We start from the raw sequence: 85,140 nt of genomic DNA on the forward strand, positions 1-85,140 counted from the left end.
ATGGCCACCGTTGGCAGCCCCATGCCGGTAACGCCTTTGACCAGGCCGGCAGCCAGAAAGGTGCCGGCCAACAGAAGAATGTACAGCGTGTGATCGTGCATGAGCGGTCCGGTTCGAAGCGGGAACAGGGCTGAATTGAAGCCTCTGGCGCAACGCTGCACAATGCGGAAATATCAGCAAAGCCTTCGGACGAACCGAAGGCAGGATCGAGGTTGTCCATGCGTTTCGACCTGGCGGACCTGCAGTTGTTTCTGTGTGTGGCGGACGCCGGCAGCATTACCGCCGGCGCAGCCCGGGCGAATCTTGCCCTGGCCTCGGCCAGTGAACGATTGCGCAGTATCGAAAGCGCCGCCGGCGTGGCCTTGTTGAGCCGCCGCCCGCGCGGGGTGGTGACCACCGAGGCAGGCGAAGTGCTCGCGCATCACGCCCGCCTGATGCTTCGGCAGCAGGAGATGCTGAAGGGGGAACTGCAGGACTTTGCCATCGGCGTCCGAGGAACGCTTCACCTCTATGCCAACACCGCCGCGCTCACGGAGTTCCTGCCGAACCGTCTGGCGCCCTGGCTGGCCGAGCGTCCCAGGTTACGTCTCGAACTCAGGGAGCGCACCAGCGTCGACATCGTCACTGCGGTGGCCGCCGGGTTGGTCGAGGCCGGTGTCGTCTCGGATGCCGTTGACGCGGGGGACCTGCACTTGCAGGCCGTGGCGAAGGATCATCTGGTCCTGATCGTGGGAGCCGGGCAGCCTGTCCTGTCGGGCGACAGCGTGACGTTCCAGCAGGTATTGGATCTGCCTTTCGTCGGCCTGTCCCCTGGCAATGCTCTGCAGGATCACCTCAACGACCATGCGCAGGCGGCGTGTAGGCCTCTCCATCTCAGGGTTCGCATGAAGACCTTCGAAGGCTTGTGCGAAATGGTTGCCCATGGTGTAGGTGTCGCGATTGTGCCCCAGGATATCGCCAGACGTTACAAACGGCGGTATCCCCTTCGGATGCTTGCCTTGACCGATGATTGGGCCCGGCGACGGCTCTGCCTGTGCTATCGGGAATGGGGGCAATTGACGGCGCCGATGCGAAGCCTGCTTGCCCATCTGCGAGGGACGGGCACTGAATCCCGGGTTGATAGGGCCTGATGGGGTCATTGCTGTCCAGGAAGGCGTCTTGTCAATTTAATTTTTAGTGTTGACATATCTAGAAACAACTGTAAAAGTATGTTTCATGAGTAAGGATAGTGCTCATTGCAACCAATAAAATTATAAATGCTCAAGGGATTGGCATGTTTGATACTATGGCTGTAAATACGTCTCCTCCTTCACTTTCCTCTTCTCACCAAACACTTCGTGCGTTATCAGACCTGGCTGAATGCCGTGCTGATAATGGCTGACAGTTCTTCACTGACTGAATATAGATCGATATAGGAAATTCACCTGCGACATATCCTCGTGATCATGTGCGTAGTGGTGTGTCGTGCATTTTTTCTGGAAACATGAATATCTGTCTGCCAAAAAGTCCGCCTGTCGAGTGTTTTTGCAATCAATCGGTAATATTGTTTTTACATGATCGATCATATCTATCGAATATAGGGTTGGTGAGCCATTTCGCTTAAAGGCTTGTCGAGGGAGTTGCTAGTGAAGTGGGGCTCCGGGTTTTATTGCTGATTTGGATCTGACTGATAAAAAGGCTGTAGGGAAATGAAAATATCATTCATCGCTTTGCTCGGGATCTTGTCCCTGGCTCAAAGTTCGCCATCCCTTGCGGAAAATCTCAATGGGAAAAACCTGTATCTGCAGCGATGTGCCGTATGCCACGGGCCGGATATCAAGGGCACAGGGCCACTGGCCAATAAAAGCAATCCACCTACACCTGACCTGACAACCCCTGCCTTCCGGAAACGACTGAATGAGTACCCAGGCGTTATCGTCTCCTCGGTAATCCTTCGCCCAAGTGGGGACTTGATTCCAAAAACCTTGCAGGAGAATCGCGTGCGCATACCTCCACACGCCTGGAGCATCAAGGACCTGCGCGACCTGAATCAATACATGAGTGGTTTGATTTCGAAAAGACGATGATCTTCGACCCGGGAAGCGGGTAGAACAACCAGCGGCCGTTTCACGGCCGGCTGCACAAAATATCTGGCGAAGGCTGATGAGGTACTGAACATGACCACGTGACCAGTAGCTATCGCCAAATTCTCTTCAAACCTTATAACTCAGAGGGACAAACCCATGCGGACAAAGGTTGCAATCATTGGAGCAGGTCCGGCCGGATTGATGCTGGGGCAGCTTCTTTCTCTTATGAATATAAGCAATGTGATTGTTGAGAGTCGCTCGAGAAACTATGTTGAAGGCCGTAGCCGCGCCGGACAGATCACCCCCGCCACGGTACGGGTTCTGACCGAGAGTGGTGTCGGGGCGAGGCTTCATGCCGAGGGCATGATACATTCCGCGCTGCAGTTCCATTACGAGGGGGCGACGCGTGAACTGGATTTCCAGGCGCTCACCGGGCACACGGTAACCATTTATGGTCAACAGGAAATCATCAAGGACCTGATTGCGGCACGCTTGAAAACGGACTACCCCCTGCTGTTTGATGCTGCGGATGTCCAGGTTCACGATACCGATGGAAATGCGCCCTCGGTTTCTTTTCGGCAGGGCGGTACACAACAGACATTGGAGTGTGACTTCGTCGTGGGTTGCGACGGTTTTCATGGTATTTGCCGTCCACATATCGCTGATGGGCTGACCTGTCATTCGCACACCTATCCTTTTGTCTGGCTGGCGGTTCTTGCCGAGATGTCACCCATTTCACGGGATGTGATCTTTTCCAGCCATGAAACGGGCCTCGCCTTGTTCACCATGCGTACGCCAAATATTTCAAGGATCTATCTGCAGTGCTCCCCGGCCGAAGACGTCGACCAGTGGCCTGCTGAGCGGATCTGGGATGTCCTGCGGTCACGCATCGAAGGGAGGCCCGAGAAGGTCAATGGCGGGGAGATAATCGAAAGGAACATTGTGCAGCTCAGGAGTTTTGTTGCCGAAAAAATGCAAAAGGGCAGGTTGTTCCTGGCGGGAGATGCTGCTCACATCGTGCCACCTTCCGCTGCCAAGGGCCTTAACCTCGCTGTCTCCGATGCCAATATCCTTGCTCGCGCTTTCGAGCAGTTTTACGCCAGGGACAAGGATGACCTGCTGCTGTCCTACTCCGATATCGCCTTGAAGGAGGTGTGGCGGGATGTGCAGTTTTCCCATTGGATGGCCATGTTGCTCCATCGTTTCGATGACAACTCCGATTTCCACAGGCGACTTCAGACAGCTGAACTTGATCGTATTCTGGGATCTGGCGCGGCTGCGCGGAACTTTGCGGAACTATGGGTGGGTAGTCCTCCATTCGCCGCTGCGATTTGAGTCAAGCCAAGATTGAGTTGATCGACCGGGAATATGGAGTTGTGCAATGGATCAAATAGGGAAGATCCTGATTATCCTGCATCAGGAGCAATCTACGCCTGGCCGGGTGGGCTGCCTGCTGCGTCAACTGGGTTTCGAGCTCGATATCCGCAGGCCGCGATTTGGTGATCCTCTTCCGCAGAGTATGCGGGAACATGAAGGCGTGGTCATTTTCGGCGGTCCGATGAGCGCCAACGACAGCGACGAATATATCCGCGAAGAAATCAACTGGTTGGCCAAGCCGCTTGAGGAAGGAAAACCGCTGCTGGGTCTTTGTCTCGGCGCGCAGATGCTGACTCGGCATTTGGGGGCACGTGTCTACCGACTCGAGGATGGAGTAACGGAGGCCGGCTACTATCCGATAACACCCCTTGCCGCCGCCCACGAGATAACTGCGAGCGCCTGTGCACCGTTTCCCGACTATGTCTATCAATGGCACAGCGAAGGCTTCGACTTGCCGAAGGGGGCCGCGCTGCTCGCCGAAGGTTCGACCTTTCCCGTTCAGGCCTACCGGTATGCCGGTAACGCCTACGCTCTGCAATTTCACCCCGAAGTGACCTACGAAACGATTGATCGTTGGGCAATGCGTGGTACCGAACGACTCAAGGCGCCCGGTACGAGGCCCGCATCCGAACATCTTGCGGGCTGGCATCGATACGACTCGGCAGTGGCGACCTGGATCAAGGCGTTTCTTCCCAAATGGGTTGGATCGCTTAACTAAATCATCGAGTGGCCAGGTTTCGAACCCGACGCATCATTTCAGTTGGCTGGCGGCTTTTCGCCGTTCGGAACCTATGCGGGGATAGTGCGGCATGGACTTGCAACTTTGGTTATTGTTTTGCGTCGTATTTCTTTCAGCGGCGATCCTGCCGGGGCCGAATGTTGCCTTCTCCATGGCACAGGCACTGGATCACGGTTTCAAGGAATCGTTCCCCGGTGCTATCGGTTTCGGATTGGCGAGTGGGGGACATGCCGTTATTGTCCTCTCGGGGCTTGGCATAATCGTAAGCAATAATCCTGACATTTTATTCTGGTTGAAATGGATTGGAGTGGCATATCTGCTCTACCTGGCGTTGAAGTCGTTGCGCTCGCACTCCCAGGTAATGGTGGCCACATCAAGCAAACGGACGCCTCTGCAAATGTTTACCGGCGCCGTGATTGTCTCTTTCACGAATCCCAAGGGGATATTGACAAATATAATATTGTTTCCGACTTTTATAGATAAGGCTTTGCCATATCTCCCGCAATGCATGGTATTGGTTGCGACGGCGATAGTCATCTCCACATCGATCTATTCCATGTACATGCTGATGGCTCGGCATGCGGCGAAGATCTTTCGAACAAAGCGGCAAATGAGCGTGGTGACGGGATTTTTATATATTGGTGTTGCTGTCGCAATCGCAGCAACGATCTAGATTGCGGTGAGGGCTTGCTGCTGCGGACATTTAAGTGAGGTTCGACTTGATCGGCGTATTTGATTTCGGTAGTGGTGGGTTGACGGTGATGCGTGCCTTTGAGTCCGTCTTGCCGGATGAAGAGTTTGTCTATCTGGGGGATCATGGAAATGCGCCCTATGGAAATGATTCATCCGGTGATATCCATGACCTGACACAGGCCGCCGTGACTCGACTCTTCAGGCATGGCTGTTCACTGGTAGTCATCGCCTGCAATACAGCGGTGGCAACCAGTCTTCGGCCATTGCAGCAAGCGTGGCTTCCAAGTGCGTATCCTGGTCGCAAGGTGATCGGGGTGGTCGTCCCTGTTGCCGAGGAAGTCACTGGGGCTTGCCGGAGTGAGCGGCCTGCCAGCCCTGTGCGGCGAGTCGCCGTTTTTGCCACTCAGCACACCATCCAGTCAAATGTCTTTGTCATGGAAATCCTCAAGGGCAACCCTGCTGTAGAAGTGTACCAGCAGGCCTGCCATGGACTTGCCTTGCTTATCGAGCAGGACGCCCCCGAGGATATTTTACGGGCTGAGATCCGCAAGAACGTCAGGGCGCTCCTGGATACCATCCCGGAAGTTCCAGATGCCTGCATATTGGGATGTACGCATTATCCGATAGTTGAGCATATCTGGCGAACGGAACTGCCGGAATCGTTACGCATAATCTCGCAGGCCAATGCCTGCGCGCGGAGTCTGGTTGGTTTTCTCAAGGAAAATCCTCGGTTCTCCAATGTCAGGACGGGCCGCAACAGGTTCCTTACCACAGGAGATGTTGAGACGGTTTCAGCGCGAGCCTCTCTGTTCTACGGGGCCAGGGTCGAGTTTTCGAGAATTGATACATAGTTTCTGGTGGTAATCCTGTTTGTGAAGTTTTCGCTCTTTGTTCGCCTATGACGAATGGCGGGTGAGATGCTGGATGAAATGGACGAATGAAACTTTAGGAGAAAGTTATGAAACTTGTTGGCATGATGGGATCGCCTTATGTTCGGCGCGTGGCAATCTCGTTGCGACTGATGGGGCTGCAGCATGAGCATCGGCAGATTTCGGTGTTTCGCGATACTGATGAGTTTCGCTCCATCAATCCGGTGGTCAAGGCACCTACGCTGATTTGCGATGATGGTGAAATGATCATGGACTCATCGATGATCCTGGATCATCTGGAGTCGCTGGTCGGAGCAGAGCGCAGTTTGATGCCGAAAGACCCGAAACAGCATAAAAGGGTACTTTCGCTCATTGGGCTTGGGCTTGCTGTTTGCGAAAAGGCTGTCCAGCTCGAATACGAGCATAACAAGCCTGCCGAATATCACTATGAGCCCTGGATGACGCGTGTCACCGAGCAATTGCATGCCGCCCTGGCACTTCTGGAACAAGCCGCAGCCCGTGCCAATCCCTGGCTGGCGACTGCGCAATTGTCCCAGGCCGATGTAACGGTGGCGGCAGCCTGGCGTTTCACGCAGTTCAGGGTATCGAACCTGGTGGATGTCAAAAGCTATACGGCGTTGGCGGGCTATTCCGAGCGCATCGAACAACTGCCGGAGTTCGTCGATACACCATTGAAGTGAGCCCTGTGCCTGTCCCTCCCGTACCGAGGGGCAGGTTCCAGTTGCATGACTGGCTGAGCTGTTGCCACATGATTCGCAGGAGACACAAGGATGTTGAGTCTGGATGATTTTTTTGCCTACGGCGAAGCGGGGTATACCCATGTTCCGCTGTGGCAGAGCCTGCCGTTGCCACCGGGGGTCGAGGCACTCTCGCTGTACCAGGGGTTGGCCAACCGCGGACAAGACTATCTGTTCGAAACGGGGCACTGGCACGAGGGCGTGTTCGAACAGGCGTATTCGGTGATCGGTCTGCCTTGCCGTCAACGGGTCGAACTCGATGAAGGTGTCCTGCGCCTGTACTGCGACGGCCAGATGTCCGCCAGGATCGACTGTGACGACCCGCTGGCGGAGCTGGCCAGGTTGCAAAGGGACTTCCATATACCGCAGTGTCCCGGCCTGCCTTCGTTCAGTGGTGGGCTCTTCGGTTACTTCGGTTTCGAAACGACTCGGCTGATCGAGCCTCGTCTACGTCGGGTACCGCGCAAACCTTCCGGTTTTCAGCTGCCTGATGTACTGCAATTGATCAGTACCGACCTGGTCGTGCTGGACCACCGTCAACGTCTGGCCTACTGCATCGTGCATGAAAGCCCGAAGACCCTGGGCGATTACCAGCACGCCCAGGAGCGACTCAACCGGCTGCTCGCGCATCTGCGTCCATTGCTCGTACCGCCCGCGCCACGCATGCAGGTGGTTGAAGCCACTGTCCCCACGGCCGAGTCGGCGTTCCCGCAGCCGGCCTTCGTCGAGGCAGTGACACGTATCAAGGACTATATCGCCGCGGGCGACGTGATGCAGGTCGTCCTGTCCCAACGCATGAGTCTTCCCTTCGAGGAGGATGCCGTTGCGTTGTACCGCTCCCTGGCCGATCTGGGTCATACCCCCTATCGCTATTTGCTGAACCTGGGTGACTGCCAGGTGGTCGGCGCATCTCCGGAAATGCTGTTTCGGCAGGAAGAGCAGAGGGTGACGACCCGGCCGATGGCGGGTACGCGTCGTCGGGGCGGTGCGGTGGACGAAGACAATCGGCTCAAGGAGGAACTGCTCGCCGATCCGAAGGAAATCGCCGAGCATATGATGCTGGTCGATCTGTCGCGCAATGACCTGGGCCGGTTGGCCAATGTTGGCAGCGTGCAAGTGCCCCAGTTGTTGAAGGTGGAATATTTTTCCCATGTCATGCACATCGTCTCGACGGTGACCGGCCAGGTAGCCGAGCACGTCGGTGGCCTGGAACTGCTCAAGAGCATGTTTCCCGCAGGCACGCTCAGCGGAGCCTCGAAGGTGCGTGCGCTTGAGATCATTGCCGAGCTGGAGCCCCATTCCCGCGGAGTTTATGGCGGTGCCATCGGCTATCTGGATTGGCGCGGGCGCGCGGACCTGGCTATCGCCATTCGAACCGGGCTGCTGCAGGGCGCTCGTCTCTACGTCCAGGCTGGCGCCGGGGTGGTGCAGGACTCGGTGGCAGAGCGCGAGTGGCAGGAAACGCTGGAGAAAAGCCAGTTGGTTCGGGTGGCAGCCGGCCGGTGCAAGTCGCTCGCCCAACGCCAGGAGGTGGCATATGCATCTAATGATCGATAACTACGATTCGTTCACCTACAACATCGTGCAGTACCTGGGAATGCTGGGGGCCGATATTGATGTGCGTCGTAATGACGAAGTCACCCTGGCCGAAATAGACCAGTTGGCGCCAGAGTCCCTGATCATCTCGCCTGGGCCTTGCTCTCCGGCCGAAGCGGGTATTTCCCTGGCAGCGATCAGGCACTTTGCGGGACGCTTGCCCATCCTCGGCATCTGCCTGGGTCATCAGTGCATCACGGCGGCTTTCGGAGGGGAGGTGCGTAGGGCCCGCGAGGTGCTGCATGGAAAGGTTTCACGCATCAGTCATGACCGACGTGACCTGTTCGAGGGACTGCCTGAAGGATTGCAGGTGGCCCGTTATCACTCGTTGGTGGCTGGCGTCCTGCCCAGTCAGTTGGTCGCCACGGCGCATGCCCTGGATGAAGACGGCATGCCGGGAGAGATCATGGCCTTGCGACACCGAGCGTTGCCGATCTATGGCATGCAGTTTCATCCGGAGTCACTGATGACGCAGCAAGGCCTGGAAATGTTGGCCAATTACCTTCAATTGGTCGAGCGGGGCCGCTTCGCCAGGGTCGCTGTCTGAGAAGGTGCCGGGCCCGTATCCGGCGAGGAGCCTAGGCGACGAACGACAAGGAAGTTCAAGGCCGCGATGATGAGGGACAGCAGGACACGCTGACGCAGGCGCATGGGGCGGCTACATTGATAGTCGTGAGATATTTCGTTCTCGGGAGGACGACCATGCGCAACATTCGCTTGCTGACAACCTTGACTGCAGCCTTGGTGCTGGCTGCCGGCTCTGCCTCCGCCTGGGCGGATCCGGGCAATGGCCAGGGCAATGGCAAGAAGTTTTCTCAGGGCTTCGATGATCAGGACGGTCATGGAAAAGGCAGGAAGTCCGTCCATGGTGAGCGGGCGCATGGTCCCAGCATCGACCGCAATGGGGTGCTCGGCGTGCTGGGCGGCTACCGTGACTACTGGAGCCCGGGCCCTGCATTGCCGCCGGGGATCCGCAAGAACCTGGCCCGGGGCAAGCCACTGCCGCCGGGTATCGCCAAAAAACTCGACGGTCGACTGCTGGGGCAACTGCCGCGTTATGACGGCTATGAATGGCGGCAGGCGGGGGCTGACCTGATCCTGGTGTCGATTGCCAGCGGGATCATCTACGAAGTGCTCAGCGGCGCGTTCGATTGAGCCGCCTCGTCGGCCATTTGCCCAGGCTTGTCCAATGCCGCCGCGGAAAAACGCGGACCCATCCCCCGGTTTTCAGTCAACTGCGAAACCGGGGCAATGGGCGATCGATGCTCAGTGAGGTGAGCGTCTGGCGCACCTGGGCATCCTCGGCTTCCAGCGCCTTGAGGCTCGCACGGATCTTGCCGGCCGCGGGCATGTCGCCCTGGCGGTCGATCCAGTCGGCTATCTCCTTGCAGGCACTGCTCAGGCAGGCCTGGCGCTGGTTCATCAGCGACAGCAGGTTGGTCAGCTCTCGTTCGGACATGACGGGATCCTCCGTTCGACCTCATCAGTGTAGCAGGGCCCTGTCGGAACATGGCGCAACCGGCTTCGGCATTTGGACTGCCATTCAGGGACCGATCAGGGGGATGTCCGCGCCGGGACTGGCGTGAACCCTTGGAGCCGACAGAGAGGAATAGGCAATACCGAGCGATCAATATCACCCGCGGCCTCTGTGTCCTCGCATTGCGCCGTGCCCGTGACAGTCCGGTCCGGTTTGGCGCGTGCCGATACCGGGCGAACAGCAATTTTTTCCAATATTCCTGCTGCCACGTTATGGCTCAATCGGCGTCCTGTTTGTGCTCGAGTGGGTTTTTCCGTGCAGTTCACCAGTGGTTTTCTTCTCAGCCTTTCGCTTTGTCTCGACATCGGCCTGGCCAACATCGCCATGATCACCCTGGCGATGCAGCGAGGCTTTCTGCAGGGCTTCTGGCTGGGCCTGGGCACCTGCGTTGGCGACCTGATCTACGCGATTCTGGCCCTGGTCGGCATGACCGTCCTGCTCCAGTTCACCTGGGTGAAGTGGAGCTTGTGGATCGGCGGGTCGGTGCTGCTGATCTACTTCGCGGTGCGCATGATCATCAATGCCTGGCAGAGTCACGCCAGCGTGCGGAAGACCGGGCCGGTGGTGGAGCGTTCGGCGATCAGGGCGTTTCTGCGAGGCATTTTCATGGCTGTCTCATCGCCCAGCGCCATTCTCTGGTTCGCGGCGGTGGGCGGCACGCTCATCTCTCGCTCGGGGGCCGGCGGCCTGGCCAACGCGTCGCTGTTTCTCGCCGGCTTCTTCGTGGCGGGTGTGTGCTGGAGCGCAGGCTTGTGCACGGCCGCCAGCCACGGTGGCAAGCTGTTGGGCGATCGGATGCTGAGGTACAGCTACATCGCCTCGGCATTGATCTTCGCCTGGTTCGCGGTCTACGTGATCGGCACCGGGTACCAGGAGTTCATCCTCGGGCAGCCTGCCTAGGCCTGTGTGCGAGTCGACCGTACAGGCCGCTAACGCAGCGGGCCCTCGCGCCGTGGGTGCGGGCTGTCCCTGAAGGCGTCCGAGTACACCTGGGGAGAGACACCCATCACCTTGCGAAAGGCGTTGATAAAGTGGCTCTGGTCATAGAAACCCAGTTCGGTCGCCACGTCCAGAACGCTGGCCCGATTCCGTAGCCGTCGGCGCGACTCGATCAGCCGCAGTTGCATCTGGTACTGCAAGGGCGCCAGCCCGACCTGTTTCTTGAAGCAGCGAACCAGGTGGTACTTGCTCAGGCCCACGGTCGCGGCCAGCTCATCCAGGTCGGCCTTGCGGGTGAGGCAGTCGCGCAGGTACTCGACGGCCAGCGAAACGGCGGCGTGTTGCTCGCCCACGCGCGTATTGCGGGGTTCCAGCCATTGGCAGAGCAGATACAGGAAGGCTTCCTCCCGCCGGTTGCGATGAGCGGCCGGTGTCCGGGCGAAGTCGAGCAGGGCCTGGTGCAGGCCCGGATGACTGAAAACGCCTTGCTCGAAGGTGTTGTTCGCCAGGTTGTTGTCCCTGACCACGCGGGAAATGCCTGCGGGATCCAGGTGCAGGCTCACATACTCGACCCCGCTCGGGCAAAACGCCGAGGCCTGCATGGCCAGCGGGTTGTACAGGGTGATCTCGCCGGGCCTGGCGGTCAGCGTCCGGCCGTCGAGCCAGATGTGTTCGGTGCCCTTGAGATTGGTGCCCAGCACATACTCGTCATGGGTATGGCGGGGGAAACTCGCGGCGTCGGCACGCACCCACGAGGCTTCGATCAGCGTGCCAGCTTGCCAGTCGTCGATGACAAGGGGCATGGGTCACGTCCTCCCGGCCAGCGCATCAGGCTGTTGCGGGGCAATCGGCTGGGGATCGGGCGGGAAAGTCATGCTGTCATTGTGCCAGAACGCAGTCCTGGCGGCGATAAACGCCGGGGTGAATCGTCAGGCAGTCGAGGCCTTTGGCTCGCAGACGGGTACACTGGCCAGATGGCTTGCACGATTTCCTGGACAGGAACAGGTGATGATCGAGTTTGAGGCGCAACGCTTGCGTGATGCATGCCATGTCTTCACTTCGCGCAGAGAGAAGCTCGACTCCAGGCGCTTGAGGCGCTTCCAGCAGGGCAAGGGCGAGTGGGAAACTCGCTGAACGGAATCTGCTGGCTCCCGAGCACCCCCCGGTTGTGCCAGCTCGGCGGCCCGCTGTTCCAGGCGGCCGAGCAGCACTTCATTCCGGGACCGAACACCTAACACAGCGCCGGGCGGTATCGCTTCAGCCCTGGGCGTGAATGTCGGCGCTGATCAACCGTTGGACGACCCGGCTACCGGTTGAACCGCTCGACCAGGGAGTATTGCGTGGAAGCGGTCCTGGTCAGGTCCTTGCTCAGTTCCGTCGAGAGAATGGCCTGCTCCGAGGATTGGTCGGCCAGTTGGGCTATCGTGCTGATATTGCGGCTGATTTCGTCAGCGACCGCGGTCTGTTCTTCCGTGGCGGTGGCAATCTGCGAGGTCATGTCGGTGATGTGGGCGACGGCTTCGCTGATCCCCACCAGGGCCTTGTCCGCCTCGAGCACCCAGGCCACGCCTTCCTCGGCCTGGCGATTGCCGTTTTCCATGGTCTGCACGGCATTGTTGGAGGAGGTCTGCAGCTTGGTGATCAGTTCATGGATCTGGTTGGTGGATTGCGAGGTGCGCTGGGCCAGTTGCCGAACTTCGTCGGCCACCACGGCGAAACCACGTCCCATGTCGCCGGCGCGGGCCGCTTCGATGGCGGCGTTGAGGGCCAGCAGGTTGGTCTGGTCGGCGATGCCCTTGATCACGTCGACCACGGTGCCGATCTCGTTGCTGTCCTTGGCCAGTTGCGCCACGGTCATGCCGGTTTCGCCCACCACCGCCGAGAGGCGCTCGATGGCCTGGCGCGTGTCCCGGGCCACATCGCGACCGTGGCTGGTGAGCTGGTTGGCCTGCTGGGTGGCATCGGCGGTGCGCTGGACATGACTGGCCACTTCCTGAGTGGTCGCGGCCATCTGGTTGACCGCGGCGGACACCTGCTCGGTTTCCAGGCGCTGGCGCTCGAGGCCCCTGGAGCTGTCGGTGGCCAGCAGGTCGGACTGCCCGGCCAGCTCGCTGACCTGTTCGGCGGTGTCCTGCAGGCGGGTGAGGCAGGTCTTCAGGCGCGAGTCCTGGCTGACCAGGGCGGTCTCCAGGCGGGCCTGGTGGCCTCGTGCATCGCTGTACATTTTTGCCAGCAACGCGTCACTGGTGGAAGGCTCGACCAACTGCAGCAGACGCAGCAGCCCCTGTTGTTGCCAGCGCGAGGACAGCAACGCGATCGGCACGGACAGGCCCACGGTCACGGCGATCGCCAGTGGCGCGCTGAGAAACAGGCCGCTCACGGTGGCTGCCAGGCCCAGTACCAGGTAAGGCAGGTAGTCGAGCAGCATCGGCAGCCAGGTGTCTTCGCGCGGTACGGCCGTCTTGCCCTGGCTGAGGCGCCGGTACAACGACTCGGCGCGACGGACCTGATCGGTCGTCGGCTTGACCCTGACCGATTCGTAGCCCACCACTTGGCTGCCCTCGAAGATCGGTGTCACGTAGGCGTTGACCCAGTAGTGGTCGCCGTTCCTGGAGCGGTTCTTGACGATGCCCATCCATGGGCGCCCCTGCTTGAGGGCACCCCACATATGGGCAAATACGGCAGGAGGGACATCGGGGTGGCGGACGATATTCTGTGGCGCGCCGATCAGGTCGGCTCGATCGAAGCCGCTGATTTCCACGAAAGCGTCATTGCAGTAGGTGATCACGCCTCGAGCGTCTGTCGTCGAGATAAGCTTCTGTTGCGGGGCAAGCGACACTTCACGCTGTGTAACAGGCTGGTTGTTTCTCATTCCGACTGCTCCTGTCTTTCATACAAAGCTATCTGCTGACTCCATTAAAAGAATCAGGGTGATTCGGATAAAGACTCTAGCCCAATCGTGCTGGCGTGCCGAGGAGGCCGAAAGGATGATTTGAATATGCCACTATTTGTAGGTTTTTTGATACTGGATCACCGATAAATCGTACTTTTCCCATTTCGTCCCCCTTGATAGCGAACTTTTACAAGTGGCCTGGAAGTCATCCAGCCTGGAGATCAAGGAGATCGGGTAAATGGTGGACGTAACGCGTCGTTCGGTGGTGGGGTTGATGGCGGCGTTGCCGTTGTTGAGTGGCTCGGGACGGGTGTTTTCGGCGACTTTGCCCGCCGCTTCGAAGGTTTCGTCCAGCGAGGTCTATCTCAATTTCAATGAGAGTTCCTGGGGCCCTTCGGCGGCGGCGCGGCGGGCCATGGAGGAGGGGATCGCCCTGTCCGGACGCTATCCCTACAAGTTCCAGTACCAACTGGTGAATCTGCTGGCACGGCAACTGTCGGTGCCCGAGGAGCATATCGAGATCTACGCCGGCTCCAAGGTCGCCCTGCAGCAGGCGGTGCTCGCCCATACCGGTGGCAGCCGCAGCCTGGTGGTGGCGACGCCCACCTATGAGGCCGCGGCGCTGGCGGCCAGGGCGCACGGCGCGACCGTGCATGAGATCGATCTCGATGCCGGGCATGCCCATGACATCGGGGCGATGCTCGCGGCGGACGTCAGCCTGGGGGCGATCTATATCTGCAACCCGAACAACCCGACCGGCACGCTGACGCCGATGGCGCGGATCGAACGGGCCTTGAAGGACAAACCTGACGGTGCACTGGTGGTGGTCGATGAGGCTTACATCCATTATTGCGATGCACCCAGTTGCGTACCGCTGGTCAAAGACCATCCCGATTTGCTGGTGCTGCGTACCTTCTCAAAGATCTATGGCATGGCGGGCGCGCGCCTGGGGTATGCCGTCGGTCAGCCGGCACTGCTGGAAAAACTGAATGTGCTGGGTGAGCAGAATGTCGCCGCTGCCTCATCGTTGCTCGGTGGCATCGCCAGCCTGGAAGACCGGGCGCTGCTGCGCGAGCGCAAGCAGACCAACGCCCGTATCCGCGGGCAGAACATGGCCTGGTTCCGCGACCGCGGGTTCACCTGTACCGACGCCCAGGGCAATTTCTTCATGGTCGACCTGCGTCGCCCGGCCAGGGACGTGGCCCAGGCCTTGGCACAGCATGGGGTACGGGTGGCGCGAACCTGGGAGAACTGGCCGACCTGGATGCGCGTCACCGTTGGCAAGGACGAGGAGATGGCCCGCCTGCGCAAGGCTTTCGCCCTGGTGGCACTGCCGGCCAAGCGCTGATTCGGGCGGCGGGGGAGTGTGACGGTGTTCACACTTTCTGAAAGTAGTGGAGCCGGAAGCGTTCCAGACCGTTGCGTCGTGAGCACTTCGCAACGGTTGGTCTAGGCTGGATCGGCAAGAGCTGCCTCGAACTCGCCTTCAGGGATGACCGTCATGCTTCCAGAACGTGAACTGTGCCAGATCATTGAGTCCGGTTTTCTGCCGCTGTCCTGCATCTGTACCGCCAACGGCAACGGTGCGCTGATGATCAAGATCTTCGACCCGGTGTCCGGGCGCGTGGATCTGCAACTCAATGGCGTCGCCATCAACAGTTTCACCAGCGTCCGGTCGGTCGCCAATTTCATCGGCGAGCTGCGCACCGAGATGCAGGCCGGGCGCCGGGCATTCGCCGGCGCCATTTAGGCATATCAGCCCGCCACTGCGGCGAGGGGCCGGTGGGTGCCTTGCAGGTGAGTGGCGATCACGGTGTTTTTCAGCAGGTAGGCAATGGTCATCGGCCCGACGCCACCGGGCACCGGCGTGATCGCGCCGGCGATCGTGCGCGCGCTGGCGTAGTCGACATCACCGACCAGGCGTGGGCCTGCCTCGGTTTCAATGCGATTGATCCCTACATCGATCACCACCGCACCTGGCTTGAGCCAGCTGGCGTCGACCAGTTGCGCTCGCCCGACCGCGACCACCACGATATCGGCCAGGCGACACAGGGCCGGGGCGTCGACACTGCGCGAGTGGATCACGCTGACCGAGCAGTGGGCCTGCAGCAGCAGGGTCGCCATCGGCTTGCCGACGATGTTCGAACGACCGATGACTACCGCGTGCAAACCGCCGAGGTCGCCGCAGGTTTCCTGCAGCAGGCGCATGCAGCCGCTCGGCGTGCAGGGCGTCAGCACTTCGGCGCCCTGAACCAGCCCGCCGACGTTTTCCCGGTGAAAACCGTCCACGTCCTTGACCGGGTCGATGGCGTGGATCACCGCCTGTTCCTCGATATGCGCCGGCAGCGGCAACTGCACCAGAATGCCGTTGACGGCCGGGTCGGCGTTGAGTTCGGCAATCAGGTGCAGGACTTCGGCCTGGCTGGCGGTGGCCGGCAGGCGATGTTCCAGGGAGCGGATACCGGCCTCCTCGGCACGCAACAGCTTGTTGCGCACATAGACATGGCTGGCCGGATCGTCGCCGATCAGCAGGACCGCGAGGGACGGCACGACACCTTGCGCGGCCAGGGCTGCGACTTCCTCACGGACTTCTTCGAGTACCCGGGCGGCAATGGCCTTGCCGTCGATATCGCGGGCGAGGGGAAGGGTATTGCTCATGGAATGCGTCACCGTCGTCTGTAGCCAAAAGATCGCCAGCGCCCCGGGCCCGGGGCGCTGGCGGAGTGACGGCAATATAGCACCTGCGTGTCGGCCGGCGGTGTGACATAGCGCAGCAGGTTGGCGGCAGATGGGTGGCTACACCGGACTCAGCGGAACGCCGGCACCACGTGCTGGATGAACAGCTCCAGCGACTTTTTCTTCTCGGCGTGCGACAGGCTGTTGTCACACCAGAAGCTGAATTCGTCGACCCCCAGTTCCTGGTAGTAGCGCAGGCGGCAGATGATCTCTTCCGGCGTACCGATCATGGTGTTCTTGCGGATGTTCTCCAGTTCGAACTCCGGACGCTCGGCGAATTTCTCTTCCGGGCTCGGTGCCAGGAAGCCGTTCTGCGGCACCTCTTTGTTGCCGAACCAGGCGTCGAAGGTCCGGTAGAACCGGTTGATCGCCGTGGCACCGACCTTCCAGCCTTCCGGATCGTCCTTGGCGTGCACGTGGGTGTGACGCAGCACCATCAGTTGTGGACGCGGCACGCCAGGGTTGTTGTCCAGGGCGGTCTGGAACTTGTTCTTCAGGTCCAGGACTTCCTCGTCGCCCTTCATCAGCGGCGTGACCATGACGTTGCAGCCATTGGCCACGGCGAAATTGTGCGAGTCCGGATCGCGGGCGGCGATCCACATCGGCGGATTGGGCTTCTGTACCGGTTTGGGCACGCTGGTGGAGGTGGGGAACTTCCAGATCTCGCCATCGTGGGCGTAGTCGCCCTGCCACAGGGCGCGGACCACCGGAACCATTTCCCGCAGGGCCAGGCCGCCGGAGGAGGCCGGCATGCCCCCGGCCATGCGGTCGAATTCGACCTGGTAGGCACCGCGGGCCAGGCCGACTTCCATCCGGCCGTTGCTGATCACGTCGAGCAGGGCGCATTCGCCGGCAACCCGCAGCGGGTGCCAGAACGGCGCGATGATGGTCCCGGCGCCCAGATGGATGGTGGTGGTGCGCGCCGCGAGGTAGGCCAGCAGCGGCATCGGACTGGGCGAGATGGTGTATTCCATCGCGTGATGCTCGCCGATCCAGACAGTGCTGAAACCACCGGCTTCGGCCATCAGCGTCAGTTCGGTGAGGTCTTCGAACAGTTGGCGGTGGCTGATGCTTTCGTCCCAGCGTTCCATGTGTACGAACAGGGAAAATTTCATGACGCTTACCTCGGGTCTCTTGTAGTTGGCCGGTCGACTGCGGGCCTGTTGCCTGGATGGCGCGCGGGGCGCTGCCGAATATGTTCAAGCGGGTTCGAGTCGCTCAGCAGAACTGGTTCCTCGATAAGGTGTTGGTATACCATAATATGGAATATCCGCAAAACCTTTCTCTCCGACAAATCGCACTCACCTGACAAGGAAGGCGTGCAACCTGATGAACATAAAACAGAAACTGACCCTGGCATTCGCCACGATTGCCGCCTTGCCTGTCATCCTCGTGGCAGTCCTGATCATCCTCAACCTGCGCAACGAGGCCCGCGAGGCGTTCCTGGACAGCAGCGGCCGGGAAATCCGCCAGGTCGAGAACGCCATGCAGCTGTTTTTCGAGGGCATCACCCAGAACGTCGAGTTCCTCGCCGAGGCCCCTCAACTGAACACTGTGGATGGCCAGCTCAAGCGCTATCTGGATGCCGATGCACCGAAAGTCGCCATGGGCGAGCAGGACCAGCAGGTGTTCCGCCTGTTCGCGCAATTGGCCAAGAGTCATCCAGCCTACAGCTATCTGTCCCTCGGTACCCGTGAGGGCGGCTATGTATTCTGGCCGGGCGATCCCAACCTCGCCAGCTATGACCCACGCAGCCGTCCCTGGTACCAGGCAGCCATGGCACAACCGGGCAAGACCCTGCGCACCGGCGCCTACTACTGGGCAGCGGACAACGTGGTGCTGGTCAGCACCGTGCGCAGTTTCGCCAATCGCCTGGGCGAGCAGGGCGGGGTGGTCAACATCGACGTGTCGCTCAAGCAACTGACCGACCTGGTCAAGCAGATCCGCCTGGGCGACAGCGGCTACCTGATGCTCACCGAAGGCAGCGACAAGGTGCTGGTGGACCCGAAACAGCCCGAGCACAACTTCAAGAACCTCAGCCAACTGGGCGATGGTTACACCACCCTCGCCAAGGCCGGTCAGGGGCTGGTCGAAGTCGAACTGGCGGGCGAGCGCTACGTGGCCAACGTCCAGCCTTCCGAGGCCCTGGGCTGGCGCTTCGTTGGCCTGGTGCGCGAAAGCGAGGTGATGGCCGGCGTCACGCGCCTGACTTGGATCATCGCCGCCATCGCGGTGGTCTGCGCCGTGCTGTTCGCCTTTGCCGGCGCGTTTTTCGCCGGTCTCATCGTGCGCCCGATCCGTGGGGTGGCCAATGGCCTGGAGGGCATCGCCCAGGGTGACGGTGACCTGACCGCGCGCCTGGAGGTGCGTGGGCGCGATGAAACCGCACAACTGGCAGGCTGGTTCAACCAGTTCCTGGAAGCGATCCGCAGCCTGATCCAGCGAATCGGTGAGGCGGCCGTGCAGATTCACACGACCTCCGGCAGTACCACCGAAGTGTCCCGGGAAATGGCCGAGGTCGCCGCGCGTCAGCGCGAGGCGGTGGATATGGTTTCGACCGCCTTCCATGAGATGGTCGCCACCTCCAATGAGGTCGCGCGCTCCTGCAACCAGGCCGCCGACTCGGCGGACAGCGGCCAGCGCCAGGCCCACAGTGGGCAGAAGCAGATCGAGACGGCGGTGAACAAGGTCGACCGGCTGAGCCAGGAGATCAGCCTGTCGGCCGAGGCCATGCAACAACTGGCGCAGGACAGCAACGACATCCAGTCGATTCTCGGCACCATCCGCTCGATTGCCGAACAGACCAACCTGCTGGCGCTCAACGCGGCGATCGAGGCCGCCCGTGCCGGTGAGCAGGGCCGTGGCTTTGCCGTGGTCGCCGATGAAGTACGGGCGCTGGCCAAGCGCACGGCCGATTCCACCGGAGAAATCGATGAACTGCTGGGTACCCTGGCCCGTCGCACCCAGCAGATGGGCAGGCAGATGCACGCCAGCCTCGAGGTGTCCCAGGAAACCGTGGTGTCGATCAATGAGGCGAGGGCCAGTTTTGAGCTGATCCGCGAGTCGGTGGACGTGATCCGCGACATGAACACCCAGATCGCCACGGCGGCCGAAGAACAGCACCAGGTGGCCGAGGACATCAATCGGCATATCAGCCAGATTCACGGTGATGCGCAATTGGTGGCGGACCTGGCGGACTCCACCAGTCAGGATGCGCAGAACCTGACGCAGTTGTCGGAGACCTTGAATCAGTGGGTCCGGCGCTTCCGGACTTGAGGCGGGAAACGGGGCGGTGCCTGCTGGCACCGCCGCATTGACGTTCGCTCAGGCCACGGCGGGCAGGGCGCCCATCTTGCCGTGGCAGTACACCAGCGGGCCGTTCTCGCGTTGCGGCACGATCAGGTTCTTCACCGCGCCGACCATGATGGCGTGGTCGCCGCCCTCGTATTCACGCCACAGCTCGCACTCGATGATCGCCGTGGCGTTGCCCAGCAGCGGGTTGCCCAGCTCGCTCAGGGTCCACTCGATGCCTTGCGCCTTGTCCTTGCCTTTGCGGGCGAACGCATAGGCTTCCTTCTGCTGCGCCTCGGACAGCACATGGATAGCGAAGCGCTTGCTCCTGATCAGGTGCGGATACGAATCGGAGCTGTAGTTGGGGCAGAACAGGACCAGTGCCGGCTCCATCGACAGCGAACTGAAGGCACTGGCGGTCAGGCCGACGATCTGGCCGTCGTCGTCCAGGGTGGTGATCACGGTGACACCAGAAGGGAACGAGCCCATGACTTGCTTGTAGAGGGTTGCGTCGATCATTGGAGAAACCTCGGCCGCCGCCAGCGGCTTTTTTGTTGATTTATTGTCTGATGGTATACCGTAATTTTGTCTTTGCAAGGGCTTTTTCAGGAGGCCGACAAACGTTGAATTCTTGACGATTACCCAATGTTTACGGGGTTTTCAGTTGATTCTATTGGTTTTTTTCGACGTAGAATTACGGATCAGATGCCGTGAGGAAATACGGATCAGTCTTGTGAATTTTTTGGAATACCATAATATGGTGTTCATAGGGCGGCGCCGCAGAGTGCCCCCTGGTTTGGCTTCGTACAAAGATAAGAACAGACAAAACCGAGTTCATGACTATGTCCCAGCAAGATCCGTTGATCGAACAGCACACGGTCGACTATGTGCCGTTGGCCGAGCGCCATGGCAAGGCGCGTGACCTGTTTACCCTGTGGTTCAGTACCAATATCGCGCCCCTGCCGATCGTCACCGGGGCGATGGTGGTGCAGGTGTTCCACCTCGACCTGTTCTGGGGATTGATCGCGATCGCCCTCGGGCATCTGGTCGGTGGCCTGGTGATCGCCCTGGCATCGGCACAGGGGCCCAGGATGGGCATTCCGCAGATGGTCCAGAGTCGTGGCCAGTTCGGCCGTTACGGCGCGCTGCTGATCGTGTTCTTCGCGGCGATCATCTACATCGGCTTCTTCATTTCCAATATCGTGCTGGCGGGCAAGTCCATCACCGGGATCGTGCCGTCGATGCCGATGTCGGCCAGCCTGTTGATCGGTGCGCTGGGGGCGACGGCCATCGGCGTGATCGGCTATCGCTTCATCCATAGCCTGAACCGCCTGGGCACCTGGGTCATGGGCGGCGCCTTGCTCGCCGGGTTCATCTACATCTTCGCCCACGAGCTGCCGGCGGATTTCTTCAGCCGTGGTGCGTTCAACCTGTCCGGTTGGGTGGCCACGGTGTCGCTGGGCGTGATCTGGCAGATCAGCTTCTCGCCCTATGTGTCCGACTACTCGCGTTACCTGCCGATCGATATCGGTATCAGCCGGCCGTTCTGGGCGACCTACCTGGGCGCGTCACTGGGCACGATCCTGTCGTTCTCCTTCGGCGCGGTGGCGGCACTGGCGACGCCCGAAGGGACCGAGGCGATGCTGGCGGTCAAGCAGGCCACCGGCTGGCTGGGGCCGATCCTGATGGTGCTGTTCCTGCTCAACATCATCAGCCACAACGCCCTCAACCTGTATGGCGCGGTGCTGTCGATCGTCACCTCGATCCAGACCTTCGCCGGGCACTGGACGCCGAGCATCAAGGTGCGGGTGCTGCTGTCGGGGGGGATTCTGGCGGGCTGTTGCCTGGTGGCGCTGGGCGCCTCGGCGGACTTCATCTCGCATTTCATCGGGCTGATCCTGGCGCTGCTGCTGGTGCTGGTGCCGTGGGCTTCGATCAACCTGATCGACTTCTACATCATCAAGCGCGGGGAGTACGACATCGCTTCGATCTTCAGCGCTGACGGCGGGATCTACGGGCGCTTCAATCTGCATGCGATCGTGGCGTATTTCATCGGGATTCTGGTGCAGTTGCCGTTTGCCAATACGTCGCTGTATGTGGGGCCTTACGCCAATCTGGTGGAGGGGGCGGATCTGTCGTGGTTGGTGGGGTTGGTGATCACATGTCCGCTGTACTACTGCCTGGCGACGCGGACTCGCAAGGAGCGGGTGAAGGCGGGGAGGTTGAGGATTGCCGACTGACCTCTCTGGTTGACGGAAAAGGGGCGCCGGGGGTGGATATTCTGGGCGCCCTTTTTTGATTGTGTACATATCCGTTTGCGCGTTTAGCTGATATTACGGTTTCGCCCCTTACGGGCGAGTCCCTTTTGCCAAACGACGCAAAGGAACCAAAAGGTCTTGCCCCTCCATTGGCCCCTCGCTGCGCGAGGGGTTCCTTCGCTCTGGTCCTGTTTCGAGAGCACGCCGTGACGGGCCATCCTCAAAGTGTTCCACTCTCTGCAACCAGGTGAAGAGCCTGATAGGTACGCTGCTTCCGCGCTGCAGGAAGTAGAGACGAAAAACGCCTCTACTTTTCGTCCCGTGCCGATTACAGTCTGCGTTTTTCATGGATGCACCGCCCAGTCGCGGCTTCTCAGGGAAGCTTCTCATGCAGTTGTTCGATCGCCGTTCCGTGCCTGTTCCCGAATTTTTTCAAAGCCGGGCGATGCAGGCGTCCCGCATGCAATTGAAAGAGTTCTTCGCCGAGGACAAACGTGTCCGTGCCCAGACACGTCCCTCGTACCTTCGAGTCGAGCTGAGAGATGTCTCGCTGCTCCGCGGGCTGGACAGGCTGTTTCATGGCAAGTGCGCGTTTTGCGAGAGCTTGATGGGTATCACCCAGGAAACCTCTGTCTATCGCTTTCGTCCCGGCAGCAACGCCAGTCCCGCACAGAATGACGAGAATGACCACCTGTACTACGCCTGGCTGGTCAATGCGTGGGAGAACCTCTACCCGATCTGCCGTGGCTGCCTGCCCGAGCGCCGCAACCATTTTCCAGTCGAGGGGGCCAGGGCGCCGATTCCCCATGATTTGCAGTTTTCGGCCTATGCCGAGGATCCCGAAGGGCTGTGGCGCGATCATCCGCCCAGGGAGACGAGCCTGTTGCTCGATCCGTGCGGGGATTGGCTGCCTCACTTGCATTTCGAGATTCACCCGTCGACCGGGACCCTCGCGACATTCAGCGATGCCGGTCTGGAAACCATACGGCACTTCAATCTCAATCGGCCCGAACTCAAGCAACGACGGGCCCAAAAGCTCGGTGAGTACATGGACGCGCTGGAGTTCCTGGTGCAGTCCCCAGAGCGCAGACCAGCCGACATCGAGGCATTGTTCGATTTCTCCTCCATGGAATTCGGTGGGCTGTGCCATCTGCTCTGCCTGCAGTTGGAGCCATTGCTCAAAGGCTCGTTCGGCGATGGCCGTTCGCTGAATCCGCAGCGTTTTGCCTCGGTTTTCATCGGCCGTGGTCGGCAAGCGCGAGGGCTGGCGGTCACGCTTGCGCAGGCCCTGGATGCCGAACGCCACGCGCCTTTGACCGAACAGGAACCACCGCTACCACGCCTGCAATCCATCGAACTGGAAAACTTCAAGGGGATCGAGCGCCTGTGTCTGTCCCTGCCGGCACAGTCCACCGGTTTCCAGCAGCCCGCCCTGTTGATCCTCGGAGACAATGCCGCAGGCAAGAGCTCGATCCTGGAGGCGACCGCGCTGGCCCTGTGCTCTTCCACGGCGCGTGGCAGGTTGCGGCTTGACCCGCGCAAGCTGCCGCTCGATCCACGGTTGATGGGGGGGGCTCGGACGATGGCGTCCAAGCGTGCGCAGGTCGTTCTGACGTTCGACGATTCGACTCGTCGAACGCTGACCATCAGCGGCCGGAGCTACCAATCGCAGGGGCAGGATGAACGGCCTCCGGTGTTTGCCTATGGCGCCTTTCGCCAGTATCTGAACCGTACGCGCGACTTCGGCGAGGCCCGATGGATCGTCAACCTGTTCAAGTCCGATGTGCTGCTGCCCAACCCGGAGAAATGGCTGCTGGGACTCGAACAACATGACTTCGATCAGGTGGTCAGGGCATTGCGCGAGGTGTTGTCGATCGAATCGGTGTTCAAGGTCATCGAGCGTGACGAGGCGGGCCGATCCCGCCGCTGCCATATTGTTACCGCCACCGGCCGTACGCCGTTGAGTCATGCATCATCGGGCTATCGCTCCATGCTGGCGATGGTCTGCGACATCATTCGCGGTCTGATGGACCGGACGCTCAACCCATCTTTCGAGGATCTGGAAAGCGCCCGCGCCGTGGTACTGATCGATGAGGTGGAGGCCCATCTGCACCCGCGCTGGAAGATCCAGATCATGCGGGCCCTGCGGGCGGCCTTGCCGGAGGTCACCTTTATCGCCACCACTCACGACCCGCTGTGCCTGCGCGGCATGCAGGAGGGCGAGGTGGTCGTCATGCAGCGGGTGCCGAGCGGCAAGCGGACAGATACCCAACTACCGGTCATGGTCGAGCAGGTGGTCCGCCTGCCGAATGTCAGCCAACTGACCGTGGAGCAACTGCTGACCTCGGATTTCTTCAGCCTGACCTCCACCGACCAGCCGGACACCGAGCGAGAGCTGGCCCACTTCGCTGACCTGCTGAGCGCCCGCGAGAGAGGCGAGCCGCTGACGGCTGCACAACAGGAGGCTTGGCGCAGTCTCGAACGTGATATCGCCGATGCCTTGCCGGTGGGCTCCACCGAAGTCCAGCGGCTGGTGCAGGAGGCCGTCGTCGAGTACCTGAAGAACCGGCGGCGGACCTCGGCGGATAATCTCGCGCAGCTGCGCGTGGACGCCAAACAGCGCATCCTCGACATCCTGGAAGGACTCTGAAGCATGCGTGCCGTCAGTCGCGATAGCGTTCCGGTGCCCGATGCCATGTCGGGAGAAGAATCACCGGCGAAAAAGGAGCTGCAGAAACTCCAGGATTACTTCAAGGCGCCAAAGGGGGCGTTACCGACCTTTGCCGTCTACAAATCCGACAGCGTGAAGAAACAGCTGCATGAGTTGTTCCACGGCAAGTGCGCCTACTGCGAGAGCTTCTACTACGGCAGTGCGCCGGTGGATATCGAGCACTATCGGCCCAAGGGCCGTGTCTACGAAGAGCCGGACCATCCCGGTTACTGGTGGATCGCCATGGACTGGGAAAACCTGTTGCCCAGCTGCATTCACTGCAACCGGCGCAGTGGGCAGGTAACGCCGACGTTATCGGCGAGCCTGGTCCGCCTGGTCAATGAAGACAAGGCGTTCAGCCGCTCTCGGGTGCTTCAGACCGGCAAGCAGGACAGCTTTCCCATCCTCGGTCAGCGGGCTGTGGTGGGAGCCTCGGATTTTTCCGCTGAACAGGCATTGCTGCTGGATCCGTGCCGGGACCAGCCTGAAGAGCATCTGCGGTTTCATGTCGACAGCGACAACCTGATTGGTCTGGTCCTGCCCAAGCCCCATGACAGTGGCGGGTTGACCCTGAGTGCCGGCGTGGCGGGCGTCAGGCCGGAGTTGCGCGGGGTGATCGAGCAGGCGCTGGCGGATGGGTTGAGCCTGCGAGGGGCGGTATCGATCCATGTCTACGGCCTGAACCGGCTCGGTCTGGTACAGGAGCGCACACGGGTACTGCGCCAGTTGGAGTTCCTGGAAATGCTGGCGGTGGAAATGGGGCTGATGGCCCAGGAGCTGGAGCCTGCCGGGCAGGCCGAGGGGGTCGAGAGTGAGGCGGCGCGGGCGCGCAGCGAGCGTATTGCCAGGCGACTGCGGTTTCTCCAGGAGCAGATACTGGGGGAGATCAAGACCATGGCCCGGCCCGAGGCGCCTTACTCGGCGATGGTCCGGGAGTGGCTGGAGGGGTTCAAGGAGCGCTTGCGTCGCTGAGGCCTCAGGGCGTATCCCGTACACCCTGGCGCTGCGCCACCGCCCGCAATGTCTTGAGGCTGACCATCGGCGCGTCGACCACGAACCGGTTGGCCAGCCAGGACGGAATGTCACCCGCCGGCTCGGCCTGCAACTGGTAGGTCACTTCGGTCTCGCCGTCAGCCTTGGGCCGCATCTGCCACAGGCCGCTCAACTGGCGCACGCGAATCAGGCCAGTGACTGGCGGCAGGTAGTCGGGTGTCGCCTCCAGGCGGCGCACCAGGCTGCCGTCGTCGCCCTGTTCGGTGTGCACATGCAACACCATGTCCCGTGGTGCGGCGGGCCAGGGCAGGTCGGTGGTGAGGTAGACCCAGGTGTCGTCGCCGTCGTTCTTCAGCAGGCGCATCTCGGCACAGGCATACAGCCATTTGCAGGCGACCCTGAGGTTTTCCTGCAGGTCGCGCAGAGTGGAGACGTCGGCCTTGATATCGGCCACGCCGCGAAAGCTCTGGTAGCGTGAACCCGGCACCTGCGTCAGGTAGACCTTGATGCCGTCTTCCTCATGGGCCAGCCTCCAGTTTTCCGCCGCGGCCAGGGTGGTCGCACCCAGGCAGGCCGTTGTCAGGGCGATCACGGATAACAGGGTTTTCATTCGCAGCCTCCGCAGACACCCGACGGTATGTTCAGGTCTGCCAGATATAACACGCGAACGCGAAGTTTATTCGATGGCTTTGCGCGGTTGTGCTTCGGGAGGGGGACACCTGTCGTCGCGAGCTGCGGGCGACGACAGGTGGGTGGGGCGGGGTATCAGTGGCTGCCTGCTGCCTTGTTCAGGTCGCTTTCCTGCCACTCGGTGTAGACGCAGGCATCGGCGGTGGCCCAGCGCACGACGACCGAGTCACCGGCCTTGAGCGGCATGCCGGTGGCGGACAGGGCCTTGACGGTCATCGCCGTGCCGCCCTGGGTGACGACACTGCAGGTCTGGCTTTCACCGAGGAACAGCACCTCGCCGACGGTCGCCTTGACCTGGTTCCAGCCGGCGGCCAGGGGCTCGTTGGCGGCCTGTTCGAGGCTCAGGGCCAGGGCCTTTTCCGGGCGTACCATCAGCAGGATGTCCTGGTCGTTGTGCAGGCCCGAGGTCAGTCGGATCGACAGCGCCTGGCCCTCGAAACTGGCGGCCCCGTTGCCCTGGGCCTTGAGCCGCAGGAAGTTGGAGTTGCCCAGGAACGAGGCGACGAAGGCGTTCGGCGGGTTCTGGTAGAGGTCGTAGCCGCTGCCCAGGCCGACGATCCTGCCGTGGCTGAAGATGGCGATGCGCTGGGACAGGCGCATGGCTTCTTCCTGGTCATGGGTCACGTAGACGATGGTGATGCCCAGGCGCCGATGCAGTTGGCGCAGTTCGTCCTGCAGGTCTTCGCGCAGCTTCTTGTCCAGCGCGCCGAGCGGTTCGTCCATCAGCAGGATGCGCGGTTCGTAGACCAGGGCGCGGGCGATCGCCACGCGCTGCTGCTGGCCGCCGGACAGTTGCGCGGGGCGGCGATGAGCAAACTTGTCCAGCTGGACCAGCTTGAGCATGGCGTCGACGCGCTTGTCCCGTTCGGCGGCATCCAGCTTGCGGATGGCCAGGGGGAAGGCAATGTTGTCGCGCACCGAGAGGTGCGGGAACAGCGAGTAGCGCTGGAACACCATGCCGATGTCGCGCTTGTGCGGCGGCACGTTGACCAGCGACTTGCCCTCGACCAGGATTTCCCCGGAGCTGGGGCTCTCGAAGCCGGCCAGCATCGACAGGGTGGTGCTCTTGCCCGAGCCGCTGGAGCCGAGGAAGGTCAGGAACTCGCCGTCCTTGATGTCCAGCGAGATATTGTCCACCGCGGCGAAGTCGCCGTAGTGCTTGTTCAGGTTGCGCAGGCTGACCAGGGTGCGGTCGTTCTGTTGTGCGGAATCTTTGATCACGGCACTCATCTTGTCTACTCCTGGGCGCTCAGGCGCTGAGTTCATTGCGCCGACGCAGGGCGGCGGCTATCACCATCACCAACACCGACAGGCCGATCAGCAGCGTCGAAGCGACGGCGATCACCGGAGTCAGGTCCTGGCGCAGGGTGGTCCACATTTTCACGGGCAGGGTCTGCAGGGTCGGGCTGGCCATCATCACGCTCAGCACCACCTCGTCCCACGACACCAGGAAGGCGAACAGGGCACCGGCGACCATGCCGGGGCGGATGGCCGGGAAGGTCACCTTGAACACCGCCTGCAGGCGCGAGGCGCCACAGATCACCGCGGCATCCTCGATCGACTGGTCGAACAGTTTCAGGGAGTTGATGATCGAGATGATGGTGAAGGGCAGGGCGACGATCACGTGGCTGACCACGAAGGCGAACATCGTGCCGGTGTAGCCGAGCTTGAGGAACAGCGCATAGACCGCCACGGCGATGATCACCAGCGGCACGATCATCGGCAGGGTGAACAGCCCGTAGAGCATTTCACGACCGGGGAAGCGCCCGCGCACCAGGGCGAAGGCGGTCGGCAGGCCCAGCGCGACGGCGCAGACGGTGGTCAGCACGGCGACCTTGAGGCTGGCCAGGGCAGCGCTCATCCACTCCGGGTTGGAGAAGAACTGGCCGTACCATTTCAGGGTCCAGCCCGGTGGTGGGAACACCAGCCACTGCGAGGAACCGAACGACAGCAGGACGATGAACACGATCGGCAGCAACAGGAACAGCGCGATCAGTCCGGTGGTGAGGTAGAGGCCCAGGCGCATGCGCCGGCTCATGGCATTCGGGGTCAGGAGCATGGCGGCTTACCTCGCATTGCTCGCGCCGACCGGGGATTCCGGCTGGAGCTTCAGGTAGAAGTAGAACAGCACCAGGGTGATCAGGATCAGCAGGGCGGCGCCGGCGCTGGCCAGGCCCCAGTTGAGGAACGATTGCACCTGTTGAATGATGAACTCCGGCAGCATCATGTTCTGCGCGCCGCCCAGCAGGGCCGGCGTGACGTAGTAACCCAGGGACATCACGAACACCATCAGCGCGCCGGAAAACAGTCCCGGACGGCACAGTGGCAGGAAGACCCGGAAGAAGTTGGTCCACGGGCTTGCACCACAGATGGAACCGGCCTGCAGGATCATCGGGTCGATGGCCTGCATGGTCGCCTGCAGGGGCAGGACGATGAACGGAATCATGATGTAGCTCATGCCGATCACCACGCCGGTCAGGTTGTGCACCATCTCCAGCGGTTGGTCGATGATCCCCAGGCCCATCAGCAGCTTGTTGATCACACCCGAGGCCTGCAGCAGCACCAGCCAGGAGTAGGTGCGCGCCAGCAGGCTGGTCCACATCGACAGCAGGACGATATTGAGCAGCCAGCGGCCCCAGCCCCGTGGTACCAGGGTGATCGCCCAGGCCAGCGGGAAGCCCAGCAGCAGGCTGAACAGCGTGACCAGGCCGGCCACCGAGAAGGTGTTGAGCAGCACCCGTGCATACGCCGAGTTGGCGAACAGTTGCTGGTAGTTCTCAAGCCCCGGGCTAGGCTCCAGCACGCCGCGCAGCAGCAGGCCGATCAGCGGTGCGAGAAAGAACACGCCCAGGAACAGCAGGGCGGGTGCCAGGTTGCCGGCGCCTTTCCAGCGGCGGGCCAGGGAGGGAGAGTTGTTCATGACAGCCGCCTTGCCGGGGGCCGAGCCGGCGGCGCCGCTGGCGCCTCCGGTCGGTTGGGAGGAATGGGACGCCGTGGCGGCCATTTTCATTTGACCAGCCATTCGTTCCACCGTGTCGCGATAGCCGGGCCGTTCTTGGCCCAGTAGGCGAAGTCAAGGGTGATCTGGTCCTTGGCATAGGCGGTCGGCAGGTTGGGAGCCAGCACGGAGTCCAGGCGCGGCACGCTGTCGACGTTGACCGGCGCGTAGGCGGTCAGGTTGGAGAAGTCGGCCTGGCCCTTGGCGCTGCTGGCGTTGGCCAGGAACTTCATGGCCGCGGCCTTGTTCTTCGTGCCCTTCGGTACCACCAGGATGTCGGCCATGACCAGGTTCTGTTTCCAGCTCACGCCCACCGGCGCGCCGTCCTGCTGCAGGGCATAGACGCGACCGTTCCAGAACTGGCCGAGGCTGGCTTCGCCGGAGGCCAGCAGTTGCTGGGACTGGGCGCCGCCGCCCCACCAGACGATGTCTTTCTTGATGGTGTCGAGTTTCTTGAAGGCACGGTCCAGGTCCAGCGGGTAGAGCTTGTCGGCGGGAACGCCGTCAGCCAGCAGGGCCAGTTCGAGCACACCAGGGCTTGGCCATTTGTAGAGGGCGCGCTTGCCGGGGTAGGTCTTGGTGTCGAACAGGGCGGTCCAGTCCTGGGGCTTGCTGCCGGCGAGCTTGCCCTCGTTGTAGCCGAGTACGAAGGAGAAGAAGAACGAACCGACACCGTGGTCGGAAACGAAGCGCGGGTCGATCTTGTCGCGCTGGATCACGCTGAAATCGAGGGGTTCGAGCAGGCCTTCGCTGGCGGCGCGCAGGGCGAAGTCGGCTTCGACGTCGACCACGTCCCATTGCACGTTGCCGCTTTCGACCATGGCCTTGAGCTTGCCGTAGTCGGTCGGGCCGTCCTGGACGACGGTGATGCCGCTGGCCTTGCTGAACGGGTCGGCCCATGCCTGCTTCTGCGCGTCCTGGGTGCTACCACCCCAACTGACGAAGTTGACGCTTTCGGCGGCCATCGCGGCCTGGCTGCCCATGCTCAGCAAGCCTGCCAGCAATACAGCGGTCGTACCTTTTTTCAACACCATTTTCACGCCCTCATTGTTGTGTTTTTGAGCGGGCTATCGATGCCCGCCTATCGGGAGCAGCTGGTTCTTCAATGCCTTTGCAGGCGGTCTTGGCAAGGCTAGTCGCCTGTCTCGTTCTTGGCCGGTTTCCTGGATGAGTTTGTTCGGTCTACGGGATATCATATTATGGTATTCCAAACTTTCTGCAAGCACTTTGCCTTACCGGTTATCCGGCCAACACGGTTTTTCTCCCTCGCGGCTACTGGGTGAAGGGAATGCTCTCGACCACTTCGAGGTTGTAGCCGGTCAAGCCCGCGTATTTCAGCGGTGGGCCCAGGTGGCGCAGCTTGCCGATACCGAGGTCTTGCAGGATCTGTGCCCCGGTACCGACCTCGGAGTAGATCCGCGATTGTGAGCGGCTGTACTGGCGCGGTGGCTGGGTCAGTTGCGGAATCCGCTCGAGCAGGGCCTGGGACGATTCATGGTTGGCCAGGACCACGACGACGCCGCGACCTTCCTCGGCGACCCGTTGCAGGGCGGCCCACAGCGTCCAGTTGCTCGGCCCGTGGTACTCGGCGCCGACCAGGTCGCGCAGCGGGTCGATGACGTGCACCCGCACCAGCGTCGGCTCGTCGCGGCGGATATCGCCCATGACCATGGCCATGTGCACGCCACCTTCGATCCGGTCTTCGTAGCTCACCAGGCGGAAGGTGCCGTGCACGGTTGGCAGCTCGCGCTCGCCGATGCGCGCCACGGTGTGCTCGGTGCTCAGGCGATAGTGGATGAGGTCGGCGATGGTGCCGATCTTGATCCCGTGCTTGCGGGCGAACACTTCCAGGTCCGGACGGCGGGCCATGGTGCCGTCGTCGTTCATCACCTCGACGATCACCGAGGCGGGGGTGAAGCCGGCCAGGCGTGCCAGGTCGCAACCGGCTTCGGTGTGTCCGGCGCGGGTCAGCACGCCGCCTTCGCGGGCGCGCAGGGGGAAGATGTGGCCGGGCTGCACCAGGTCGTCGGCGCAGGCGTTGGCCGCTACGGCGGCCGCCACGGTGCGCGCGCGATCGGCGGCGGAGATGCCGGTGGTGACCCCGGTGGCGGCCTCGATGGAGACGGTGAAGGCGGTGCTGAAGACGCTGCCGTTGCTCGGCACCATCTGCTCCAGGCCCAGGCGCTGGCAGTGCTCGTCGGTCAAGGTCAGGCAGATCAGCCCCCGGGCCTCGCGGGCCATGAAGCTGATGGCCTGGGCGTCGCAACGGTCGGCGGCGAGCAGCAGGTCGCCTTCGTTCTCGCGGTCTTCATCGTCCACCAGCAGGACCATCTTGCCCTGGCGGTAGTCTTCGATTATTTCTTCGATGCTGTTAAAGGCCATGTTGGATTCCCGGCGTGTGTGGCAGTATTTTGTGGTATACCATAATACAAAATAAACAAACAATGAGGTCGACAATGAAGGCTTACTGGATCGCTCATGTGGAAGTCACCGACCCTGAGCAATACACCGAGTACACCCGCCGCGCGCCGGCGGCCTTTGCTCAGTATGGTGGACGTTTCCTGGCCCGGGGCGGGCGTTCGCAGGCCGTGGAAGGGCGGCAGACGCCGCAGCGCAGCGTGGTGATCGAGTTCGACTCCTACGACCAGGCGCTGGCCTGTTACCACTCGGACTTGTACCAGGAGGCCAAGGGGCACCGCGCGGGTGTGGCGAAGGCTGAAATCATCATCGTCGAGGGCATGGCGCCCTGATGTGACATTTCGCGGGGGAATGGCCGCCTGCGGCGGTTCGCTGCATCACCCGGGCGGACGCGGAGCGTCCTGGGAGACGTTCCCACGGGGACCGTGGGAACGATCGGAATACAAGGGGCCAGCGGATGATCGTTCCCACGCTCTGCGTGGGAATGCAGCCGTGACGCTCTGCGTCACCCGGGCGGACCCGAAACACAAGGCCTCAGCGGATGAAGTGGACCTTGCCGGTGTCGTCATTGCCGACATACAGGCCATAGACTCCGGCCTGCCGTTCCTCGATGTAGCGCTCGAGAATCTGACGGATCGCCGGGTAGTAGATGCAGTCCCAGGGGATTTCGTCGGGTGTGAAGAAGCGGTAGTCCAGGGTCTCCGGACCGTACTGGTCGGTGATCTCCAGGGCGATGGCGCGGAAGATGATGTACACCTCGCTGATCTTCGGCACGCTGAAGATCGAATACGGCGAAATGATTTCCGCGCGCACGCCACTTTCTTCCCAGACCTCGCGCAGCGCCGCCTGTTCGGTGGTCTCGCCGCTTTCCATGAAGCCGGCCGGCAGGGTCCAGGTACCGGGGCGAGGGGGGATCGCCCGCTGGCACAGCAGGTAGCGACCATCGCGCTCGATGATGCAGCCGGCGATGATCTTCGGATTGACGTAGTGGATGTAGCCGCAGCCCCGGCACATCAGGCGCTCATGGGTATCGCCCGCAGGCACCTGGCGAGCGAGGTCACCGGCACCGCATTGCGGACAGAAGCGCGGGGCGGCCATGTTCAGATACCTATGCGAGGTTCTTTGACAGCGATCGGGGCGACGATTTCCGGAATCGGGCCGGACTCGTCCTGCTTGCGTTGCAGGTATTCCATCGCCACCTTGGCGGCGGCGCGGACATGGTCCACGGAAGCCTGGTGCGCGGCCAGCGGGTCGCCGCTCTTGATCGCCTCGACGATGCGTTCCATTTCCTTGTTGCTGGCGCCGCGACGGTTTTCCTGGGAGACCGAGGTGGCCCGCAGGTAGCTGATGCGCGCCTGCAGCTGGCGCAGTTGGGTGGCGGCGGCGTGGTTGCCCGAGCCTTCGAGCAGCACGTCGTAGAAGCCCTGCACCGAATCGAGCACCTGCTGCAGCTCGCCGTCCTTGAGGGCCTTGCGGTTCTCCTCCAGGGCCTTTTCCAGGGCCTTGATGTCCTTGGCCTTGGCGCGCAGGGTGAACAGCTGGACGATCAGGCTTTCCAGTGCGCAACGCAGTTCGTAGATGTCCCGGGCGTCAGCAAGGGTGATGATGGCCACGCTCGGGCCCTTGGCGTCGGCGAACGCCACCAGGCCTTCGGACTCCAGGTGGCGCAGGGCTTCACGCACGGAGGTACGGCTGACGCCCAGGCGATCACACAGATCGCGCTCGACCAGACGGTCTCCCGGCAGCAGCTGGAAGTTCATGATGGCGCTTCGCAACTTGTCCAGCACGATTTCGCGCAGGGTAACGGGGTTGCGATTGACCTTGAAGTTGTCGTCGAGTGGCAGGCGTTTCATCGGTTGCGCTCTGAGTCGGGTCGTCCGGAGCACGGGAACAGGGGGATAGGGCCTGCTACGCCGTACCGGACAGCCATCGGTTAACTGGAGGAACCTGCTTCGGCGTCGGCCTCGGCAAAGGCTTCGCGGGCCAGCCGGAAACTGTCCACGGCCGCGGGGACACCGCAATAAATACCGACTTGAAGCAGGATTTCGCGTATTTGTTCACGACTGAGGCCGTTACGCAAGGCGCCACGGACATGCAGCTTGAGTTCGTGGGGGCGGTTGAGGGCCGAAATCATCGCCAAGTTTATCATGCTGCGCTCCTTGAGCGATAAGCCCTCGCGGCCCCAGACGTGGCCCCAGCAGTATTCGGTGACCAGTTCCTGCAGCGGCCGGTTGAAGTCGTCGGCATTCTGGATGGACTTCCGCACATAGGCTTCGCCCAGTACCTGGGTACGGATCTGCAGGCCCTGCTGGTACTTCTCGTTGCTCATTTCGCGTCCTCGAAAAAAGGGTCGTGCGCGAGAGGCCGGCGCACGACCGAAACAGCCGTCAGGCCAGGCTCGGCAGCGCGCCCAGCTTGCCCTTGTGATAGATCATCGGGGTGACCGGCTCCTGCGGCAGGATCAGGTTCTTCACCGCGCCGACGATGATCGCGTGGTCGCCGCCGTCGTACTCGCGCCACAGTTCGCACTCGATGATCGCCGTGGCCTTGGCCAGCAGCGGGTTGCCCAGTTCGCTCAGGTGCCAGTCGATGCCCTTGGCCTTGTCCTTGCCCTTGCCGGCGAACGCATAGGCCTCGGCGGTCTGCTCGGCGGACAGCAGGTGAATCGCGAACTGCTTGCTGTCACGCAGGATGGGATAGGTGTCCGAAGCATAGTTGGGGCAGAACAGCACCAGCGCCGGATCGATCGACAGCGCGCTGAAGGCGCTGGCGGTGATGCCGACGATACCGCCGTCGGCGTCGAGGGCGGTGACCACCGTGACGCCGGAGGGGAAGGAGCCCATGACTTCTTTGTAGATACCGGGTTCGATCATTTCATCTGTCTCCTAGCGCATCACGAAGGGGTCGGGCATCGGTGCCTGCGAGAGGTTGATCCAGACCGTTTTCAGCTCGGTGTAGGCCAGTACCGAGTCGATCCCGCTCTCGCGGCCGTAGCCGCTGTTCTTGAAGCCGCCGATCGGCGCCATGGCCGACACGGCGCGGTAGGTGTTGACCCAGATGATGCCCGAGCGCACGTCCCGGGCCAGGCGATGGGCACGGCCCAGGTCGCGGGTCCAGATGCCGGCGGCGAGGCCGAACTGCGAGTCGTTGGCGATGGCCAGCGCTTCGGCCTCGTCCTTGAAGCGGATCACCGAGGCGACCGGGCCGAAGACTTCTTCCTGCATGATCTTCATCGAGTTGCGGTCGCACTCGAACAGGGTCGGTTCGTAGAACCAGCCGCCACCGATGTCCGGACGCTTGCCGCCGGTACGCAGGCGTGCGCCTTCGGCCAGGGCGTCGGCGACCAGGCCTTCGACCACGGCCAGTTGCTGGGCCGTGGCCATCGGGCCCATCTCGCTGGTTTCATCCTGCGGATTGCCGATGCGGATGCGCTGGGCGCGGGCGATCAGGCGCTCGACGAACTCGTCGTAGATCTCGTCCTGCACCAGCAGGCGCGAGCCGGAGACGCAGCTCTGGCCGGAGGCGGCGTAGATCCCGGCGACAGCGCCGTTGATCGCACTGTCGAGGTCGGCGTCGGCGAAGATGATGTTCGGCGACTTGCCGCCCAGTTCCAGGGACAGCTTGGCGAAGTTTTCGGCGCTGCTGCGTACCACGTGGCGCGCGGTGGCCGCGCCACCGGTGAAGGCGATCTTGCGCACCAGCGGATGGCGGGTGAGGGCGGCGCCGGTGCTCGGGCCGTAGCCGGTGACGACGTTGACCACGCCGGGCGGAATACCGGCCTCGAGCGCCAGGCGGGCCAGTTCGAGAATGGTCGCCGAGGCGTGTTCGGACGGTTTGATCACGATGGTGTTGCCCGCCGCCAGGGCCGGCGCCAGCTTGATCGCGGTCAGGTACAGCGGGCTGTTCCACGGAATGATCGCGGCGACCACGCCGATCGGCTCGTGCACGGTGTAGGCGAACAGGTCCGGCTTGTCCAGCGGCAGGGTACCGCCTTCGAGCTTGTCGGCCAGGCCGGCGGTGTAGTGGAAAAATTCGGGTAGGTAGCTGACCTGGCCGCGGGTCTCGCGGATCAGCTTGCCGTTGTCGCGGCTCTCCAGCTGGGCCAGTTGTTCCTTGTTCTCGGCGATCAGGTCGCCCAGGCGACGCAGCAGCTTGCCCCGCGCGGTGGCGCTCAGGCCGCGCCAGGCCGGGTTGTCGAAGGCCGCCTGGGCGGCCTGGACGGCGCGCTCGACATCGGCTTCGTCGGCATCGGGCAGTTGCGCCCAGGGCTCGGCCAGGGCCGGGTTGAGGCTGTCGAAGGTCTTGCCGGACAGGGCGTCGACCCATTCGCCGCCGATGCACATCTGAAAGCGTGCGAGTGTCATGCAACGATCCCCTTTATGGTTTGTTGGACGTAGGTGGTTGCAAGGAAGTCCAGGAGCACCTGGTTGACCAGGCGTGGCGATTCCACCGGCATCATATGCCGTTGCTCGGGGAGCACGGCAACCTGTGCCCCGGGAATCCGCTCGGCCAGTTGCCGGGCCATCAGCGGGGTCGAACCGGGGTCCAGTTCGCCGGTGGCGACCAGCGTCGGTACCTGGATGGTGTTCAGGTCGTCGGCGCGGTACATGTCCTGGGTGGCGAACAGTTTGTAGGTGGTCAGGTAGCCCTGCGGGTCATTGCTGGCCAGCACCTGGCGGATCGCGGCGATCTGCGCCGGATTGGCGGCCTGGTACTCGCGGCTGAACCAGCGCGACAGGGCCGCCTCGGCATTGGCATCCGGGCCGTGTTCGGCGGCCTGGCTGGTGCGGGCGATGACGCCCTCGCGCTGTTCGGCGCTGCGGTTGAAGACGCTGTTGAGCACCACCAGGCTTTGCAGCCGTTGCGGATAGTGCAGGGCGAAGGCCCTGGCGACCAGCCCGCCCATGGAGAAGCCGATGACGCAGGCGGTGGGCAGTTGCAGGTGGTCGAGCAGCTCGCGCAACTGATCGGCATACCCGAGCAGCCCGCAGTCGGGGTCCGGGCGCGGGCTGGCGCCGTGCCCGAGCATGTCGTAGGCAATCACCCGGTAGTGCGGCGCGAGACCGACGATCTGGCCGCCCCACATTTCTTTATTCAGCCCGACCCCGTGGATCAGGACTACGGGTTGGCCTTCGCCGGTCGCCAGGTAACTGGTGCCGGCCGGGGTGCGTTCAGCGGTATGCCGAATCATGGAGCGCTCCTGCCTTTCTTATTTGATTACTGGGCTTTCTCGGCGGCCAGTTCTTCCAGGTCGATGTAGCGGTTGCCGATGCGCGGGTGCAGGCGACCACCGTCGGCGCAACCCAGGACCACGACGATTTCGTCGGCACGTGGCGCGTCTTCGATCTGCATTTCCAGGGTGATGTAGTGCGAGCGCAGTCCTTCGTCGTCCTTGTGCATCATCGGAATCTGGATCGAGGTGCCCGGGCCGCCGCGCTTGTTGGTGAAGCTCAGGTAGCTCTTGGCCTTGACCGCTTCGCGGTAGTGGTTGCCGAAGCGCAGGGTGTGGATCACCGCCGAAGCGTGTTCGATCTCGCCGTCGGCACCGACCACGGCGGCCTTGCCGTAGGCCTCGATCTTCTCGGCACCGCCGATGGCCTTGACCAGGCGTTCGACCATCAGGGCGCCCAGGTCGGAGCAGTTGGCACGGATTTCAGGTTTCAGGTCTTCGACGAACCCACGGCCCAGCCAGGGGTTCTTGATCACGACCGCCAGGCCGACCATGGTCACCGGCTTGTCGGTGGCCTTGCCGCCCTCGATGAAGGTTTCCTCGATGTAGCTGACGATCTTGCGGATTTCGAAACTCATAAGGGGCTCCTCGGTTGTGTGTCGTCTGTTGGTATGATGGTATACCATAATATTGACTGTGCAAGCCCCTTGGACGAGTTTGTGTTGCACAAGGATGACCGAAGGTCGGAATGACGGGCCGGCGGCTCGTGCCTGAAGGCTTTCGGCGGGAGTTGTCGCCCAGGCGTGTTTCCAGATGGTGCCTGGCATGGCTCAGCGCCGAGGTGCTGAGCCCAGCTCATGCGCCGCCTGGGAACCGACTACATCGGCCTGTTCGAGCGGGCGATCGACAGCCAAGTCCTGCCGTGTACCTGCCAGCATGGGGTGCTTGGCCTGGCGTTGCGCTGGGTGCTGGACCAGGGGGCGGCCGATCGGCTTGCCGGCGATCCTTCGGCCATCGTCGGCAAGCCCTGGCAGGCCATCAGCGGCAACTGGCTGCTGTCACCTTGCAGGTACCCGGCGTTCCGCCCGATTCGGCGGCGTAGCGCCGGCAGTTGTCCAGGGACTTGACGCTGGCGGTCTTCACGTTCGGCCCCCAGGCCAACCCCCCGACACCCGTTGTCGGCACCGACTTGGCGTAGCAGGGATAGCCGTTGACCGGCGTCTGGTGCCCCGAGCAGCCGGCGATCATCGAAAGACCACAGGCCAGCAGGAACAGGCGGGGCAGGGAAAGAGGGTTTTGTCGGTGGTATCCGGTCATGGCACGTTCGTTTGCGAAAAAGGTGTCGGCCTTATTGTCCGGTGTTGTCGATCAAGCGCAAGACCCACGGGCCAGGCAATCGCACTTGTCCTGCAGGGCCTGCTCGACAGAAACGGATGATCCGCCGGGCCCATTAGTGGCATCATGGCGGACTGTCGAGGCGCACGAGCCTGTGCGCGTACCTTTCGAGCCTGGAGAGTTGATCAATGGCTGTGCAGCAAACCCTCACCGTGATCCCGCCGAACGCGTCCCTGAACGGCAAGGTGACGCCACCCGGTTCGAAGTCGATCACCAACCGGGCCCTGTTGCTCGCCGCTCTGGCCAAAGGCACCAGCCGCCTGTCCGGCGCGCTGAAAAGCGACGATACCCGCCACATGTCCAATGCCCTGCGGCAGATGGGCGTGACCATCAGCGAACCCGACGACACCACCTTCGTGGTCACCGGCAGCGGCCAGTTGCAGGTGCCGGAGCAGCCGCTGTTCCTGGGCAATGCCGGGACCGCGGTACGCTTTCTGACCGCGGCGGTGAGCACCGTCAACGGCACCGTGGTACTCGATGGCGACCACTACATGCAGAAGCGTCCGATCGGCCCGCTGCTCGACGCGCTGAGCCGCGCTGGCCTGGATGTCGCAAGCCCCACCGGTTGCCCACCGGTGACCGTGCGTGGCCAAGGTCGCGTGCAGGCGCGGCGTTTCGAGATCGATGGTGGCCTGTCGAGCCAATACGTGTCGGCCCTGCTGATGCTGGCGGCCTGCGGTGAGGAACCCGTGGATGTGGCGCTGACCGGCAAGGACATCGGTGCCCGCGGTTATGTCGACCTGACGCTGGCCTGCATGCGCGCCTTCGGTGCCCGGGTCGAGGCAGTCGACGAGACCACCTGGCGGGTCGCGGCCACCGGCTACACCGCCTGCGACTATCAGGTCGAGCCGGATGCGTCGGCCGCCACCTACCTGTGGGCGGCCGAAGCGTTGACCGAGGGGCGTATCGACCTGGGCGTGGCCGGTGAGGATTTCACTCAGCCGGATGCCAAGGCGCTGGACGTGATCCAGCAGTTCCCCGACATGCCGGCGGTGATCAATGGTTCGCAGATGCAGGACGCGATCCCGACCCTGGCCGTGCTGGCAGCGTTCAACCGCACGCCGGTGCGTTTCGTCGAGCTGGCGAACCTGCGGGTCAAGGAGTGCGATCGGGTCCAGGCGCTGCATGACGGGCTGAACGAAATCCGCGCCGGGCTGGCGGCGGTGGAGGGCGACGATCTGCTGGTGGCGGCCGATCCGGCGTTGGCCGGTACCCACTGCAACGCGTTGATCGATACCCATTCCGACCACCGCATCGCCATGTGCTTTGCCCTGGCCGGGCTGAAGGTCTCCGGTATCCGCATCCAGGACCCGGATTGCGTGGCCAAGACCTATCCGGACTACTGGAAGGCCCTGGCTTCGCTGGGTGTGCAGTACGCTTCGTAAACCCTCGATCGATCAGACCTGGACCAGCGCCAGGCCCTGATCGTTGCTGTCGACTGTCACCCGGCTGTAGTCGCGCAGTTTCGGGTGCGGTGTCTCCAGCGGATGACCATGGGTCGCGGTGATCACCGTTACCGGAATGCCAGCCGCTTGCGCCGCGTCGATGCCGGCCGGCGCATCTTCGAAAATCAGACACTGCGACGGCTCGACGCCCAGTCGCCGGGCGGCCAGCAGGTAGCCGTCCGGTGCCGGTTTGCCGCGGCTGACGTCCTCGGCGGTGATCACCAGCTCCGGCAGGGCGATGCCCGCGGCGGCCATGCGGCTTTCCGCCAGGGCGCGGGGCGCTGAAGTCACCACGGCCCAGCGATGGGCGGGCAGGGCGGCGAGAAACGCCAGTGCGCCCTCGATAGCGACCACGCCTTCGACGTCGTCGATCTCGGCCTGGGAAATGGCCTCGGCCTCACGCTCCGGGTCGATGCCGGGCAGGTTCTGTCGGCGGATGGTGTCGATGCAGCGTACACCATGGATGGTCTGCAGGAAGGCGGGTACATCCAGGCCATGCCGGCGCGCCCAGTTGCTCCAGACGCGCTCGGCGGCGGCGATGGAGTTGAGCAGCGTCCCGTCCATATCGAACAGAAACGCCGCGAAGCGCTGACCTTCAAACATGCCGTGTCCTCCTTTGGCTAAAAAAACATGCTAACACGCACAACTTCTGTAGGAGCCGGCTTGCTGGCGATCGCTATGCATCAGCCCGCAAAGAATCGACTGACCCGCCGCTGTCGCCAGCAAGCGGCGCGCCGCCCGGCCGTCTCCCGCACCGGTACGGTATTCAGCATGAGGTCGTCGTGTTTATTCACGTCGGCGCAGCGCTCGCCGGGGCCAAGTACGCTGGATGTCGCGGGGCCAGCCATGCGGTCTACGGGTCGCATCCCAGGGTGGTCGCGGCACTGATCGAACAGGCGGCCCGGCACGCCCTGGACGGCCAGTAACTGGCCAATGGCCCAGTTGCTACACTGAGGATTCCACGCCCGGACCGTCCGGGCGGTCGATGCGAGGTGTGTATGGATACTCAGCCTGCTGTGACCGGTTCGCTTTCGCGGTATCCCCTGAGGGCGATGCCCTGGCGCGAGGTGCCGGTGCCCGAGGAGGACGACGTCACCGAGGAGGATATGGACGATGAGCCACCACCACAAACCTGGAAGCATCCCGATGATGGCAAGGAGATGCCGGAGCGCGACCGGGAAATACCGCTCAAGCCCTGACAGTGCCCGCTGATCCGGTCGTTGCCCGCCTGTCCGGCGGGCAACGGTTGCTGTGCGCATTGTGCGCAGAGCGCCCGGAATCTGTCCGGGAGTGGCGATGCAGAGCCTTTCGCCCTTGATGAGCGGCGGCTGAGGGATCATCATCGTCGTCCCGCGTGCTTTTGCACCCCGTTCCCACTCAGGTGAAGATTCCATGAACCATGCCATTCGTGTCGTTGCCATTCTTCAAGCCAAGCCGGGCAAGGCCGCCGAGCTGGAGGCCGTCTTGAGGGCCGCCGTGGTGCCCTCGCGTGCCGAGGCCGGTTGCCGTGAGTACACGCTGCATGTCGATCGCGACAACAACGGGCGTTTCGTCTTCGTCGAGCGCTGGATCGACATGGCGGCGATCGAGCATCACCGCGAAACCGAACACTATCGGGCCATGGGGATCGCGGCCGCCGATCTGGTCCAGGACAAGCAGGTCCTGCTGCTGAACGAGGTCCCTGGACAGTAGTACCGCCGCGCAGGGACGCGTCCATTTCCCTTTCGAGATTGACCATGAACGTGCTGACTTCTTCTCTTGATGCCCTGTGGCAGGCGCGTTACGGCCTGCCGCCGTCCGAGGCGGACCTGCCACACAATGCGGTACTGCAAAGCCTGCTGGAACACCGCTCGGTCCGGGCCTTCCTGCCCGATGCGCTGCCTGCCGGAGCACTGGAGGCCGGGGTGGCCGCAGCCCAGTCGGCGTCCACTTCGTCCAACCTGCAGGTGTGGAGCGTTATCGCGATCCGGGACCCGGCGCGCCGTGCGCGCTTTGCCGAGCTGTCCGGAGGCCAGCGGCATATCGAGCAGGCGCCGTTGTTCCTGGCCTGGGTGCTCGACCTGTCGCGCCTGCGGCGCCTGGGGGATGCCCGGGAGCAGGCCACCGACGGCCTCGACTACCTGGAGACCTTTGTCGTGGGCAGTGTCGACACCGCGCTGGCCGCGCAGAACGCCGCCGTAGCCTTCGAGTCGCTGGGGCTGGGTATCGTCTACATCGGTGGCATGCGCAACCATCCGGAAATCGTCGCCGAGGAACTGGGCCTGCCGGCTGGCAGCCTGGTGCTGTTCGGCATGTGCGTCGGCCATCCCGATCCGGCCTTGCCGGCGACGGTCAAGCCGCGCCTGCCGCAGAGCGTGGTATTGCATCACGATCGTTATGGCGCGACCGATGAACTGCAGCAGTGCCGTGCCTACGATGAGCAGATGCGGCAGGCGCAGAGCCGCCAGGGACGGGCGGTGCAGCCCTGGTCCGAGGCGGTGGTGCAGCGTGTGGCGGGGCCTGCTTCGCTCAGTGGCCGTGACCGGCTGCGTGAGGTGGTCGCGGCGCTGGGGTTCGAGCTGCGCTAGGGCGATCCGGTCCGATCCCCGATCAGAACCGCAAGGTAGCCCCCGTGGTGAACCAGTGATCCTGGTCGCCATTCAACTGTCCGCCCGCCACCAGGTCGATGTCGAGCTTCTGGCCGATGTGCAGGCGGGGGCCCGCTTGCCAGCCCTGGTCGCCGCCTTCCTGGCCGAAACGCTCGGCCACCAGGGTCAGTGCCGGTGCCAGGTCGTATTCCATGCCGGTGCCCCAGGTCAGCCGGTGCTTCTGCTCGCCGTCGTCGACGACATAGGCGCCGCCGGCGGCATGGGCCTTGGCGTAGATCGACAGCAGGGCGAAGGTGCCCAGGGTCGCGCCGAGGAACACCAGGGTACCGCGCAGGGTACGTCGTCGGGCGCGTGGCAGGGCCTGGTAGAGAGAGGCGTGGGTAGTGGTGTGCAACGAGCGCTCGGTCCGGGGTTGAGAATGCTTGTGCATGAGGGGCTCGCTCAATCGTCGATCGAAAGGGTTTCAATGCCGCTGGCCCTGGCCTGGGCCACCAGCTCTTCGGTGTCGCTGCCGCCAGGGAAGGCGATCACCCGGTCCGGTCCGCTGTCCTGCAGCATGAAGCGGTTGCGGCGGCGTTCGGCCTGCTTGCCGTAGTGTTGCCAGTTGGAGGGGTAGCGCACGATGTGGACGCCGGTTTCCCGGGCCCAGTCCTCGAGGGTGCTGCCCAGGTGCTGGTTGCCGCCATGCACCAGCACCGTGAGCGGGTGCTGTGCGTGGCAGGCCTCCAACACCTGGCGGCACAGGGCGGCGTTCATGTAGTAGCGGCCGGCACAGATCAGGACGCGCATGGAAGGTCATCCTTGTCGTTCGGGCGCCGTTCGCCATCCCGGACCAGCGTTGGGCCGGGTGTCTCCGGCGTTTCGTCCAGCCCCGGGAAGTGCTCGCCGGCCCGCTCCAGCACCGGATAGGCCAGCGCGGCGATGTGGTGGTGGACCCGTCGATAATCGCGCAGCACCCGTTGGAAGATGTCCCCGGACTCGGCCCAGGCGCTCTTGTCGGCGCTGAGCTTGCGAAAGTGCTCGCGACTGGCTCTGGCCTCCAGCCGGCGGATCGCGGCCTTGCGCGCGACCAGATGATGGGCGCTGGCAATGTCCTCGCGCAGGAACACGGTGATGGCCAGGCTCAGGCTTTCCAGCAGCTCGTCGTGCAGGCGATGGATATGCCCCAGCTCGAACGCCGAGAAGGTCTCGCCACGCCGACGGCGACGTGCGGCCAACTGCGCCAGGCTGCTGGCGAGGATATCGCCGGCGTGCTCCAGGTTGATCACGAACATGAGGATCTCCTGGGCGCGATCGGCGTCCTCGTCGCACAGGCCATCCTGGCCGATGTCCGCGAGGTAGGCGCGGATGGCGGCGCTGAGCAGGTCCAGCGACTGGTCCAACTGCCGGATCTGTTCGGGGCTGGCCTGGGCCGGGTTTTCGAACAGCCTGAGCATCTGGCTGAACATCACCGACAGCATGTCGGCCAGGCGCAGGGCTTCGCGCACCGCGTTGGACAGGCCGATGTTGGCCACTTGCAGCCCGGCTTCGTCGAGGTACTGCGGCATGCCCGGATCGGCGGCAGGCTCGGGCGCCGGCAGCCAGCGGGTCAGCAGCCTGGCCATGGGGTCGACCAGCCCCAGGAAGCCCAGGCCCAGCAGCAGGTTGAAGGCGGTGTGCAGGTATACCGCCTGGCGGTCCGCGGCGAGCCCCGAGGCCTCCAGCAACGGGCCCAGCCATGACACGCAGGGCAGCACCAGCAGGGCCCCGAACAGCCGTACTGCCAGATTGCCCAGCGGCAGACGCCGGGCCACCGTGGTACTGGCGCTCATCACCGGAGGCAGAGCGCCACCGATGTTCGCGCCCAGCACCAGGGCCAGGGTCGTGACCGGCGACATCATGCCGGTGCCGGCCAGTGAGGCGATCAGCAGGATCACCGCGACGCTGGAATGGCAGATCCAGGTCAGCAGGGCGGCGACCAGCAGCGCGATCAGGATATCGCCCTGCAGGCCTTGCATCACGGCATGAAAGACCGAGGTGTTTTCCATCTGGCCGAGCACGCCGCCCAGCAGGTTCAGGGCCAGCAGCATCAGCCCCAGGCCGATCAGCGCGCAGCCGATGCTCTCATGGCGCGAGTCATCGCGCAGGCGGAACACCACGAAACCGACCAGCAGGACGATGGGGATCGCCAGCGAGGTGTTGAAGCTCAGCAACTGCGCGACCAGTGTCGAGCCGATGTTGGCGCCGAGCATCACCGCGAGTGCCGGCGCGAGGCTCAGGGTGCCGGCGGCGGTGAATGAGGTCGCCATCAGGCTGACCGCCGTGCTGCTTTGCAGGATGGCGGTCAGGCCGATGCCCGAGAGCAGGGCTTTCCAGCGCTTGTCCAGGTTGCGGCCCAGGCCGTTGCGCAGTTGGGTGCCGAAACCGCGCAGCAGGGCGGTGGAAACCATTTGGGTGCCCCACAGCAACAGGGCGATGGTGCCGGCGAGTTTGATCAACAGAGTGGTTCCAGACATGAGGGGTCTCCCTGTGCTGGTGTATTACTTCCTGGGTGGGCGTAGCAGCCTCACCGAGGCACGACTGATGGTGCTGGACAACGCCAGCAGGTAACGCATCTCGATACTCGTCAGGCGCGCGCGGCCATCCTCCAGCCGGGTGGCGCCCGGGCTGGCGCTATCGCCAGCAAGCCGGCTCCCACAGCGTCACGTCATGCACAAATGGACTGGATGCCGTGGGAGCAGGGTTTGTCGGATCGCCGTGAATAGGCCCGCAAGGCTTGCGAGCCTCCCACAGGTAAGGCGCGGTGACGCGCTCAGGCGCTCGTCAGAACCACTGCCTGAAGCGGCGGATGTAGAACGTCTTCATGGTCTGGGCCAGCACGCAGTAGGTCAGCAGGGTGCCCACCAGCCACGGGAAGTAGCTCATCGGCAGGGGGACCAGGCCGACCATGGCACCCAGTGGCGAGAACGGCAGGTAGAGGCCGATGGCGACCGCCAGGCACGTCATGACGATGATCGGCAGTGCCGCGGTGCTCTGGAAGAACGGGATCTTCCGGGTCCGCAGCATGTGCACGACCAGCGTCTGCGACAGCAGCCCCTCGACGAACCAGCCGGACTGGAACAGCGCCTGCGTCTCCACGCTGTTGGCGGCGAACACGTACCACATCAGGGCAAAGGTGGTGATGTCGAAGATCGACGAGGTCGGTCCGATCCACAGCATGAAGCGGCCGATGTTCTTCGCATCCCACTTGCGCGGCTTGCGCAGGAACTCCTTGTCCATCCTGTCCCACGGCAGGGCCAACTGCGAGATGTCGTAGATCAGGTTTTGCAACAGCAGGTGGATCGACAGCATCGGCAGGAACGGAATGAACGCACTGGCCACCAGCACCGAGAACACATTGCCGAAGTTGGAACTGGCGGTCATGTTCAGGTACTTCATGATGTTGCCGAAGGTCTCCCGGCCCTTGAGCACACCTTCCTCGAGCACCATCAGGCTCTTTTCCAGGAGGATGATGTCGGCCGACTCCTTGGCGATGTCCGTGCCGCTGTCCACCGAGATACCGACGTCGGCATCGCGCAGCGCCGGAGCATCGTTGATGCCGTCGCCGAGAAAGCCCACGGTGTGCCCGTTGGATTGCAGGGCCTTGAGCACCCGCGACTTTTGCAGCGGCGTCAGCTTGGCGAAGACCGTGCGTTCCTCGACCCGCAACTTGAGCGTGGCCTCGTCCATGTGCTCGATGTCCTGGCCGAGCAGCGGCAGGCCTGGCTCCAGTCCGACCTCACGGCAGATCTTGCAGGTGACCACCGCGTTGTCGCCGGTCAGCACCTTGACCGCCACGCCGATGTCGCGCAGGGCGGCAATCGCCGGCCCCGCGGTTTCCTTGGGTGGATCGAGGAAGGTCAGGAAGCCGCGAATCACCAGCTCGCGTTCATCGGCAGTCTTGTACTGGGCCTTGGCCTGGTCCTCGGGGATGTCGCGGGTAGCCACCAGCAGGACGCGGAAACCGTCCTTGTTGTAGTCGTTGGCCAACGCCAGCAGCGCCTGGCGGCGTCGTTCGTCGAGCGCCACCACTTCTTTGCCCTCCATCACGTGGCTGGAGATGGCGAGCATTTCCTCGACCGCGCCCTTGCAGACCAGCAGGTGGTCGCCGAGGTTGTCCTTGACGATGATCGACAGGCGCCGGCGAACGAAGTCGAACGGCAGTTCATCGACCTTGTCGTAGGCGAGGGGCTCCTGGAACTTGGGGTTCTGCCGAGAGAACTGCAGTACCGCCTGGTCCATCAGGTTCTTCATGCCGCTCTGGTGGTAGCTGTTCAGCCAGGCCAGGCCCAGTACCGCGTCGTCGCGCTGGCCATGGGTGTCGACATGATGCTCCAGGATGATCTTGTCCTGGGTCAGGGTGCCGGTCTTGTCGGTGCACAGCACGTCCATCGAACCGAAGTTCTGGATTGCGTTGAGACGCTTGACCACCACCTTGCGCCGGGCCATGGCGACCGCGCCCTTGGCCAGGTTGGCGCTGACGATCATCGGCAGCATTTCCGGGGTCAGGCCAACCGCCACGGCCAGTGCGAAGAGCAGGGCATCGCCCCAGTCACCCTTGGAAAAGCCATTGAGCAGAAACACCACCGGCACCATCACCAGCATGAAGCGGATCAGCAGCCAGCTGACGCTGTTCACCCCGCGATCGAAGGCGGTCTGCACCCGCGAGCCGACGATAGCCTTGGCCAGTGAGCCGAAGTACGTGCGTGGGCCGGTGGCAACCACCACGGCCTTGGCGGTGCCGCTGACCACGTTGGTCCCCATGAAGCAGATGTTCTGCAGGTCGAGGAGGTTGCCCGGGTCGGACGCCGCTCGGGTGGCGGACTTCTGTGCGACATCGCCGAGGGTGTCGTACTTTTCCACCGGCAGCGCTTCGCCGGTCAGCACGGCCTGGCTGATGAACAGGTCACGGGATTCGATCAGGCGAATATCCGCCGGGATCATGTCGCCGGCCGACAGATGCACGATGTCACCGGCCACCAGTTCGCGCATCGGCACTTCACGCAGGGTGGGCTGGCTGCCCATCTGCTCGCGCCGCAGCACCGTGGCGGTGGTACGCACCATGGCCTTGAGGGCTTCGGCGGACCTGGCCGAACGATACTCCTGCCAGAAGCGCAGGCCGCTGCTGAGGGTGACCATGGTCATGATGATGATGACCTTGGTCAGGTCGCCTTCCTCGCCGGCACTTTCGGCCAGCCAGAAGTCGGTGAAGAAGCTGATACCGGCGAGTATCAGCAGGACGTAGATGAACGGGTTGTTCAGCGCGTGGAGGAACTGGACCAGTGCGCGAGCTGGCTTGTCGTGGGCGACCTCATTGTAGCCTTCGCGTTGCAGGCGGCCTTCGGCGTCCAGTTCGGTGAGGCCGTCGCGGCTGGCGCCGACGTTGTCCAGGGTGGTGGCCAGATCCTGCTGCGATTCGCGGGCAGCGCGCATCGACAGCCGAGGGGTGTCCTTGCCGTTCCGCGGTGGGTTGTGGAGGTGTTGCCGTGGTCGAGTCTTGACGTTGCTCATGGGATGCCCCTGTCACATGTTCGCGACTAGTGGCCTGTGTGGCTGATTCGCATACCCAACTCCGGGTCCATGGCTTCGCCAGGCTGCGTTGCCATTCCTCGCCGTAGCCCTGCTACGACTCGTCATGGCGCCTTGTCTGGCAAACCCCTGGCCCCGAATTTGAGTATTCGAATTAACCGTACAGGCCACTCGGCATATGCGGCTCACCGAATGAGCGGCGAGCGAATACCTGCCGAGTCGCGAACGTGCGATCGATTCGAATATGGGTGTTGGGGGGTATTTAACGTTCGCTGCCCGTCCATGGGAAAACAACGGGCAGCGAACCGACTACTGGCTTCGTCCATAATAATTTTCTCGATGTTCATTAATTAACGGGCAAAGAAATCCCGTGCACTTTAAAGTTGCGAAAGTGCATGTTTTAAAGTTGTTTTCGCTGACGCCGGATAATCAGGCGGCGCGAGTCTCGACAGCGCTTTCCAGGGTTTCACTCACGTGCCGTGAGCGTTGCGCGGGTGCGCAACTCTGTGGGTCCTGGCTGTCATCGAAACGCCAGCGTTGCTGCAGCCGGCCGGTGGTCGGGCAGATGCGCCAGCCGATGGCCGCACGGGGCAAGGCCTGGGTGCTGGAAGAGGGAATGGCGAACAGGGCGCTGGGCCGCTGAGCAGTGGGCTCGCGGGACAGCTTGACGCGCATGCTGGAAGCAAAGGCGCGAACGCCTGGCATTACGGAGGATTTGAAAGTCATAACACACCTCGCGACCGGACTGGCGCCGGCAGAGGCGAGTTACGTGGGAGCACTAGGCCCTGGCGCAGCTCACCCGACTGTGCGTCGAGTCCCGTCATTGTTTGGATTAAGCGCCCGATGAACCGCGCTCGCGGTGATCGGACTGCGTCTGGATACTGTGTCCATTGGGTTCTTTTTAAAGTTGAAAAAGGGCCTGTTTCGCAGGCAGGGGGAATTTACTTAGCAAGGCGTATCAAGTCAATTAAAAATAAGCTGCTTTTTTACATATAAGCTGAATGGCAGCTGAAGTACCAGACAATTGGATTTGAAGTTGTTTCCCGGTCGGGTGGGGAGCCCGCCGTCATGGCGGGCTCCCGCAGCCGTCTACTCCCAATCGGCCTTGCCGATCGCCAGTCCATGCAAGCCGTTGTAGCTGGCGCGCTCTGGCGATTGCCAGCCTTCGAGCAGGCTGTCTTCCAATTGATAGACCTCGACGCCCAGCGGCCGGCACACGGACAGCGGGTCCTGGGCATCCGGCCCCCACATCGGCAGCGACAGGTCTCCACCCGGGCAGGTCGACAGGGCGCAGAGCACGTCGATCTCGGCGAAGAACTCCAGGTAGTCGCCCTTCTTCGCCGGGCAGGCTTTCATGAAGTACATGTCGTCATGGTTCAGGCCGGTGCACTGGAAGATGTTCAGCACGTCATGCACGTCGAACTCGGTCAGCCCATGAGGCAGTACCGCGCGGGTCAGGTTGGAGTGGCAGTGGTGGTGGAAGTCCTCGCCGGTGAGCATCTTGTTGACGTAGGGGTCGCAGCGGGTGCCGAGCAGGTCGTGCAGGCGTCCGCCGTGTTCGTCGATGCCGTAGTCGGCCAGGCTGTCGTCGGTGATGGTCACCAGCGGCCGCAGGAACGGCAGGTTCGACCAGAGACGGTCGTAGGTGGTTACGTGGGCGCCCTGCAACTGGCGGGTGCGGGCGGCCCACAGGCGCTCACGTGGGTCGTTGGCGTTCCAGATGTTGAAGTCGCCGACCTGCGGGCCGACCGGGGCGGTGACGCGGAACACGTGGCCGGCCGGGACTTTCCAGGCGCGACCGGTGCGGATCGGCACCTCGAAGGATTCGACCAGGGTGCGGGCGTTCTGGCGTTCGCGAATGCGGTCGTAGAATGGCTTGTCGACTTGCAGAGCCGAGCCCTTGCTGACCTGGTAGGCGGCGGGGTAATCCTTGTACATGGGTAAGTCTCCGGTTTCAGGAACGGGGTGGGTGGTTGAACAGATCGAACAGCGCGTGCTCGGAATCGTCCAGGTAACGGGTCATGGCTGGCCGTCGGCGAGCAGGTCGTGGATCTGCCGGTCGCGCTCCAGCCCGGGGCGCTGGAAGTTCTCTTCGTCCGGCGCCACGGCGAACACCCGGCGCATCTGCGCGGCGATGTTGGTGAAGAAGGCGTCGAGCAGGGGGCTGCGCAACAGCCCGATGATGTCCTCGCGCACCTCGCAGGCCACCTGATCGGCCAGGGACAGAACGGTGCCGGTTTTTTCCGGGGTCTTGGTATTCATGCCAGTTGCACATCCTTGAGGAAGCGACTCATCCGTTCGCTGCGGTTGTCCAGCAGTTCGCGTGGCGTGCCGGCCTGGACGATCTGTCCGCGCTCCATGAACACCAAGCGGTCGGAGACCTGGAAGGCGAACTTCATCTCATGGGTGACGATGACCATGGTCATGCCTTCGCGGGCCAGGTCCTCGATCACCTTCAGGACGCCGCCGACCAGTTCCGGGTCCAGCGCCGAGGTCGGTTCGTCGAACAGCATCACCTGAGGACGCATCGCCAGGGCACGGGCGATCGCCACGCGTTGTTGCTGGCCGCCGGAGAGCTGGTGGCGGTACTTGCCGGCGTGTTCGCGCGGGCCGACCTTGGCCAGCAGCGCCTGGGCCGCCTCCGGCGAGGTGGGGAATTCACGCGAGTCGACCGGCGCCAGGCCGCTGGCCTCGCAGTGGCTCTTGGACAGGGCCAGCAATTTTGGAATCCACGAGCCGCCCTTGATCGAGCCGATGCGTTTGCCACACAGGTCCTCCGGGCGCTGCGGGCGGAAGCTGTCGTCGGCGCGCACCATCAGCGAGGCGCCGCTCTTGAGGTCGGGCACGAAGTCGAGCCGGGCGGCGCGCTCCGGGGTGACGTACAGTGCCGAGGCGACCACGTCGAAGCGGCGCGCGTTGACGTCCATCGCCAGGTTGGCGAAACGGGTGTCCTGGAACTGTGGGATCAGCTTCAGGTGCTGGCCGAGCAGGCTCATGAACTCCGGGTCGAAACCGGCCGGCTTGCCTTGGGCCAGGTAGGTGTAGGGTGGGTAGGTGAGATCCGAGCCGATGCTCAGGCGGTCGGCCTGCAGGGTGCCGTCGGCGGCATGGGCGGCGCCGGCGGCGCTGAGGGTCAGGGCGAGGGTGAAGGCTTTTACTGGGGACATGGGAAATGCTCCACTTATGATTGTTCAACAATCGTTGTGGGTACGTATATCAATAGCCATGCCATGCATTGATGGCAAGACCGTGCGGAGGGGGTTGGCACGATGGGCTGCCAGAGAAAAGCGCACGGTCTTTACCGGAAGTAACATCATGGTGCGCCGCGCGTGGTCGTTTCCGATAAGGCACTGATGGTTTCCTGGCCGATAGACGTGCAATCAGTGCTCTTGGCACAATCGGGCCTTCGGCAGGCATTCATTCAAGGGGCACCATGGATCGTTACGTACACTCCCTCCGTTCGATGCTGTTAATTTCCGGATTGCTGCTGGGGGCCGGTTCGCCCGCCATCGCCGCGTCCTTCGATTGCCAGAAGGCCTCCACGGCAGTGGAAAAGGCCATTTGTGCCAGTCCCGAACTGAGCGGGCTGGACAGAGCCCTCGGGGACTACTACAGCCAGGCGATGGCCAAGCTGGCCCCGGAGCCGCGCGAGGCCCTGCGTAGCGACCAGCGAGCCTGGCTGCAGACCCGCAATGCCTGTGCGGCCGATCCGACCCAGTTGGCCGGCTGCCTGCAACCGCTGCTGAGCCAGCGGGTGCTGGAGGTGGGCAAGCAGGTGCGTCCCGACACCGTGGCGCTGGACGCGCTCATTGCCAGCATTCCCTATCACCCGGCCGAAGCGGCCCAAGGTCTCAGGGGTTATCCGAACAATGGGTTGGCCGCTGCCTGGCGGGTCTACCTGTACCGTTTCGAACCGACCAGCGGAGTCACGCAGAAGGAGGCCGAGGAGAGTCGGCAGGTCGCGATCAAGGCGCTGTCGGACGACAGCTTCTCGCTGTCGGTGTTCACCGATACCGAGAAAGACACATCAGTCAGTCGTGACCGGGTGGATCTGACGCTGCTGCGCATGATGATCGAACGAGCGGAGTATGAGCCCTACGACAGTCAGCGTGCCTATGTGCACTGTTTCATTTTCTCGCGCCAGGGGCGTGATGCCTTCGAGACCTTCGGTCCGCTGTACGGTTCCACCCGCGATAGTGGTGCGCCGATCTGCGAGCCTCAGGGCAATCTGTTCGAGCAGGGGCCATGGAAGCAGTTGGATCACAGCTTCGATGATGTCGTGGCGGCGGCCAGCGAGAACAGCGGCACCATTCGTTTTGCCAGCTACGCCGGTTGGCGCCTGATGGCGTTGCAGGCAACCGTGTCGCCACGAGACTTTCTCAAGGCCGCGGACAAGCAGGAGGCCGACCCCGAGCAGGTCATTCGTGACTGGACGGACGACAAGGCCTGGCCGAAGAAACAGCGGCAGCAGGCGCTGGCGGCCATCGAGCCCGCGCGGCAGGCCACCCGCGCCTGGCTGCAGCGCGAGCGCGGCCTGTCGGCCAGCGAGGCCCAGCAGGCCGCACAGGCAATCGTTCGCCAGTGGCTGAACGACCGTCTGGACTTCGTGGGTGAGAACAGCGAGGGCTGATTGACCGGCTGACAGGGCAGGCGGCGGGGCGCTCAGGGGCTTTCGGTGCGAACCCTGCGCCACCCCATCGTTTTCTTGACGCCCAAAATCCGGCGACCTATCATGCCGGCCATTAAATTGATATCAATTGTGTCAAGGGACCCTCCGCGCGGAGCTATCCACCGGACGAGGTTCCTCGCGGCATAACCGCTCTGCGTTCAGTCCTTCGAGTCATTTCTTTCAAGCTTCGGGCGATGCTGTTCGCCTGTGCGATAGTTTCATGGCTCCCACGCCGCGCCAGGTCCATGAGCCCGCCAGCCGTTGGCAGGTCAAGGGCCTGTTCGCGCTCGAAGTGGAGAACGCAACGCAGGCAATGATCACTCATATTGGATAACAGGGAGAGTCAGGTTTGATGGGACGTGTGTTCGGTTCGCTGCGATTGGCTGTAGCCATGCTGGCGGGTGCGGTATTGGCCGGTTGTGCCCAGTCACCGGGGACGCTCGAGCAGTGGGAGGGCTATGAGCCGCGGATCGGGAGTGTCGGCGGTAACGATCGACTGTCGAGCGAAAAGGCGCTGTCTCCCGAGTCGGCCACCTACATGGATGTTCTGTTGAGGCGCGCCCGGGGAGCCAGACCATGAAGATCCCAGCCCTGATCCTGGCCATCACCCTGCTGGCCGGTTGTGCTTCAAAATCCGATTACTATGTGTCAGCCACACCGGTGCATATCCCGCAAACCGCCACCTACTGGATCGACTCCTTCGATCTGACACTGGTGGGGGAGAATCCTCGGTTTCTGTCCCAGGATATCCTGCGCCAGCGCCTGCGCAATCAACTGTCCGACAAGCTGAGCACCATTGGTCGTTACGCCAAAAGCCGGGAAAGCGCCGACTACCTGCTGGAGGTGAGCACGGTCTACACGCGCCACATCAGCGACTCCAAGGGCGGCCTGGTGTCGATGATCGTCGATGACAACACCATCCTGGCCAGTGTCGATTTCAGCTACAAGGTCAATGTGTTCAAGTCGGGCGCCGAGGTGCTCAGCTTCGCCCAGGCACGTGATCGCCTGATGCCCGCCGGCGTACAGGGCAACCTGCGCAACTACAAGACCATGTGGAGCGCGATCAGCAACAAGGGCAACTCCGACGTCGAGGAGTTCTATGTCGACGTTTTGCCGAACTTCATCGTCAAGGACATCGAAGGCATTCCTTCGCACTGATCCGCGGCATGAACCGGCGCTTGTGCAACACAGGCGCCGATCGAACACGATCCATGTTCCTCGCCATCACCCTCGCGCCATTGATGCCCCACCCAGGCTCCCTATGATGGACATGAAGCCTGTCGGCCCCTGACCGTGATCCGACGGCCTCGCGTACCTTCATTCCTGCGAGCGCCACCATGACTCCAACAAGAACCCTCTACGACAAGCACATCGATTCGCATACGGTGTGCCGCCTCGATGACCAGGGCCATGTCCTGCTGTACGTCGACCGCCAGGTCATCAATGAATACACCAGCCCACAGGCCTTCAGTGGCCTGCGCGAAGCCGGGCGCAAGGTGTGGCGGCCGGAGACGGCATTGGCCGTGGTCGATCATGTGAACCCCACCGCACCCCGGCGCATCGCCGCCATGCCGGATGCCGGTGGCGCCCGTCAGGTGTCCTACCTGGGCGAGAACTGCGCCTGTTTCGGCATCGAGCTGTTCGATGTGCTCGACAAGCGCCAGGGCATCGAGCACGTGGTCGCCCCGGAGCAGGGTTTCATCCTGCCGGGCATGGTGGTCGCCGCCGGTGATAGCCACACCACCACCTATGGCGCCCTGGGCGCCTTCGGCTTCGGCATCGGTACCTCCGAGATCGAGCACCTGCTGGCCTCCCAGACACTGGTCTACAAGCGCCTGAAGACCCTGCGCGTGACCGTCGATGGCGAGTTGCCGGAAGGCTTGACCTCCAAGGACGTGATCATGGCGCTGATCGGTGAGATCGGCGCCTCCGGTGCGACCGGCTACGCCATCGAGTTCTGCGGTTCGACCATCGATGCGCTGAGCGTCGAGGCGCGCATGACCATCTGCAACATGGCCGTGGAAGCCGGTGCCCGCGGTGCCTTCATGGCCCCGGACGAAAAGGTTTTCGCCTATCTCAAGGACAAGCCGCGAGCCCCTCGGGGCGAGCTGTGGGACCAGGCCGTTGCCCGCTGGCGCGAACTCAAGAGCGATGCCGGCGCGCGGTTCGACCGCGAAGTGCACCTCGATGCCACGGCCCTGGAGCCGATGGTCACCTGGGGCACCAGCCCGGACCAGGCGGCGCCCATCGGTGCGCGGGTGCCGGATCCGGACAGCCTCGACGATCCGATACTGCGCCAGGACATGCGCCGGGCACTGAACTACATGGGCCTGGAGGCTGGAATGCCGTTGAACGAGATCATCATCAGTCATGCGTTCATCGGCTCCTGCACCAACGCCCGGATCGAGGACCTGCGTGACGCGGCCCGAGTGGTGCGGGGGCGGCAGGTTGCCAGGCATGTACGGGCGATGATCGTGCCGGGCTCGACCCAGGTTCGCGACCAGGCCGAAGCCGAAGGGTTGGCCGCGGTGTTCATCGCGGCCGGGTTCGAATGGCGCCAGTCCGGCTGCTCGATGTGCCTGGCGATGAACGACGATGTGTTGGCGGCGGGCGACCGCTGCGCCTCCAGTACCAACCGCAACTTCGAAGGTCGCCAGGGCGCCGGTGCCCGCACGCATCTGATGAGCCCGGCGATGGTGGCGGCCGCGGCGATTGCCGGGCGCCTGACCGATATCCGTTCCCTGGAGCAACGCCCATGAGCCTGCAACCGTTTTCCCTGGTTACCGGCAAGGCCGCGCCGATGCTGGCGGCCAATATCGATACCGACGTGATCATGCCCAAGCAGTTTCTCAAGGGCATCGACCGCAGCGGCCTGGACCGAGGGTTGTTCTTCGACCTGCGTTTCCTGCCGTCGGGCCAACCCAATCCGGATTTCGTGCTGAACCAGCCGGCCTGGCAGGGGGCGAGCTTCATGGTGGTCGGACCGAACTTCGGCTGTGGCTCCAGTCGTGAACATGCGGTGTGGGGCTTGAAGCAGGTCGGTATCCGCGCGCTGATCGGCAGCAGTTTTGCCGGGATTTTCTACGACAACTGCCAGCGTAATGGGGTGTTGCTGATCACGCTTGATGAGGCAACGGTTCAACGTCTTGGCCAGGTGGTGAGCCAGCCGGACGGGGCGCAGATCTCGATAGACCTGGAAGCCCAGCGGATCATCCTGCAGGATGGCAGCGTGATCGAGTTCCAGATCGATGCATTGCGCAAGTCGGCCCTGCTGCTCGGGCTGGATGCCATCGGCAGTACCCTGCAGCGCCGTGAGCAGATCGAGGCATTCGAGCGGGTGCACTTGCAGGCCAATCCCTGGTTGAGTTGAGCGGGCAGGGTTGATCCAGGCCCCAGTGCAGGCGTCGTTTGGGGAATGTCACGATTTTGGGCAGAGTGGCTGGCCTCTTCGCGGGCCAGCCTGTGCTTTTGTGGCGAGCGAGCTTGCTCGCGCTCGGCTGCGAAGCAGTCGTAAAGCCGGTCTCGGCGATGTGGCAGGTGGATCGAGTCGCCTGGGCTTGGGGGCGCTTCGCGCCCCAGCGTGGGCAAGCCCACTCGCCACGGTCGCGCTTCCTCATGACAGGGGGCTTGCCCGCGAAGAGGTCTCCCTAGCCAGCAACTGTCGAAGGCTTTCAGAGCGATAACTGCCGGAAATGCTCCTGCAGGAACTCCACGCACGCCCGCAATTTTCCTGAGTAGGCCAATCGCGTCGGGTACACCGCCCAGACATTCGCGCTCTGGGTATGCTCGTGCAGCACCTGCACCAGTCGACCCTGTTCCAGCAGGGGTTTGACGTCCCACAGCGAGCGCAGCAGGATGCCGCGCCCATCCAGTGCCCACTGCAAGACGATTTCGCCACTGTTGGATGACAGCGGTCCGCGTACGCGCACACTGTCCTGGCGGCCGTCGCATTCCAGGTTCCAGATGCCGAAGGCGTTGTCGCGCTCCTTTAGCACCAGGCAGTCGTGTTGTTCCAGGTCGTCCAGCTGTTGCGGCGTGCCACGCCGCTCCAGGTAGGCGGGGGCGGCGCAGAGCACCCGACGATTGCTGACCAGGCGGCGGCCGATGTGCTGGCCGGGGATGTCGTCGCCGACGCGGATCTCCAGGTCGAAACCTTCGCTGACGATGTCCACCACGCGGTCGAACAGGTCCAGGCGGATTTCCAGGTCCGGGTAGCGCTCGGCCAGCAACGACAGGGCCGGGGCCACGTGATTGCGACCGAAGCCGAAGCTGCTGCACAGGTGCAGGCGACCGCTGGGGCTGTCGTGGGCTTCGGACAGTTCGTCGCTGAGTTGCTGGAAATCCTCGAGGATGCGCACGGCCCAGCGTTGTACCCGCTCGCCGTCCTCGGTCAGGGCGATACGGCGGCTGGTGCGGTGCAGCAGACGGGTGGCGAGGGTGGTTTCGAGAATCTGGATACGCTTGCTGACGTAGGCGGGCGACAACCCCAGCTCATCGGCGGCGGCAGCGAAACCGGCCTTGCGGATGACGGTGAGGAACACGCGCAGGTCTTCGGGCAGGGGCACGGTGTCTTTCTTTGGGCTCATGGGCGAAGCAACGAACACTGGCGGCAGAAGCCGCCAGAATAGCATCGTTGGTCGTTGTGGCTGGCAGGTATGAGGCTTGGCATCCTCACTGTGGGAGCCGGCTCCCACGATGACGGTGCGTGGCCATGAGCCTTATTCGGCGGGTTGGCTGGCCAGGGTCTTGCGCTCGCGACCGAGGGCGATCGGCGCCATTTTCTCGCGGTCGAGCTGACCTTCCCAGGCGGCCACCACCAGGGTCGCGACGGCGTTGCCGATGATGTTGGTCAGCGAGCGGCACTCGGCCATGAACCGGTCCACGCCAAGGATCAGCACCATCGCCGCCACCGGCACGGTCGGTACCACCGCCAGGCTTGCGGCCAGCGCGACGAAACCGGCACCGACCACCGCACCGGCGCCCTTGGAGGTGAGCATGGTCACCGCCAGCAGGGTCAGTTGCTGCTCCAGCGTCAGGTCGATGTTGGTCGCCTGGGCCAGGAACAGCACCGCCAGGGTCATGTAGATATTGGTGCCATCGAGGTTGAAGGTGTAGCCGGTCGGCACCACGATGCCCACCACGCCCTTGGAGCAACCCAGGTTCTCCAGTTTCTGGATCAGTTGCGGCAAGGCCGACTCCGACGAGCTGGTGCCGAGTACGATCAGCAGTTCCGACTTGATGTAGCCCAGCAGGCGCAGGATGCTGAAGCCGGCATAGCGGGCGATGCTGCCCAGCACGCAGGTGATGAAGATCAGCGCGGTCAGGTAGAAGGTGCCCACCAGCTTCATCAGCGGCAGCAGCGAGCCCAGGCCGTACTTGCCGATGGTGAAGGCCATCGCGCCGAATGCGCCGATGGGCGCCACCCTGGCGATCATGCCGACGATGCGGAAGAACACTTCGCTGGCCTGGTGGATCACGCCCACCAGTGGCCGGGCTTTCTCGCCGGCCATCACCAGCGCCAGGCCGAACAGCAGCGAGACGAACAGCACCGGCAGGATCTCGCCCTGGGTGAAGGCATCGAAGAAGGTGGTGGGGATCACGTGCAACAGGAAGCCGGTCACGCCTTCGCCGTGCTGGGCCTGGCCAACGAAACTGGCGATGGCCGAGGAGTCGAGGGTCTTCACGTCGACGTTGAAGCCCGAGCCCGGGTGCAGGGCGTGGGCGGCCAGCAGGCCGATGGCCAGGGCCAGGGTGGAGACGATCTCGAAGTACAGCAGCGCCTTGCCACCGACCCGCCCGACCTGTTTCACGTCGTGCATGTTGGTGATGCCGGAGACCACGGTGCAGAAGATGATCGGGCCGATGATCATCTTGATCAGCTTGATGAACCCATCGCCCAGGGGCTTGAGTTCGACGCCGGCCTGCGGCCAGTGGTTGCCGATCAGTACGCCCAGGACGATGGCGATGACCACCTGTACGTAGAGGGTTCCCAGCAGTTTTCGGATTGTCATTTTTATTGTCTCCAGAGTTTCGGGCAAGCCGGTCCCGTCACGGGCCGTCACGGCGGCCCATGGGGAAGGGGTGTTTCAAATCGGTGGTGACCGGTGCTTCAGCGCAGGAACGGCAAGACTTCGTCCAGCAGTTCCTGCGGGATTTCCTCGGCCAGGTAATGACCGCCCGGCAGTGCCTGGCCGCGTACATCGGTGGCGACCTGCCGCCATTCGTGCAACGGGTCGAAGCAGCGGCCGACCGTGCCCTCGGCGCCCCATAGCGCCAGCAGTGGCAGGTTCAGCTTGCGCCCGGCGGCGAGATCGGCGCGGTCGTGTTCCAGGTCGATGCCGGCGCTGGCGCGATAGTCCTCGCAGACGCCACGGGCGCTGCCGGGCAGGCTGAGACAGCGGATGTATTCACCGAAGGCTTCGTCGGTGAACGGCTTGAGCCCGGCGCTGCGGCTGCCCATGACGCTGCGCAGGTACTGCTCCGGATTGGCCTCGATCAGGCTTTCCGGCAGCGGTGCCGGGCGGATCAGGAAGAACCAGTGCCAGTAGGCGCGGGCGAAGGCTTCATTGGTCTGGGCGTACATCGACAGGGTCGGCGCGATATCCAGCAGGACCATGCGCTGCACCGCTGCGGGGTGGTCCAGTGCCAGGCGATGGGCGACGCGGGCGCCCCGGTCGTGGGCCAGGATAGAGAACTGGTCGAAACCCAGTGCGCGCATCAATTCGACGCCATCACGGCCCATTTCGCGCTTGGAGTAGTTCAGGTGTTGCTCGTCGGCCTCCGGTCGGCTGCTGTCACCGTAGCCGCGCAGGTCGGCGGCGACCACGGTGAAATGCCTGGAGAGCTCGCCCGCGACCTTGTGCCAGATGACGTGCGTCTGTGGGTGGCCGTGCAACAGGAGCAGGCCTGGCCCATTGCCGCCAATGCGGTAGGCGATGTCCACACCGTTGACGTGGCGCTGGTCTTTCTGGAATCCGGCGAACATGGAAGTGACTCCTCGTTATGGTTGCCGACATCCTAAGTCCCACTGCGCTACAGGCAAGGCGCAAAGCGTGGTGCGCTCGTTCATGAAGTGTGTTGCTGGTCGCGGGCGAGGGTTCAGCCCTTGTGCTGCTGGAACAGCTTCTCGGCCCGGGCCTCGATCTCGGCCTGGGTCAGGTCTTCCTTGTGGCTGGCGAGGAACCAGACATGGCCGAACGGGTCCTTGAGGGTGCAACTGCGGTCACCGTAGAACTGGTCCTGGACCTCCTTGATCACCGTGGCTCCAGCGGCCGTGGCGGTTTCGAACTGCTTGTCGACGTCCGAGACGTACAGGTGAATACCGACTGAAGTGTGTCCCCGCGGACTGACGAACGGCCCATCCTCGCAGGGTGTGCCGAGCATCAGTGGCGAATCGCCGATACGCAGTTCGGCATGGCCGATACTGCCGTCGGGCATCGCCAGGCGCATGACCTCCGTGGCACCGAAGGCTTGCTTGTAGAAGTCGATGGCCGCAGCGGCCTGGCTGACGCCGAGGTAGGGGGTGATGCTGTGGAAACCCTCCGGTATCGCTTTGACGCCCATGACGGTTCTCCCTTGTCAGGTGGCAATGACCGGCCACCGTGGCCGGTCATTTGACTATAGGCCACGGCCAACAAGGGATTGGGGCGAACTGACGGAGTGTGCTGCCGGCTCAGAAATCGACATCCGCCTGCTTGTTGTAGTACGCCAGCAGGATGTCGTAGCGGCGGCCGACGTTCCAGAAGTCATCGCTGAGCACTTGGGGTTCGGCATGGTCGCGCCAGTCGGTCGCCATTTGCTCCAGGGCTGTCTGGTATTGCTGCATTGGCTGCTGCAGCATCGACCACAGCTCGTGGACCGGGCCTTGGCGGCGGTTGGCGGACAGGGCGTCGCGGTAGGCCCTGGCCGCCTCTCGGGCCTGGCGCAGTTCGTCGCTGGCGGTGCCGAGCAGTGGCAGGTCGAGTTGCTGGCGGTGCGCGGCTTCGTCCAGCTTGTTGAAGGTCAACCGTGCTTGCAGCATGTAGTTCAGCAGATGCCAGTGCATGTCCTGGCCCAGCCGCTGTTCCAGTTGTGCCAACTGCCTGGGGCGTAGTGCCAGATCGGTGGCTTCCAGCTCGCGACGCAAGGCTTGAGAGATCGGGAGAAAGGCCTCGATGTTTGCGGTGCGCCGCTGCCTGTCGGACTCGGCGATCACGGCGTTGACCTGGGCTGCCAGGTGTTCCGGCAGCAGCGGCTTGCCCGGGGCTGCATCCAGAAGTCCAGGCGCCAGGGCTTTTGCCAGGGCTGGGAGGTAGCGCTCGGCGAGCATGCCGATCGGCCTCGTGCCCTCGATGAGACCGGCCTTGAAGGCGCTGCCGGGTTTGCAGAAATCGTGGGTTATCGCTTGCCGATCATGGCGTTGCAGGTAGGGAAATTCGTCACGACTGTCGTCTTTCCCGGCTTCACGGTCCAGCCGCCAGGGGACATCGGCGACGTTCACGCACTTGATCAATGGCCGCAGGGCGTTGGCCTCGGCCGTTGCTTCGCTGTCGTGGCGGTCCAGCCAGATGTCGAAACGGCCCTGTTGCTGTTCGCTGCCGACCAGTACGTAGATGCCGCAGATCAACAGTACGCCAAAGGTGAGAAACCAGCGCTGGTCCATCAGTTAGCCTCCTTGCCGTACCACTGCTGCCGGGTGGCCGGGAGGCGGCAATCCTGGACACTGGTGGGCATTCGACTGCACAGGCGTTCGGGCCAGGGTTGCAGTCCCTGGTTACGGCCCGCCACGGTCGTGCTGTGTGCGACATAAAGTGCCAGTGTGGCGAGGGTGATGCCCAGTATCAGGCCCCAGGCCAGCCACCGGGACAGCGGATGGGATCGTTGTGTTTTGTGTGTCCGATCAGTCCAGGCCAGTCCCAGCATCGTGCCGCTGTAGGTCAGCAGGGCGACAGGACCGAGCCAGGCACCGGTCACTGCTGCCACCAGCCAGTAAGGCAGCAACTCGCGCAAAACCAGCGGTGAGGGGCGGCGGGAACTGAGTCTGTGTGAGAGGTGTTGGCTGAGGCGATGGTCCAGCGTCCAGAAGCTGTCAGCCATGCCGGGCCAGAACCACAACAGTGTCCCTGTGAGGCCGCCTAATGCCAGTGACCACAGCGCAATGGCGTCGGCTGTGGCCTTGAGTCCGCTACCTGGGAGCAGTTTCTGCTGCACGGCGGCGACGCCGCAGGCCAGCATCACGGCAGCTAAACCGAGCCAACTGGTATCGGGAGATGGCCAATCCCGCCAGAAGAAAGCGTCGCAATCGGGCAGTCGGTTTTCCAGGCGTGGGTGGTTTTGCCGGATTTTTTGCGCGGCCTGATGGCAGGCCTGCCAATCCTCTTTCAGAAAGCGGCGGGCGAAGCTGCGACGCTGGGCCAGAGGCATCTGCGAGAACAGCAGATGCGTGGCCCGGTTTTCGGGAGTGTTCGGTGGTAACTGCAGGCGGTGCATATGCTGGGACAGCAGGTCTTCGTCCCGACTGCGCTCCAGCAGAAGTGTCCAGTATGGCTCCGGGCAACTGGGCTCGGGGCGGGCATTGTTCCACTGCCTGAGCTTGCGCATCGACTGAAAGAGCCTGGCAGACCAGAGCGGGCACTCCAGCAGCAGTTTTGCCAGTACTTCATCGAGTGGTTGCTGATGCTCAAGCGCATCGAAGCCGTAGAGCTGTTCCAGGTTGTAGTACTCGCGCCAGAAACCTTCGATATTACCCACGTTGAGATGATACCCAAGGGCTTCTTCAAGGTTTCTGAACAGGCGTTGATGCAGTTCGGTGAGTGCAGCCTGTGGAACATTCAGAGGCAGGCGTGGGTTCAGCCACTGGAAATGTTCCAGTCCCCAATAGGCCAATGCCTTGAAGTCCTGTCCTGGCTCAAGGCAGCGCAACAGCAGTTGCTCACCGAATTCGCGTTCGCAGTAATACAGCGCAGCCTTGGCGAAGCGCTCGTCAAGCAGGGCCGGGGTCAGGCCTTCGAGTAGATCGGTCGCAGCGCGCTGGGCAGCAGTGGGGCCTGTAGGGCGTGGTTGCAGGCCGGTTTCCGTGTCGTAGTGGACGGCTCCGATGACAGCAACAGCGTTTTCGCGGACCGGCTCCGGGATCGGTTCGCTCCATTGCAGCGCCTCCTCGTAGGCGTCGCGCAGTCGCTGGAAGGCCTCGGGATCTTCGTCCGGGCGCGTTCGTTTGAGCAGGGTGGCGTACTGGCGCTTGATGCTACGGGTGTCGGCGTCTGAGGGGATACCGAGGATCTCCCAACAACTCATCGACACACCTCAGCCCCAGCGTTCGATCCTGCTATCACAACCATACCGACAAGACTCCCTGAGCGACCGCTCCGTTATTGGCGGGCGATAGTATCAAAATGCTGTTACTGGCGCCGCAACTGGCTTTATCGACGCAGCAGGCTGGCTTTTTGCTCGGCGCTGCCTAAGATGGCCGGCACAAGGAACAGCACAAGGCTTGGGCGACGGCGAATGTCGGAAAAAGACACCATCTCCATCCATCTGGTGCGTGAGGCACTGCTGCAGAGTTGCGCTACGGGCGCGGCCACCGACGAGGTGCTGGACAAGGTCGGCATCGACCCACACCTGTTGCACCGGCCCGAGGCCCGGGTGCCGGCCAGTGACTACGCGCGCCTGTGGCGCCTGCTCGCAAGGCGCAACGACGACGAGTTCTTCGGCATGGACCCACGCAAGCTGCGCGCCGGCAGCTTTGCCTACCTGTGCCGTGCGGGCATGGCGCAGCCGACGGTGAGGGCCGGGCTGGAAGCGGTGCTGGAATTCCTCTCGCTGATCTTCGAGCGCCTGCCGGCACAACTGCTGACCCAGCAGAGCCTGGCCGAGATCGTCCTCGCCGAACCTGACGGAGAGGCCCGGCGACCGTTCACCTATTTCACCTACTGGATGATCGTCCACGGTGTGGCCTGTTGGCTGGCGGGGCGGCGGATTCCGATCCTGGCTATCGAGCTGCGTTGTGAGGCACCCGACTACTGCGATGACTACCGGGTGATGTTTTCCGAGAACCTGCGCTTTGCCCGGCCACGGACACGGATGATCCTCGCGGCCGATTGCCTGGACCTGCCGATCAAGCGCAGCCCCCAGGAGTTGCAGCGTTTTCTCGGGCATGCGCCGGCCAACATCCTGGTCAAGTATCGCGATGCCCAAAGCTTTTCCAGTCGGATCCGGCACGACCTGCGGCAGTTGCCGGCCCAGCTGTGGCCGGAAACCGAGGGCCTGGCGCTGCAGTTGTGCATGTCGGCATCGACCCTGCGGCGGCGGCTGGCGGAGGAGGGGCAGACCTACCAGGGGCTCAAGGACAGCGTGCGCAAGGAGCTGGCGATCGCCTGGCTGGCCGAGCCTGCGATCAGCTTCGCCGAGATCGCCACGCGGCTGGGGTTCGCCGATGTCAGTTCGTTCTACAAGGCCTTTCGCAAATGGTCGGGTTCGAATCCGGGGCATTATCGCAGCCTGATTCTCAACGAAAGCCAATAATCCCATTCATTTCTGATCGTTCCCATGCTCTGCGCCACTAGTCTCCGGTAAAAACGAAAGGGGGGACACCGCAGCCTTTGTGGCGAGCGGGCTTGTCGGGACGCCGCACTGCCGCACTGCCGCGCTCGGCTGCGAGGCAGCCGCAACCCCGGGTTCCCCAATTTCTCCTGATGCACCGCGTTGGCCGGTTCTGGGGGCGCTCCGCGCCCCAGCGCAGGCAAGCCTGCTCGCCACATTGGTCCGTGGTGCAACCAGGTGATGGGAACTGCCACATTTTGATCGTTCTAAATACTTTCTGGCCCTCGACCGTTTCCACGGTCTTTGTCACCCGTGTCCGGCAAACACCCGCAGCTCTTGTGGCGAGCGGGCTTGCCCGCGCTCGGCTGCACGGCAGCCGTAAAACCAGCCGAGCCGATCCCGCAGGATGAATCGAGGTGTCTGGTATGCGGCTGCCTCGCAGCCGAACGCGGCGGTGCGGCGTCCCGACAAGCCCGCTCACCACAAAGGCTGCGGTACGCCCGAAGTTTAGTGCTATAGCCTCTCAATGGGTTAAGCCGGGAGCTGGACAATCCCTCCATATTGGCCAAACCAGTCAATCAGGTTGAAGGCTTTGACCATTGTCCCAAGTCCCTGACGGGGCGACTATTTCCTCGGTTTTTCTACGGTTTCCTCTAATAACAAGACCGGGAGATTGCTGGGATGCGCGACTATCTGACTGCCACCGAGAATTTCAATTATCAGCACGTGGCCGACACGAGCCTGAAAGGTTCCCTGACGGCGCTCAATGCCTGTATCGAATGCTGTGACCGGCATGCCCTGCCGGGGCGGATCGCCCTGTTCTGGGAGGGCCGCGACGGCAGCAGCGCCACCCATACCTTCAGCCAGTTGCAGGAGCAGGCCGGGCGTTTCGCCAACTTCCTGCTGGCTCAGGGCGTGGGGCGGGGCGACAAGGTCGCCGGGTTGTTGCCGCGCAATGTCGAGTTGCTGGTGACGTTGTTCGCCACCTGGCGCATCGGCGCGGTCTACCAGCCGCTGTTCACCGCGTTCGGGCCCAAGGCCATCGAGCACCGGCTGAACAGTTCGGCGGCCAAGGTGGTGGTCACCGACGCCGCCAACCGCAGCAAGCTCGGCGAGGTCGGCGGCTGCCCGACCATCGTCACGGTCGCCGGGGCCAAGGGGCAGGGCATCGTGCGCGGGGACTTCAGCTTCTGGGCCGAGCTGGACAACTACCCGGCGGCCTGCGAGCCGCTGATGCTCAGTGGCGAAGACCCGTTCCTGCTGATGTTCACCTCGGGCACCACCGGTCCCGCCAAACCCCTGGAAGTGCCGCTCAAGGCAATCATCGCCTTCCAGAGCTACACCCGCGACGCGGTCGACCTGCGTCCCGAGGATGCCTTCTGGAACGTCGCCGATCCGGGCTGGGCCTACGGTCTCTACTTCGGTATCACCGGGCCGCTGGGCCTCGGTCATCCGATCACCTTCTACGATGGTCCGTTCACGGTGGAGAGCACCTGCCGGGTGATCGAGAAATACGGCATCACCAACCTGACCGGTTCACCCACCGCCTACCGCCTGCTGATCGCCGCCGGCGAGGCGTTTTCCAGCCGGATCCGTGGGCGCCTGCGGGCGGTCAGCAGTGCCGGCGAGCCGTTGAACCCGGAGGTGATCCGCTGGTTCGCGGAAAACCTCGACGTCACTATTCTTGATCATTATGGCCAGACCGAACTGGGCATGGTCCTGTGCAACCACCATGGCCTGCAACACCCGGTGCACGTCGGCTCGGCGGGGTTTGCCTCGCCCGGCCATCGCATTGTGGTGCTGGATGACGATCACCAGGAACTGGGCGTTGGCCAGCCGGGGATTCTCGCCCTGGACCGCACCCAGTCGCCGATGTGCTGGTTCAACGGCTACAAGGGATTCGAGACCAAGGCCTTCGTCGGCCCGTACTACCTCAGTGGTGACACGGTCGAGCTGAACGCCGACGGCAGCATCAGTTTCGTCGGGCGCAGTGACGATGTGATCACCACCTCGGGCTACCGGGTCGGCCCGTTCGACGTGGAGAGCGCCCTGGTCGAGCACCCGGCGGTGGTGGAGGCGGCGGTGGTGGGCAAGCCCGATCCGGAGCGTACCGAACTGGTCAAGGCGTTCGTGGTGCTCGGTGCGCAGTACCGCGCCGACCCGCAACTGGCCGAGGAACTGCGCCTGCATGTGCGCAAGCGCCTGGCGGCGCACGCCTACCCGCGGGAAATCGAATTCGTCGACGAGCTGCCCAAGACCCCGAGCGGCAAGTTGCAGCGTTTCATCCTGCGCAACCAGGAGATCGCCAAGGCTCAGGCGGGGGCCTGACAGAACATTCGCGAAAGGCTCTGGTGGGGGCTCTTGTGGGAGCGGGCTTGCCCGCGAAGAGGCCCGCGAGGCCACTCAAGGCTTCGCGGGCAAGCCCGCTCCCACAAGAACCTCGCCATTCAGAACGAAATACCCAAGAAGGACAGGACAATGAACATACAAGACAAGGCTTTCCTGGTCAGCGGCGGGGCTTCCGGCCTCGGTGCGGCGACGGCCGAGATGCTGGTGGCGGCGGGTGCCCGGGTGATGCTGGTGGACCTCAATGCCGAGGCCGTCGCCGCCCAGGCGCAGAAACTCGGGGGCAATGCCCACAGCGTGGTCGCCGATATCACCCGCCAGGATCAGGCACAGGCCGCCGTGGACGCGGCGGTCAAAGCCTTCGGCGGCCTGCACGGGCTGGTCAACTGCGCCGGCATCGTGCGCGGCGAGAAGATCCTCGGCAAGAACGGCCCGCACCTGCTGGACAGCTTCAGCCAGGTGATCAACGTCAACCTGATCGGCAGCTTCAACCTGCTGCGTCTGGCCGCTGCCGTCATGGCCGAGACCGACGCGGACGCCGGTGGCGAGCGCGGGGTGATCATCAACACCGCCTCGGTCGCCGCCTACGACGGCCAGATCGGCCAGGCCGCCTATGCCGCCTCCAAGGGCGCGATCGTCAGCCTGACCCTGCCGGCCGCGCGCGAACTGGCGCGTTTCGGCATCCGCGTGATGACCATCGCCCCCGGCATTTTCGAAACCCCGATGATGGCCGGCATGACCCCGGAAGTCCGCGACTCGCTGGCGGCCGGCGTGCCGTTCCCGCCGCGCCTGGGCAAACCGTCGGAATATGCCGCACTGGTCCGGCACATCATTGAAAACAGCATGCTCAACGGTGAGGTGATCCGCCTCGACGGCGCCTTGCGCATGGCTGCCAAGTAGGAGGAAAACCCATGACTATCCAGGATCCCGTTGTCATCGTCAGCGCCGTGCGCACCCCCATGGGTGGCTTCCAGGGCGACCTCAAGAGCCTGACCGCGCCGCAGTTGGGCGCCGCCTCGATCCGCGCGGCGGTGGAGCGCGCCGGCGTGGCTTCGGATGCCATCGATGAAGTGCTGTTCGGCTGCGTGCTCCCGGCCGGTCTCGGCCAGGCACCCGCCCGCCAGGCGGCACTGGGGGCCGGGCTGGACAAGGGCACCCGTTGCACCACCCTGAACAAGATGTGCGGTTCGGGCATGGAAGCGACCATCATCGCCCACGACCGGCTGTTGGCCGGCAGTGCCGAGGTGGTGGTGGCTGGCGGCATGGAAAGCATGTCCAACGCCCCGTACCTGCTGGACCGCGCCCGCAGTGGCTATCGCATGGGGCATGGTCAGGTGCTCGATCACATGTTCCTCGACGGCCTGGAAGACGCCTATGACAAGGGCCGGCTGATGGGGACCTTTGCCGAGGATTGCGCCGAGAGCAACGGCTTCAGTCGTGAAACCCAGGATGCCTTCGCGGTCGCTTCCCTGACCCGTGCGCAGCAGGCCATCAGCGAGGGCCGCTTCCGGGACGAGATCGTGCCGCTGGAAGTAACGGTCGGCAAGGAACAGCGGTTGATCAGCGATGACGAGCAGCCACCCAAGGCCAAGCTGGACAAGATTGCCTCGCTCAAGCCGGCGTTCCGCCAGGGGGGCACCGTCACCGCGGCCAACTCCAGCTCGATTTCCGATGGTGCGGCGGCCTTGGTGCTGATGCGTCGTTCCGAGGCCGAGAAACGCGGCCTCAAGCCGTTGGCGGTGATCCATGGGCATGCGGCCTTCGCCGACACCCCGAGCCTGTTCCCGGTGGCACCGGTGGGCGCGATCCACAACCTGCTGAAGAAAACCGGCTGGTCGCTGGACCAGGTCGACCGTTTCGAGATCAACGAGGCCTTCGCCGTGGTTACCCTGGTGACCATGGACAAGCTGCAGATCCCTCACGAGAAGGTCAACGTCAATGGCGGCGCCTGCGCCCTGGGCCACCCCATTGGTGCTTCCGGTGCGCGCATCCTGGTGACGTTGCTGTCGGCGCTGCGCCAGCAGCACCTCAAGCGCGGTATCGCGGCGATCTGCATCGGCGGTGGCGAGGCCACGGCGATCGCGGTCGAGTGCCTGTAAGGAGTTCCCATGCTACCGAATCAAGAGCAACAACAGATCAGCGACGCGGCCCGGGATTTTGCCCAGGAACGGCTGAAGCCGTTCGCTGCCGAGTGGGATCGTGAACACCGTTTCCCCCGGGAGGCCATCGGTGAAATGGCCGGGCTGGGCTTCTTCGGCATGCTGGTGCCGGAAGCGTGGGGTGGTTGCGACACCGGCTACCTGGCCTATGCCATGGCCCTGGAAGAGATCGCTGCCGGCGATGGCGCCTGCTCGACCATCATGAGCGTGCACAACTCGGTGGGCTGCGTGCCGATCCTGAACTTCGGCAACGATGAGCAGAAGCAGCGTTTCCTGCCGGCCCTCGCCAGTGGCCAGATGCTGGGTGCCTTCGCGCTCACCGAGCCTCAGGCCGGTTCCGATGCCAGCGGCCTGAAGACCCGCGCCCGGCTCGAAGGCGACCATTACGTGATCAACGGCTGCAAGCAGTTCATCACCTCCGGGCAGAACGCCGGGGTGGTGATCGTCTTTGCCGTGACCGATCCGAGCGCCGGCAAGCGCGGGATCAGTGCGTTCATCGTGCCGACCGACTCGCCGGGCTACCAGGTCGCGCGGGTCGAGGACAAGCTCGGCCAGCATGCCTCGGACACCTGCCAGATCCTCTTCGAGGATGTGAAGGTGCCGGTGGCCAACCGCTTGGGCGAGGAGGGCGAGGGCTACCGCATCGCCCTGGCGAACCTGGAAGGTGGCCGGGTCGGCATCGCTGCGCAGTCGGTGGGCATGGCTCGGGCCGCGTTCGAGGCGGCCCGCGACTACGCCCGTGAACGGCAGAGTTTCGGCAAGCCCCTGGTCGAGCACCAGGCCGTGGCGTTCCGCCTGGCGGACATGGCGACCCAGATCGCCGTGGCGCGGCAGATGGTGCACTATGCCGCGGCCCTGCGCGACAGCGGCAAGCCGGCGCTGGTGGAGGCGTCCATGGCCAAGCTGTTCGCCTCGGAAATGGCCGAGAAGGTCTGCTCCTCGGCATTGCAAACCCTGGGCGGCTATGGCTATCTGAACGACTTCCCGCTGGAGCGGATCTACCGCGACGTGCGGGTCTGCCAGATCTATGAAGGTACCAGTGACATTCAGCGCATGGTCATTTCGCGCAACCTGTGAGCAAGGACATTAACGATGAGCTACGAAACCATTCTGCTGGACATCAAGGGCCGCGTCGGCCTGATCACCCTGAATCGCCCGCAGGCGCTCAATGCCCTGAACGCGCAGATCATCAGTGAACTGAACCAGGCGCTTGACCGTCTGGAGGCCGATCCGGAGATCGGCTGCATCGTGCTGACCGGTTCGAAGAAGGCCTTCGCCGCCGGCGCCGATATCAAGGAAATGGCCGAACTGACCTATCCGAAGATCTACCTCGACGACCTGTTCAGCGACAGTGACCGGGTGGCCAACCGGCGCAAGCCGATCATCGCCGCGGTGGCCGGTTTTGCCCTGGGTGGCGGCTGTGAACTGGCGTTGATGTGCGACTTCATCCTGGCCGCCGACAACGCCAAGTTCGGCCAGCCGGAGATCAACCTCGGCGTGCTGCCGGGCATGGGTGGTACCCAGCGCCTGACCCGTGCGGTGGGCAAGGCCAAGGCCATGGACCTGTGCCTGACCGGGCGCTTCATCGATGCGGTGGAGGCCGAGCGTTGCGGGCTGGTGGCGCGGATCGTGCCGGTTGATGAATTGCTGGACGAAGCGTTGAAAGTGGCGGCCGTGATCGCCGGCAAGTCGATTCCGATCAGCATGATGGTCAAGGAAAGCGTCAACCGGGCGTTCGAGGTCAGCCTGTCCGAGGGCGTGCGTTTCGAACGCCGGGTGTTCCATGCGGCGTTTGCCACCGAGGATCAGAAGGAAGGCATGGCGGCGTTCGTGGCCAAGCGCGAGGCGCAGTTCAAGGACCGTTGAGTCCCCTCTGCCAGATCGTTCCCACGCTCTGCGTGGGAATGCAGCCGCTGACGCTGCGCGTCATCCCCAAAGAGCGGACGCCGAGCGTCCTTTGGAGACGCTCCCACGCAGAGCGTGGGAGCGATCAATGGATATCACACCAGGTAATGCCTGAGCTCCCGGGCAATCAGCATCCGCTGGATCTCGCTCGACCCTTCGTAGATCTGCGTGATCCGCGCATCCCGGTAGTAGCGTTCCACCGGGTAATCCTCCAGATAACCGTACCCGCCATGGATCTGCATCGCCGATGAGCAGACCTTCTCGGCCATTTCCGAGGCGAACAGCTTGGCTTGCGATGCCTCCGACAGGCACGGCTGGCCTGCGCTGCGCAGCCGCGCGGCATGGAGGATCAGCAGTCGTGTGGCATTGATCCGGGTGTGCATGTCGGCCAGCAGGTTGGCGATGCTCTGGTGCTCCAGGATCGGCTTGTCGAACTGCACGCGTTCGCGGGCATAGGCCAATGCCGCCTCGAACGCGGCCCGGGCAATGCCCAGCGCCTGGGCGGCGATACCGATACGCCCGCCTTCCAGGTTCGACAGCGCGATCGCCAGGCCCTTGCCCCGTTCACCCAGCAGGTTGGCTTCGGGGACCGTGCACTGGTTCAGGGTGACGGCGCAGGTGTCGGAGGCGCGGATACCCATCTTGTGTTCGGTACGGTCGACGACGAAGCCAGGCGTATCGGTCGGCACCAGGAAGGCCGAGAGACCTTTCTTGCCCAGTTCCGGGTCGGTCACGGCAAAGACGATCGCCAGGCTGGCGCGCTTGCCGTTGCTGACGAACTGCTTGGCACCGTTGATCACCCATTGGCCATCCTTGAGTTCGGCCCGGGTACGCAGGTTGTGCGCCTCGGAGCCAGCCTGGGGCTCGGTCAGGCAGAAACAGCCGATGGCTTCGCCGGTGGCCAGTTTCTGCAGCCAGGCTTCCTTCTGCGCCTGGGAGCCATAGTTGAGGATCGGGCCGCAGCCTACCGAGTTGTGAATGCTCATCAGCGCGCCGGTGGCACCATCGCCGGCGGAAATCTCTTCGACGGCCAGGGCATAGGCGACGTAGTCGACGTAGGTGCCGCCCCATTCCTCGGGGACCACCATGCCCAGCAGGCCCAGCTCGCCCATCTTGCGGACCAGGCCGTCGTCGATCCAGCCGGCCTTTTCCCAGGCCTGGGCATGGGGCGCGATCTCGCCGTGGGCGAAATCCCGAGCCATGTCGCGGATCATCACTTGTTCTTCGCTCAGTTCGATATCGTGCATGGCTTCAGTTTTCGCTTGTGTCGAGGCCTTGGAAAAAACGTGCGACCCGTTCAGGTTGCAACGCGTGCAAGGTGGGTGGATTCCAGCGGGGCGTCCTGTCCTTGTCGATCAACAGGGCGCGCACGCCCTCCATCAGGTCGCCGTGCTCGAACCACTGGCGGTCCAGGTGCAACTCCATGGCGAAGCACGCCTCCAGGCTCAGGTGACGGCCCCGGCGCAACATCTCCAGGGTCACGGACATCGCCAGCGGCGAGCGGGTTTCCAGCAGGCTGGCGACATCCTGGGCCCACTCATGGCTGTCGGCGACGGTCACCGCTCGCAACTGTTCGATGATGCTGGGCACGTCGGGCAGGGCGAAGAAGTGGTCGATGGCCGGGCGCAGCTTGTCCAGCGGAGCGTCGGGCAGCGTCTGTACGGCGAGCTTGGCCAGCAGGTTCTGCAGGTCCTTGAGCGGCGTCTCGTGCCACTCCATCTGGTCGAGGCGCTGGTCCAGCAGGGCCAGCTTGTCGCTGTGCAGGTACCAGTCGGCCAGGCCGCAGTAGAGCGCATCGGCGGCACGGATCTGCTCGCCGCTGACGCCCAGGTACAGGCCGATCTCGCCGGGAATGCGGGGCAGGAAATAGCTGCCGCCGACATCCGGGAAGTAGCCGATGCCGACTTCCGGCATCCCCAGTCGGCTGCGTTCGGTGACTACCCGCAGGTCGGCGCCTTGCACCAGGCCCATGCCGCCACCGAGGACGAAACCGTCCATCAGCGCCAGGACCGGCTTGCGGTAGCGATGGAGGCAGAGGTCAAGGGCGTACTCCTCGACGAAGAAGTCTTCGTGCAGCCGGTCGCCGCGCTTGTAGCTGTCATACAGCGAGCGGATATCGCCGCCGGCGCAGAAGGCCCGGTCGCCGGCGCCGCGCAGGGTCACGGCATGAATCTGCGGGTCTTCGGCCCAGGCATCGAGATGGCCCTGCAACTGGCGGATCATGTCCAGGGTCAGGGCATTGAGGCCGGCGGGGCGGTTGAGGGTGAGGTGACCGATGTGGTTGCGCACCTGCGCCAGGACATCGGCCGAGGTGTCGTCAAAATCCGTCGCAGCCGAGGATGAAACCCGAGCAGTCATTACTAACTCCCTGCTTTTATTGTCTTTTCAGGTGCGTTCGCAAGCGAACGATGGTTGATCGTAACAGTGCAAATTTGCCCTGTACAACCGGGATAAGTGCAGGTCTTGTCTGCATTTTTGCCTGCGCGGGCAAGCCTCTGGATAGTCTGGCTCAAGGTGCCGGGGTTGCAAGCGCAATCCGTGTTGTCGTCATGGGCGCCAGGTGATGCGAATCCGGTTCGTATTGCGTGGACTCGGTGCTAAAGTCGCTTCTTTTTTCGAGCAGGGAACGGTCATGCGGATGTTAATCGGGGCGGTGGCGGCAGTGGCATTGGCGGGGTGCATGGGCCCTGGCATGAATCAGACCCGCAGTACCGGGCCGACCAAGAGTTTCACCTCGACCAAGGCCGACAATGTCGTCGCCCAGTGCATCCAGTTCTCCTGGCAGGACGAAAAGGTCTTCGACGTCGACGCCGCGGCCTATCTGCAACCGGGCTACAAGGGTGGCTCGACGGTCTACACCCGTGGTTCCGAATACTTCGTCGATGTCCGCCGCGAGGCCGAAGGTACCGTGGTCGACTACTACGCCACCGTGACCAAGCCGATCGGTGCCAGAAGGCTGGCGGCTGTCGCGACCTGTCTCTGAGGGTGTGAGCCGCAGCCGCTGTCTTTCAACCTGAGGCGCTGGCCAGGGCGCCTTTTACCGCCCCCAGCGCAATCCCGTGCATCAGCAGCCGATGGCCCTTTGGCTCCAGGCCGGCATTGTCGGTCCAGGCCGGCAGGTTGTTGAGCAGACAGAGGAAGGTGCGCACGGTGGTGCGGGCCAGTGATTCGTCAGGGGAGAGGCCCAGCGGCGTGAGCAGCTTGACCAGGTGGCCCTCGTAGCGTCGACGCAGTTCCAGCACCGCCGCCTGCTGCGCGTCGTCCAGGCAATGGAACTCATGCTCCGCGACGCGGAAGAAATCGGCCTTGTCGCGGTGCAGGTCCAGGTGGGCGCTTATCAGCGCGTCCAGGCGTTTTTCCGCCGAGCGCGAGGCCCGCGCCGTTGGCGCGGCGACAATCTCGAGCAGGTCCAGGTGCAGGCTTTCGATCAGTTCGAACAGCAGCGCCTGCTTGCTCTCGATATGGTTGTAGATCGAGCCGGGCTGGATGCCCAGGTGCGCCGCCAGCTCGCGCAGGCCGACCTGGGCGAACCCGCGCCGGGCAAACAGCGCCACGGCCTTGGTGCGGGTTTCCAGGTGGCGCGAAGTCTTCTGTTCCGCGGCCTGCGGCGCGATGGCGAGGGCTGCCCGGGCCATGCTCGATCAACCTTCGTACGAGTAGAAGCCGCGACCGCTCTTGCGGCCCAGGTAGCCGGCCGCGACCATCTCCCTGAGCAACTGTGCTGGCCGATACTTCGGTTCGTCGAAGCCCGAGTGCAGGCTTTCCATGATCGCCAGCAGGGTGTCCAGGCCGATCAGGTCGGCCAGGGCCAGTGGGCCGATCGGCTGGTTGCAACCCAGCTGCATGCCGGCGTCGATGTCCTCGGCGCTGGCCAGGTCTTCCTGGAGAACGAAGATCGCTTCGTTGATCATCGGGCAGAGGATGCGGTTGACCACGAAACCCGGGCGGTTGCGCGCGGTCACGGCGGTCTTGCCGATCTGCGTGGCCAGGGCCAGGGCGCTGGCGTGGGTGGCGTCGCTGGTCTGCAGGCCGCGAATGACCTCCAGCAGGCCCATCACCGGCACCGGGTTGAAGAAGTGCAGGCCGATGAAACGCTCCGGCCGGCTGATCGCGGCAGCCAGCTCGGTGATCGACAGCGACGAGGTGTTGGTGGCGATGATGCACTCGGCACCGACCACCTCGGCGACCTGCTTGAGGATGCGCTTTTTCAGCTCGAGGTTTTCCGTGGCGGCCTCGATCACCAGTTCGACGCCGGCCAGCACCGCATAGTCGGTGCTCAGGCTGATGCGGCCGAGGGCGGCCTGTTTGTCCTCGGCGCTGATCACGGCCTTGCGCACCTGGCGATCGAGGTTGCCGGTGAGAGTCGCCAGGCCCTTGTCCAGGGCGGCCTGGGACACGTCGATCAGACTGACCCGCAGGCCGGCCACCGCGCAGACCTGCGCGATGCCGTTGCCCATGATGCCGGCGCCGATCACGGCGATACGTTGAATACTCATGAAGATCGTCCTTAAACCCGTTCAAAAATGACAGCGATGCCTTGCCCGCCGCCGATGCACATGGTGGCCAGGCCATAGCGCCCACCGGTGCGATGCAACTCGTGGATCAGCTTGGTGGCGATGATGGTGCCGGTCGCACCGACCGGATGGCCGAGGGAGATGCCCGAGCCGTTGGGGTTGACCCTGGCCGGGTCTAGGCCCAGTTCCTGGCTGACCGCGCAGGCCTGCGCGGCGAAGGCGACGTTGGATTCGATCACGTCGAGGTCGGCGATGCTCAGGCCGGCGCGCTTGAGCGCCAGGCGGGTGGCCGGGATCGGGCCCAGGCCCATCAGTTCCGGCTCGACCCCGGCATGGGCATAGGCGACCAGGCGGGCCAGGGGCTTGAGGCCATTGGCCTGCACCGCCGAGGCGCTGGCGAGCAGTACGGCGGCGGCACCGTCGTTGAGGCCCGAGGCGTTGCCGGCGGTGACCGTGCCGTCCTTCTTGAAGGCGGTGCGCATCTGCGCCAGTTGTTCCAGCGAGGTGCTGCGCGGGTGCTCGTCGACGCTGAACAGCTCGGTGCCCTTGCGGCTGCGCACTTCCACCGGGGCGATCTGCCCGCTGAAACGGCCTTCGTCGATGGCGCGACGGGCCCGCAGCTGTTCTTCCAGGGCCAGGTCGTCCTGCATCTGGCGGGTGATGCCATTGCGTTCGGCGATGTTCTCGGCGGTGATGCCCATGTGAATGCCGTGGAACGGGTCGTGGAGAATGCCGAGCATGTAGTCGATGGCCTGCACGTTGCCCATCCGCGCGCCCCAGCGGGCGGCAGGCAGCAGGTAGGGGCCGCGGCTCATGGATTCGGCACCGGCACCGATGGCCACCTCGGCATCGCCGAGCAGCAGGGTCTGGGCCGCCGAGACGATCGACTGCAGGCCCGAGCCGCACAGGCGGTTGACGTTATAGGCCGGGGTTTCCTTGGGGATACCGGCATTCATGGCGGCGACGCGGGAGAGGTAGGCGTCCTGGGTGTCCGTGGGGATCACGTTGCCCATCACCACATGGCCGACCAAGGCCGGGTCAAGGTCGCAACGCTGCAGGGCGGCCTTGACGGCGGTGGTCGCCAGGTCGCTCAGGGGGACGTCCTTGAGGGCGCCGCCGAAGGTGCCGATGGCTGTCCGGACGGCGCTGACGATATACACTTCGGGCTTTGACATGGGGCACTCCTGTTTTGTCGTTGTGGGAGCCGGCCACAGTGCGGGCGGTGAGCAAGCTTAGTCCGTGTCGGGCATATCGGCTGGCGCAGGGCTCATCTGGTCGACAAGTCTAGGACCGGCCATTGCTTGGGCCTATGCCGAAACCGCTCAGCAAATCTGTTGTTTTTTGCCATACGCAGCCTGGGATTCATGAAAGAAAAACATTCGGTATCGTCGTACTTCGTCAAGGCCCTGCTGGTGCGCTTTCTCGATCAGCCGCAGCGGGTTGCCGAGCTGCTGCAGGCCGCCGGCTTCCGTGAGGGCTCGGTGGAGGAACTGGGTGAGCGCGTGGCGCCCCGGCAGCTGGCACAGCTCTGGCTGGCGGTGATTCGCGAGCTGGGCGACGAATTCTTCGGTTTCGACTCCCATGGCATGCCCATCGGCAGTTTTGCCCTGATCTGCCGCGGGCTGATCCAGGCGCCCACGGTGGGCAAGGCGCTGGGCTTGTCGCTGGAGTACTTCGCGCTGTTCCTGCGTGACATCCACGCCCAGGTACAGGTGCGCGGCAAACGGGTTGCCGTGGTGATGAGCACCGATACCCGCGACCCGTACCTGCAGGCCGTGGTTACCGAAACCTTCCTGATCCTGATCGTCGGCCTGATGTGCTGGCTGGCCGGCCGGCGCATCCCCATCAGCCGGGCGCGCTTCGCCCATGCCCGACCGCCCCATGGCGACGAGCATCTGCTGTGGGGGGCCTACGTGGAATTCGAGGCGCCGGTGACCGAGATCGAGTTCGAACGCGAGTACCTGCGTCTGCCGGTGCTGGCCGATCGCAAGTCGCTCTATGCGTTTCTGCGTGATGCACCGCAGTCGGTGTTCATCCGCTTTCGCAATCGCGAGGGCTTCAGTGCTCGCGTGCACCAGCGGTTGCGTTCATGCGGTTATGACCATTGGCCGACCCTGGAGCAACTGGCCGACGAATTCGACATCCACCTGGCCAGCCTGCGCCGGGCCCTGCAGCGCGAGGGGTTCTCCTACCAGGAAATCAAGGACGAGGTGCGTCGCGCCATTGCCTTCGAACGCCTGCGCAACACTCGCATGAGCATCGCCGAGATCGCCCAGGACGTCGGCTTTCGTGAGCCGAGCGCGTTTCACCGGGCCTTCAAGCAGTGGACGGGGGAGAGCCCGGGGAGCTTTCGCCTGCGTGGGCAGAAGGCGTAACGTAGGCGGCCTGACGCGGTAATCCATTCATCCAGAGGAAGCTCCATGTCGTCCCAGCACCTGACCGAATACGAAGACGCCAGCCCTGAAGTACGCGCGGTTTACGATGACATCATGCAGACCCGACAGGTCGCGCAGGTCAACAATTTCTGGAAGTGCCTGGCCGCGCATCCGCCGACCCTGCGCCGGACCTGGGACAGCCTCAAGGACATCATGGCGCCCGGGGCCCTGGACTCGCTGACCAAGGAACTGATCTACGTGGCCGTCAGCGTCACCAACAACTGCCCGTACTGCATCGCCTCGCACACCGCGGCGGCGCGCAAGGCGGGGATGACCGACGCGATGTTCGGCGAATTGCAGGCGGTGGTCGGCATGGCCAACGAGACCAATCGCCTGGCCAACGGCTACCGTGTGCCGCTGGACGAGGCGTTCAAGCTCGACTGACAGGCCGGTAGCCATCAGGGAGGATCGTCATGTTCAGCCATATCCAATTGGGGGCGCGGGACTTGCCGCGCATGACTGCCTTCTACGAGGCGGTGCTGGCCGAGCTTGGCCTGGTGCGCATGCCCGACGAAGCGGACAGCGGCCCGCCCGGTGCCGGTTGGCGGATGCCGGGCTGGGAATGGCCGCACTTCTTCGTGCAGGAGCCGTTCAACGGTCTGCCGGCGACCTGGGGCAATGGCGTGCAGGTCAGCTTTGCCGCGCTGTCGCAGGGAGCCGTAAAGGCGGCCTGGCATCGAGCCCTGGCGCTGGGGGCGGGGGACGAGGGCGCACCGGGCCTGCGACCTCATTATGGCGCCGACTACTACGGCGCCTACTGCCGTGACCCGGAAGGCAACAAGCTGTGCTTCGTGCACACGGCCGAGCTGGAGACGATGCTCGCCCGACAGCCGGCCAAGGCCTGAGCAGCACTGTTGCCTGGGCAACACCGATCCGACAGATATGTCGGATAGGGCACAGAATCTAGATTATGTTTATTTCGTATCTATTTGATTTTTATAGATACGTATCATGGCATGGGCCGTGCAAAGCACAGGGGTGAACCCTTTCATCGGTCGCTCAGCGGAGCCCTGTATGCCTTGCACCCTCTCTTCGCTTTCCCGTCTCGTCTGGTTCGGCGCAGCCTTGCTGCTGGGCCAGGCTACCCTTGCCCAGGCCGCCGAGGGCGACGATGCCGTGCCGTCCCTGGCCGGCAAGCGCATCGCCGTGAGCATGACCGGCACCAGTCACTACTTCGACATCAAGGCTTTCCAGGCGCAGGTCGATGAGATCAAGCGGCTGGGCGGTACGCCGATCACCCTCGATGCCGGGCGCAACGACAAGAACCTGGTGACCCAGTTGCAGACGGTGGTCACCCAGAAACCCGACGCGGTGATCCAGACCCTCGGCACCCTCAGCGTGATCGATCCCTGGCTCAAGCGCATCAGCAAGGCCGGCATCCCGCTGTTCACCATCGATGCACCGTCGCAGTACAGTCTCAACAACACCACCTCGGACAACGTCGCCACCGGCAAGGCCCTGGCCGATCAATTGATCAAGGACGCCGGCGGCAAGGGCCGGATCCTGGTGTTCAACGGTTTCTACGGCGTACCGGTCTGTGCGATCCGCTACGACCAGTTGAAACTGGCGCTCAAGGATCACCCGCAACTGGAGATCATCGAGCCGGAGCTGCGTGACGTGATCCCCAACACCGTGCAGGACGCCTATTCCCAGGTGTCCGCCTTGCTCAACAAGTACCCGGCCGGCAGCGTCACGGCGATCTGGTCGGCCTGGGACATCCCGCAACTGGGGGCGAGCAAGGCGCTGATCGACGCAAAACGCACCGAGATCAAGACCTACGGCGTCGACGGCACTCCCGAGGTGCTGGAACTGCTGGGCCAGCCCAATTCGCCGGTCGGCGCGGTGGTGGCGCAGCAACCGGCGCTGATCGGCAAGACCGCCGTGCAGAACGTCGCCCGCTACCTGGCCGGGCAGCATGACCTGCCCAGGGAAACCCATGTGCCGACGCTGTTGACCACCGCCGGCAACCTGGCCCAGGTCCAGCAACTGCGAGGTGACTGATGACGGCGGTCCCGGCGTTGCATCTGGAGCATCTGCGCAAGCGTTTCGGCGCGACCCTGGCGCTGGACGACGCCAGCCTGAAGGTCCGGCGCGGCACCATTCACGGCCTGGTGGGCGAGAACGGTGCCGGCAAGTCGACGCTGATCAGGATCCTGGCCGGCATCCACAGGGCCGACTCGGGCTGGTTGGGCATTGACGGCCAGCGTCATGCCGCGCTGTCACCACGCCAGGTGGAGGCCCTGGGGGTGCAATTCATTCACCAGGAGCGTTTGCTGCCGACCCGTTTCACCGTCGGCGAGGCGCTGTTCTTCGGCCATGAGCTGCGCCGTGGTCCGCTGCTCGATCGTCGGCGGCAGCAGCGCGAGGCCGAACGGCTGCTGGCGGAGTACTTCGATCTGCAACTGCCGGCCGGAGCACTGGTGGGCGAGCTCAACAGCGCCCAGCGCCAGGTGTTGCAGATCACCCGGGCGCTGATACGCCAGCCGAAGATCCTGGTATTCGACGAGCCCAGCGTGGCGCTGGTCAAGCGCGAGGTCGACCAGTTGCTGCGCATCGTCAAGCGTCTGCGCGCGCAGGGCTTGTCGATCCTGTACATCTCGCATTACCTGCAGGAAATCGACAGCCTGTGCGACGAGGTCACGGTGCTGCGCAATGGTCGCGATGTGGCGGTGGTCGAGCCGAGGCACACCTCCAGCGCGCAAATCGCCCGGCTGATGGTCAATCGCGAGGTGCGCGAGATGTATCCCAAGGCCGCGGTGACACCGGGCGAGCCGCTGCTGCAGGTCCGCGCCCTGAGCCTGGCCCGGCACTACCGGCGGATCGACCTGCAACTGCGGCGCGGCGAGATCGTCGGCCTCACCGGGCTGGTCGGTTCCGGGGCCAAGGAACTGCTCAAGACCCTGTTTGGCGTGATCCGCGCCGACAGCGGCAACATCGAGCTTGAAGGTCGTCTCCTGCGACTGCGTTCACCGGCACAGGCGATCGCTGCCGGCATCGCTCTGGTACCTGAAGAGCGCCGTAGCCAGGGTGTTGCTCCGCTGCTTTCGGTACTGGAAAACCTGACCCTGGCCGGGCTTCGTCGTTTCAGTCGCTGGGGGCTGCTGAGCCGTGGCCGGGAGCAGGCCGAGAGTGTCCGGTTGATCGGCGAGTTGGCGATCAAGACCCCCGGCCCCCAGGCCGCGGTCAGCCAGCTCAGCGGAGGCAACCAGCAGAAGGTCGCCCTGGGCAAGTGGTTGAGCCGGCGTTCGGCCGTGTACCTGCTGGACGAACCCTGCGTCGGCGTCGATGTCGGGGCGAAGGTGGAAATCTATCGTCTGATCGGCCGTCTGGTGCGGGAGGGCGCGGCGGTGTTGGTGCTGTCTTCCGACCTGCCGGAACTGATCGGTATCAGCGATCGCATCCTGGTGTTGCATCGGGGTGAGATCGCCGGCGAGTTTCGTGCCGGTGAAGCCGACAGCGATCGCCTGCTGGCCTGCGCCACCGGCGCCAGTCAGCCTGATGTGCTGGTCGCGGGCAGGGAGGTGGCGGATGTCGCGGTCTGATCGGCTTTCACTCGAAGTCCCGGCCGAGGGCCTGTCCCGGCGCTTGTGGGTGTTGCTGCTGCGGCGCGGTTCCGCGGGGGTATTCCTGGCCATTCTGCTGGGTTTCGCGCTGGCGGCGCCGAATTTCCTCTCGCTGGGCAACATCGCCAATGTCTTCGGCCAGTCGGCGATCCTGGGCGTGCTCGCGTTCGGCCTGACCTGCGTGATCATCGGCGGCGGCTCGAACGTGGTCGCCGGCGGGCTCGACCTGTCGCTGGCCGCCAACCTCGGTTTGTGCGCGGCGCTGTTCAGCCGTCTGAACAACACCGGCCTGGAACTCTGGGCCAGTCTGTCGCTGACCCTCGGCTGCGGGCTGGCGGTCGGCCTGTTCAATGGCCTGGCGGTGGTGCTGCTGCGCTTGCCGCCGCTGCTGGCGACGCTGGCGAGCATGAATGTGCTGGCCGGGCTGGAACTGGTGTTGACTGAAAACACCGTGGTACCCACCGACTCGCCGTTGCTGGACCTGCTCAGCGGCGACACCTGGCTGGGCGTGCCGGCGTTGGCCTGGGTGCTGCTGCTGACGGCGGGACTGTTGACGCTGTTGATCCAGCACACGGCCTACGGGCTGCGCCTGCATGCCGTGGGCGAGTATCCCCAGGCCGCACGGGCGGCGGGTATCCCGGTGGCCGGCTACGTGCTGTCCAGCTACCTGCTGTCGGGCCTGTGCGCCGCCGTGGCGGCCTTGTGTTCGGCGGCCTTCTTCAGCGGCAGCACCACCGGTTCCGGCGACATGCTGCTGTCGGTGGTGGCCATCGCCTTTCTCGGCGTGGTGTTCTCCCGGCGGCTGGTGGCGAGCATTCCAGGCACCTTGTTGGCGACCCTGCTGGTCGGCTTCCTGATCAACGGTTTTCAACTGCTGAACATTTCCAGTTTCTGGGTCAATGGCGTGCAGGGTGTATTGATTCTGCTGGTGGTCGCGGCTTCCAGTGCACTGGACAGGGGGGAGGGGACATGACTCAGGTGCTTGCGCGTCAGGCTGCGGGCCTGCGCTCGCTGTTGCCCTTCACCTTGCCGCTGGTGTTCCTGGCGATCGTCCTGTTCTTTGCCTGGCAGGCACCGGGTTTTCTCAGCGCTGGCAACCTCGGGAGCCTGGTGCTGAACAACTTCGTCCTGCTGGCGATCGTCGCCATCGGCATGACCTATGCGGTGGCGGCGGGCGGAATCGACCTGTCGGTCGGTACGGCGCTGGACTTCGCCAGTTTCAGTTTCGTCGTGCTGCTCAATGCCGGTCACGGGCTGGCGGTCGCGTTGCCCGTGGCACTGGGGGCTGGGCTGCTGGTGGGGCTGTTCAATGCCGGGCTGATCGCCGGGCTGCGGATCAGTCCGTTCCTGGCGACCCTGGGGACGCTGTTCATTGGTACCAGCGCCCAGCAACTGCTCTGCGATGGCGGCCAGCCGATCTATATCGCCCAGGGTTTCAAGCCGGAGCTGAGCGGTGTGAGCCTGTTCGGCGTGGCGCTGCCGCTGTGGGCCGTGCTGGGGGTGGCGCTGGTCTATGGCCTGCTGCTGGCCCGTGGGCGCCTGGGGCGCGAGTTGCTGGCCCAGGGCACCCAGCCGCTGCTGGCGTACTACTCGGGGTTGTCGGTACGGCGCATCGTCATCCGCGTGGTGCTGGCCACGGCGCTGGCCTGCGCCCTGGCCGGCGTGCTGCTCAGCTCGACGGTCAATGCCTATGTGCCGCTCTCCGGCAACGCCTTCCTGCTCAATGCCATTGGCGCGGTGTTCATCGGTACCACCCTTCATCGCCAGGGGCGGGCCAATGTCCCGGGGACGCTGCTGGGCGTGCTGTTCATCAACGTCATCGCCAACGGCCTGCTGCTGATCGGCTGGAACTTCTACTGGCAGCAGGTCGCGACTGGCGGGCTGATCTTCGTGGTGCTGGCGTTCAGTTTTGTCAGCAGGCGGATCCTGGAGAACCGTTAGCGGGCAGATTCGCCAAGGGGCCAGGGCCTCATTCGACCTGGACCAGCCGCATGCTCGTGTCGTCCTTGTACAGGCCCCGCGTCGCGCTCTTGCTGGTGAAGAAGTAGCCCAGGTCCTGCAGGTAGAACACTGTCGAGGTGGTGATCAACTGCTCGCTGGTGTTGGTGCACTCCAATTCCCTGGCCATGCCGCCCAGGCTGGAATTGATCTTGCTCGCCGGCAGCTCGCGCTTGACCACACAGCTCTCCTGGCGCGACACCAGGCGATCCGGCCTGGAGGTATCGCGGTTGCGGCTCTGGAAACTGAATCCGAGCGTTGCGCCGATGGGCATCTGCTTCCAGTCACCGCTGAAACTCAATTGTTCGACATTGCTGGCCTGCGAAATCGTCAGGCCCTTGTCCTGGTACTGCGTCTGGAAGGTCAGGCTGAACAAGCCGCGGAAGGTGATCCTGTCGCTGCTCGAGTACTGGCTCTTCTCGCGCTGGCGCATCTGCCCGCTCTGGGGATCGGTTTCGAAGGACGACTCATAGCGCAGGCTGGTATGGGCGCTGTTGCGCTCCATGACCTGACGGTGCAGGAGCGTGGTGGCAGGTGGCAGATCCAGGGCGTTGATCGCCGCGATGACCGTTGCCGGGACCTGCGCGGGCGTCAGTTGCCGGGCGGTCTTGCTGCGTGGCACGGCAATGGGGAGGCGCTCCAGGGCGGTGCCCGTATCGGCCACGCAGACGGCTTTCAGCAGGGCGCGGGTGGTGGCTGGCGCGCTGCCGAAGGGCTGGTCTTGAGGCGCACTGTCAGTTTTGCCAAAGGTCACCACGTTGTTCTGATTGAGGCCGAATTCGGCCCGGACGCGATAGGTCTGGTTGTTGCAGTTGGCCTGCAGGCGCATGCGCGTTTGCGCGTAGGGCATCCTTTTCTGCTGCTGGGTCAGGACCGACGGTTCGTCGACCGCTCCCCAGAACTGCCAGGCACCGCCCACGTCTTTCAGGCTGGCGCGGTCGATCAGCAGTTGGCGCTGGCCTTCGGCTTCACCTGCCAAGCGCCAGTCTGGCCGTGGGGTGCTGGCGCAGGCCTCGACGAAGCCGGGGTTCTGTCGCAGGTTGACCGCGACGGCAGGCAGCAGGCGGCTCATGACCGTGACGCGTTCGGGCTGGCCATCGGCGGCCGGTTTTCCGGGCGATTCGACGAACAGCAGGCTTGCCTCCGTGCCACTGCAGGAGGCCTGAATCTGCGCGATCTCCGGAGTGCTGGCGGATTTGCTGGAAGCCACCTGGGCCTGGTAGCTGAGCTGGTCGCCATCGCGCAGGATCGAGTCGGCCATCGGCGGCTGTCTGAGCATGTCGCCGAACAGCGCCTGTGCGCCGCTGCCGTTGCGCGCGGGCTGAAGGTTGCAGGCACTGAGCAGGCCGAGGATGGCGATGACCGCGATACGTTTCATGAGCTTTCCTTGCCGGAGACCGAATTCAGATAGATAAAGACCTTCGGCCGGCAGCACGGTTTCTTGAGCTCAGGTGTTGGGTGCTTCCTTGAGCATCTTCAGCCATTCGGCGGCCAGGCGATGGCAGTCGCCGGGCCAGCGCGCGGTCAACAGGTTACCGTCGCGGACGGTGAAGCCACGCTCGGGCTTGCTGGCCGAGTCGCGCAACAGTGCCGGCGGTCCGTTGAGGAAGTCCCGGGGGCTGGCCAGCACGGATTTGATTTCCGCCTCGACGGTCTGCGGGTAGGTGCGGTAGTAGCGGCCGAGCCAGGGCGCGGTGATCAGCCAGGCGGCCAGTTCCATGGTCACGGACAACAATCCGGTGACCTTGCGACCGTAGAGCACCGAGCGTCCGGTCTCGGGGTCGAGGGTGCGGGCGAACAGCAACGGGCCGTGGCAGACCGAGGCGATCGGCTTGCCGGCCTTGAAGAAGTGCAGGGCGATGCGTTTTGCCGCGTCGGCGTCCAGCAGGCTGCGCATGCCATCGGCATGGCCGCCTGGCACCAGCAGGCCAGCGAATTGCGTGGGATCGACGTCGGCATAGGCCATGGGGTGCTGGAAATGTGGATCGCTGAGCATCGCCCGATAGCTCTCCAGGTCGGGCTTGCGGGTCATCAGCAACGGGTTGAGTGGGCCGAAGCCCTGTTCGACCAGGCGTGGATCGGCGTGCGCGACAGCGCCCGCGGGCGTGGCGAAGCGGACCTCGATGCCAGCGCGGTGCAGGGATTGCCAGGGCACGCTGCTTTCGGTGGGGTCGTAGTCGCTGTGGGGCAGCAGAACAAGAATCATGCGGGGCGCGCTCAAGTGCATGGACACATGTGTCGAGGATAGCACTCGGAGCCACCTCCCTCGCCACATCGGGCTGTGGTGCTGCTTGGGAAGGGGCTATTGCAATTTAGTGGGTCTGC

Annotated in this window: 83 protein-coding genes and 2 pseudogenes; 43 read left to right on the forward strand and 42 right to left on the reverse strand. The window is 63.5% G+C overall.

The window, feature by feature from the left end:
* Positions 1-218: 218 nt before the first annotated feature.
* The 10 genes from K675_RS0116620 to K675_RS0116660 all read left to right on the forward strand — a co-directional run bounded on the left by K675_RS0116620 (position 219) and on the right by K675_RS0116660 (position 9,253).
* The gene (locus K675_RS0116620) at positions 219-1,130 is read left to right on the forward strand and encodes a LysR substrate-binding domain-containing protein (RefSeq protein WP_017904625.1); all 912 of its coding nucleotides are present in this window, start codon (positions 219-221) and stop codon (positions 1,128-1,130) included.
* A 558-nt stretch (positions 1,131-1,688) separates the two neighbouring features.
* On the forward strand, positions 1,689-2,066 hold the full coding sequence (locus K675_RS32370; protein ID WP_080635361.1) for a c-type cytochrome: 378 nt from the start codon (positions 1,689-1,691) through the stop codon (positions 2,064-2,066).
* 156 nt (positions 2,067-2,222) lie between these two features.
* The gene (locus K675_RS0116625) at positions 2,223-3,401 is read left to right on the forward strand and encodes a 4-hydroxybenzoate 3-monooxygenase (protein ID WP_017904626.1); all 1,179 of its coding nucleotides are present in this window, start codon (positions 2,223-2,225) and stop codon (positions 3,399-3,401) included.
* 46 nt (positions 3,402-3,447) lie between these two features.
* The gene (locus K675_RS0116630; protein WP_017904627.1) at positions 3,448-4,161 is read left to right on the forward strand and encodes a glutamine amidotransferase; all 714 of its coding nucleotides are present in this window, start codon (positions 3,448-3,450) and stop codon (positions 4,159-4,161) included.
* A gap of 91 nt (positions 4,162-4,252) precedes the next feature.
* On the forward strand, positions 4,253-4,855 hold the full coding sequence (locus K675_RS0116635) for a LysE family translocator (protein WP_017904628.1): 603 nt from the start codon (positions 4,253-4,255) through the stop codon (positions 4,853-4,855).
* A gap of 46 nt (positions 4,856-4,901) precedes the next feature.
* Positions 4,902-5,726 (forward strand): glutamate racemase, encoded by an 825-nt coding sequence (locus tag K675_RS0116640; protein ID WP_017904629.1) that lies wholly within the window; start codon positions 4,902-4,904, stop codon positions 5,724-5,726.
* A 107-nt stretch (positions 5,727-5,833) separates the two neighbouring features.
* A complete protein-coding gene (locus tag K675_RS0116645) occupies positions 5,834-6,445 on the forward strand; it encodes a glutathione S-transferase family protein (RefSeq protein WP_017904630.1) in 612 nt (203 codons plus the stop codon).
* 90 nt (positions 6,446-6,535) lie between these two features.
* Positions 6,536-8,059: an anthranilate synthase component I gene (locus tag K675_RS30890; RefSeq protein WP_017904631.1), complete on the forward strand. Its 1,524-nt coding sequence runs from the start codon at positions 6,536-6,538 to the stop codon at positions 8,057-8,059.
* Entirely contained in the window at positions 8,040-8,645 is a 606-nt protein-coding gene (locus K675_RS0116655) for an anthranilate synthase component II (RefSeq protein ID WP_026145266.1), read from the forward strand. Before K675_RS30890 ends, K675_RS0116655 begins: the two co-directional genes overlap by 20 nt.
* A 155-nt stretch (positions 8,646-8,800) precedes the next feature.
* On the forward strand, positions 8,801-9,253 hold the full coding sequence (locus K675_RS0116660; protein WP_017904633.1) for an anti-virulence regulator CigR family protein: 453 nt from the start codon (positions 8,801-8,803) through the stop codon (positions 9,251-9,253).
* Between the two features lie 76 nt (positions 9,254-9,329).
* Here K675_RS0116660 and K675_RS0116665 read toward each other — a convergent pair whose 3' ends face one another.
* Complete coding sequence (locus K675_RS0116665; RefSeq protein WP_017904634.1) at positions 9,330-9,557, reverse strand: hypothetical protein; 228 nt, start codon at positions 9,555-9,557, stop codon at positions 9,330-9,332.
* A gap of 333 nt (positions 9,558-9,890) precedes the next feature.
* Between K675_RS0116665 and K675_RS0116670 the strand changes: the two genes are divergently transcribed.
* Complete coding sequence (locus K675_RS0116670; RefSeq protein WP_020481062.1) at positions 9,891-10,535, forward strand: LysE family translocator; 645 nt, start codon at positions 9,891-9,893, stop codon at positions 10,533-10,535.
* A gap of 29 nt (positions 10,536-10,564) precedes the next feature.
* Here the strand turns inward: K675_RS0116670 and K675_RS0116675 are convergent, their stop codons facing one another.
* The gene (locus tag K675_RS0116675; RefSeq protein ID WP_017904636.1) at positions 10,565-11,377 is read right to left on the reverse strand and encodes an AraC family transcriptional regulator; all 813 of its coding nucleotides are present in this window, start codon (positions 11,375-11,377) and stop codon (positions 10,565-10,567) included.
* Between the two features lie 205 nt (positions 11,378-11,582).
* Between K675_RS0116675 and K675_RS33910 the strand changes: the two genes are divergently transcribed.
* Entirely contained in the window at positions 11,583-11,708 is a 126-nt protein-coding gene (locus tag K675_RS33910) for a hypothetical protein (protein ID WP_269745393.1), read from the forward strand.
* Positions 11,709-11,880: 172 nt separating this feature from the next.
* Here K675_RS33910 and K675_RS0116685 read toward each other — a convergent pair whose 3' ends face one another.
* Entirely contained in the window at positions 11,881-13,446 is a 1,566-nt protein-coding gene (locus K675_RS0116685; RefSeq protein WP_026145267.1) for a methyl-accepting chemotaxis protein, read from the reverse strand.
* A 259-nt stretch (positions 13,447-13,705) separates the two neighbouring features.
* Here K675_RS0116685 and K675_RS0116690 point away from each other — a divergent pair, with 259 nt between their 5' ends.
* Together K675_RS0116690 and K675_RS0116695 are read left to right on the forward strand one after the other, a co-directional pair.
* Positions 13,706-14,815 carry a pyridoxal phosphate-dependent aminotransferase gene (locus K675_RS0116690; protein ID WP_017904639.1) on the forward strand — a complete coding sequence of 370 codons (1,110 nt, stop codon included), beginning with the start codon at positions 13,706-13,708 and terminating at the stop codon, positions 14,813-14,815.
* A gap of 153 nt (positions 14,816-14,968) precedes the next feature.
* Positions 14,969-15,217 (forward strand): DUF1652 domain-containing protein, encoded by a 249-nt coding sequence (locus K675_RS0116695; RefSeq protein WP_026145268.1) that lies wholly within the window; start codon positions 14,969-14,971, stop codon positions 15,215-15,217.
* A 5-nt stretch (positions 15,218-15,222) separates the two neighbouring features.
* Here K675_RS0116695 and K675_RS0116700 read toward each other — a convergent pair whose 3' ends face one another.
* Both K675_RS0116700 and K675_RS0116705 read right to left on the reverse strand, forming a co-directional pair.
* Positions 15,223-16,125: a bifunctional 5,10-methylenetetrahydrofolate dehydrogenase/5,10-methenyltetrahydrofolate cyclohydrolase gene (locus K675_RS0116700; RefSeq protein WP_017904641.1), complete on the reverse strand. Its 903-nt coding sequence runs from the start codon at positions 16,123-16,125 to the stop codon at positions 15,223-15,225.
* A 149-nt stretch (positions 16,126-16,274) separates the two neighbouring features.
* Positions 16,275-17,318: an LLM class flavin-dependent oxidoreductase gene (locus K675_RS0116705; protein ID WP_017904642.1), complete on the reverse strand. Its 1,044-nt coding sequence runs from the start codon at positions 17,316-17,318 to the stop codon at positions 16,275-16,277.
* Positions 17,319-17,532: 214 nt separating this feature from the next.
* Here K675_RS0116705 and K675_RS0116710 point away from each other — a divergent pair, with 214 nt between their 5' ends.
* A complete protein-coding gene (locus K675_RS0116710) occupies positions 17,533-19,479 on the forward strand; it encodes a methyl-accepting chemotaxis protein (RefSeq protein ID WP_017904643.1) in 1,947 nt (648 codons plus the stop codon).
* A 48-nt stretch (positions 19,480-19,527) separates the two neighbouring features.
* Here the strand turns inward: K675_RS0116710 and K675_RS0116715 are convergent, their stop codons facing one another.
* Positions 19,528-20,013 (reverse strand): flavin reductase family protein, encoded by a 486-nt coding sequence (locus K675_RS0116715; protein WP_017904644.1) that lies wholly within the window; start codon positions 20,011-20,013, stop codon positions 19,528-19,530.
* Between the two features lie 323 nt (positions 20,014-20,336).
* On the opposite strand from K675_RS0116715, the gene K675_RS0116720 reads away from it, so the two are divergent.
* From K675_RS0116720 to K675_RS0116730, 3 genes are all read left to right on the forward strand, one after another.
* Positions 20,337-21,734 carry a purine-cytosine permease family protein gene (locus K675_RS0116720; RefSeq protein ID WP_017904645.1) on the forward strand — a complete coding sequence of 466 codons (1,398 nt, stop codon included), beginning with the start codon at positions 20,337-20,339 and terminating at the stop codon, positions 21,732-21,734.
* A 478-nt stretch (positions 21,735-22,212) separates the two neighbouring features.
* On the forward strand, positions 22,213-24,402 hold the full coding sequence (locus K675_RS33050) for an AAA family ATPase (RefSeq protein WP_198291652.1): 2,190 nt from the start codon (positions 22,213-22,215) through the stop codon (positions 24,400-24,402).
* A 3-nt stretch (positions 24,403-24,405) separates the two neighbouring features.
* Positions 24,406-25,434 carry an HNH endonuclease gene (locus tag K675_RS0116730; RefSeq protein WP_017904647.1) on the forward strand — a complete coding sequence of 343 codons (1,029 nt, stop codon included), beginning with the start codon at positions 24,406-24,408 and terminating at the stop codon, positions 25,432-25,434.
* A gap of 4 nt (positions 25,435-25,438) precedes the next feature.
* Here K675_RS0116730 and K675_RS0116735 read toward each other — a convergent pair whose 3' ends face one another.
* The 6 genes from K675_RS0116735 to ribBA form a co-directional block, all read right to left on the reverse strand.
* Positions 25,439-26,065 (reverse strand): START domain-containing protein, encoded by a 627-nt coding sequence (locus K675_RS0116735; RefSeq protein ID WP_017904648.1) that lies wholly within the window; start codon positions 26,063-26,065, stop codon positions 25,439-25,441.
* 155 nt (positions 26,066-26,220) lie between these two features.
* On the reverse strand, positions 26,221-27,375 hold the full coding sequence (locus K675_RS0116740) for an ABC transporter ATP-binding protein (protein ID WP_017904649.1): 1,155 nt from the start codon (positions 27,373-27,375) through the stop codon (positions 26,221-26,223).
* A 19-nt stretch (positions 27,376-27,394) separates the two neighbouring features.
* Positions 27,395-28,204, reverse strand: a complete 810-nt coding sequence (locus K675_RS0116745) for an ABC transporter permease (RefSeq protein ID WP_020481063.1) — start codon at positions 28,202-28,204, stop codon at positions 27,395-27,397.
* 6 nt (positions 28,205-28,210) lie between these two features.
* The gene (locus K675_RS0116750; RefSeq protein WP_017904651.1) at positions 28,211-29,155 is read right to left on the reverse strand and encodes an ABC transporter permease; all 945 of its coding nucleotides are present in this window, start codon (positions 29,153-29,155) and stop codon (positions 28,211-28,213) included.
* Complete coding sequence (locus tag K675_RS0116755) at positions 29,152-30,177, reverse strand: polyamine ABC transporter substrate-binding protein (protein WP_017904652.1); 1,026 nt, start codon at positions 30,175-30,177, stop codon at positions 29,152-29,154. Before K675_RS0116755 ends, K675_RS0116750 begins: the two co-directional genes overlap by 4 nt.
* 238 nt (positions 30,178-30,415) lie before the next feature.
* Positions 30,416-31,525, reverse strand: a complete 1,110-nt coding sequence (ribBA, locus tag K675_RS0116760; protein ID WP_017904653.1) for a bifunctional 3,4-dihydroxy-2-butanone-4-phosphate synthase/GTP cyclohydrolase II — start codon at positions 31,523-31,525, stop codon at positions 30,416-30,418.
* A 74-nt stretch (positions 31,526-31,599) separates the two neighbouring features.
* Between ribBA and K675_RS0116765 the strand changes: the two genes are divergently transcribed.
* Positions 31,600-31,893, forward strand: coding sequence for a DUF1330 domain-containing protein (locus K675_RS0116765; protein WP_017904654.1), 294 nt, complete (start codon positions 31,600-31,602; stop codon positions 31,891-31,893).
* A 202-nt stretch (positions 31,894-32,095) separates the two neighbouring features.
* Here K675_RS0116765 and K675_RS0116770 read toward each other — a convergent pair whose 3' ends face one another.
* The 7 genes from K675_RS0116770 to K675_RS0116800 all read right to left on the reverse strand — a co-directional run bounded on the left by K675_RS0116770 (position 32,096) and on the right by K675_RS0116800 (position 37,369).
* Positions 32,096-32,659, reverse strand: coding sequence for an NUDIX hydrolase (locus K675_RS0116770; RefSeq protein ID WP_017904655.1), 564 nt, complete (start codon positions 32,657-32,659; stop codon positions 32,096-32,098).
* 2 nt (positions 32,660-32,661) lie between these two features.
* The gene (locus tag K675_RS0116775) at positions 32,662-33,414 is read right to left on the reverse strand and encodes a GntR family transcriptional regulator (protein ID WP_017904656.1); all 753 of its coding nucleotides are present in this window, start codon (positions 33,412-33,414) and stop codon (positions 32,662-32,664) included.
* A gap of 80 nt (positions 33,415-33,494) precedes the next feature.
* Positions 33,495-33,890, reverse strand: a complete 396-nt coding sequence (locus tag K675_RS0116780; protein ID WP_017904657.1) for a carboxymuconolactone decarboxylase family protein — start codon at positions 33,888-33,890, stop codon at positions 33,495-33,497.
* A gap of 58 nt (positions 33,891-33,948) precedes the next feature.
* Positions 33,949-34,434 carry a flavin reductase family protein gene (locus K675_RS0116785; protein WP_017904658.1) on the reverse strand — a complete coding sequence of 162 codons (486 nt, stop codon included), beginning with the start codon at positions 34,432-34,434 and terminating at the stop codon, positions 33,949-33,951.
* A 12-nt stretch (positions 34,435-34,446) separates the two neighbouring features.
* Positions 34,447-35,925 carry an aldehyde dehydrogenase gene (locus tag K675_RS0116790; RefSeq protein ID WP_017904659.1) on the reverse strand — a complete coding sequence of 493 codons (1,479 nt, stop codon included), beginning with the start codon at positions 35,923-35,925 and terminating at the stop codon, positions 34,447-34,449.
* Positions 35,922-36,752, reverse strand: coding sequence for an alpha/beta fold hydrolase (locus tag K675_RS0116795; RefSeq protein WP_017904660.1), 831 nt, complete (start codon positions 36,750-36,752; stop codon positions 35,922-35,924). Before K675_RS0116795 ends, K675_RS0116790 begins: the two co-directional genes overlap by 4 nt.
* Before the next feature lie 26 nt (positions 36,753-36,778).
* Positions 36,779-37,369, reverse strand: coding sequence for an amino acid synthesis family protein (locus K675_RS0116800; RefSeq protein ID WP_017904661.1), 591 nt, complete (start codon positions 37,367-37,369; stop codon positions 36,779-36,781).
* Between the two features lie 219 nt (positions 37,370-37,588).
* Here K675_RS0116800 and K675_RS33055 point away from each other — a divergent pair, with 219 nt between their 5' ends.
* Positions 37,589-37,858 (forward strand): hypothetical protein, encoded by a 270-nt coding sequence (locus tag K675_RS33055; RefSeq protein ID WP_017904662.1) that lies wholly within the window; start codon positions 37,589-37,591, stop codon positions 37,856-37,858.
* Here the strand turns inward: K675_RS33055 and K675_RS33665 are convergent.
* Positions 37,770-38,048 carry a hypothetical protein gene (locus K675_RS33665; protein ID WP_080635362.1) on the reverse strand — a complete coding sequence of 93 codons (279 nt, stop codon included), beginning with the start codon at positions 38,046-38,048 and terminating at the stop codon, positions 37,770-37,772. The two genes, K675_RS33055 and K675_RS33665, sit on opposite strands and share 89 nt — an antisense overlap.
* 206 nt (positions 38,049-38,254) lie before the next feature.
* On the opposite strand from K675_RS33665, the gene K675_RS0116810 reads away from it, so the two are divergent.
* Positions 38,255-39,511 carry a 3-phosphoshikimate 1-carboxyvinyltransferase gene (locus K675_RS0116810; RefSeq protein ID WP_017904663.1) on the forward strand — a complete coding sequence of 419 codons (1,257 nt, stop codon included), beginning with the start codon at positions 38,255-38,257 and terminating at the stop codon, positions 39,509-39,511.
* A 12-nt stretch (positions 39,512-39,523) separates the two neighbouring features.
* Here the strand turns inward: K675_RS0116810 and K675_RS0116815 are convergent, their stop codons facing one another.
* Complete coding sequence (locus tag K675_RS0116815) at positions 39,524-40,174, reverse strand: HAD-IA family hydrolase (protein ID WP_017904664.1); 651 nt, start codon at positions 40,172-40,174, stop codon at positions 39,524-39,526.
* A 179-nt stretch (positions 40,175-40,353) separates the two neighbouring features.
* On the opposite strand from K675_RS0116815, the gene K675_RS33060 reads away from it, so the two are divergent.
* The 4 genes from K675_RS33060 (at position 40,354) to K675_RS0116835 (ending at position 42,138) form a co-directional block, all read left to right on the forward strand.
* Positions 40,354-40,497 (forward strand): hypothetical protein, encoded by a 144-nt coding sequence (locus K675_RS33060; RefSeq protein ID WP_017904665.1) that lies wholly within the window; start codon positions 40,354-40,356, stop codon positions 40,495-40,497.
* A gap of 90 nt (positions 40,498-40,587) precedes the next feature.
* Entirely contained in the window at positions 40,588-40,770 is a 183-nt protein-coding gene (locus tag K675_RS33065; protein ID WP_157383952.1) for a hypothetical protein, read from the forward strand.
* A gap of 193 nt (positions 40,771-40,963) precedes the next feature.
* Complete coding sequence (locus K675_RS0116830) at positions 40,964-41,263, forward strand: putative quinol monooxygenase (RefSeq protein WP_017904667.1); 300 nt, start codon at positions 40,964-40,966, stop codon at positions 41,261-41,263.
* A 44-nt stretch (positions 41,264-41,307) separates the two neighbouring features.
* Positions 41,308-42,138, forward strand: a complete 831-nt coding sequence (locus K675_RS0116835; protein ID WP_017904668.1) for an NADPH-dependent oxidoreductase — start codon at positions 41,308-41,310, stop codon at positions 42,136-42,138.
* 22 nt (positions 42,139-42,160) lie between these two features.
* Here the strand turns inward: K675_RS0116835 and K675_RS33670 are convergent.
* The 8 genes and pseudogenes from K675_RS33670 to K675_RS33915 all read right to left on the reverse strand — a co-directional run.
* Positions 42,161-42,415, reverse strand: a pseudogene (locus K675_RS33670) (hypothetical protein); the annotation flags it as partial.
* A 185-nt stretch (positions 42,416-42,600) separates the two neighbouring features.
* Positions 42,601-42,948, reverse strand: coding sequence for a DUF2493 domain-containing protein (locus K675_RS0116845; RefSeq protein ID WP_017904670.1), 348 nt, complete (start codon positions 42,946-42,948; stop codon positions 42,601-42,603).
* Complete coding sequence (locus K675_RS0116850; protein ID WP_026145270.1) at positions 42,936-44,654, reverse strand: Na/Pi cotransporter family protein; 1,719 nt, start codon at positions 44,652-44,654, stop codon at positions 42,936-42,938. The genes K675_RS0116845 and K675_RS0116850 overlap by 13 nt, the downstream gene beginning before the upstream one ends.
* A gap of 307 nt (positions 44,655-44,961) precedes the next feature.
* Positions 44,962-47,688, reverse strand: coding sequence for a magnesium-translocating P-type ATPase (mgtA, locus tag K675_RS0116860; RefSeq protein ID WP_026145271.1), 2,727 nt, complete (start codon positions 47,686-47,688; stop codon positions 44,962-44,964).
* Between the two features lie 447 nt (positions 47,689-48,135).
* On the reverse strand, positions 48,136-48,432 hold the full coding sequence (locus tag K675_RS30900) for a hypothetical protein (RefSeq protein WP_051070755.1): 297 nt from the start codon (positions 48,430-48,432) through the stop codon (positions 48,136-48,138).
* A 363-nt stretch (positions 48,433-48,795) separates the two neighbouring features.
* Positions 48,796-49,644, reverse strand: a complete 849-nt coding sequence (locus K675_RS0116870; RefSeq protein WP_017904674.1) for an urea carboxylase-associated family protein — start codon at positions 49,642-49,644, stop codon at positions 48,796-48,798.
* 16 nt (positions 49,645-49,660) lie between these two features.
* Positions 49,661-49,896, reverse strand: a pseudogene (locus tag K675_RS0116875) (GntR family transcriptional regulator); the annotation flags it as partial.
* Between the two features lie 68 nt (positions 49,897-49,964).
* Positions 49,965-50,873 (reverse strand): transporter substrate-binding domain-containing protein, encoded by a 909-nt coding sequence (locus K675_RS33915; protein WP_017904676.1) that lies wholly within the window; start codon positions 50,871-50,873, stop codon positions 49,965-49,967.
* Positions 50,874-51,139: 266 nt separating this feature from the next.
* Between K675_RS33915 and K675_RS0116885 the strand changes: the two genes are divergently transcribed.
* The 4 genes from K675_RS0116885 to leuD all read left to right on the forward strand — a co-directional run bounded on the left by K675_RS0116885 (position 51,140) and on the right by leuD (position 55,745).
* Positions 51,140-52,336, forward strand: a complete 1,197-nt coding sequence (locus K675_RS0116885) for a lysozyme inhibitor LprI family protein (protein ID WP_026145272.1) — start codon at positions 51,140-51,142, stop codon at positions 52,334-52,336.
* A 615-nt stretch (positions 52,337-52,951) separates the two neighbouring features.
* Positions 52,952-53,533, forward strand: coding sequence for a hypothetical protein (locus K675_RS0116895; RefSeq protein ID WP_017904679.1), 582 nt, complete (start codon positions 52,952-52,954; stop codon positions 53,531-53,533).
* Positions 53,534-53,712: 179 nt separating this feature from the next.
* Positions 53,713-55,134, forward strand: coding sequence for a 3-isopropylmalate dehydratase large subunit (gene leuC / locus K675_RS0116900; protein ID WP_026145273.1), 1,422 nt, complete (start codon positions 53,713-53,715; stop codon positions 55,132-55,134).
* Complete coding sequence (gene leuD / locus K675_RS0116905) at positions 55,131-55,745, forward strand: 3-isopropylmalate dehydratase small subunit (RefSeq protein ID WP_017904681.1); 615 nt, start codon at positions 55,131-55,133, stop codon at positions 55,743-55,745. The genes leuC and leuD overlap by 4 nt, the downstream gene beginning before the upstream one ends.
* 301 nt (positions 55,746-56,046) lie before the next feature.
* On the opposite strand, the gene K675_RS0116910 is transcribed toward leuD, so the two are convergent.
* The 6 genes from K675_RS0116910 to K675_RS33405 form a co-directional block, all read right to left on the reverse strand.
* Entirely contained in the window at positions 56,047-56,961 is a 915-nt protein-coding gene (locus tag K675_RS0116910; protein ID WP_026145274.1) for a LysR substrate-binding domain-containing protein, read from the reverse strand.
* A 132-nt stretch (positions 56,962-57,093) separates the two neighbouring features.
* On the reverse strand, positions 57,094-58,386 hold the full coding sequence (gene dctA / locus K675_RS0116915; protein WP_017904683.1) for a C4-dicarboxylate transporter DctA: 1,293 nt from the start codon (positions 58,384-58,386) through the stop codon (positions 57,094-57,096).
* A 98-nt stretch (positions 58,387-58,484) separates the two neighbouring features.
* Positions 58,485-59,360 carry an alpha/beta fold hydrolase gene (locus K675_RS0116920; protein ID WP_017904684.1) on the reverse strand — a complete coding sequence of 292 codons (876 nt, stop codon included), beginning with the start codon at positions 59,358-59,360 and terminating at the stop codon, positions 58,485-58,487.
* Positions 59,361-59,473: 113 nt separating this feature from the next.
* Complete coding sequence (locus tag K675_RS0116925; protein WP_017904685.1) at positions 59,474-59,938, reverse strand: VOC family protein; 465 nt, start codon at positions 59,936-59,938, stop codon at positions 59,474-59,476.
* A gap of 109 nt (positions 59,939-60,047) precedes the next feature.
* A complete protein-coding gene (locus K675_RS0116930; RefSeq protein ID WP_017904686.1) occupies positions 60,048-61,016 on the reverse strand; it encodes a DUF3829 domain-containing protein in 969 nt (322 codons plus the stop codon).
* Positions 61,016-62,650, reverse strand: coding sequence for a J domain-containing protein (locus K675_RS33405; RefSeq protein WP_017904687.1), 1,635 nt, complete (start codon positions 62,648-62,650; stop codon positions 61,016-61,018). Before K675_RS33405 ends, K675_RS0116930 begins: the two co-directional genes overlap by 1 nt.
* A gap of 210 nt (positions 62,651-62,860) precedes the next feature.
* Here K675_RS33405 and K675_RS0116940 point away from each other — a divergent pair, with 210 nt between their 5' ends.
* The 6 genes from K675_RS0116940 (at position 62,861) to K675_RS0116965 (ending at position 70,266) form a co-directional block, all read left to right on the forward strand.
* The gene (locus tag K675_RS0116940) at positions 62,861-63,877 is read left to right on the forward strand and encodes an AraC family transcriptional regulator (RefSeq protein ID WP_017904688.1); all 1,017 of its coding nucleotides are present in this window, start codon (positions 62,861-62,863) and stop codon (positions 63,875-63,877) included.
* 699 nt (positions 63,878-64,576) lie between these two features.
* Positions 64,577-66,223, forward strand: a complete 1,647-nt coding sequence (locus K675_RS0116945; protein ID WP_017904689.1) for an AMP-binding protein — start codon at positions 64,577-64,579, stop codon at positions 66,221-66,223.
* Positions 66,224-66,373: 150 nt separating this feature from the next.
* Positions 66,374-67,141: an SDR family NAD(P)-dependent oxidoreductase gene (locus K675_RS0116950; RefSeq protein WP_017904690.1), complete on the forward strand. Its 768-nt coding sequence runs from the start codon at positions 66,374-66,376 to the stop codon at positions 67,139-67,141.
* 11 nt (positions 67,142-67,152) lie between these two features.
* The gene (locus K675_RS0116955) at positions 67,153-68,340 is read left to right on the forward strand and encodes an acetyl-CoA C-acyltransferase (RefSeq protein ID WP_017904691.1); all 1,188 of its coding nucleotides are present in this window, start codon (positions 67,153-67,155) and stop codon (positions 68,338-68,340) included.
* A gap of 9 nt (positions 68,341-68,349) precedes the next feature.
* Positions 68,350-69,477 carry an acyl-CoA dehydrogenase gene (locus K675_RS0116960; protein WP_017904692.1) on the forward strand — a complete coding sequence of 376 codons (1,128 nt, stop codon included), beginning with the start codon at positions 68,350-68,352 and terminating at the stop codon, positions 69,475-69,477.
* 15 nt (positions 69,478-69,492) lie between these two features.
* Positions 69,493-70,266 (forward strand): enoyl-CoA hydratase, encoded by a 774-nt coding sequence (locus tag K675_RS0116965; RefSeq protein ID WP_017904693.1) that lies wholly within the window; start codon positions 69,493-69,495, stop codon positions 70,264-70,266.
* A gap of 134 nt (positions 70,267-70,400) precedes the next feature.
* Here the strand turns inward: K675_RS0116965 and K675_RS0116970 are convergent, their stop codons facing one another.
* Both K675_RS0116970 and K675_RS0116975 read right to left on the reverse strand, forming a co-directional pair.
* On the reverse strand, positions 70,401-71,552 hold the full coding sequence (locus tag K675_RS0116970) for an acyl-CoA dehydrogenase family protein (protein ID WP_017904694.1): 1,152 nt from the start codon (positions 71,550-71,552) through the stop codon (positions 70,401-70,403).
* Between the two features lie 4 nt (positions 71,553-71,556).
* Positions 71,557-72,663, reverse strand: coding sequence for an enoyl-CoA hydratase/isomerase family protein (locus K675_RS0116975; protein ID WP_017904695.1), 1,107 nt, complete (start codon positions 72,661-72,663; stop codon positions 71,557-71,559).
* Positions 72,664-72,937: 274 nt separating this feature from the next.
* Here K675_RS0116975 and K675_RS0116980 point away from each other — a divergent pair, with 274 nt between their 5' ends.
* Positions 72,938-73,288: a hypothetical protein gene (locus tag K675_RS0116980; protein WP_026145275.1), complete on the forward strand. Its 351-nt coding sequence runs from the start codon at positions 72,938-72,940 to the stop codon at positions 73,286-73,288.
* A 25-nt stretch (positions 73,289-73,313) separates the two neighbouring features.
* Here K675_RS0116980 and K675_RS0116985 read toward each other — a convergent pair whose 3' ends face one another.
* From K675_RS0116985 to K675_RS0116995, 3 genes are read right to left on the reverse strand one after another with little or no spacing between them, the layout of a single operon-like run.
* A complete protein-coding gene (locus K675_RS0116985) occupies positions 73,314-73,940 on the reverse strand; it encodes a TetR/AcrR family transcriptional regulator (protein ID WP_017904697.1) in 627 nt (208 codons plus the stop codon).
* A gap of 6 nt (positions 73,941-73,946) precedes the next feature.
* The gene (locus K675_RS0116990) at positions 73,947-74,801 is read right to left on the reverse strand and encodes a 3-hydroxybutyryl-CoA dehydrogenase (RefSeq protein WP_017904698.1); all 855 of its coding nucleotides are present in this window, start codon (positions 74,799-74,801) and stop codon (positions 73,947-73,949) included.
* A gap of 11 nt (positions 74,802-74,812) precedes the next feature.
* Positions 74,813-75,994, reverse strand: coding sequence for an acetyl-CoA C-acyltransferase family protein (locus tag K675_RS0116995; protein ID WP_017904699.1), 1,182 nt, complete (start codon positions 75,992-75,994; stop codon positions 74,813-74,815).
* Between the two features lie 189 nt (positions 75,995-76,183).
* On the opposite strand from K675_RS0116995, the gene K675_RS0117000 reads away from it, so the two are divergent.
* The 7 genes from K675_RS0117000 (at position 76,184) to K675_RS0117030 (ending at position 82,758) form a co-directional block, all read left to right on the forward strand.
* On the forward strand, positions 76,184-77,194 hold the full coding sequence (locus tag K675_RS0117000) for an AraC family transcriptional regulator (RefSeq protein ID WP_026145276.1): 1,011 nt from the start codon (positions 76,184-76,186) through the stop codon (positions 77,192-77,194).
* 45 nt (positions 77,195-77,239) lie between these two features.
* Positions 77,240-77,638, forward strand: a complete 399-nt coding sequence (locus tag K675_RS0117005) for a carboxymuconolactone decarboxylase family protein (RefSeq protein ID WP_017904701.1) — start codon at positions 77,240-77,242, stop codon at positions 77,636-77,638.
* Positions 77,639-77,667: 29 nt separating this feature from the next.
* Positions 77,668-78,099 (forward strand): VOC family protein, encoded by a 432-nt coding sequence (locus tag K675_RS0117010; RefSeq protein ID WP_017904702.1) that lies wholly within the window; start codon positions 77,668-77,670, stop codon positions 78,097-78,099.
* Between the two features lie 169 nt (positions 78,100-78,268).
* Positions 78,269-79,255, forward strand: coding sequence for a sugar ABC transporter substrate-binding protein (locus K675_RS0117015; RefSeq protein ID WP_026145277.1), 987 nt, complete (start codon positions 78,269-78,271; stop codon positions 79,253-79,255).
* A complete protein-coding gene (locus tag K675_RS0117020) occupies positions 79,255-80,796 on the forward strand; it encodes a sugar ABC transporter ATP-binding protein (RefSeq protein ID WP_017904704.1) in 1,542 nt (513 codons plus the stop codon). The genes K675_RS0117015 and K675_RS0117020 overlap by 1 nt, the downstream gene beginning before the upstream one ends.
* A complete protein-coding gene (locus K675_RS0117025; protein WP_017904705.1) occupies positions 80,783-81,790 on the forward strand; it encodes an ABC transporter permease in 1,008 nt (335 codons plus the stop codon). Before K675_RS0117020 ends, K675_RS0117025 begins: the two co-directional genes overlap by 14 nt.
* Positions 81,787-82,758, forward strand: a complete 972-nt coding sequence (locus K675_RS0117030) for an ABC transporter permease (RefSeq protein WP_017904706.1) — start codon at positions 81,787-81,789, stop codon at positions 82,756-82,758. Before K675_RS0117025 ends, K675_RS0117030 begins: the two co-directional genes overlap by 4 nt.
* A 28-nt stretch (positions 82,759-82,786) precedes the next feature.
* Here the strand turns inward: K675_RS0117030 and K675_RS0117035 are convergent, their stop codons facing one another.
* On the reverse strand, positions 82,787-84,193 hold the full coding sequence (locus K675_RS0117035) for a hypothetical protein (RefSeq protein WP_017904707.1): 1,407 nt from the start codon (positions 84,191-84,193) through the stop codon (positions 82,787-82,789).
* A 69-nt stretch (positions 84,194-84,262) separates the two neighbouring features.
* On the reverse strand, positions 84,263-85,021 hold the full coding sequence (locus tag K675_RS0117040) for a DJ-1/PfpI family protein (protein WP_017904708.1): 759 nt from the start codon (positions 85,019-85,021) through the stop codon (positions 84,263-84,265).
* Positions 85,022-85,140: the final 119 nt, after the last annotated feature.

The sequence above is a fragment of the Pseudomonas fuscovaginae SE-1 genome (genome assembly GCF_000364705.1).
Lineage (GTDB): Bacteria > Pseudomonadota > Gammaproteobacteria > Pseudomonadales > Pseudomonadaceae > Aquipseudomonas > Aquipseudomonas fuscovaginae_A.

Coding starts and splice junctions, on each gene's coding strand:
- K675_RS0116675 (WP_017904636.1), bottom strand. CDS start 11,377: ATGCCCCTTGTCATCGACGACTGGCAAGCTGGCACGCTGATCGAAGCC.
- K675_RS0116780 (WP_017904657.1), bottom strand. CDS start 33,890: ATGAGCAACGAGAAGTACCAGCAGGGCCTGCAGATCCGTACCCAGGTA.
- K675_RS0116970 (WP_017904694.1), bottom strand. CDS start 71,552: ATGCACGATATCGAACTGAGCGAAGAACAAGTGATGATCCGCGACATG.
- K675_RS0116925 (WP_017904685.1), bottom strand. CDS start 59,938: ATGGGCGTCAAAGCGATACCGGAGGGTTTCCACAGCATCACCCCCTAC.
- K675_RS33915 (WP_017904676.1), bottom strand. CDS start 50,873: ATGTCCCCAGTAAAAGCCTTCACCCTCGCCCTGACCCTCAGCGCCGCC.
- K675_RS0116685 (WP_026145267.1), bottom strand. CDS start 13,446: ATGAGAAACAACCAGCCTGTTACACAGCGTGAAGTGTCGCTTGCCCCG.
- K675_RS0117030 (WP_017904706.1), top strand. CDS start 81,787: ATGACTCAGGTGCTTGCGCGTCAGGCTGCGGGCCTGCGCTCGCTGTTG.
- K675_RS0117015 (WP_026145277.1), top strand. CDS start 78,269: ATGCCTTGCACCCTCTCTTCGCTTTCCCGTCTCGTCTGGTTCGGCGCA.
- K675_RS0116750 (WP_017904651.1), bottom strand. CDS start 29,155: ATGAAAATGGCCGCCACGGCGTCCCATTCCTCCCAACCGACCGGAGGC.
- K675_RS0116985 (WP_017904697.1), bottom strand. CDS start 73,940: ATGGCCCGGGCAGCCCTCGCCATCGCGCCGCAGGCCGCGGAACAGAAG.
- K675_RS0116960 (WP_017904692.1), top strand. CDS start 68,350: ATGCTACCGAATCAAGAGCAACAACAGATCAGCGACGCGGCCCGGGAT.
- K675_RS0116895 (WP_017904679.1), top strand. CDS start 52,952: ATGAAGATCCCAGCCCTGATCCTGGCCATCACCCTGCTGGCCGGTTGT.
- K675_RS0116645 (WP_017904630.1), top strand. CDS start 5,834: ATGAAACTTGTTGGCATGATGGGATCGCCTTATGTTCGGCGCGTGGCA.
- K675_RS33055 (WP_017904662.1), top strand. CDS start 37,589: ATGCGCCGCCTGGGAACCGACTACATCGGCCTGTTCGAGCGGGCGATC.
- K675_RS0117020 (WP_017904704.1), top strand. CDS start 79,255: ATGACGGCGGTCCCGGCGTTGCATCTGGAGCATCTGCGCAAGCGTTTC.
- K675_RS0116690 (WP_017904639.1), top strand. CDS start 13,706: ATGGTGGACGTAACGCGTCGTTCGGTGGTGGGGTTGATGGCGGCGTTG.
- K675_RS0116740 (WP_017904649.1), bottom strand. CDS start 27,375: ATGAGTGCCGTGATCAAAGATTCCGCACAACAGAACGACCGCACCCTG.
- mgtA (WP_026145271.1), bottom strand. CDS start 47,688: ATGAGCAACGTCAAGACTCGACCACGGCAACACCTCCACAACCCACCG.
- K675_RS0116955 (WP_017904691.1), top strand. CDS start 67,153: ATGACTATCCAGGATCCCGTTGTCATCGTCAGCGCCGTGCGCACCCCC.
- leuD (WP_017904681.1), top strand. CDS start 55,131: ATGAGCCTGCAACCGTTTTCCCTGGTTACCGGCAAGGCCGCGCCGATG.
- leuC (WP_026145273.1), top strand. CDS start 53,713: ATGACTCCAACAAGAACCCTCTACGACAAGCACATCGATTCGCATACG.
- K675_RS0116635 (WP_017904628.1), top strand. CDS start 4,253: ATGGACTTGCAACTTTGGTTATTGTTTTGCGTCGTATTTCTTTCAGCG.
- K675_RS0116850 (WP_026145270.1), bottom strand. CDS start 44,654: ATGTCTGGAACCACTCTGTTGATCAAACTCGCCGGCACCATCGCCCTG.
- K675_RS0116990 (WP_017904698.1), bottom strand. CDS start 74,801: ATGAGTATTCAACGTATCGCCGTGATCGGCGCCGGCATCATGGGCAAC.
- K675_RS33665 (WP_080635362.1), bottom strand. CDS start 38,048: ATGACCGGATACCACCGACAAAACCCTCTTTCCCTGCCCCGCCTGTTC.
- K675_RS0116835 (WP_017904668.1), top strand. CDS start 41,308: ATGAACGTGCTGACTTCTTCTCTTGATGCCCTGTGGCAGGCGCGTTAC.
- K675_RS32370 (WP_080635361.1), top strand. CDS start 1,689: ATGAAAATATCATTCATCGCTTTGCTCGGGATCTTGTCCCTGGCTCAA.
- K675_RS0116870 (WP_017904674.1), bottom strand. CDS start 49,644: ATGTACAAGGATTACCCCGCCGCCTACCAGGTCAGCAAGGGCTCGGCT.
- K675_RS0116790 (WP_017904659.1), bottom strand. CDS start 35,925: ATGACACTCGCACGCTTTCAGATGTGCATCGGCGGCGAATGGGTCGAC.
- K675_RS30900 (WP_051070755.1), bottom strand. CDS start 48,432: ATGACTTTCAAATCCTCCGTAATGCCAGGCGTTCGCGCCTTTGCTTCC.
- K675_RS0117010 (WP_017904702.1), top strand. CDS start 77,668: ATGTTCAGCCATATCCAATTGGGGGCGCGGGACTTGCCGCGCATGACT.
- K675_RS0116785 (WP_017904658.1), bottom strand. CDS start 34,434: ATGATCGAACCCGGTATCTACAAAGAAGTCATGGGCTCCTTCCCCTCC.
- ribBA (WP_017904653.1), bottom strand. CDS start 31,525: ATGGCCTTTAACAGCATCGAAGAAATAATCGAAGACTACCGCCAGGGC.
- K675_RS0117025 (WP_017904705.1), top strand. CDS start 80,783: ATGTCGCGGTCTGATCGGCTTTCACTCGAAGTCCCGGCCGAGGGCCTG.
- K675_RS0116695 (WP_026145268.1), top strand. CDS start 14,969: ATGCTTCCAGAACGTGAACTGTGCCAGATCATTGAGTCCGGTTTTCTG.
- K675_RS0116930 (WP_017904686.1), bottom strand. CDS start 61,016: ATGGACCAGCGCTGGTTTCTCACCTTTGGCGTACTGTTGATCTGCGGC.
- K675_RS0117000 (WP_026145276.1), top strand. CDS start 76,184: ATGAAAGAAAAACATTCGGTATCGTCGTACTTCGTCAAGGCCCTGCTG.
- K675_RS0116720 (WP_017904645.1), top strand. CDS start 20,337: ATGTCCCAGCAAGATCCGTTGATCGAACAGCACACGGTCGACTATGTG.
- K675_RS0116770 (WP_017904655.1), bottom strand. CDS start 32,659: ATGGCCGCCCCGCGCTTCTGTCCGCAATGCGGTGCCGGTGACCTCGCT.
- K675_RS33405 (WP_017904687.1), bottom strand. CDS start 62,650: ATGAGTTGTTGGGAGATCCTCGGTATCCCCTCAGACGCCGACACCCGT.
- K675_RS0117040 (WP_017904708.1), bottom strand. CDS start 85,021: ATGATTCTTGTTCTGCTGCCCCACAGCGACTACGACCCCACCGAAAGC.
- K675_RS0117035 (WP_017904707.1), bottom strand. CDS start 84,193: ATGAAACGTATCGCGGTCATCGCCATCCTCGGCCTGCTCAGTGCCTGC.
- K675_RS0116730 (WP_017904647.1), top strand. CDS start 24,406: ATGCGTGCCGTCAGTCGCGATAGCGTTCCGGTGCCCGATGCCATGTCG.
- K675_RS0116775 (WP_017904656.1), bottom strand. CDS start 33,414: ATGAAACGCCTGCCACTCGACGACAACTTCAAGGTCAATCGCAACCCC.
- K675_RS0116625 (WP_017904626.1), top strand. CDS start 2,223: ATGCGGACAAAGGTTGCAATCATTGGAGCAGGTCCGGCCGGATTGATG.
- K675_RS0116735 (WP_017904648.1), bottom strand. CDS start 26,065: ATGAAAACCCTGTTATCCGTGATCGCCCTGACAACGGCCTGCCTGGGT.
- K675_RS33050 (WP_198291652.1), top strand. CDS start 22,213: ATGCAATTGAAAGAGTTCTTCGCCGAGGACAAACGTGTCCGTGCCCAG.
- K675_RS0116885 (WP_026145272.1), top strand. CDS start 51,140: ATGGATCGTTACGTACACTCCCTCCGTTCGATGCTGTTAATTTCCGGA.
- K675_RS0117005 (WP_017904701.1), top strand. CDS start 77,240: ATGTCGTCCCAGCACCTGACCGAATACGAAGACGCCAGCCCTGAAGTA.
- K675_RS0116845 (WP_017904670.1), bottom strand. CDS start 42,948: ATGCGCGTCCTGATCTGTGCCGGCCGCTACTACATGAACGCCGCCCTG.
- K675_RS0116630 (WP_017904627.1), top strand. CDS start 3,448: ATGGATCAAATAGGGAAGATCCTGATTATCCTGCATCAGGAGCAATCT.
- K675_RS0116660 (WP_017904633.1), top strand. CDS start 8,801: ATGCGCAACATTCGCTTGCTGACAACCTTGACTGCAGCCTTGGTGCTG.
- K675_RS0116980 (WP_026145275.1), top strand. CDS start 72,938: ATGCGGATGTTAATCGGGGCGGTGGCGGCAGTGGCATTGGCGGGGTGC.
- K675_RS0116715 (WP_017904644.1), bottom strand. CDS start 20,013: ATGATCGACGCAACCCTCTACAAGCAAGTCATGGGCTCGTTCCCTTCT.
- K675_RS0116945 (WP_017904689.1), top strand. CDS start 64,577: ATGCGCGACTATCTGACTGCCACCGAGAATTTCAATTATCAGCACGTG.
- K675_RS0116710 (WP_017904643.1), top strand. CDS start 17,533: ATGAACATAAAACAGAAACTGACCCTGGCATTCGCCACGATTGCCGCC.
- K675_RS0116755 (WP_017904652.1), bottom strand. CDS start 30,177: ATGGTGTTGAAAAAAGGTACGACCGCTGTATTGCTGGCAGGCTTGCTG.
- K675_RS0116700 (WP_017904641.1), bottom strand. CDS start 16,125: ATGAGCAATACCCTTCCCCTCGCCCGCGATATCGACGGCAAGGCCATT.
- K675_RS0116705 (WP_017904642.1), bottom strand. CDS start 17,318: ATGAAATTTTCCCTGTTCGTACACATGGAACGCTGGGACGAAAGCATC.
- K675_RS0116620 (WP_017904625.1), top strand. CDS start 219: ATGCGTTTCGACCTGGCGGACCTGCAGTTGTTTCTGTGTGTGGCGGAC.
- K675_RS0116965 (WP_017904693.1), top strand. CDS start 69,493: ATGAGCTACGAAACCATTCTGCTGGACATCAAGGGCCGCGTCGGCCTG.
- K675_RS0116810 (WP_017904663.1), top strand. CDS start 38,255: ATGGCTGTGCAGCAAACCCTCACCGTGATCCCGCCGAACGCGTCCCTG.
- K675_RS0116765 (WP_017904654.1), top strand. CDS start 31,600: ATGAAGGCTTACTGGATCGCTCATGTGGAAGTCACCGACCCTGAGCAA.
- K675_RS0116830 (WP_017904667.1), top strand. CDS start 40,964: ATGAACCATGCCATTCGTGTCGTTGCCATTCTTCAAGCCAAGCCGGGC.
- K675_RS0116795 (WP_017904660.1), bottom strand. CDS start 36,752: ATGATTCGGCATACCGCTGAACGCACCCCGGCCGGCACCAGTTACCTG.
- K675_RS0116950 (WP_017904690.1), top strand. CDS start 66,374: ATGAACATACAAGACAAGGCTTTCCTGGTCAGCGGCGGGGCTTCCGGC.
- K675_RS0116800 (WP_017904661.1), bottom strand. CDS start 37,369: ATGAGTTTCGAAATCCGCAAGATCGTCAGCTACATCGAGGAAACCTTC.
- K675_RS0116745 (WP_020481063.1), bottom strand. CDS start 28,204: ATGCTCCTGACCCCGAATGCCATGAGCCGGCGCATGCGCCTGGGCCTC.
- K675_RS0116975 (WP_017904695.1), bottom strand. CDS start 72,663: ATGACTGCTCGGGTTTCATCCTCGGCTGCGACGGATTTTGACGACACC.
- K675_RS0116665 (WP_017904634.1), bottom strand. CDS start 9,557: ATGTCCGAACGAGAGCTGACCAACCTGCTGTCGCTGATGAACCAGCGC.
- K675_RS0116815 (WP_017904664.1), bottom strand. CDS start 40,174: ATGTTTGAAGGTCAGCGCTTCGCGGCGTTTCTGTTCGATATGGACGGG.
- K675_RS0116655 (WP_026145266.1), top strand. CDS start 8,040: ATGCATCTAATGATCGATAACTACGATTCGTTCACCTACAACATCGTG.
- dctA (WP_017904683.1), bottom strand. CDS start 58,386: ATGACAATCCGAAAACTGCTGGGAACCCTCTACGTACAGGTGGTCATC.
- K675_RS0116940 (WP_017904688.1), top strand. CDS start 62,861: ATGTCGGAAAAAGACACCATCTCCATCCATCTGGTGCGTGAGGCACTG.
- K675_RS0116995 (WP_017904699.1), bottom strand. CDS start 75,994: ATGTCAAAGCCCGAAGTGTATATCGTCAGCGCCGTCCGGACAGCCATC.
- K675_RS0116920 (WP_017904684.1), bottom strand. CDS start 59,360: ATGTTCGCCGGATTCCAGAAAGACCAGCGCCACGTCAACGGTGTGGAC.
- K675_RS30890 (WP_017904631.1), top strand. CDS start 6,536: ATGTTGAGTCTGGATGATTTTTTTGCCTACGGCGAAGCGGGGTATACC.
- K675_RS0116910 (WP_026145274.1), bottom strand. CDS start 56,961: ATGAGCCCAAAGAAAGACACCGTGCCCCTGCCCGAAGACCTGCGCGTG.
- K675_RS33910 (WP_269745393.1), top strand. CDS start 11,583: ATGATCGAGTTTGAGGCGCAACGCTTGCGTGATGCATGCCATGTCTTC.